This window comes from Umezawaea sp. NPDC059074 (genome assembly GCF_042738955.1).
GTDB lineage: Bacteria > Actinomycetota > Actinomycetes > Mycobacteriales > Pseudonocardiaceae > Umezawaea.
In genome coordinates, this window is the sequence record NZ_JBHYHC010000003.1 from 11,232 (window position 1) to 126,574 (window position 115,343).

Genomic DNA, 115,343 nt, shown 5'->3' on the forward strand with positions numbered 1-115,343 from the left:
GGGTTCGTGTAGCCCCCCCCCCCCCCCACACCGGACCCCCCCTAACCCCCGGATCTGCTGACCGCTGGTCAGTCGATCCATTCCTGGTAGCTGCTGCCGTTGCAGGCCTTGAGGCGCACCCCTCCGGACACGCTGCCGTCGAGGCACAGCCCGTCCTGCCCGTGCACGAAGTCGAGACCCGAGACCGATCCGACGAGACATGCCGCCATCACCAGTCCGGACCGCAATGGCCGCATCGTGACTCCTCGCACTGATCGGGATGTGGCACCATGGTTTCGCGAAACCGATTCGCCGTAATTCGCCACTGACTCGCGGAAAACGCGAACTCGCTTCGGGTGGCCGGGCCGACAACGTCGTTCCCGGCCCCTGCGTTCGTTGACCTGACCAACCTTGCCGGGCGAATGGCGACCGCGGCAAGCCCTCGCCCGCGGTTCGCCGTCCCGACATGGATACACGTGCACTGACCTGGACATATAGGACGGCGTGGGATGCCGGCATACTGGGCTCGCACGGCCGGTGTTCGGGGAGGTCGGTAGGTTTGTCAGGGTCCGGGGGCGCACTCGCGCACCTTCTCGTGGAGTTGAAGAAGCGCGGTGGGCTGAGCTATTCGGAGCTCGGCCGGAAATCGTACGTGAGCAGTTCCACGCTGCACCGGTATTGTTCCGGCGCCACGGTTCCGCCGGACTACCAAACCGTCGTCAGAATCGCCACGGCGTGCGAGGCGACCGACGCGGAACTCGTCGAGCTGCTGCGGTGCTGGCGCTTGGCCACCGGGCAGGTCGTCGTCCAGGAACCCCCTGTCCAGGTCGCGGTGAGGACCCGTGGTCGCGTCTTCTCCGGCATCGCCGCGGCCCTCGTCCTGGTCCTGGCCCTGGCGGCGTTGACGGCCAGCGGCCGGGGGGCCGCCCCCGGTGTCGCCCAGCGGATCGACGGGCCGTCCTGGCAGCGCGTGGAACCGCTCGACCCGTCGCTGTTCGGCGTGACCGCGTCCTCGTCCAGCGGCTCGATGCCGACGTTCACGGTGGGCAGCCTGCGGTTCTGGGACAGCCGCACCCGGTGGGCCAGCCTTCAGCCACGGCGGGACGAGTACAACTGGACCGTGCTCGACCGCCTCGTCGACGGGGCCTCGAAGTCCGACCTGCCCGCGACGCTCGTGTTCGGCGGAACACCGGAGTGGGCCGCTCCCGGCGGGCCCAAAGCGCCGTACGGCGACGGCTCGCGCAGCGCGCCGCCGGACGACCTCGCCGCGTGGGAGCGCTTCGTCAGCACCCTCGTCACCCGGTATCGGGGCAGGATCGACGCGTACGAGGTCTGGGTTCACGCCAACGACCAGCGCTACTACTCCGGCTCGGTGGAGACCCTGGTCGAGATGACCTCGCTGGCGAACCGCGCCATCAAGGCCGTCGACCCCGAGGCCACCGTGGTGTGCCCGTCGATCGACCGGATCTGGACCGACGAGGGGCGCGCGGTGCTGAACCGGTTCGCCGAGCTCCGCGGCTACGACCACTGCGACGTGGCGGGCATCAACCTGCACCAGCGCCAGGCGTCCGACCCCCCGGAGGTCATGATCGACCTGCTGAGGCGGATCTCCGGCGCGCTGCACGACGCGGGCGTCCACCCGCCCCTGTGGAACACCGGGGTCACCTACGAGTACGTCCGCAACGATCCGCTGGACGAGCAGCGCGCGATCGCCTTCGCCGTGCGCTTCTACCTGGTGACGATCTACGGGAGCGACTTCAGCTTGCAGCGCGCCTACTTCTACAACTGGGGCAGCGGCGAACTGCCCCTCGCGCTGCAAGCCGTCGGCGGCCCACCCACCCGTGCGGCGCTGGCGGTGCAGGAGTTGCAGCGCTGGCTCGACGGCTCCACCACTCGCGGCTGCGGCCACGGCCGGGCGATCGACCTGCCGAGCACCGTCTGGCAGTGCGAGTTCACCGCGCGGGACGGCAGGCCGCTGGTGGTCCGCTGGACGAGCGGCGGCACCGCGACCACCTCGGTCACCCGTCCGGTCGACGAGATCCGCAACCTCGACGGGACCACCAGTCCCCCGCGCACCGATGGCGCCGTCGATGTGTCCGAAACCCCGATCCTCATCGTGCACCAGCGGTGACCTGGGCCCGCGAGGTCGTGTCGGGGCAGGTCATCCGGAAGCGCGCGGGCCCGAAGCCGACTCTCCTCCGGTGGCGATCCGCAGAGCCGCGGCGAGCCAGAGCAGGTCCTCCGTGGCGTCCGGAGCGCCGAACCGCCCCTGCACGCGGGTGACGAGCCTGCGATACCGTTCCGCGCCCGCGTCGATCCCCGCCTCCAGGGACACCTGCACCGCGGTCAGGTCGGCGTCGCCGAACAGGGTGGAGATCAACTCCGCCGCGGCGGGGTCAGCGGGGTCGACACCCTTTTCCCTGGCCTGTGCGACGGTGTTCACCACCTGCCGTGCCCACCAGATGCTTCCGCCGGGCGGCGGCTGCTGCCCAGGGGTGGGCGTGTTGAGTTCCAGGAAGGTTCCCAATCGATCCCGGAAATCCTGGTCCTGCACGAGTTCCGCCAACTCGATCCAGGCGTCCACCTGGTCGGGCGTCGGGTCCTCCGGCAGGTCGATGCTGAGTTCGCGCACCCGTTCGCGCAGATCCGGGGCGATGTCGAGGCGGCCGAACACGTCCGCCTTGAACTCGTCGATGATCTGCGCTCGTTCGGCGGAGGAAAGGCGTGCCAACCGGTTCATCAGTGCTGTCTCCTCAGGCGTGGATCGACGTTCCGACACGGTGGACAGGACGGCCCGGCTCACCCTCAGCGCGCGGATCTGCGCGTCGATCGCGGCCACGTGCGCCGCGGCGACGTCGGCGACCGTCGCCTTGCGGTCGAGCACCCGACGCACGTCGTCGAGCCCGAAACCCAGCTCCCGCAGAGTGCGGATGAGCTCCACGCGGGCCACGCACGCGCTGTCGTAGAGCCGGTAGCCACCCGCCGTGCGGCCCGCCGACGGGATGATCCCCTCGTTCGACCAGAAGCGGAGGGTGCGCGCCGAGATGCCCGTTCGGCGCGCCAGGCGGCCGATGGTGAGCAGGTCCGTGCGTTCGTCCATGCGACGATCCTCAACGTTGCAGCCGCTGCAAGGTCAACCCCTCACCACTCCGGCGGCGCTCGCGTCGAGGAAGGCGGGCAACTTGTCGAGGCTGGTGCGCACGGCCTCGGCGCCGTACTCGAACATCTGCCGTTCGTAGTCGTCGACCGCGCCGAGCAGGGTCCGGCGGCCTTCGTCGGCCTCGATCAGGCAGCGGCGCAGCAGGTCGGCGTCGCGCAGCGCGGTGTTCGCGCCGTTGCCGCCGGTCGGGGAGGTGGCGTGGATCGCGTCGCCGAGCAGGGTGACCGGGCCGGACGTCCAGCGCTCGCCGGGCTCGACCACCCGGATGGACAGCAGGGTGCTGTTGTCGGGATCGGCCTGCTCGATCAGCGCGCGCAACTCCGGGTGCCAACCGTCCATCCTGGACAGCACGGCGTCCTGCGCGGTCAGGTCCTCCAGCGACCCGTTCGGCGGCAGGATCATGGCCCAGCGCACGTAGTCGCCGATGTCGGGCAGCGTGACCTCGGGGGCCAGTCGCTCGGCGGCCTGCTGGGGCGGGGTGCGGAAGCGCATCGCCCCGAGCAGCAGGCTGACGCCGTCGCCGACGATCTTCGACCCGTAGGCCTTGGACAGGCTCGCGAACTCGTCGGTCAGCGGGGTGCGGCCGATGACGAACCGGACACCGGTGTCGGTGGGGGTCGTCCGCGGCGACAACACCCCGCGAACCGCTGAGGTGACACCGTCCGCGCCGACGAGCAGGTCGGCCGTGACCGGGGGCCGGTGGGTGAACCGGGCTTGGACGGTGCCGTCTGCGGACAGGTCGTAGCCGGTGAACGCGGCGTCGGTGTGCACGGTGAGGCCGGTCAGCAACAGGTGTCGCAGCACCTGCCGGTCGACCACGATGCCGGTCCGGCCGGCGCCGAGCCTGCCGATCTCGGTCAGCCACGGGTCCAGGACCAGCTGCTCGGCGGAGGCGTCCATGACGACCTCGTCCAGCAGCGGGTGCCAGCGCGTCGGCAGGCAGTCGCGCACCGCCTGGAACCCGATCGGGTTCAGCACCAGCCGGTAGCCCTGGAACCGCGCGACGATCCCAGGGTCGCGTTCGAACACGTCGACCTCGATCCCGGCTCCACGCAGGCCTTGTGCGAGAGCCAGACCTCCCAGGCCGGCTCCGACAACGGACACTCGCACCACGCACCTCCGGAAGACGAACTTAGTTCGTTGAGACGATCTAAGGTCTAACCGACGAACTAAGTTCGTGTCAAGCTATAGTGGCCCGCATGTCAGCCGATCCCCGCCAACGCCGTGCGGCTCGCCACGCCCAATCAGCGACGGAGAACACGGCGGTGGCACCGCGCAAAAGGCCGATCACCGTCGAACGGATCACGGACGCCGCACTGGAAGTCGTCGCCACCGAGGGGTACGACGCGCTGACCATCCGCCGGGTCGCCGCCGTGCTCGGCACCGGTCCGTCGTCGCTGTACGCGCACATCGTCAACAAGGACGACATCGACGACCTGCTGATCGGCAGGCTCTACGCCGAGGTCGTGCTCCCGGAACCCGACCCGGCCGCCTGGCGACGGCAGTTGCTCGCGGTGTACACGCAGATCCGCGACCTGTACCTGGACTACCCCGGCATCTCCCGCGCCGCGCTGGCCGCGGTGCCGACGAACCTGGAGACGCTGCGGGTCGGCGAGGGAATCCTGGCGATCCTGCTCGCGGGCGGCGTCGAGCCGAAGTCGGCGGGCTGGACCCGCGACGCGTTGTCGCTCTATGTCAGCGCCTTCGCGCTGGAGCAGTCGATGGTCCGGCAACGACGCCGACACCAGGACCAGGAATGGGTGCTCAGCCCCGAGGAGCTGCTGGACCGCTTCACCGCCCTGCCCGCCGACCAGTTCCCGCAGACCCGACGCCACGCCGCCGATCTGATCTCCGGCACCGCGCACGACCGCTTCGAGTTCACCCTCGGCCTGCTCATGGACCACCCGCGACCCGAAGCCGGTTGACCCGGCGTCCCGGCCATCACCGGGGCGTCGGCGCCAAGTGGTCGAGTTCGTCCTCGACGAACGCGGGCCTGGCGAGCGTGATCGCCGGGATCGTCGTCACGAGGATGACGCCGAGCAGGAACAGCAGCGGCACGGTCCACCCGCCGCTCACGTCGTGCAGCAGCCCGACGAGCAGCGGACCGAGCGCGCCGAGCGCGTACGCGACCCCTTGGGCGAAGCCGCTCAGCGCGACCGTGCCGTCGTGGGTCCGGGTGCGGACGTTGATGAGCACGAGGTTGACCGGGAACAGGATCGACCCCGAGCCGATGAGCAGCACCCAGAGCAGGGTGAGCGTCGCGGGCGCGAGCAGCAGGCCGAGGTAGCCGAGCGCGAAGCAGGCGATACCGCCGCCGATCAGCCACCCGACGTTGCGCAGCCGCGCGACGAGCAGGGGCGCGACAAGCGCGCCGGGCACGCTGACGAGTCCGGTGACGGCGAGCAGCACACCGGCCTCGGTCGGCGTCGAGCCCGCGATGTCGCCGAGGATCTCCGGCAGCCACGCGAAAGCCGCGTAGGTGCAGATCGTGCTGGTCGAGAACGCGACGGTGATCGACAGGGCCACGCGCGACCGCCACAGCCGCGTGACGAGGGCGGGAGGCGGGGACTCGACGGCGTCGTCCGAGCGCCTCCGGCGCCGCTCCCGCGCGATGGTGACGACCCAGGGAACGAGCGCGACCACCGAGGTCACCGACCAGAGGCCGAGCGAGACCCGCCAGCCGAACCGCTCGGCGACCGGAGCGGCGAGCGCGGCGGGAACGGCCGTGCTCACACCCACGACGCAGACGTAGACGGCGGTCAGCAACGCCACCCGGTCGGGGAAGTAGCGCCGCACGATCGGGGGCAGCAGCACGTTGCCGATGCCCGTGCCCGCGAGCGCGACGACACTGCCGACGAGCAGCACCGCGAAGCCAGGGGCGACCGCGCGCACGAGGTGACCGAGGGTCATGAGCAGCAACGCGAGCACGATGCCACCGTCGAGCCCGAGGCCGCGGGCGACACGCGGCGCGATGAACCCGGACACCCCGAGCAGGATGGGCGGCAACGTGCCGATCAGCCCGACCCCGATGTTCGACATCGGGATGTCCACCCGGATGTCGCCGAGGATCGGCGACACCGCCGCGACCGCTTGGCGCAACGTGAGCGCGACGAGCACGATCCCCAGCAGCGCCACCACACGTCCCGCCCACAGCGGAAGAGGGCGGGGCTCGGACACCCCCGGACTCTAACTCGTCGCTCGACGAGCGACCGTGCGCCGACCACGGCAAGTCTCGCTGAACCGGCGGCGCTCGGTCGGCACCTCGGCACGGCCTGACAACTGGGCGAGGAGCGGACTCGACCATGAACGAACCGGCTGAGGCCGGCCGGGGTCAGGGGTGGTCGGGTGTTCTGGGGACGAGTAGTCCTCGGTGGAAGGCCTCGGTGACGGCGGCGGCGCGGTCGTTCACCCCGAGTTTGGCGTAGATGTTCAGCGTGTGGGACTTGACGGTGGCCTCGGTGAGGAACAGTTCGGTCGCCGCTTCCCGGTTCGTGGCTCCGGCCGCCACCAGGTGGAGCACCTCGATCTCGCGGGGGCTCAGCAGTCCTGGAGGCGGTTTGCGCACCCGGTTCATCAGCAGGGCCGTCACCGACGGCGCGAGCACGGATTCGCCGCGGGCCACGGCTCGGACCGCGCGCAGCAGTTCGTCGCGCGGGGCGTCCTTGAGGAGGTAGCCGGTGGCGCCCGCCTCGATCGCGGGGAGCACGTGGGCGTCGGTGTCGTAGGTCGTCAGCACCAGCACCCTGGCCTCGCCCGCGAGTTCCCTGGTCGCGCTCACCCCGTCCACGCCCGGCATCCGCAGGTCCATGAGGACGACGTCCGGGCGCAGCGTCCGGGCCAGCCGGACCGCTTCGGCGCCGTCCGCGGCCTCGCCGACCACCTCGAACTCCGGGTCGCGGGCGAACAGGCTGGTGAGTCCGTCGCGGACCACCGGGTGGTCGTCCACGACCAGCAGCCGGATCGGGTCGTTCACGTGCGCACCTCCGCCCGCTCGGCGGGGACGCGGGCCGAGATGCCCGTGCCGGCACCGGGCTCCGACTCGACCAGCAGTGTGCCGGACAGGGCCTCGATCCGTTGGCGCATCGCGATGAGACCGAACCCGCCGCCATCGCCGACGGCCGCGTCGAAGCCCGTGCCGTCGTCGCGGACGTCCAGCGCCGTCTCGTGCTCCAGGTGCGACAGCGTCACGCCGACCCTGGTCGCCCGCGCGTGCTTGGCCACGTTGGCCAGCGCCTCCTGCGCGATCCGGAGCAGCGCGACCTCGGCCTCGGGCGGGATCGGCCGCGCGGTGCCGGTCGTCTCGACCCGGACCGGGATCCCGTGCGTGGTCGACCACCGCTCCGCGACTCCCGCCAGCGCCTCGCTCAACCGGGCCGTGCGCAGTGGTTCGGGCCTCAGCGCGTGCACCGACCGCCGGGCGTCCGCCAGGCTCTCCCTGGCCAACTCGGTCGCGGTGGCGACGTGCCTACGCCACCCCGGCGGGTCGTCGCCCGCGTGCTCGGCCGCCCGCAGTTGGCTGACGATGCCTGCGAGCCCCTGCGCCAGGGTGTCGTGGAGTTCCCGCGCCATCCGCTCCCGCTCGTCCCGCACGCCCGCCTCCCGCGCCCGCACCACCAACTCCTCGTGCAGCACGGCGTTCTCCGCCAGCGACGCCGCCAGCCCGCGGTTCGCCTCGCGCGCCTCGGCGAGCGCGAGTTCCCGCTCCGCCTCCTGCCGGGCGGCGTGCCGGGCGAACCAGGCGAAAGCGCACAGTGGACCGGCGTTCGCCAGCACCACGGCGACGTAGACGAGCAGGCCCACAGCCGTGGTCTTGTCCACGTCGTACGCCTGCGCGGTCGCCGCCACGACCGCGACCGCGCCGACCCCGACCGGCTGCCACGGCCAGCGCAGCAGCCGGAACGCGTAGACGTACAGCGCCGGGGTGAAGAACCCGAACCACGGCGTCCTGACCACCAGCACCGCCGTGAGCAAGATCAGCACGACGACGAACACGGTCATCACCGGTGCTCGTTCGCGCCAGGCGGGGCGGAGCGTGAAGACGCCCAGCACCCACGCCGACGCGACCCCGCACAGGACCAGGTCCACGACCGCCGCCGAGCCCTCGACGGCCAGCACGAACCCGGCCACGGCCACCAGCAGCACCTGCGGCCCGACCGTCATCACCGCGGACCACCGCGTTCCCGGAGCGTTCACCCGCGTTCCCCCTCCCCCACCGGACGAGCCTACGAGGGAGGGCGGACGGACAGCGCGTGCCGGAAGACGTCCCGCGGGTCCCAACGTGCCTTCACCCGTTGCAGCCGCGGGTAGTTGTCCTTGAAGTAGAGCCGCTGCGCGGACACGCCTGAGGTGTTCCACGCCGGGTTGGCCAGGTCGACGTCCGGGTAGTTGACGTACGAGCCGTCGTCGACGTCGCCGGGCACGGGCACACCGCCGGTCGCGGAGTAGACGTCGCGGTAGAGGTCCCGCACCCACGCCAGGTTGGCCGCGTCGTCGGCCTCCTCGGCCCACACCGACTGGTACACCGCCTTCATGACCACGTCCCGCTGCGCGATCGCGGTGGCGCCCGGAGCGACCGCGCCGACCTGGCCGCCGTAGCCGATGAGCAGCATCCCGGCGTTCGGGCTCCCGGTGGGGTTGGTCAGGTTGCGGTGCACGGCGGCGAGCTGCGCCTCGGTGAACGAGCGCCGCAGGTAGCCCGCCTTGATCTTGTACCGCCGGACGACCACGTCGCCGGGCTCGCCGCTGCCGGGCCAGGTCATCCGGTGCAGCCACGGCAGCGTCCGCCGATCCTCGAACGCCGGGGCGAGGCCGGTGCCCGCGGTCACCGCGGCCACGAAGTCCGCCACCAGGGTGTCGGCGTCGGGGACGTCCGCGTCGACCTGCACGGCCAGCATGACCGTCCCGGCGGAGCGGTGCGAGGCTTGGAGGATCCCGTACACGGCGGCCTGCGGGGTGCCGGGCGCGCTGTTGCGCTCGTGCCACGTGCCGAAGTTGCGCAGCAGCGCGGTGAAGGACTGCTCGGTGAGCTGGTCCCAGGCCCAGAACAGCACATGCTGGAGCATCCGCCGGGGTGCGGCGGGCAGCAGCCGGGTCGGGTCGGTGCCCGTGACGTCGGGAGAACGCAGCCAGTAGCGGGTGACGACGCCGAAGCTGCCGCCGCCACCGCCGGTGTGCGCCCACCACAGGTCGTGGTTCGGGTCGGCCGGGTCGCGGGTGGCGACGACCGCGCGGGCGGTGCCGTCCCGGTCGACCACCACGACCTCCACGCCGTGCAGGTGGTCCACCACCGAGCCGTGCCGCCGGGACAGCGGCCCGTACCCGCCGCCCGCGAAGTGCCCGCCCGCCCCCACCTCCGGGCAGCTGCCGCCGGGGATCGTGACGCCCCAACCGTTGTGCAGCGTCCGGTACACGTGGCCGAGGGTGGCGCCGGGCTGCACGGCGAACGCCCGCCGTCCGGCGTCGTACCCGACCGCGTTCATCGGCGACAGGTCCAGCAGCACCCGCACCGCCGGGTCCGCGGTGAAGTTCTCGAAGCAGTGCCCGCCACTGCGGACGGCGACCCGCCTGCCGGACCGCACCGCCTCCGACACCGCGCGCACGACCTGGCCGGTCGACCCGACCACGCGGATCTCGTCCGGCTGCCCGACGAACCGGAAGTTGTTGCCCCGCAGCAGGTTGTCGTAGCGGGAGTCGCCGGGGCGGACCGTCACCGGCCCGAACGCCGCGTCCGGCTCCGCAGCCGCGACACCGGCCGTCCCGACGCCCAGCGCCCCAACCGCCACGGCACTCGCTCCGACGAGCAGCCCACGACGGCTCACTCCGCCGCCGTCCGCCGTGGTCCCGTTGTCCACCTCTGGCATGCGTCCCGCTCCCCTCAGGTCGAAGGGCTCCAGCCTCTCGATCCCGCGACGGGCCGCGCATCACCTGGTCTCCCGGTTCGAGGGCTGAACCGTCGACCCCACCGAACGGTCGACCACCTCCCCCGATCGGAGGGTGACCGCCCGGCCGGTCAGGCCTGTGCGGTCGGGCGAATGACGATTTCGCCGACGTCCACGGTCGCGGGCTGGTCGATGGCGTAGGCGATGGCGGCCGCTACCGCGGACGGAGGCATCGAGGCCGAGGGTGACGTGGCGATGGAGGCTTGGACCTCCGGGCCTGCCGTGGTGCGAGCGCCTTCGGTGTCGGTCATGCCGGGTGACACGATGGTCACTCGGAGGTCTCCCCCGGCTTCCTGGCGCAGGCCTTCGCAGATGGCGCGGACGGCGAACTTGGTGCCCGCGTAGACGGCCATGGTGGGGACGATGCGATGACCGGCGGTCGAGGCGGTGGTGACGAAGTGGCCGGACCGCTGTGCGCGGAAGACCGGCAGTGCGGCCGCGATGCCGTACAGGACCCCCTTGACGTTGACGTCGACCATGGCCTCCCAGTCGTCGACCTTCAGGTCGTCCATCGGCGAGATGGGCATGACACCGGCGTTGCCGATGAACACGTCGAGGCGTCCGAAGCGTTCCCTCGCCAGGTCCACGAGTGCGGTGACGTCGGAGCGATTGCGGACGTCCGTCGGGAGGAACGCGACTTCGGCGCCGAGTTCGGCCACGTGGGTCGCGACCTTCTCCAGGCGGTCCGCACCGCGGGCGCCCAGGACCAGTTTGGCGCCGCGTTCGGCGAGCAGCACGGCGGTGGCCTCGCCGATTCCGCTGCTGGCGCCGGTGATGGCGACGACCTTGCCGTCGATTCCGGACATGGGTCTCCTCCGGTGGGTCGGTGACGTACGATGTTAAACGGACAACTGTCCGCTTGAGCCCAACGTAACGGACACTTGTCCGCTTAGCAAGGAGGCGGGATGGTTCGCCGGGCGGACGCCGAGCAGAACCGGGCGCGGATCCTGGAGGTGGCGCGGGTCGCGTTGGAGGAGTCCGGCGAGGCGACGCTCCAGTCGATCGCGAAGCGGGCGGGCATCGGGCAGGGGACCCTGTACCGGCACTTCCCGAACCGCGAGGCGCTGGTGATGGCCGTGCACCGCCGGGACGTGCAGGAGTTGCTGGACGCGGCGCCCGCGCTGCTGGCGGCCCATCCCCCGCTGACCGCGCTGCGGCTCTGGTTCGACCGGCTCGCGGTGTACGGGCGGATCAAGCACGGGCTGGCGGGGGCGTTGCACTCGGTGACGCGGGACAAGCTGGCCGGTGAGGGCTACGACCCGGTGGTCGACACGATCGCCCTGCTGCTGTCCGCGTGCCAGGACGCGGGGGTGGTGCGGGCGGACGTGGACGCGGAGGAAGTGCTGCTGCTGGTGGGTTTCCTGTGGCGCATCGACCTCGACGACAACTGGCACACCAGGTCGGCGCACCTGCTCGACCTGGTGATGGACGCGCTACGTGGGAGCGCCTGAACGGCCGCAACGGACCGTGCCGCGCACGCCGGAGGGCGCGCGACGAGTCGACCTGCTGGTGATGCCGATCGACCGGGAGGACGTGGTGGTGGTCCGGGAGTGGATCCGGCGACCGTTGTCGCGGCGCGTTCTGGTCGTGGTCGCGGATGCGGACCGATGTCCACGTCAAGGCGAACCGGAAGGGGCACCTGGAACGAACCTCTGAAGTCGGTCTGTCGCCGATCGACCCCGATGGAGCGCTGGACGCACTCCGGCCACCGGGTGGACGAGGAGGAGCACGAGGATGGTCGACGCCGACCCGAAGACACGCTCGTGGCCCGCCATCACCGCCCGACCACCGATGTCGCCACCACCGCGATCAGCCATCGGGAGTTCGGTGTACCAGCCGGTGGCGGACACCAGGACCAGCGTGCTGCTCACCATGCCGGTGACCCGGTACGACCTGCTCGTAGTTGGCCACCAAGATCTTCCCGAAACTGGGTGAGGTGCTGGTCACACCAGCCGTGCCGGCAACCGACGCCGTGCGAGTGCTCCTCCTGGTCCCGGACTTGGCGGTCAGCCGAATGTTCCGCCGGTTCGACCGCGTGCCACCGGAGGTGGTCTACGGGTACGGCTCCGCGGTGATGGCGGTCGTCGACGCCGTCCAAGGCTTCGCCAGGCAAGGCCTGCCGAAGCTGGCGATCACCCGCGCGGCTCCCCGGTGGCTGCTCATCGGGGCCATGGTCGTGGGTTTCCTGGTGTGGAACGGCCGAGAGTGCCTACCTGCCGACACCACTGCCTGCGTCAGCCCTGTGGACTACTGGACCACGTCACTGACCACTTGGGCGGACACGCAGTAGCGGCCGCCGGTCGCGATTCGTTGCGCCTCGAAGTTCTGGATGTTCCACGACGCGCCGTAGATCCCCCACGAGCATGTCGATGGCGAAGAAACAACGGCGTGTGCCGGACGGGTTCTCCAGCTGACGGGTTGTGCTTCGGACCTGCGCTGTCGGCATCGAGGTCGGGTCTTCACGGACAGGGGTCAGGTCCATGGGGTCGAAGTCGCGCCACTGGTCGACATCCATCACGAACAGCAGGACCGGCGCTGGTTCGACTGGGGCTCACCGCGGGCAAGAGCAGCGCCCCAGTCGACCACTTCCGAGACGGGGCGGACTCGCCGCTGGGACCAGACGGCCCGTTGTGCGACCGCCATCCGGTCGCCGGTAGGCGACGAGCCCCCGCGGTACTCCGGACCGGTGATACCGGTAACGCCCCTGGCAAGGTCACGTCACCCGTTCCGGTGAGCCCGAATGATCCGGCGACGTTGCGGGTATCCCCGCTCGAGTCGGTCACTGACCACGGTGGTGATCGGCCAACGCGGGACGCACCCCGCCTCTTGGTGGACGTGAGGAGCACGACGATGGCCGAATCCGACCTCAAGACCCGCTCGTGGACCGCCATCACCGCCGACGCGCAGGTCGTGCCGCCCCCGGTGGCACTGCGGATGCCGGAGAGCGCTGCCTACCAGCCGCCGCGAGACGCGAGGCGCAGCGTGCTGGTCGCCATGTCCGTCAGCTCCCACCACGACGTGGCCATCTTGCGGCACCGCCTCCAGCAGGTGCTGCGCGAGTGCGAGCGGGACGTGGTGCTGGACGTGGAACTGGTGACCACCGAACTGCTGTCCAACGCATTGGAGCACGCCCGGCCGCCGTGCGGGGTGACTGTCACGGGCTACCTGACCGAGGACACCGCGGGGCGGTCGGGCATCGGTGAGGTGGTGGTCGAGGTCCTGGACGGCTCGCGCGACCTGGTGCCGCTGCTCGACCGCTCCACGGTGAACTCCCACCGCGGCCGAGGAATGCGGCTGGTCCGCGCGCTGTCCAGTTCGTGGGGCGTGCTCCAGTCCGGGCGGACCAAGACGATGTGGGCCGTGGTGCACCCGGTCTGACCGGGGTCCGGCGGGACGTCATGGCGGTGACGTCCCGCCGAAGCGGGGTCAGGCCCGCGTCCACTTCTGGTTCGCGGCGCCCGTGCAGGGCCAGATGACGAACTCCGTGCCGTTCGCGGTGCCGTGCCCGGTCACGTCCAGGCACTTGCCGGAACCGACGTTGACGACCGCGCCGTCGGACCGGACCCGCCACTGCTGCCCGGCCGAGCCGGTGCAGTCGGTGATCTGGATCGGCGTCCCGTCGGCGGTGGCGCCGCCCGCGGCCTCCAGGCACTTGGTGTCGAACACCTTCAGCTGGTTCGAGGCGGTCGAGGTCCACACCTGGTTGCCGCCGTTGTTGCAGTCCCACAACGCGGGCCGGGTGCCGTTGGTCTGGTTGGCCGCGGGGACGTCGACGCACTTGCCGGACTCCTGGCCCTTCAGGATGCCGGTGGCGTCGGCGCGGGCCCACTTCTGGTTGGCGCCGCCGTTGCAGCCCCAGACCACCAGCGCGGAACCGGGGGCCGTGCCGTGCCCGGTGACGTCGAGGCACTTGCCCGAGCCGGTGTTGACGACCGAGCCGTCGGCGTTGACGGCCCACTGCTGGGCACCACCGGTGACGCAGTCGTTGATGCGGACCGGGGTTCCGTCGGTGGCGGCGCCCGCGTCCAGGCACTTGGCGCCGTAGACGGTGAGCTGCTTGGCCGGGGTCGCCGTCCACGACTGGTTCGCGCCGCCGTTGCAGTCCCACAGCGCGACGGCGGTCCCGTTGGCCTGGCTCTGGCCGGGCACGTCGGCGCACAGCCCGGATTCCTCGCCCTTGAGGAACCCGCCGAAGTCACCGGGCGCGTTGGGGGTGACGGAGAGGTTGTCGAACTGGTTCGTCTGGTAGCCGACGACCCCGAACCCGACCTGCCCGGCGGTGAAGGACGTGTCGGTCACCGCGCCCAGCACCGCGCCGTCGAGGGTGGCGGTGATCCGGTTGCCGGAGAACCCGAGCTTGACGTTGTGCCAGGTGTTGAGCCCCAGCGCCGGACGCGTGCCGGAGGTGAGCGTCGTGAGCACACCGCCGCTGCTGTTCTTGGCGATCGACCACGCGCCGGTGTCGCCGATCCGCAACTGGTAGGCGGCCTGCTTGCCCTGCGGCCGGTTCTGCGTGTTCGCCCGGCCCAGCAAGGTGACCGTGCCCGCCTGCTGCATGTCCACGTCGACGCTGACGGTGTAGTCGCTCCACGAGGGATCGCCGACCAGGCCGAAGGCGTCGCTGTCCTCCTGCCAGTTGATCGGCTTCACCGGCGCGACCTGTTGCAGGCACTGCCCACCGCGGCCCGCCGCGCAGGGCCGGACCTCGAAGGCCCCCTGCATGGTGGAGAAGTACTTCGCCATGCCACGGGTGGCGTACGCGTCGAAGTTGTCCGAGTACGGCAGCGGCAGCGCGCCGGTCGCGGGACTCGTCGCGGATCCCTTGCCCTGTCCCGTCGTGGTGGTGACGGTGTAGATCCGGTTCGGTTGCAGGGTCAGGGTGTACGCCCCGTTGGTCGGGGTGATGTCTGCCTGCTTCACGAAGTGGTCCGCGGTGTTCGACGAGCCGAGGTCAGTCGACCAGACGTGCACCGCACCGGATTTCAGCCCACCCGCGACGGACACGCTCACGGTCTGGGCGGCGGTCGTGCCGGTGGTCTCGTAGACCGTGGAGTAGTCGGTGCCGTTGGTGGACTTGAGGGACACGTAGCTGCCGTTGGCGCGGTTGCCACCGAGGTAACCGCTGGCCGAGCCGGTGAGGAACTTCCAGCCCGGCTGGGTGAACTGGGCGACCTGGGCGTTGGCCCACAGGTTCTTGCCCAGCTGGTAGGAACCGGACCACGGGGATCCGGCGACGGCCAGCGCGACCGTGGCGTAGGGCAGGTTGGGGTACAGCGCCGCGACGAGCGGCCAGTTCAGGAACCCGGTCATCTGCCCGTCGAGGTAGCCGCGGGTGATGCTGCGGATGTAGGGAACCGACCCCGAGTTGTAGTCCTGCGAGCCGAACTCGCTGGCCCACAACGGTTTCCCGGTCGCGACGGCGTTCGTCGACGACGCGCACGAGGTGGCGTCGGACAGGTAGCCGCACGGGTAGTGCGTGCCGACCACGTCGACCGCGTTGCCGAGCGCGCCGTCGGAGAGCATGTCGTCGGCGATCTCCCACCCGCTGTCCGCGCCGACGATCTTCACCGACGAGTACCCGCGGGCGTTCAACGCCGACCGCAGGTTCTTGTACCAGGTCTTGTCGTAGCCGCGTTCGTTCCAGCCGCCGAGGTAGCTGATCGTCAAACCGTGGCCCTTGGCGCAGTCGAGCCAGGAGATGTCGTAGTCGATCATGTCCTGGGACCAGAAGCTGCCGTTGCCGATCCAGCCCGGCGCGGCCCACGGCAGGGCGACGAGCTTGATGTTCGGGTTGCGCGCGACGGCCTCCTCGCCCAGCCAGAACTCGTAGCCGACAGCGCAGTTGACCTCGCCGCGGACGTGCTGGTGGCTGGGTTCCGCGCCGTCGGTGGAGTTGGCGTCGCCACCGATCTCCAGTTTCAGCAGCTGGACCGCGGCGCCGTAGTTCGGCTTGAACAGGTAGTCGAGGATCTGCGCGCGCTGCGCGGGCGGGTAGTCGATCAGCAGCCGGGTGTTGCCGCCACCGCCGCTGATGGCGCCGACCCCGTCGAACGTGCGGCCGGACGCGGCGCCGTTGACGGCGACCGTCGTGGTGACGGCGTCGGCGACGGGCGCGGTCCGGACGCCGGACACCACCGAGACGATCAAGGAGAACGCGGCCAGCGCGAAGAACCCGCGCGACCTGCGTTCTCGACCGGTGTAGAGCATGGAACGTTCTCCTTCGACGTTGATGGAGAGGCACGCACTGGTCGATGGGCACGGCGGCGGGACCGCGGAATTACCGCGGCGGGCGGCGAACAGGGCATGAGAGCGCTTCCACCCGCGACCCTAGGGCCGAAGAACCCCAGATGGCAACTACTTGCCCCAAAATCCGACAAACTGATTCACCTCTCCCCTATTCCGCCTGGCGAATTGCCGGAATTGCGCAGAGAGGCGCGCGACACCACTCATCGAGAGGGCGAATCCAACACATTCCAACACGCCTTGCCGGAGGGAATTCCAAGTAGCGAAGTCGATATGCCGAACAGCACAAGGGAAAGGGGCGAATGACTGAACCAGGCCACAGGACCGAGAGGCTGGAACTCGCCGTTCCGAAACGGTGGCGTACCCGCTGAGCGTCTGCTGAAGGAACCCCCGCCCGAGTGGCGGCGGGGTGGCGCCGCGCCACACGATCCCCCCATGGCCGATCTCGACGAACGCGCCGCGGTGCGCCGGTTGCACGACCGGTTCGGCTTCGGGCCCCGGCAGGGGGACCTGGACCGGGGGTTCGACGCCGCGCTGGACCGCCTGCTCACCGCCGTGCCCGCCACCACGCCCGTACCGCAGTTGACGCCGCAGGCGGCGCCGGGCAAGGACAAGAAGGCGAAGCAGGAGGCCAACGCGCGACGTGCGGCCGAGGAGAAGGTGCTCCAGTCGTGGTGGCTCGGGCGGATGGTCTCCACCGACACCGCCACCGAGCGGCTGACCTGGTTCTGGCACGGGCACTTCGCGACCAGCGAGCAGAAGGTGCGCAGCCCGTTCCACATGCTCGCGCAGAACGAGACGTTCCGGCGGCTGGGCGCGGGCGGGTTCGGCGAGCTGGCCAAGGCGCTCGTGGTGGACCCGGCGATGATCCTGTGGCTGGACGGCAACGACAACCGGGCGGGCGCGCCGAACGAGAACCTGGCGCGCGAGTTCCTGGAGCTGTTCACCCTCGGCATCGGCCACTACTCCGAGACCGACGTGCGGGAGGCCGCGCGCGCGTTGACCGGGTGGACCGTGAAACGCGATTCGGACACCGCCAAGCTCGACACCAGGCGGCACGACGCCAAGCCGCAGACCGTGCTCGGCGTGACGACGTCGTTCACCGCGGAGTCCTTTGTGGACACGGTGCTCGCGAAACCGGAGTCGGCGGCGTTCGTGGTGGGGCGGCTGTGGTCCCGGCTCGTGTCCGACACCCCGCCACAACCCGACGTGCTGGCACGCCTCGTCACGGCCTACGGGGCCGGGCGCGACGTGACCGCCGTGCTGCGCGCCATCGCCGCCGAACCGGTGTTCCGCTCGGCCGACACCACACTCGTCAAGCAGCCCGTCGAGTGGGCGGTGGGGCTCCTGCGCGCGCTGGACGTGCGGTGGGAGTCCCTCGACGACAAGGCCGCCAAGCAGCTCGCCACCGGGCTGCGCGGCATGGGCCAGGTCCCGTTCCGCCCGCCCAGCGTCGGGGGCTGGGCGGCGGGCGGGGCGTGGCTCACGACGGCGGCGGGCGTCGCGCGGCTCGGGGTCGCGCGACTGCTCGCCGCCCGAAGCGGCAGCAAGCCCGCCGACGCCGAGGCCGTGCGCGCGCTGCTGTCCGTGGACGCGTGGTCCGACCGGACCCGTGAAGCGCTGGCGAAGGTCGACAAACCCGAGGACGTGATCGCCGTGGCCGCGTGCGCACCCGAATACGTGGTGAGCCGGTGATGGACAAGCTGACCCGACGCCGCTTCCTGACCCTGTCCGGGGTGACCGCGGCCGGCGCGCTCGCCTACGGCGCCACCCGAGTCGACTGGAACGACCTGATGTCGGCCGCCGCCGACTCCCCGCTCGCCTCCGGCGCGGGCGTCCTGGTCGTGGTGACGCTCTACGGGGGCAACGACGGCCTCAACACCGTCGTCCCGGCCGCCGACAAGGCCTACCAGGCCGCCCGACCGGACCTGGCCTACCAGCCGGAGGAGGTCCTCGACCTGGGCGAGGGCCTGGGCCTCAGCCCCGGCCTGAAGGGCCTCAAGGGGCTGTGGGACGAGAAGGGCCTCGCCGTCGTGCGCGGGGTCGGCTACCCGACACCGGACCACAGCCACTTCCGCTCGATGGCGATCTGGCAGACCGCGTCACCGCGCACCTCCGTGCCGACGGGGTGGCTGGGGCGGTGGCTGGACGCCACCGGGGCAGACCCGCTGCACGCGCTGTCCGTGGAGCCGGTGCTGCCGCCCATGCTCGCGGGCGCGCGCACGGCGGCGGCCTCGTTGCCGCTGGCGGGGCTGAACCTGCCGACCGGCAAGCTGGGCGACGCCTTCCGCGCGCTCGGCACGCCGTCCCCCGGCGAGGAGCTGTGGCAGGCGCACGCCGCCAAGTCCATCACCGACCTGCACAGCGCGGTGAAGATCCTCGGCGGCGCGGTCCACGACACCGACGAGGACGACCCGGACGAGAAGCGCGACAAGGGCGCGTCCGCGGGCGGCGCCGGACAGCTCGGCAAGCAGCTCGACGCCGTGGCGGCCCTGATCGAGGCCGAGGTCCCCACGCGGGCGTACTCGGTCTCGCTGGGCGGTTTCGACACCCACGCCAACGAGCGCGACACCCAGCAGCAACTGCTCACCGAACTGGACACCGCGCTCACCGCGTTCGTGAAGCGGCTCAAGGGCACCGACCGCGGCCGCAAGGCCGTGGTGCTGGTGTACTCCGAGTTCGGCCGCCGGGTCCGGGCCAACGCGAGCGACGGCACCGACCACGGGACCGCCGGACCGGTGTTCCTGCTGGGCGCGCCGGTCAAGGGCGGGTTCTTCGGGGAGCAGCCGAGCCTGACCGACCTCGACGACGGGGACCTCAAGCAGACCACGGACTTCCGGGACGTGTACGCGACCCTGCTCCAGGACGTGCTCGGCACCGAGCCGGGCAAGGTGCTCGACGACCACCAGGGCCGGATCGACGGCCTGATCACCTGACCCACCGGCGAACGTTCGGCGTGCGCGCAGCGGCCAGTCCGACCCGGCTCAGCTTCCGGCCACGGTGATGACCAGTTTGCCGCCCTTCGGGCGCTGCTCGCGCTCCAGCTCCGTCAGGGCCCGGATCGCCTCGGCCAACGGGACCGTACGGGCGATGGGCAGGCGCAGGGTCCGGGCCACCTCGTCCAGGTCGGCGGTCACCGGCCTGCCCATCATCGTCCGGAACGGTCCTGGCAGGGCGCTCCTGACCATCTTGGCCGGGGTCGGGACGATGTCGACGATGGTTCCGCCGGGCTTCACCAGCGTTCGGGCCGCGGCGAAGGGAAGCAGGCCGGGCGTGTCGAAGACGAGGTCGAACCGTCCCGCGAGGGCGGCCGGGTCGAAGCCGAAACCCACGACCGGCTCGACGCCGAGCTCGCGGGCCTCGTCAGCCGCGGTGTCACGGCAGCTGCCGGCGACCGAGGCTCCCCGTGCCAGGGCGAACCGGACGGCGGCCCGGCCCACCCCGCCCAGGCACCCGTTGACGAAGACCGCCTGCCCTGGCCGGACGTCCGCCGTGGCCTGGTAGGCGGTCACGCCCGCGGTCGGCAGCGCGGCGGCCCGTTCGTACGAGAGGTCCACCGGTTTGAGCACGACCGCCTTCTCCTGGGCCGTCACCATCTCGGCGAACGCCCCCGCCTGCCGGAACCGAGCCACGCCGAGCACCGCGTCGCCCGCTTTCAGGCGCGTGACGCCCGCGCCGACCGCCTCGACGACTCCGGCGAAGTCGTGCCCCATCGCCCGCGGGAAGGAGCGACCGGTCATCAGCTTCATCTCGCCGTTGCGCATCTTCCAGTCCAGCGCGTTGGAAGCCGCCGCCCGGACCCGGACGAGAACCTCGTCCGGGCCCGGTCGTGGTGGCTCGAACTCCGCCAGCCGCATCACCTCCGGGCCGCCGTAGCGGTCGTACTGGAGGCGCTTCACGAGGCGTACTCATCCGAGATCTCGGTGGCGTAGTTCTTCCACAGCGGTTGCATGGTCTCGGCGTTGACCGGCTGCCCGGAATCGATCATGGCCTTGAAGTCGCGGAAGTACTGCACGTACAGGTCCGGCGTGAACGTGTTCAGCATGACCGCGTTCACGTCGCCGACGTTGGCGAACGTGTGCGGCGCCCCGGTCGGCACGATGACCCAGGTGCCCGGCCCGGCGTCGTAGTGGTCCTCGCCGACGGTGAACCGGAACGTTCCCGCCAGCACGTAGAAGCCCTCGTCGTGCTGGGCGTGACGGTGCTGCAACGGGCTCGGGGTGCCCGGTGGGATGGTGACCTCGGCGAACCCCAGCCGGTGGTCGGTGTGCTCGCCGTTCTCCAGGATCCGGATCCGCTGCGCCCCGCTGCCGAGGATCTCGCCCTCACCGGGACGCACGATGTTCACCTTCGCCACGACTTCTCCCTCTATCGCCGATCTTGGTGATCACCATCCTGTTCCGGGCTGTCCGTGCGCGTCTTGGTCGTCCGCGCACGGTTGTTGGTCGTCAGCGCACGGGCGTTGTAGCCGTACGTCGTCTTGAACAGCTTGCTGAAGTGGGCGGGATCGGAGAACCCCCACCGGGCGGCCACGGCGGTGACCGTCCGTCCGCTTCCGGTCAACTCGGCCCGGCAGCGCTCAAGGCGACGACGGCGGATCAGGGCCGCGACGGTGAGCGGCTGGTCCTCGAACAGCTTGTGCAGCCTGCGCACGGAAATGTGGTGAGCGGCGGCGATGCCGGGCGGGGACAGCTCGGGATCCGCCAGCCGGCCCTCGATGTAGCCCACGATCCGGTCCCGCAACCGTTCGTCCGGCACCGGTCGCCCGTCGCCCAGCCGGGCCTCCAACGCGACCGCGATCAACTCGACCACGGCCGCCGCCGACCTCAACGCCTCCACCTCGCGGAACTCGGACGCCGCCCACGCCGACTCCCGAGCCAGCACGGAGACAAGAGCGCCCGCCCCGTGACTGCCGTCGATGCGCACACCGACGAGCCGATCGATCTGCGCGGGCCGGATCCGCAGCTCCCGACGCGGAACCAGAATGGTGACGTGCGCCGCCGCGGTGCTCTCGAACCGAACCGTCCGCGTGGGATCGAGCAGCACCAGGTCGGAAGGCCCGAGTTCGGCATCACCACGCCCTTGCTCGATCCGCGTCCGACCACGGCTCATCACCTTGATCGCCAGGTTCTCACCGTCGGAGGCAGCCCCCTCCCGCCCGACGCAGGAACTCTCCGGCGTGACAAGCGAGACCAGCCGCAACGGCCCAAGCTCACGGGTGGCGATCCGCCCCCGAAAACCCGCCCCGGCCAGCTTGTTGACCAACGGCGGAAACCCGCTGGCGGCCAACTCGTCCTGGAACGTCTCAAGGTTGCCGATCACCGCTCAACGATAACTCCGCCGGCCGGGTGCGCACGGTGGTCCTCTTCGGCCGGCACGTCCTCCTCGACGAGCCCGTCCCCCTGACCGAATAACGTGCCGCTCGTGACATCGAAGGACGACACCCCACAGCTCTTCCAACCGTTGCCCGTGCCCGCGGTCGACCGTTCAGCCGCCTACGAGGCTCTGCTCCGAGACCTGCTCGACCTGGTCGGCACCACGAGTCCGATGACCGACGACAAGGACGTCCGCTCGGCGTGGCGCCATCACACCCGCAGAGAGGTCGGCAGAGCGCTTGTCGACCACGCGGATACCGGTCCCGTGCCCGAGGCGTGGTTCGAGCCGTTCGTCCGAGCGATGGTGCACGAGCCGGACCCGAGCTTCAGCAGGCAACTCGTCCAACCCACGATCATCGCCTTCGGCCGTCGCCGCGTCCGACGCGCTCTCATCGCCCTCCTGGACACCGACGTTCCAGCCGACATCGCGGGCGCGGCTCGTGCCTGGTACTGGACACAGGCTCGCCTGAGCTACGAGTGGCGCCACTTGCGCAACCCGGAACCGGAGAACGTCACCGAGCTCGACGATCTGCGACAGCAGTACCACCACACCGCGCTCCGTCGTTTCGTCACCGTCGACGACCTCCACGTGCGTCAATGCATCCTGCCGGGCCTACCGCTGAATCCCGAGCTGTATCCCGATGACCTGCACCACCTGGTGACCCAGGCCGTACGAATCGCCCGCACCTCGTCCGACGACTACCTGCGCGACCGAGTCGAGATCCAGATCCTCTCCTGAGACAGTCGTTCGACGACGACGCACGGGATACGAGGTGATCGGCCACCGGTGGCACGGTCCGATCACGGGGTGTCCAAACGTACGGCGGTGGTGCGCGTGTGGGCACTCCCCGTGGGTGGTCGGCGTGGCTAGCGTGTGCGCGGTGATGAACGACTGCGGCCATGACGGCCCACGGTGTGCCACTCGGTTTTGCCCGCACGTCGCCGATGACTTCGACCTCGAGTTCTTCGCCGTGCTGACCGGGCGGGGTGTCGAGTACGACGCGTGCTGCGAGGCGTGCGTGCCGCCCTCGGCGCTCCGGACCATGTGCGAGGAGTGCGCGACGTCCCTCTACTCCTTGGAGTACCACCGGGGGTGGCGGGGTGAACCGGGCATCGAACGACGTCCGGAAGCGATCGACGACACCCTGCACCGCACCCCGCTGCCCGACGGTCTGGCGCCGGTCGACTTCGCCCCGCTCCCCGGAGGGCGGTGGCTGCTGCTGCTCGACGCGCCCTACCGCCTGGTGGCCTTCAATCCCGCCGAAGGCAGCACCGGCCCGGTGGTCGACGTGCCCCTGACCGCCGAGGAGGTCCGCAACACCACGTACGGCACGCTGGCGCCGGCACTGCACACCTCGCCCGACGGGCGGTTCGCCGCCGTCGTCCACGACCACGGCTCGACCGGTGTCGTGGTGGACCTGACCACCGGCAAGGCCACGCTCGACCTGAACCGCGGCGACTACCACACCGACACCACGCCGTTCCCGATCGCGTTCGCCGACGGGCTGGTCTGCCACGGCAGCGGGTGGAACCAGGTCACGTGGTCCGACCCGGCCACCGGCGAGACCCGTCCGAGGGCGCAGCCGGGCGTCCACCAGTTCCACGGCAAGCTCGTGGTGTCGCCCACCGGACGTCGGATCGCCGACGACTCCTGGTCGTGGCACCCGATCGGCGCGATCGTCGTGTGGGACCTCGACGACGAGCCGAAGGCGACGTACGTGTGCTCGCGCGACTACTACTGGAACGTCGGTCTGTGCTGGCTGGGCGAGGACCTCCTCGCGGTCGGCGGCATCGGTCCCGACGAGGAGTTGATGCTCGACGGCGTCCGGATCTTCGACGTGGCGAACGACCGCGAGGTCCTGGAGTTCGCCGGCCCGCGCGGCACCTTCTTCGCCGACGGGGCAAGGCTCTACTCCGTGTCCACCGACGGGATGGAGATCTGGGATCCCGCCACCGGCCACCGCACCGGCGACATCCCCGGATTCGTGCCCACGAAGCAGCGGAAGGGCGAACTCGCCGCGCTGGTCGACGGTGTGCTGACCACGTGGAGGACCAGCGGCGACGCCTAGTGCCGCGATCGTCGGGGTGACGCCTGTCTGGCAAGGTTCCCGCGCATGGGGTTGTGCGTGCTGGTGGCCGAGGACAACGTGATGCAGGCCGACCTCCTCGGCAAGTACCTCCGCGCGGAGGGCTACGAGGTGCGGTTGGTGCACGACGGGCGGACCGCGCTCGACGAGGTCCGCCGCGATCCGCCGGACCTGCTGCTCCTCGACGTGATGATGCCGAAGGTGAACGGCCTGGACGTCGTGCGGGTGCTGCGCGACGAGACCGCGATCCCGGTGCTGATGCTGACCGCGCGGTCCACCGAGGACGACCTGCTGCACGGTCTCGACGCGGGCGCCGACGACTACGTGGTCAAGCCGTACAGCCCCCGTGAGCTGATGGCCCGCGTCCGGACGTTGCTGCGGCGCGTCCAGCGCTCGTCGGCGGGGTCGACCTCGATCACGATCGGCGATCTCCACGTCGACGCCGATCGGCACGAGGTCAGGGTCAGGGGTGCGGGCGTGGAGTGCACCGCGTCGGAACTCCGGCTCCTGCACACCATGGCCGCGAGCCCCGGCCGGGTGTTCAGCCGGTCGCAGCTCCTCGGCGCGCTGCACGGCCTGGACGCGTTCATCACCGCGCGCACGGTCGACGCGCACGTGATGAACCTGCGCAAGAAGATCGAGGTCCAGCCGCGCAAACCCGCCTACCTGCTGACCGTGCACGGCGTCGGCTACAAGATCGTGGACGGGTCCGGTGCGTAGGCTCCTGCACAGCGTCGTCACGCGGCTGATCGCCGTCTCGATCCTCGTCGCGATCTGCTCGATCGCCGCGACCGCGTGGCTGGCGGCGCAGAGCACCTCGACGTCGATCCGGCAGGAGCTTGGCGCGTCACTCGCCGCCGACGCGGCCACCTACCAGTCGTTGATCAGCTACGCCGTGAACCACACGGAGTGGAACGGGGTCAGCCCCCAGCCGGAAGGTCGACGGCTGATCCTCACCACCGTCGACCGGACCCTGATCTCCGACAGCGGCGGCGGCATCGACGTGGGCGAACTCCCCGAGTCGCCGTCGGCGGTGATCGACCCGCTCGAACTCGACCTGACCCAGACCGCTCACGCCCCCGCCGACAGGATCGACGCGCGCGTCGCCGGACCGTTCCAGCTCGACGAGGAGCAACGCCGCGAGCTCGACGCCGCGGCCGAGCTGTACACGCAGCAGTGCCGGGACCAGGACGCCCAGCTCACCGGCAGGACCGCCGGTGGTCGCCCGGTCGTGGTGTTCGACCGCGCCATGCCCCGGCTGGTCGACCGGGAGGAGGCGGACGAGGACTGCAAGCAGGCCGAACTGCGGCTCGGCACGCTCACGCCGACCGAGTCTGCGGCGTTGGAGCGGTTGGACGTGCTGGTCGACGAGTGCCTGACCCGGCGTGGACTGCCACCCGGCACGCTGCGGATGGACCAGGAGTGGCGGCCGGTGTCGGACTCGCCGGACTGCCTGGCGAGCGCGCGTCGCACCCAGCTGCAACCCTACGTGGCACCACCCGCGCTGCTGTTCGTGACGGACTCGGCCGGCGAGACCACCCGAGCGACCACGGTGTCGTTCGACGGCGACCGGGTCGTGCTGGCCGCCGGTCTGGTGCTGGCCGTCACCGTGGGCGTGAGCGTGGTGGTGGCGCTGCGGATGACCCGTCCGCTCCGGACGTTGACCAGGGCCGCGGAACGCTTGCGGCGCGGCGAGGACGCAAGGGTCGACGTGCGGTCCCGCGGCGAGATCGGGCAACTCTCCCGCGCGTTCAACGACATGGTCGTGCACCGGGCCCGCGTCGACGCCCAGCGCAAGGCCATGACCAACGACGTCTCGCACGAGCTGCGCAACCCGCTCAGCACCCTCCGGAGCTGGCTGGAGGGCGCCAGCGACGGCGTGGTGGAGTTGGACCGCGCCACGTCCTCGGCGCTGCTGGACGAAACCCTGGTGCTGCAACACCTCGTCGACGACCTGCAGGACCTGGCCGCGGCCGAGGCGGGCGAACTGCGGCTGCACCCCGAACCCGTGGACCTGCGCGAGCTGTTCGACCAGGTCGTCGTCGCGCATCCCCGCGTGGTCGCCGACGGCACCGGGGTGGTGGTGGCGGATCCCGTGCGCCTGCGGCAGATCGTCACGAACCTCGTGACGAACGCGCTGCGCCACACCCCCGCCGACGGCACCGTGCGGCTGGTCGCGGCGGGCAAGCGGATCACGGTGGGCGACACCGGGATCGGCATCTCCGCCGAGGACCTGCCGCACGTGTTCGACCGGTTCTGGCGCGCGGACCCGTCCCGCACCCGCGACACCGGAGGCAGCGGCTTGGGGCTGGCGATCGTGCACGCTCTCGTGCAGGCTCACGGCGGCACGATCACCGTCGCGAGCGAGGTCGGGCACGGCACGACGTTCACCTTGGAGTTCCCGTAGTGCGCACCGTCGACGGCGATCCCGTTTCAGGGGCGCTCGGCGTTGGCGTACAACGCGTCGAGCAGCGCCGCGACCTCCCGGCGCTTCACCTTGAGGCTGGGCGTCAGGTCGCCGTGCTCGACGCTGAGGTCGCACGGCAGCAGCGCGAAGCCCCGGACGGTCTGCCAGCGCTGGAGGCGGGTGTTGAGGGTGTCGACGTAGCCCCGGACCAGCGCCTCGGTGCGAGGATCGGCCACGACCGCGGCGTAGTCGCCCACAACGCCCTTGCCCGCCGCCCACGGCATGATCGCCGTCGCGTCCAGCGCGATCAGCGCGGTGCAGTGGGCGCGGCCGTCGCCGACCACGACGACGTTGCCGACGAAGGGGCACAGAGCCTTGAACGCGCTCTCGATCGCGCTGGGCGCCACGTACTTGCCGCCGGAGGTCTTGAACAGGTCCTTCTTGCGGTCGGTGACGCGGACGTGGCCGTCATCCAGGTCGCCGATGTCACCGGTGTGCAGCCAACCGTCCGCGTCGAGCACGTCGGCCGTCGACTCGGGCAGGTCGTGGTAGCCGCTCATCACCCCCGGCCCCCGCACGAGGATCTCCCCGTCCTCGGCGATCCGGACCTCGGTGCCGGGGAACGGCGGCCCCGCGGAGCCGACCCGAGCGCTCCCGTGGCGGTTGATGGCCACTCCCGCCGAGGTCTCGGTGAGGCCGTAGGCCTCCAGGACGGGCACACCCGCGCCGACGAAGAAGTGACCGATGTCGGGGTCGAGCCGGACTCCGCCGGACAGCGCGCCCCGCAGCCGTCCGCCGAACGCCGCGCGGACCTTCCCGTAGACGAGCCGGTCGGCCACGGCGTGCTGGAGGCGCAGCACCGGTGAGGCCGTTCCAGCGGCCCGCGAGTGCGCTCGGGCGACCCTCGCCGCCCACTGGAAAACCTTGTGCCGCAACCCTCCCCCGGCTTGCGAGCGCGCGACGATCCCGTTGTGCACCTTCTCCAGGATTCGCGGCACCGCGGCGGTGATCGTGGGCCGCACGTCGGTCAGGTTCGCCACGACGCGGTCCACCCTGCCGTCGACGGCCATCACGTGACCGGTGGCGATCTGGCCGGAGATCAGGGTCTTGCCGAACACGTGGGACAGCGGCAACCAGAGGAGGTGCACGTCCTCGGCGCGGAACAGCCCCATCTCCTCCTGCGCCAGGGCGGCGTAGGACCAGCAGTCGTGCGCCAGTCGCACGCCCTTGGGGCGACCGGTGGTGCCGGAGGTGTAGACGAGCGTCGCCAGGTGGCCGGGTTCGAGCGCGTCCACGGTCTTGGCCACCGCGTGCGGGTCGGCGGCGAGGTGGGCGATGCCGCGCTTCTCCAGGTCCGCCAACGACAGCACGTCGAGCCCGGTCGCCGCGACCGGGTCGCCCTCGAACAGGACGACGTGGCCGAGGTCGGGCAGCCGCTCCCGTTCGGCGAGGACCTTCGCGAGCTGCGCCTCGTTCTCGGCGAACAGCACTCGGCTGCCCGAGTCCCCCAGGATGAACGCGGTCTCATCGGCGTTCGTGGACGGGTAGACGGCGGTGGTGGCCGCCCCGGCGCACGTCGTGGCCAGGTCCGCGAGGATCCACTCCACCCGCGTGGCCGACGCGATCGCGACCCGGTCCTCCGACCGGACGCCCAGCGACAGCAGGCCCGCCGCGAGCGCGGACACCCGGCGCAGCACGTGGGACCAGGTCAGCTCCTCCCACCCTCCGTCGGGTGTCGGGAACCGGTAGGCGGGCGCGTCGGGGGTCGCGGCGGCACGGTCGTGCAGCAGGTGGGCCAGTGACGGCGGGCGGCTGTCCAAAGGGGACGGCATCGTGGAACTCCTGGCAGGGGACCGGATCCGGGTGGTGGTCGATTGTGGGGCACCACCGGCGGGCCGTGCCGCCCCACCCGGGAGGTGTGCCCGCCGGGGCAGGGATCACCGACCGTTCGACCACTCCCGCGGCTCACGCGGTTCGTCGACCGGGATGCCGAGGAACGCCGCTAGCGCGGGGCGCTGTTCGAGGGGCAGCCGCACACCGGGTGACGTGTAGAGGGCGACCGCGCGCACGCGGTACTCCCGTGCCAGGTCCGACAGTCGCGCCTGCTCGCACAGCTCCACCAGCGCGATCAACGCCCTCATCCCGTCGGTGGGGATGGGGTCGCGGTCGACCAGGTCGCCCAGGACCTCGCGCGCGTCCTCGGTGTCACCGGTCGCCTTCAGCAGCATCCCCCGGCAGAACCGCGCCTCCTTGAGGCCGCCGACCGCGTCCGGCCCCAGCAGCAGTTCGGCTTCGTCGAGGACGGCGTGGGTCTCGTCGAGGTCGCCGGTCTCGAGTTGGAAGCGGGCCACACGGATCAGGTGCCACGCGAGGATGCGCCGGTCGCCGACGTTGTCGGAGGTCTTGAGGCGTTGGAGCCGAATGGCTTCCCAGTAGACCTCCGCGGCCTCGGGATGCCTGCCCGCCGCCATCAGCCGCTGCCCGAGGTTCGACAGCGCGACGCTGTGCCCCGTCTCGTGACCCGCCTTCGCGAACAGGTCCACCGCGCGCCGCGCCCAGGGCACGGCTTCCCCGGCGCCCACGACGCGCGCCTCGATGGACGACCGGTACGCGCAGGCCCACCCCTGCTGGACCGGGTCGCCGACCCGCTCGGCGATCTCCAGCGCCCGCCGGTGGTTGACCAGCGCGTCCTCGGGACGGCCGAGCAGGTGCACGGTGGTCCACGTCAGGAAGTTCTCCTGGACCGCCTCGTCCGCGGGACTGTCCAGCGCGCGGGCGGCGTCGGCGCCCGCGCCGAAGACCTCCAGCCACAGCTCACCGGTTCCGTGCTGGTCGGAGTACCAGTGCATGGCGTGGGCGAGGTCGAGCACCTCGCGGTGACGGCCCGCGGCCACCGCCAGCAGGAAGGCCCCTCGCCACTGGGGCAGTTCCACCCGCAACCACTCCTCGGCCGCGCCAACGTCGGCGAACAGCGCCTCCACGTCCGGGGAGGCCACCACGTCGGGCGCGTGGAGGGTCGCCGCCGCGATCGCCCGGCGCAGCAACCAGTCCGACATCACGCGGGCCGACTCGGCGGCGCGGTCCGACCCGTCCACCTCGTGCAGCCGCTCGCGGGCGAACAGCCTCATCAGGTCGTGGAAGGCGTAGCGGTCCGGATCGTCGGTGGCGCGCAGCAGACTCGCGTCGGCCAGCTCCGCGATCGCCGGGTACGCCCGGTCGAACGGCAGGTCCGCGACCACGGCGGCGAGGTCGGTGCCGAACGCGGGACCGGGCACCAGTGACAGCCGTCGGAACGCCGCCGCCGCGTCCGGGCCCAGCAGCCGGTACGACAGGTCGAAAGCGGCCCGCACCTGCTGGTCCCCGGCTTGGAGCCGGGTCAGGCGGTGCCGATCGTCCTCCAGTTGCCCCGCGAGCCGGGCGACCGGTTGGCCGGTGCCGAAGACCCGGCTGCCCGCGATCCGCAGTGCCAGTGGCACGCCGTCGCACAGGCGGGCCACCTCGGCGGTCGCCTCGGGCTCGATCGCGGTGCGCCCGCCGGTGATCACGGCGAGCAGTTCGACGGACTCGGCCGGGCTGAGCACGTCCACCTCGCGGCGCGCGTCCAGTGCCAGGCCCGCGAGGGTGCTGCGGCTGGTGACCAGCATCAGCGATCCCGCGCCCGCGGCGAGCAGCGGACGCACCTGGGCCTCGTCCACGACGTTGTCGACGACGAGCAGGACGCCGCGCGTCCGCATGAGGCGCCGGTAGAGGTCGAGCCTGCCGCCGGGGTCCCCCGGCACGTCGGCGGCGACCACTCCCAACGCGGTCAGGACCAGGCGAATCGCCTCGGTGGGGGGCAACGGCTCGGCGTCCATGCCCTGCGCGTCGACGAACACCGCGCCGTCGGGGAACTCCGCTTCCACGGCGTGGGCCGCGTGCAGCGCGAGAGTCGTCTTCCCCACGCCGGGGAGCCCGTGCAGCAGGGCCACCCGCATCGTCGGAGCCGCCAGCGACGACGTGACCTGGGCACGCACCCACGCGCTGTCCGCCGCGCGGCCGACGAGGTCGGCGATGGGCGACGGCAGGACGCGTGAGCGGGACGCGGAAGCCTCCGCGGGACCGCCGTGCCCGGCGGCGGCGTGCAGGGACCTGGTCTCCACCGGGTCGAGCCGCAGGGAACGAGCCAGCGCGTCGGCACTGCGCTTCTGCGGGACCGGCACCCGGCCCCGCTCCATGTCCCGGATGGCCCGCTCGCTGACACCCGAGCGGGAGGCCAACTCGACCTGGGTCACCCCGGCGCGGAGCCGGTAGTACCTCAGGTGGTCGGCGAACGTCGTCCGCGGCGCTGTGTCCAAGCCGATCACCCTAGTCCGGTGGTGAAGATCCACGGCAGGCGTCCGTCGCCGGTCAGCGCGAGCCGTCACCTCGTCGAACGCACATCTCCGCGAACGCCAGCACCAGCTCCGGCACCGCGTAGCCGCCTCCCGGCGCGGGTTCGGCGAGACCAGCGCGCCACAGGGCGACCGGCAGGTCGGTGGCCCGCGCCGGGTGCGCGCCGCGCCCGAGAGCGAGCAGTGCGCGAACGGAGTCGTCGTCGAGCCTGCGGTAGGCCGATTCCACCGCGGTCGACAGCCGGTCGTCCGCCGCGTCGAGCACCTCCCACCGCCTGGTGCGGTCGCGAAGCCGGTCGACCAGGTGGCGGACGGGCCAACGGGGCCTGCTCGCCAGGCGGTTGGCGGCGGCGCGCAGGGCCAGCGGCAGACCACCGCACAGGCGGACGAGGTCGTGCGCGCCGTGGAGGTCCGCGTCCACGCGCTCGGACCCGACCACGTCGCGCAGCACGGCCATGGCCTCGCACTCGCGCAGGGCGTCGACCGCGAAGCGGGTGGCGTGCCGCAGGCCGGGCAGGTCACCGCGGCTGGTGATCAGCACCACGCGGTCCCCCGCGGAGTCGAGCAGGGGCCGCACGTGGTCCTCGGACACGACGTCGTCCAGGAGCAGCAGCCCGCCACGGCCGGACGACGCCGACCGCGGCACGGCCGCGGAGTGGTGGCGGTCCCCCACCGCCACGTGCGCGACACCGCCAGGAAGACGATCCGCGACGCGGTGGGCGTGGACCAGCGCCACGCTCGTCTTGCCGACCCCGACCGCGCCGTGCAGCACCACCACCCCGTCACGCCGGTCGCGCAGCGCGTCGAGCAGGGCGACTCGTCCGGTGAACCCGGCGGGAGGAAGCGGCAGCGGCTCGTCCGGCCACCGCGGTGGCTCCACGGCGGCAGCACGGTTGGCCCGCACTGCCCGTTCCAACGCGCCGCGGTCGGCGGGCGCCAGGGTCAGCGCTTCGGCCAGCGCTCCCACCGTCCTGGGGCGTGGTGCCCGGACCCGGCCGCCCTCGAGGTCGCTGATGGCCCGCACGCTCAAGCGGGACCGTTCGCTCAGCTCCTCCTGCGTCAGCCCGGCGTGCCTGCGGTGCGCGGCGAGCAGCACGCCCAAGCCGGTCACGCGACCACCACGGGCCTCACCAGCGCCAGCAGGCCGTTGCGGTCCTCCTGCACCTCCCGCAGGTCGTACTCGCCGTAGAGCGCGACCGCCCGCACCCGGTACGCCGTCGCGGCGGCGGGATCGCCCAGCGCCTCGTAGGTCTGCGCGAGAGCGGTGAACACGTCCCGGACGGCGTGCCGCCGGTCGGCGGTCCGCAGCGCCAGCAGCAACTGCTCGAGCGCCTGGTCCAGGCGTTCGGTCCGGCGCAGCAGGCGGGCGCGCACGCGCCGGGCGTCGGTCAGCCCCGGCAACGAGCCCTGCCTGGTGAACAGGCGTTCCGCCTCGTCGAGTACCTCGGCCGCCTCGTCGTACCGACCGCTGAGGATCAGCGGTGACGCCAGCCGGACCAGGAAGGACCCGAGCATCTCCTCGCCGATCGGGACGTTCACGTGACGGCGCGCCCGCAGTCGGGCGACCGCGCGGCGGTGCTTCTCGACGGCCTCGTCGAACCTGCTCGCGGCGGTCAGGATCATGGCCCCGAGCGAGATCGCCTGCAGCTCACCGGTCTGGTAGCCGGCACGGCCGAACGACGCCTCGCCCGCGTCGATGTGCTCCAGCCCGTTGTGGGGCGTGCCGAGCCGCCACTCCGAGTGGCCGCGCATCAGGTGGGAGTAGCCGACCTGGACGTCGTCGCCCGCGGTGACGGCGGCGGCCATGGCGGCCCGGTTGGCGCGCACACCGTCGTGCGGGCGGAAGAGCAGGTCCAGGTTGGCCCAGCTGAGCAGGTTCTGCAGGACCGCGACGTGCCGCGCCCACCCGAGGCGCTCGGCGGCGACGGCTCCCGCGGTGAAGACCTCGAACCACAGGCTGACGTCGCCGCGGGACTGGGAGTACCAGTGCATCGCGACGGCCGTCTCGGCGACCTGCGGATCGCGTCCCTCGCGGAAGGCGTCGCGGAACGCGCCCCGCCAGTTGGACGCCTCGTCCTCCATCCACGCCATCGCCCCGCGGCAGTCGGCGAAGGGCAGACCGCGGTCGTCGGACGGAGCGACGTCCGGGTCGAAGAACATGGCCGCGTGGACCGCCGTGGCCAGCAGCCAGTCGTGGGTGCGGCGGCGCAGGGCCACCGCGCACTCCACGCCCTCGTCCGCCTCCAAGCGCTGACCGGCGTACAGGCGCAGCAGGTCGTGGAAGCCGTAGCGGCCGGGGGTCGACGTGGCGATCAGCAGCCCGGCGTCGACGAGCCGCTCCGACGCCGCCTCCGCCACCGCTTCCGGCAGGTCGACGACGACGCCCGCCATGAACGTCCCCGTATCGGGTCCCGGAATCACCGAGAGCCTGCGGAAGACCTGCGCGTCCACGGGATCCAGCGCCCGGTAGGACAGCGCGAACGCGGCCTCCACCTGGACGTCGCCCGCGGACAGGACCGACAGGCGGCGGCTCTCGTCGTCCAGCAGCTCCACCATGCGGGCGATCGGCCACGCCGGCCGCGTCGCCAAGCGGTTGCCCGCGATCCGCAGTGCGAGCGGCATCCCCCCGCACAGCTCGACCACCCGGCGGACGGCTTCCGGTTCGGCGTCCGCGCGCGTGCGGCCGATGATCGCGCACAGCATCTCCACCGAGGGGTCGGCGGTCAGCGGCTCGACCTGCACGCGGGCGGTCGCGTCGAGGCCGACCAGCGCGTTGCGGCTGGAGACCAGGACCATCGAGCCGGGGCTCGGCGCCAGCAGCGGCCGGACGTGCGCCTCGGTGGACGGGTTGTCCACGACCAGCAGGACGGAGTGGTGGGCCAGCACCGACCGGTAGAGGGTGAGGCACTGCTCGGGATCGCCGGGGATGTCGCGCTGCTCCATGCCGAACGCGAGCAGGAGACGGGTCGTCGCCTGCTGCGGGTCGAGCGGTTTGCCCTGCGCTCCCAACAGGTCCAGGAACAGCACGCCGTCGGGGAAGCTGTCCCCGAGGCGGTCGGCGGCGTGCAGCACCAGTGTCGTCTTGCCCACCCCCGGCGGGCCGTGGACCACCACCACGTCCAGCGCGGCGCCGGTCTCGGCGCGCCACGCCCGGTCGGCCAGCATCCGCGATTCCCGTTCACGACCGGCGACCCACGGCGGCGGGGGCGGGGGAACGCACCGGGTGCGGGGGTGGGCGGCACGGGAGGCGGGAGCCGCGTCGACCGTCACGAGCATGGCCTTGCGGTCGTCGTCGGTGAGTTCCAGGCCGTCCGCGAGCATGTCCACGGTCTGCGGTCGCGGGTTCTGCGCGCGGCCGCGCTCGATGTCGCGCAACGCCCGGACGCTGATACCGGCCTTGGCCGCCAGTTCCTCCTGGGTCAGCTTCGCGCGCAAGCGGTGGTAGCGGACGTACCCGCCCACGCCGATCCTCGACACCGACGACTCCTTCGCACGTCATCCTGGTGAATCGCGGGCGGACGGGTGGACCTCGGCACGTCCCGGACATTCCCACGGATTCCGACGCCGACGGCCCGGCCATTCCCCGGCATTGGGGCAATGGCGAATTCCACGCGAGGGTAGCACTCCGATCGGGAGCGCTCCCGGATCCGCACAACTTCCACACATCCGCCTCCACCAGGCACGAACCACGCTGGAACGGGCAGTGGCGTTCCGGAATCGCGACCGCGAAATCGACTAACAGCGCTATCGGGCGGCCGGGTAACAAGGACTTGAGCGATTTCGCGAGCCGCGATCCCGGTTCACAGGTAGCCCTCGCGCAGGGCGTAGGCGACGGCCTGTGCCCGGTTGCGCAGACCCCGCCTGCTGAGCAGCTGGTGGATGATCTTCTTCACCGTGCGGTCGGAGTAGGCCAGCTCACGGGCGATGTCCTCGGTGTCGTGGCCGTCGGCGAGCAGCCTGAGCAGTGCGCACTCCCGTGCGGACAGCGTCGCCTGGTCCTTGCCCGCGAACCGCGTCCGCGCCGTGCTCCGCAGCCGATCCGGCAGCTCGGCCGCGGACGGCACCGGTCGGTCGACGACCTCCAGCACGACGTCCACGATCTCGTCGGCGTCCAAGCGGTGGCGAGGCAGCAGCGCCACGACCCTGGACCGCGCCAGGAACTCGATCTGGTCGTCACCTACCCGGTCGACCGCCAGCACGACGCGAACCGTCGACGAGCGGGCGATGCGGGCGATCAGGTCGGTGACGCCGTGGTCGAGTTCCTCCGACACCACCAGCGCCACCTTCGCCTCGGCCAGTCTCGCGGGCGGGACGACGGCCACGGCGCGGACTCCGCGCAGCAGCCTGGTGACACCGGGCAGCGCGAGCGGGTCGGGGGAGCACACCGACACGACGACCGGCAGCGCGGTGCCGGTGGCCCGGTCCACCACGGCGGTCACGCGGCACCGCCGAGCGGTCCGCGGTCACCGGGCAGGTGCGGCTCCCTGGACGCCACCTGACCCACCCCGATGCACCGATCCGCGTCGCCCTCGCCCACGATGGTGGGACCAGTGGAGGGAGAGCGGTGAAACCACCGGTTCGCGTGCTCGTGGACGCGACGAACAAGATCAGCTCGGCGGGTGTGGTGGAGATCCTGGAGGGCCTCAGCGGGTTCGAGGTGGTGGCGGAGCCCGCCGACGCCGACGTGGTCGTGGTCCTGGTCGACCGGGTGGACGTGGGCACGCCCGCCAGGCTGCGGCGGTGGGCGTCCAGCACCACCGGCCCGCTCGTCCTGGTCGCCGGGGACCTCGGCGGGCTCGACCTGCTGACCGCCGTGTCGTGCCGGGTGAGCGGCGTGATGAGCCGCGCGGGGGTCACGGCCGAACGGCTCGGGGAGGTGCTGCGCACCGTCGCCGCGAACGGGGCGGTGGTGCCGCCGGCGCTGCTGGGCGACCTGCTGCGGCAGGTGGCACGGCTGCACCAGGAGGTGCTGGCGCCCAACGGGTTGACCGGAACCGGCCTGACCTCGCGGGAGACCGACGTGCTGCGGTTGGTGGCGGAGGGGTTCGACACGGCGGAGATCGCCGAGGAGCTGAACTACTCCGAGCGGAGCGTCAAGCACGTGCTGCACGGGATGACGACCCGGCTGGGCTTGCGCAGCCGGGCGCACGCCGTCGCTCACGCCCTGCGGGAGGGCATGATCTGACCCGCGCGCGCAACTGACCGGCCGTCGCTGATGCCGCTCGAACAACTCGACGAGCAGTGCCTCGCCGTCGACCAGTGAGGTCATGCAGCCCCATCCCTCGGATGGGAAAAGGATCATCGAGCGGCGAGTCGCCGACCACGCGTCACCGGCGGCAACGACCGGCAGTGGCACCGGAAGACCGCCGGTCGTCCTGCCGGTCGCCGGTGTTCCCGCCCGGTGCCCGCGGGATCGTTCGGGCAGGGCTCGTGGCCGGACGATCACCGCCGCGGCGATCCCACTCCCCCGGCGCTCGGCCGTGGCTACCTTCCGGACTCGGACGGTCCGATCCGAACAAGTGGGAGAAATCTGTGAAGTTCCGCGACAACGGCCTCAAGCGGATCGTGGCGTGCGCCGCGATGGTGGCCACCGTGCTCCTCGGCACGATCGTTCCCGCGTCCGCGGCGAGCATGGGCGAACTCACCCTGTGCTCGTACGGCGACTACGACTCGTACGTGGAGTTCCCGTCCCGCGGGTACTCGTCGAAGATCGTGCCCCGCGGGCAGTGCTCGACGGTCTACGTCGGCAACGGCAACAAGCTCGAAACGATCGTCCTCATCGGAATCACCTTCTACGGCTACTACTTCTGGGTGGCCAACGGCAGCCTGAACCCGGTCAAGGGCGGCGACGCCGCCACCTACGGCTCGCTCAGCTCCCACTTCGCGACAACCCCCCAGACCTGACGGGCACGGCGTGCTTCCCCCACCCCGAAAGGGGAAGCACGCCGCCCATCCGGTTGCCGGTCCGTCGTCAGCAGTCACGCCCCCAGCTGACGGCGTAGCCATGCCGCTCGGGCGGCGATGGCGTCCTGCGAGATCACGGCATGGGGGACCACGACGTCGAACCCGTGGAACCCGCCGGGCCAGACGTGCAGTTCGACGTTGCCGCCCGCCTGCCACAGGCGGCTTGCGTAGGCGACGTCCTCGTCCCGGAACGTCTCGGCCGACCCGACGTCCACGTACGTGGACGGCAGGCCGGAGAGGTCAGCGGCGCGGGAAGGCGCGGCGTACGGGGACACGTCCGGTCCTCCGCGAATGCCGTCGCCGAGGAGCGCGTTCCACCCGGTCTCGTTCGAGGACCTGTCCCAGATGCCGACGCCGCGCATCTGCCGGGCGGAGGGCGAGTCGTTGCGGTCGTCGAGCATCGGCGACAGGAGCAGCTGGGCCAGGACGGCCGGGCCGTTGCGGTCGCGGGCCATCAGACCGACACCCGCCGCGAGACCGCCGCCCGCGCTCGCACCACCGATGACGACGCGCCCAGGGTCGATGTCGAGCTCGTGGGCGTGATCCACCACCCACACCAGGCCCGCGTAGCAGTCCTCGACGGGACCGGGGTGGGGCGTCTCGGGTGCGAGCCGGTACTCGACCGAGACGACGGCCATGCCCATCGGCTCGGCCAGGTTCAGCATCTCGGCCAGGCCGAACCGGTTGTCCCCGACGATCATGCCTCCGCCGTGGATGTGGTAGATCGCCGAGGTCGGGGTGGTCGCGTGCTTCGGGAGGCAGATCAGCAGCGAGAGGTCCGGTTCCCCGTGCGGCCCAGGCACCACCCGCTCCTGCACGCTGTAGGCGCCTCCGCGCGAGAGGATCTCGTCGGTCGGGGCCTCCACCCCCGGAACGGGCTCGCGCATCTCGACGATGTTGTCCGAGCGGTACGCGTCGGGAGGGCGCAGGCTGGTGAGCACCTCGACGACGGGAGCGAGCTCCGGGTCGAAGGGTGGTGGCGGTCCGACCGGTTGGACGGAGGACCGGTCCGTGACGTGCGTGGTCATGTGTTCTCCTTGCGGCAGGAGACGGACGTCTGCCTGCCGCGGATCAGAGGTCGTCGATCGATGAGGAGTCCGGCACCTGGCTCAGACGGTCGGAACGGTCCCGCCGTCGATCACGTACTCGGCTCCCACGATCGCCGAGGCGCGGTCCGAGACCAGGAATCCGACCAGGTCCGCGATTTCCTCGGTGTTCGCGAACCGTCCCAGGGGCACTCCTCCGAGGGAGTCGTAGATGGTCTGCTTGGCCGCTTCACGGGTGAGCCCGTTGCCCTCGGCGATCCGGTCCACGAATCGTTCGTAGGCCTCGGTCTCGATCCCGCCGGGGCTGATCGCGTTGACCCGCACGCCGCGCGGCGCGAGCTCGTTGGCGAGTCCCTTGCTGTACGTGCGCAGGGCGGCTTTGGCCGCCGCGTACGCCAGGGACGCGTCGTACTGGGGCAGTTCACGCTGGATCGAGGTGAAGTGCAGCACCACGCCCGCCCCGGACTCGATCATCGCCGGGAGGAGTGCGCGGTCGAGTCGCACCGCTCCCAGGAAGTTGAGGTTCAGCTCGGTGAGCCACTGGTCGTCGGTGATGACCGCGAACCCACCGGCGGGTGTCGACGCGCCGCCGACGACGTGCACCAGGATGTCGAGCGCGCCGCCCGCCTCGCCGATCCGGGAGGCCACCGCGGTGGTGCCTTCGATCGTCGTCGTGTCCGCTTCGATGAACCGGTCGGGGTGCTCGTACCCGTCGGGCATCGTCCGCGCCGTCACGTACACGTCGGCGCCCATCTCCCGCAGCCTCGCCGCGACGGCCTTGCCCGAGCCCTTCGACCCGCCCGTGACCAACGCCCGGCGACCGTCGAGACGATCGCGATCCGAACTGGACATTCCACTCTCCACTGGAGGACGACGCAGCGCTCAGGCCGTGTGGTTGGCGATGACGAGTTCGGCGACGAGGTCGTCCCGCAACGCGAACCGGTAGTCGAGTTCGGCGACGCCACCGGGGAAGGTGCCCTCGAGCCGCACGGTCACCACCCAGTGGGCGTCGTCGACGCGGCGAGCGCCGATCTGCTCGGTCGTGTACTCGAACTCGGACCCGGCGTCCCGCAGGAACGCGTGGACCTCCTGCCGTCCGCGGAAGGTCTCGTCCTGGTCGACGACCACCACGTCCTCGGTGAGGAACGACGAGGCGGTGTCGGCGTCGTGGACGACGTGGGCGGCGAAGAACTCGCGGACGGTGGTCGGGAGGAGGTCGGTGTGCTGTGTCATGAGCCCACCGTGTGACCTCGCGGCGCGGGAGGGTCAAGCCGTGGACCCTCCCCCTGGGGGAGAGTCCACAATGAACGGGTGCTGACCATCGGGGAGTTCTCCCGGCTGACCCACCTGAGCGTGCGGACGCTGCGCCGGTACCACGAGGCGACCCTGCTGGAGCCCGCCGTGGTGGACGAGGCCACCGGGTACCGCTACTACGGCGTCGACCAGATCCCGACCGCGCAGGTCATCCACCGGCTCCGCGAACTCGACGTCCCCCTGAGCGACGTGCAGCGCATCCTGCGGACCCCCGACCCCGGTGTCCGGGCGGCCCTGGTCGCGGACCACCTGCAACGCCTCGAGGACGTGCTCGACCGCACCAGGGCCGCGGTCGTGTCGCTGCGGCGGCTGCTCCGGCCCGACCCCGCGCCGATCGACGTCGAGCTGCGCGCGGAGCCCGCCCGGACGGTCGCGGCGGTGGAGGCCGTGGTCAACGGACGCGATGTCGAGGCCTGGTTCGCGGGCGCGATGGCCGAGTTGGAGTCGGCCGTCGGCGCAGCCGCGACCGGACCGCCGGGCGGCTGCTACGACAACGCCCTGTTCGAGCAGGAGCGCGGTCACGCGCTCATCTACCTGCCGACCGCCACGCCACCTCGCACCGGACGCGTGCACCCCGTCGTCCTTCCGGCCGTGGAACTGGCCGTCACCACCCACGTCGGCGAGCACGACGGCGTCGAGGTCACGTACGGCGCGCTCGGGACCTGGGTGGTGGAGAACGCGATGTCGGTGGCCGGGCCGGTGCGGGAGGTCTACGCCGTCGGCCCTCGTGACGTGAGCGATCCCGCCGCGTGGCGCACCGAGATCGGCTGGCCGGTCTTCCGCGTCACCTGACGCGGTCGGTGCGGAACCCGCGCCGGTGAATCGGTGGATCCCCCTCGCCACCTGGGAGCATCCCACGGCTTGAGCGTCCGCGGCGCAGAACTGCGGGTCCACGAAGCCAGGGAGCGTGAAGATCTCCGGCGCTGTGCTAGTAAGTGATGATCGTGTTTTTTGCGTCACCAACGGATTACCGCGAGCGACCGGATTTGACCGACTGGGTGAGTACAGGTCATCCGAACGTCACGGGTGCAGGAGAGCAGGTCACGACACGCGACGCTTCGGCGTGCGCAGGTGGAGGAGAGGAACAGGACCGGCGGCATTCACCCCGCACTTGACGAACGCCCTGTCCACGGCGCGAACGGGGTGCGGTGGACACGTCTCATCGCGTATCTGGGAGGACGCAGCGTGAGACTCAGACTCCTCGGCCCGGTCGAGCTCGTCGCCGACCGGCGCTCGATCGACCTCGGAGGTCCGCGGCAGCGGATCGTCCTGTCGGTGCTCGGCCTCAACGCCAACCGGGTCGTCCCGGTCGAGCAGCTCGTCGACGCCGTGTGGGACAGTTCCCCGCCGTCGACGGCGCGCGGTCAGGTGCAGATCTGCATCTCGGCGTTGCGCCGGATCTTCGCGGGTGCGGGCCAAGGCGTCGCGATCGAGACCCGGCCGCCGGGCTACCTGCTGGAGATCGCGCCCGGCGACCTGGACAGCCTGGAGTTCACCGCACTGGTCGCCTCCGCCCGCGTCCACTCCGACGCGGGCCGCAGCGAGGAGGCCGCCACGACGCTGCGCGACGCGCTCGCGTTATGGCGCGGGTCCGCGCTCTCCGGCGTGCCCAGCGACCTCGTGCAGCGCGGTGCCGCGCTGTGGGAGGACCGGCGGCTCGCCGCCGTGGAGGAGCGGATCCGGCTCGACCTGGAACTCGGCAGGCACGAGGAGATCAGCGGCGAACTGGGGGCGCTGGTCGAGGAGCACCCCTTGCGCGAACGGCTGCACGGGTTCCTGATGCTCGCGCTCTACCGGGCGGGCAGGCAGGCCGAGGCGCTGGAGGTGTGCCGCCGGGCGCGGAGCACCCTCGTCGAGGAGGTGGGCATCGAGCCGGGCCGGGAGTTGCAGGACCTGGAGCGGGCGATCCTGAACCGCGATCCCGAGCTCGCCCTGCCCACCACCGGCGGCGGGCACGCGACGAAGCGCGCGTTCCCGTCGTCGGTGGTCGAGCAGCAAGCGGTGGTGCCCCAGCAGTTGCCCGCGAGCATCGCCGACTTCACCGGTCGCGAGGGGCACCTCGACGAGATCCGGCGGCTGGTGTCCGGCGGCGCGGACGGCTACGGCATGCCGATCGTCGCGATCTCGGGCAAGGGCGGGGTGGGCAAGTCGAGCCTCGCGGTGCGGGTGGCCCACCAGCTGAGCGGCGATTTCCCCGACGGGCAGCTCTACGCGGACCTGCGGACCCCGCTCGGTGACGACCACACGGCGAACCTGCTCGCGCGGTTCCTGCGCGCGCTCGGGACCGCGGGAACGGCGGTGCCGGACGACGTCGACGAACGGGCGGAGCTCTACCGCAGCAAGCTGTCGGGCAGGCGGCTGCTGCTGGTGCTCGACGACGTGGCGGGCGAGCACCAGGTGCTGCCCTTGCTGCCGGGTGGTCCGACGTGCGCGGTGATCACCACGAGCCGCGCGCGGCTGAGCGGCCTGTCCGGCGCGCACTGGATCGACGTCGACATGTTCGACGTCGACCAGTCGGTCGAGCTGCTCACCAAGATCGTGGGTCCCGCCAGGGTCGAGGCGGAGCAGGACGCGGTGGTGGAGCTGGTGAGGTTCTGCGGCGGCCTGCCGCTGGCGCTGCGGATCGCGGGCGCGCGACTGGCGTCGCGGCCGCACTGGCGGGTCGACGGGCTCGTGCGCCGCCTGCGCGACGAGGCCCGCAGGCTCGACGAACTGGCGCACCACGGGTTGGAGCTGCGGTCCAACATCGGGTTGACCTACAAGGTGCTCGACGTCGAGGAGCAGCGGCTGTTCCGGCTGTTCTCGCTCGTGCAGGCGCCGGACTTCCCCGCGTGGACGGCCGCCGCGCTGCTGGACACGAGCCTGCGCAACGCCGAGGACGTGCTGGAGAGCCTGGTCGACGCACAACTGCTCGACGTCGTGAAGTACCCGGACTCGGTGCACGTGCGCTACCGGTTCCACGACCTCATCCGGGTCTACGCCGGGGAGAAGCTGCTGGAGGTGGAGAGCGAGGTCGAGCGGACCGCGGCGCTGACGCGGGTGCTCGGCGCCTGGCTCGCGCTGGCCGACGAGGCGCACCGCCGCGAGTACGGCGGCGACTACACGATCCTGCACGGCTCCGCTCCGCGCTGGCACGACCCGGACGGCGAGGCCGCGGAGTCCATCGGCAACCCGATGGACTGGTGGGAGGGCGAGCGGCAGGCGCTGGTGGCCGCCGTGCGGCAGGCCGCCGGTGCCGGGCTGGACGAGTTGTGCTGGGACCTCGCGCTCACGTCGGTGACGCTGTTCGAGGCGAAGGGGTACTTCGACGACTGGATGGAGTGCACGCAGGCCGCGCTCGACGCGACGCGGGCGGCGGGCAACCGGATCGGGCACGCCGCGATGAGGTACTCGCTGGGGACGCTGCACATGTTCCAGTCCCGGCTGGCCGAGGCCGACGAGTGCTTCACCTCGGCGTTGGACGTCTTCCGCGCCGAGGGCGAGGCGCACGGCTGCGCGCTGGTCCTGCGCAACGCAGCGCACGTCGACGGGCTGCGCGGGGGCATCGGGGCGATGCTCGCGAAGTACGCCGAGTCGCTCGCCACGATGCGGGTCGTCGGCGACCGGGTCGGCGAGGCCCACATCCTGCGCAGCATGGCGAAGTTCCGGATGGACGAGGGCGACACCACGACCGCCCGCGAACTCCTCGACGACGCGCTCGCCATCTGCCAGGAGGTGCGCTGCCTGCGCACGGAGGCGCAGGTCGTGCACCGCTTCGCCGAGCTGCACCTGGTCACCGGCCAGGTCGACGAGGCGCGGCAGGCGCTGCACCGGGTGCTGCGGATCGTCCGCGACACCGGCGACCGGATCGGCGAGGCGCACGCGCTGTACGGCCTCGGTCTGCTGCGCCACCGGGAAGGCAGGCTGGACAACGCCGAGACGACGCTGGTGCACGCGCTCGACCTCGCGCGTCGGGTGGGCGAGCAGCTCATCGAGGCGAAGTCGCTCTACGCGCTCGGCGAGATCGCGCTGGCCAGGGGAGGCGACTCGACCGGGGTGGCGCACCTGGTGGAGGCGCGGAGGCTGTTCGAGGAGCTGGGGTCGGCGCTCTGGCACGCCAGGGCGCTGGTGCTGCTGGCGGAGATCCACACCAACGACGGGAACCCGGCGTCGGCGAGGGAGAAGGTCGAGCGGGCTGTCCGACTGCTGTCGGAGATCGACTCCAGGGAGTCGGCCCAACTGCTGGCCAGCCTGCGCTCGACCCGGTCCGCGGTGGTGGCGGGCGACGCGGTCGACACCGGTGCGGTGTGACGCGCCCGTTTCTCAGAAGTCGTTGTTCGGGACACAGGCGTTGAGGTCGACGCTCCAGTGGGTGTCGGCCGGGCAGTCGCCCGCGGTCCCCCAGTGGGTGTCCTCGGCGCTCACCGCGACCGCCTGACCGGAGGCGAGCGCCACGAGCAGCGAGGCCCCGGCGAGCAGGGAGGCGAGGGCCGGGGCGACGAACTTGCGGCTGGCGAACATGGCTTCCTCCGGTGGTTCGGCTGGTTGCTCGTGGTCTGGGACCAGTTGACAGGTGGCCGCCATCGGTCGCCCCTCCACTCGCTGTCGATCGACCCTCAGTGGACCGATAGCCGATCGAAAGAGGGTCGACAAGGGATCTCCGCACAGTGTTCGCAGGTGATTCACGCGAACTACGGGAGGAGGCCCGGATGGACGTCCCGATGCTTCGGCTGAGTGCGGATGACCTGTGCACGGCCATCGCCGGGATCGATCCGGTGCCGGTGCTCGCCGCGGAGCTGATGGCGATGGGCGGGACCGCCGCCGCCGAGCCGGGCGCGCGGTGGGGCGAACCCTTCGGGGCGTTCGCGGTGCTGGAGGACACGTCCGCGGGCGGACGGTGCGCGCTGCCCGTGGCGGCGCTGCGGGCCTACCGGGCCGCGGCGTTGACCGCGCTCGCCGCACGGCACCTGCTCGCTCCGGGCGTGGTGACCGCGTCGGTGATCGGCTCCGGCCTCGCCGCGCGGCTCCAGATGATGGTGATCGCACGGCACGTGCCCGACGTCAGCCACATCGCGGCCTGCGCGGTGAACGGCGACCGAGACCTGCCGGTGTGGACGGGGGTGGTCGACCAGTTGGACCACGCGGGCATCGAACTGGCCGTCACGAACCACGTCGACGAGGCCGTGTTCGGCGCGAACCTGGTGGCCATCACCGGGTGCGACGCCGACCTCGTGCGCGTCGACCACCTGTCCAAGGGGGCGGTGGTGGTCAACGCGACCGGCCGCGACCTCCCCGACCACCTGGTGGACGGCGCCAACCAGGTCTACGTCGACGACTCGACGCGGATGGGCTCCGCGGCGCACCGCCACTTCGCGCGGACGGTGGCCCATGGCTCGTCGTCGGCGCGCCGCCACGACGGGATCGAGGCCGACCTCGGCGCCGTCCTCATCGGCGAGCACCCCGGCCGGACCCGCGTCGACCACGTGCTGCTGGTGGAGCTGCTCAGCCCGAACGCGCTGGACCTCGCGCTCGCCTGCCTGGTCCACCGGGCCGCGCTGGTGCTCGGCCTCGGCGGGTTCGACGCCGAGGAGCCCGCGGGTCCCCCGTCCACGACCACCACGAGGAGTGGGTCATGACGAAGTCGTTGTGCGCGGCCACGTCCTGCGAACAGCAGGTCGCCGCGCCCGGTTCGCGGGTGTGCTCCGGCTGCCGGGAAGCGGCGCGCGAGGCCCTGACGCGCCTGACCGGTCTGCACGAGGCGTGCGCGGAAGCGCTGACCCCTGGCAGGCGGCCGCTGGCCGAGCGGGTCAGCGGGCACCGACCCACCGGCATCACGTTGGACGGCGCGGCGCTGTCGGTGCGGTCGGACGTGCTCGACGCGCTGGTGTCGTGGTCGGCGCTGGTGTCCGCCGAGCGCTCGGCGCCCGCACCGGGTGGGCGTTCGGTGCCGCGGCTGGTGGAGTTCCTGCTCGGGCACCTGGACTGGCTGCTCGGGCACGCCACCTCGGGGGACTTCGTCCGCGAGTTCCGGGACCTGGTCGCCTCGGCCAGGGCGGTGCTGGAACCGGACCCGGTCGAACGCCGGGAGCTGGGGCCGTGCGGCGAACCGGGGTGCGCGCACCCGGTGTTCGCGACGCTGCGCGAGGGCGGGGTGGCCGGGGTGGCCTGCGCGGCCGGGCACACGTGGCCGCCGGGGCGGTGGCTGCTGCTGAGCAGGCACGCGTCCGCCAGGGGCGCGGCATGAGCGCCGGGCCGCGGCGGCGCAGGGTTCCCACCGATCTGGCCGCGCTCGCCGCGGGGGTCTCGGAGGCGACCATCCGCAAGTGGGCCAGCCGCGGGAAGCTGACCCGCCACGGGAGCCCCGGACGCGCGGAGTACGACCTCGACGAGGTGTGCGACCTGGTGAACGGCAGGTGCTGAGCGATCGGCGCAATCATTTCGAGTGAATCGCTTTTCGCGCGAGAATGAGGCCCTTGTGCACATGAGGGCCTCATTCGCATGCCCGGAATAAATCGATCCAAAGAATCCAAAAAAATCCAAGACAAAGGATTGACGTGAGGCACCGGCGACCGTCACGCTTTGTGGGCGGCACCGCTGTGCCCGCATCGAAGAACCCTCACCGATAGTTCCGGGATTTCCCGCGAGTTCGTCGTGCGTGTCCAACCGCGCGACCTGGGGCCCATTGTCGTGTTCGCGGCCGGAACGACGTCCTCGTGCAACAGGGAGAGGAATTCCAGTGACGATCGAAGTCGAGATCAAGCGGTACATCGTGTCCAGCTTCGTCCCCGACGTGCCGCTCGACCAGCTGCCCTCCGACTTGGACCTGCTCGACAACGGCGTGGTCGACAGCCTCGGTCTGCTGCGGCTCATCGCGTGGGTCGGCGACAAGTACGACATCCCGGTGGGCGAGATGGACATCTCCCCCGTGCAGTTCGGCTCCGTCGACTCCATCCACGCGTTCGTCCGGGAAACGCGCAGTTTCGTCTGACCTCGTTCGACCACAACCGACAAGAAGGGTGCAAGCGATGATCGTTCGCGGTAAGTCCGAGGTCAAGTGCGTCGACTGGGGCAACGGGCTCAGCTACCGGTTCCTCGTGGAAACCGATGGAATGGGGTTCACCGTGGCGCACACGGTGGTGAAAGCCGGTTCCAAGTCGCCGCTGCACTACCGCAGGCACCTCGAGGCCTGCTACTGCATCTCCGGCCGCGGCCAGGTGATCAGCTCCGACGGCACGGTCCACGAGATCGAGCCGGGGGTGATCTACGCGCTGGACAACCACGACGAGCACTTCCTGATCGCCGCTCCCGAGGGCGACATGGAGCTCGTCAGCGTGTTCAACCCGCCGCTGCGGGGCGACGAGCGGCACAACTTCGACTCCGACGAGTTCTCCCACTACTAGCGCGCTCGTCGGGCGCGGTGCGGGAGCCCGACGGGGTCCCGCACCGCGCCCGACGACCGGACCGAGCCCCCCGCCGACCGAGGCGACCAGCCAGTCCAGTTCAAGGAGGAACGATCGATGTCCACGCGGAAACGAACCGAACTGTTCTCGATCTCCGACGAGGTCGCCGACGCGATGGCGGACGGCTACCCCGTGGTGGCACTGGAGTCGTCGGGTGTGGTGCAGGGCTTGCCGTACCCCCTGAACCTGGAGACGGCGCTCGACATCGACAAGACGATCCGCGCGAACGGCGCCGTGCCCGCGCGCACCGGCGTCGTCGACGGGCGGTTCGTCGTCGGCCTGTCCGAGGCGCAGGTGGAGATGTTCGCGACGACGCCCACCGTGCCGAAGATCAGCACCCGTGACATCGGGTCCGCGCTCGCCTCCGGCGGCCACGGCGGCACCACGGTCTCCGCCGCGCTGGTCGCGGCCGACCACGTCGGCATCGACGTCTTCGCGGTCGCGGGCATCGGTGGCGTGCACTTCGACGCCCAGCGCAGCTTCGACATCTCCGCGGACCTCGTGGAGTTCACCCGGCACCGGATCGCGGTGGTCTGCGCGGGAGCCAAGTCGCTGCTCGACCCCGCCCTCACGCTCGAGTACCTCGAGACCCAGGGGGTTCCGGTCGTCGGCTACCGCTGCGACGACTTCCCCGCCTACTACAGCAGGTCGAGCGGGCAGCCCAACCCGCGCCGCGTCGACGACCTCGACGTGCTCGCCGCCGCGATCCGCCTGCACTGGCAGGTCGGCAACGGCGGCGGGTTCCTGGTCACGCACCCGATCGCGGAGGAGGACGCGCTGCCGTCCGACGAGATGTACGAGTTGGTCCACCAGAAGCAGGCCGAGGCGGAGAAGGCCGGGGTCAGCGGTCCGTCGCTCACCCCGCACATCCTCAAGGCGGTGTCGGCGGCGACGCGGGGCCGGACCGCTGCGGCCAACCGGTCGGTGCTGCTGTCCACCAGCGCGGTGGCCGCCGAACTGGCCGTCGCCCTGCGCGAGCGGTCCGCACTGGCCGCCGCCTCGTGAGCGCCGACGACCGGGCGGTCCTGTTCGACGTGGACGGCACCCTGGTGGACACCCCCGGCGGGATGCTCGGCGTGCTGCGCGCGGTGCTCGAGGAGTCGGGTCGCGAGGTGGACGACGGCGTGGTGCGCCGGACGATCGGGCGGCCGCTGGCCGCGTCGTTCGCGGGCCTGCTCGGTCTCCCCCAGGACCACCGGGACGTGGCACGCGCGGTCGACCGCGCCCGCGCGCTGTTCACCGAGACGGTGATCCCCACGGCCGCGGACCTGGTCTTCCCCGGCATCCCGGACCTCCTCGCGGAGCTGCGGGCGCACGGCAGGCCGCTGGCCGTCGTGACCAGCAAGGTCAGGCCCAGCGCCGTGGAACTGCTGCGCGCGGCGGGCCTGCTCGACGCCTTCGACGCGCTGTCGTGCCACGGCATGGCCGACCGCGGCAAGCCGCACGCCGACCTCGCCCTGCTCGCCGCGGGCGCGCTGGGCGTTCCGCCCGAGCGCTGCGTCGTCGTCGGCGACGCGGTCGACGACGTCCGGATGGCCTCCGCCGCCGGGATGGACGCCTGCGGCGTCGACTTCGGCGTGGCCACGCGGGCGGAACTCGTGGCCGCGGGCGCGTCGACCGTCGTGGGCTCCGTGGCCGAACTCCGCGACGTCGTCTCGCCCAGGCACCTGCACGCCTCCGACAGGTAACCCGATCAAGCTCACACGAGGGTGATTCCCATGGCCCTACCGGGCACCGTTCCCGCTGTGCGACCCCGCTCGGCCAACGCCGCGCTGGCGATCCTCGCCGTCGCCCAGTTCCTCATCGCGCTCGACTACTCCATCGTCTACATCGCCCTGCCGAGCATCGGCGACGAGCTCGGGCTGACCGAGAGCTCGGTCCAGTGGGTCGTCAGCGGCTACGCCGTGTTCTTCGCGGGCTTCCTCGTCGTCGGCGGACGGGCGTCGGACCGCTTCGGTCCGCGCACCCTCTTCATCGTCGGGATGCTGCTGTTCGGCATCGCCTCGCTGGCGGGCGGGCTCGCCCCCGGCACCCCGGTCCTGATGGTGGCCCGCGCCGCGCAGGGCATCGCGGCGGCCATCCTCCAACCGGCGGTCATCGCCCTGATCAACACCTCGTTCGCCGCCGGACCGGCGCGCAACAAGGCGCTGTCGGTGTGGGGCACGGTCGGCGCGTCCGGACTGGCCGCGGGCGTCATGATCGGCGGCCTGCTCACCACGGTCTCGTGGCGCTGGGTGTTCCTGATCAACCTGCCGCTCGCCGTGGTCTGCGCGCTGGCCGCGCCGAAGCTGCTGCCCAGGCTCGACGAGACCGTCCGCAAGCACACCTCGCTGAACGTGCCCAGCGCGGTGCTGTGCACCGCGACGGTGCTCTCCACGGCGCTCGCCCTGACCCAGGCGTCGAGCCGGGGCTGGACGGACGCCAGCACGCTCGCCGGGTTCGGCGTGGCCGCGGCGCTGCTGGTCGCGTTCGTCTGGCAGGAGCGGCGCAGCGCGCACCCGCTGGTCGACCCGCTGCTGCGGCGCACCCGGTCGCTGCTGGTCGGCTGCGGCGCGACGGCGTTCTACATGGGCAGCGTCGGCAACCAGTTCTTCGTCGTCACGCTGCTCGTGCAGCAGCTGCGCGGGTACGGCCCGATCGCGGCGGGGCTCGCGTTCCTGCCGATGGCGGTCGCCATCGCGGTGGCGAACTCGGTGTCGGCCAAGATCGTCGCCAAGCTCGGTGTGCGGCTGACCCTCACGCTGGCGTTCGTCGCCGACGCGGTGGGCCTGCTGCTGCTCGCGTTCCAGACCTCCGGCGACAGCTACGTGCTCGACCTGCTGCCGGGTCTGCTGATCACCGGCTTCAGCCACGGCGTCACCTACGTGGCGATGTTCATCGCGGGCACCGCCGACGTCGAGGACCGCAACCAGGGTGTCGCCGGGGCCATGATGACCACGGCGCAGTACATGAGCGGCGCGCTCGGGGTGGCCGTCCTGGTGCTGGTGCTCGGGCCGAACCCCGGTCAGACGAGCTTCGGCTGGGCGTTCGCCACGACCGCGGCGGCCGCGGTGTGCGGTGCGGCGCTGGCCTGGTTCGGCCTCAACCGCCGATCGGCCGCGGCGCCCGTCCCGGAGGCGTCGGGGACGCGGTCGTGAACAGGGACGCCTGGGTCGCGCAGCTCGGGATCCTGGTCATCCACAACGATCCCGTGGTCGAGGCGGAGCTGTGGGCGATGGCGCCGCCCGGTGTCACCATCCACACGGCGCGGTTCGAAAGCCCCACCAGCACGGGCGCCGAGTACACCGGCGAGTCGTGGCGGCGGATGGTCGACGCGCCGGACGTCCGGCGGGGGCTGGTGCAGCTGGGGCAGATGGACCTGTCCGCGATCTGCCTCTGCTTCGGCTCGGCCAGCTTCTTCGGCGGGCTGGAGTTCGACGAGGGGTTCGTGGCGGCCGCGGTCGAGCTGACCGGCGGCACACCCGTCTACACGGCGGCGCAGGCGATCCGCTCGGCGCTGGCCGCGACGGGGGTGAGCCGCCCGCTGGTGGTGCTGCCGCCGTGGTTCACCGCGCCGACCTTCACCGCGACCGCGGACTACCTGGCCTCGGCGGGCTTCGGCGTGGCCGGGCTGATGCAGTTCCAGCTCGACTCGCGCTGGCGGGACGTCGCTCGGCACCAGCTCTTCGACCGCGGCGGCCGCTGGGAGGTGCACCCGGACGAGGTGTGCCGCCAGGTCGCCGCCGGGTTCCCCGCCGACGCGGACGGGATCCTCATCCCCGGCAGCGGGTTCCGCTCCTGGGAGGCGATCGAGCAGCTCGAACAGCGGCTCGGCGTGCCCGTCGTGACCTCGAACCAGGCCTGCCTGCGGCACCTGCTCGACCTCGCGGGCGTCGAGGCCTCCGTCGGGGGCGGCGGTCGCCTGCTCGACACCTGATCCCCGTCCCGCGAAGGCCCGTGCTCACCACCGAGCGCGGGCCTTCGCCGTACCGCCAGGAGGGAATCCGATGGCGACCCACTCCTTCGTGACCGCGTTCGCCGAGATGGCGCGGACGCGGCCCGACGCGCCCGCCCTGTCCTGGGGCGACCGCGTCGTCGACTACGCCGGTCTCGCGGACATGGTCGAGTCCACCGGTGCCCACCTCACCGCGCTCGCGCTCGACGAGGGCGCGCCCGTCTGCGTGCCGGCCACGAAGTCGCCGCGCACGATCGCGCTGGTCATCGCGTGCGTCCGCGAGGGCAGGCAGGTGTTGCTGCCGTCGACCGGTCTCGGCCCGGACGCGCTGGCCGACCTGAACGCCCGACTCGGCTGCACCCACGTGCTCAGCGCGACCGAGGAGGACCCGGTCGTCGCGCGGCCCACCGGCGCCAGTGGTCGCGGCGCTCGCCCGGTCGAGCCGGGGCTGGTGCTGACCACGTCCGGGTCGACCGGCACGCCGAAGGTGGTGGTGCTGGCCGCCGACGGCGTCGACCGCTTCCTGGCCTGGGCCGCCGCCCGGTTCGACATCGGGCCGGGCGCGCGGGTGCTCAACCACGCCCCGCTCAACTTCGACCTGTGCCTGCTCGACGTGTGGGCGGCCCTGTCGGTGGGCGCCTGCGTGGACCTCGTCGACCCGGAACGCGCGGTCGACGGCGCGCACCTGGCGGCGCTGTGCGCCGAACGCGCGCCCACCGTGGTGCAAGCCGTGCCGCTGTTCTTCCGGCTCGTGGTCGAGGCCGCCGACGGCCGGGTGTTCGACGGGGTCCGGACCCTGATCTTCACCGGGGACGCGATGCCGCCGAGCCTGCTCGACCGGGTCGCCACCGCGTTCCCCAACGCCCGGATGTGGAACGTCTACGGGTGCACCGAGACCAACGACAGCTTCCTGCACGAGGTCGTGCCCACCGAGGTCGCCGCCCACGGCGTCGTCCCGATCGGCTCGCCGATCGAGGGCGTGGACGCGCTCGTCGTCGACGAGTCGGGTGACGTCCTCGTCGGCGCCGGGACCGGCGAGCTGGTCGTGTCGACGCCGTTCCAGTCGCGCGGCTACCTCGACCCGCGCCTCGACGAGGAGAAGTGGCGCGACGGCTACTTCCGCACCGGTGACCTGGTGCGCCGCGACGAGCAGGGGCTCGTGTTCCTGCTGGGGCGCAACGACCACCAGGTGAAGGTGCGCGGGGTGCGCACCAACCTCCAGGAGGTCGAGCAGGTCGTCCTGGCCCACCCGCAGGTGTCCGAGGCCGCCGTGATCGCGGTGCCCGACGAGACCGCGGGGCACGTGCTGCACGCCGTGGTCCGCCGCGTGGCGGGGTCCGCGGTGAACAGCCTCCACCTTCGCGTCCACTGCGCCGCGGGTCTGCCCAGGACGGCGATCCCCGGCGTGATCGAGATCGTCGACCACGCGCTCCCGCGCACGTCCACCGGCAAAGTCGACCGGAACTCCCTGCGGCACGCGCTCGGCAGGGCCTCGTGACGGTCCAACCCGCCCACCACCGGAGGAATCCCCATGTTGTGGAACGAGGACCAGCGCGCGCTGCGCGCCGCGATCGAGGACCTGGGCGACGTGCTCAGCAAGGAGCACGTCGAGCGGGACGGCCGAGGCGAGTTCGGTGACGACGCGTGGAAGCGCGTCCGCGAGACCGGGCTGCTGGGGCTGCCCTTCGACCCCGAGTGGGGAGGACTCGGCCAGGACCTGCTCACCACGATGTACGTGCTGGAGGGGCTGGGGTACGGCTGCCGGGACGGCGGGCTGAACTTCTCCACGACCACGCACCTGGTGAGCGCGGGCGTCCCGTTGCAGCGCTTCGGTTCCCGCTACCTCAAGGACCGCTACCTGAGGCGGATCTGCGACGGATCGGCGATCGGCGCCCACGCCATCACCGAGCCCGAGGGCGGGTCCGACGTGATGGCGATGCGCACGTCGGCCACCGCCGACGGCGACGACTACGTGCTCAACGGCAGCAAGGCGTTCGTCAGCAACGGCCCCATCGCCGACGTGTTCGTCGTCTACGCCCGCACCGGCAAGCGCGGCAGCCCGGCGGCGATCACCGCGCTCCTGGTCGACCGCGACACGCCGGGCCTGTCGATCGGCAAGCCGATCGCGAAGATGGGCCTGCGCACCTCGCCGCTGTGCGAGCTGTTCCTCGACGACGTCCGGGTCCCCAAGGCCAACGTCATCGGCTCGGTCGGCGCCGGGTTCCTGATCCTCGACCACGTGATGAAGTGGGAGATCCTCTGCTCCTTCGTCGTCAACGCGGGCGAGATGCGCCACCGGTTGGAGCGGTGCGTCGAGTACGCCAGGAGCCGCCAGCAGTTCGGCAAGCCGATCGGGCAGCACCAGTCGGTCGCCAACAAGATCGTCGAGATGAAGATCGCGGTGGAGAACTCGCGGAAGTGGCTCTACGACACCGCGGAGCGGCTCCAGAACGGCGAGAACGTCACCGTCGACATCGCGATCAGCAAGCTGATCACCAGCGAGGGCAACGTGAGTTCCGCGCTGGCCGCCGTGCAGGTCTTCGGCGGGTACGGCTACACGGCCGAGTACGGCCTCGAGAAGGACCTGCGCAACGCGGTCGCCGGGACGATCTACTCCGGGACCTCGGACATCCAGCGACAGCGCGTCGCCAGCATGCTCGGCCTCTGAGGGAGGATCCCCGATGACAGTCCACTCCGTCGACTCGGCGCTGCTCGACACCACCGAGTTCCTCGACCACGACAGCGACACCGTGCGCGACTTCGTCGCCAAGGCCCTGCCGACCGGCGTCGAGGGCCTGTCCGACATCGATCGCGCGCTCGCGCTCTACTACGCCGTCCGGGACGGCATCCACTACGAGGTCTACGGCGCGGACCTGTCCCGCCACGGCCTCAAGGCGAGCTCGACCATCAAGCGCGGCATGGGTTTCTGCGTCCACAAGTCCATCCTGTACGCCGCGGCGCTGCGCGCGGTCGGCGTGCCGAGCCGCATCTACTACGGCGACGTCCGCAACCACCTCGCCTCGCCGCGGCTCGAGGAGCTGATGGGCGGCAAGGTGTTCACCTTCCACAGCCTCACCACCGCGTACCTGGACGGCAAGTGGGTCAGGGCGACGCCGGTGTTCAACAAGATGCTCTGCACGCTCTACAAGATCAAGCCGCTGGACTTCGACGGCCGCACGGACTCCATGTACCACCCGTTCGACGAGGACGGCCGCAGGCACATGGAGTTCCTGCGCGCGCACGGCGACTTCGACGACGTCCCCTACGACATGGTCGTCGACGGCATCCGGGCGGCGCACCCGCGCCTGTTCGAGGGCCGTGACACCACGGCCAAGGGCTCGCTCGTGCTCGACGCCACCCAGGCGTGACCCGTCGAACCACCCGTCCCGTCCGGAGGCATCGCCATGAAGAGAGAGAACCCAGACAACACGATCCACACCGTCCCCGGTCAGCGCACGGGGTCCCCCGTCGTCCACCACGGCGCACGCGCCCGCGTCCCGGTGGACCTCGAACTCGTCGTCCCCGCGTTCAACGAGGCCGGTCGACTGCCGGACACGCTGCGGGCGCTGACCGCCTTCCTCGCCGACCAGTCCTGGCGGTCGCGGATCGTCGTGGTCGACAACGGCAGCACCGACGAGACCACCGCGGTCGTCGCCGCAGCGGACCGCCGCGGTGTCGACGTGGTCGCCATCGGCTGCGCGCGTCCCGGCAAGGGCGCCGCGGTGCGGCGGGGCTTGAGCAGCAGCACGTCCCGCTTCGCGGGCTTCGTCGACGCGGACCTGTCCACGCCGATCTCGACGCTGACGAGGGTGATGGCCGAACTGCGCGCAGGCGCCGCGGCCGCCATCGCGTCCCGGCACGCGCCGGGAGCCCGGTTCGTGCACCCGCAGCCCGTGGGGCGGCGGATGGGCGGGGCGGCGTTCCGGATGCTCGCCCGGCCGCTGGTGCCCGAGGTGCACGACACCCAGTGCGGCTTCAAGGTGTTCGAGCGCGAGGCGGTGCAGAGCGCGCTGGCCCGCTGCCGGGTCAGCGGCTTCGCGTTCGACGTGGAGCTGCTGCGGCAGATCCGGTTGGTGGGCGGGCGCATCGCGGAGATCGCGGTGGCCTGGACCGACGACGAGCGCTCGACGTTCCGGCCGGTGCACGACGGCCGGGCCGCGTTCGCCGACCTGCTCCGGCTGTACCGGGCGGACCTGCCATGAGCGCCGGTCGCCGACTGCTGGTCGTGAGCAGGTGGGACGTGCGGCACCCGAGCGCCGGTGGCGCCGAGCGGTACCTGCACGAGATCGCCAGGCGGTGGGTCGCCGACGGCGCCGAGGTCACCTGGGTGGCGACCCGGTCACCCGCCGCCGCCGCGCGCGAGGTCGTGGACGGGATCGAGGTGCTGCGCTCCGGCAGGTCGTGGGGCGTGTTCCCGCACACCGCGCTGCGGCTGCTGCGCCGCGGCGCCCACTACGACGCCGTGATCGACGGCACGAGCCGGATGTGCTTCGCGGTGTCGGTGATCACCGGCAGGCGGGTGCCCGTCGTGCAGGTCGTCCACGGCGTCCCGCGACTGGCTCCCCCGAGGCGCTTCTCCCCCACGAGCGCCGTCGACCGCTTCCTGGCGGGGCCGCTCGCCCGGTGGACCCGCGGTGACCGGGCGATCGCCGTGCCGTCGGTGTCCTCGCGGCACGAATTGAGGCGGCACCTGGGTTTCCGCGGCCCGATCTTCGTCGTTCCCCCCGCCACGACACCGGAGCGGGGCCGATCGGAGCGGACCGGTCGACCGACGATCGTGGTCGTGGCGCCACTGGTGCCCGAACAGCGGCTGGACCTGCTGCTGACCGCGCTCGCCCCGGTCGTCACGCGAGTCCCCGGACTGCGCGTCGAGTTCCTCGGCGAGGGCCCGGACCTGCACCGGCTGCGCGGGCTCGCCGCCGACGTCGGCGTGGCCGCCTCGGTCACCCTGCACGGACGGCAGCCCGACGAGGTGCGCCGCGCCTGGCTGCGCCGCGCCTGGCTGACCGTCTCCACGGCCACCGCGGACGCCTGCGGCTGCACCGTGATCGAGTCGGCGGCGCACGGGGTCCCGCATGTGTGCCTGGCCGCGCCGGGTGCGCGCGACTTCGTCCGGGACGGCGTGACCGGTCGGGTCGTCGAGGACGCGGACCGGCTCGGCGACACCGTCGAGAACGCGCTCACCGACCTCACCGACCCCGTGCTCGCCGAACGCACCGCCGAGGTGTGCCGCGCGTGGGCCGACCGCTTCGACTGGGACCGCGCCGCCCGGCTGCTCGCCGACGTCGTGACCCACCAGATCGGCGTCGTGCGCTCGAAGCGCGCGGGCACGGCGCAGCGCCGGTACGCGCGCTCCGACATCGCGACGCTGGTGCGGTTCCCCGAGGGCGCCACGCCCGTGCGCGCCGAACTGCTCCGCGCAACCGACGAGGTCTCCGTCGCGGACGGCGAGGTCGGTGTGCTGCTCAACGGGTGCGACGAGTTCGACGCGCTCGGCGTGCTCGACCGCTTGGGCGTCCCCGACGCCCGGATCAGCCTGGCGAGCCGGGACGACCTGCTCGTCGGTCCTCGCGCGCTGCCTGCCTCCCTCACCGGGGAGACCACCCCACCGACCCGCCCCACCGGGTCCTTCACCCGCACTTCGAGAGGATGACCATGTCCAGCTCCCCGGTCGCGACCCCGCGCTTCCGACCGAAGGTGATCGTCACGGCCGCCGTCGTGGTCACCTCCGTCGTGCTCGCGATGATCGCCTCCTACGTGTTCCTGCGCGACCCCTACTGGAGTCTGCGGTGGACCGTCGACCTGAAGGTCTACCTGGCCGCGGGCCAGACCGTGCGCGACGGCCAGTCGCTCTACGACCTGGTCGTCCAGTCCCCGCTGTACGGTCCGATGCCGTACATGTACCCGCCGCTCACCGCGATCCTGTTCTTCGTGCCGCTGTCGTTCCTGCCGATCGGGGCGGCCAGCCTGGTGTGGAACGCCGTGTCGCTGATGGCGCTCGGCGCGGTCGTGTGGATCACCCTCGGCATTGCGGGCATCCGCGACAGCCGGGCCAAGGTCGCGCTGACGGTCGTGCTGCTCGTGCTGACCGCGTGGCTGCTGCCGGTGCGGGTGCAGCTCATCGCCGGTCAGATCAACATGTTCCTGCTCCTGCTGGTGCTGCTCGACTTCCGCAAGCCGTTCGGGAAGTGGATGGGCGTCGGCATCGGCATCGCGGCGGGCCTGAAGGTCACGCCGCTCATCTTCGTGGGGTACCTGGTGTTCACCAAGCGCTGGAAGGCCGCCCGCACCGCGGTGCTGGCCTTCCTCGGCACGGTGGCCGTCGGTTTCCTGGTCAAGCCGTCGGACTCGGCGACCTACTGGGGTGGGTTGGTCCTGCACGCCTCGCGCGCGGGTGGCGTGTTCGACACGCCAAACCAGTCGATGGTCGGCGCCATGTCCAGGGTGCTCAGGACCGACGTGTTCGCGCCGTGGTGGTTCGCGCTGCTCGGGCTGGTCGCGCTCTACGGGCTCCTCGTGGCGACGTTCGCGTTCCGCCGCGGCGCCGACTTCCTCGGCTTCTCCGCCGCCGCGATCACCGGTCTGCTGGTGTCCCCGGTCAGCTGGGAGCACCACTGGGTCTACGTGATCCCGCTGATGATCTGGCTGGCCGTCTGGGCCTACCGCGAGCGCGCCGTGCCGGTCGCCGTCGTGACCGCCCTGCTCACGGTCGTCTTCTCCGTGCGGGTGTTCATGCTCGTCGGCATCCAGGAGTCCCCGCCCCGCCCGATGGACCTGGCCGTGTGGCAGGAGGTGATCGCGTCGCTGTTCCCGGTGACCGGTCTGCTCCTCCTCCTGCTCGGCCCGCTCTGGGTGCGCCGGAACTTCCCGAAGGTCGACGGTTCGGTGCCGCAGCGGATCGCGATCGTGCCGCGGGCCCGCCGTTCCAGCGAGGACCGGGAGACGGTCGGCTGACCCCCTCGCCCACCGCGGCCGGGGTCCCGTGACAGGGACCCCGGCCGCTCTCCTCGCGACGACACCCGAAGGCCGGCACGCGCTGGTGAGGAGTCGTTGCCTCGAGCCTTTCGTCTCAGCCGAGGCCGCCGGTGACCAGGACGGCCCGGCTCATCGGATCACCTCGTAGCGCAGGTGGGTGACGCCGGGCGCGGCGACGACCTCCACGGCGCGGAGAGCGACGTGCGCGGGCAGTTCCCGGAAGAAGCCGCGCCCGGCGCCCAGCAGGACGGGCACCTGGTGCAGCACCAGCTCGTCGACCAGGCCCGCGTTCAGCGCCGCGGTGAGCAGGCCGCCGCCCATCAGCGCCACGTCCCGGTTCCCGGCGATCTTACGCGCCACGGCCACGGCCTCGGTGACGTCGGTGGCGAAGGTCTGCCGGTCGTGGATCGCCGGTGGCGGCCGGTGGCTGAGCACGACCAGCGGGGCGTGCGGGTGAGGAGAGCCCCCGTCGGCCCAGCCCGAGTCGTCGTACGTGGTGCGGCCCGCCACGACCGCGCCGACCCTGCTCGCCTCGGCGTCGAACACCCTGGCGCTCTCGGCGCTGAGCCGGAACCCGTCGAACACCTCGCTGCCGGTGTCGCCGTCGAAGTACCAGTCGAAGAGCAGGCCCGCGTCGCCGAGCCCTCGGCCGGGGCCGGGGGCCCGGCCGGTGATGAAGCCGTCGACCGAGACGGCGTGGGCGCTGAAAACCCGTGTCATGGGTGGTCCTCTCGTCAGACCGATTGCGGGAAGTGGAAGAACCGGTGCGGGTCGTAGGTCTGCTTGACCGCGACCAGACGGGCGTGGTTTTCCGCGTGGTAGGCGGCGGCCCAGTCCGGCAGCGCGGGGTCGGGGAAGTTGGGGTAGACCCGGCCGGATCCGTGGGCGTGCGCCGTCGTCCAGGACTCGTCGACCCACGCGTCGTCCGGCTCTCCGACGTGTTCGAGCAGGAAACGCTGACCGCGGTGGGCGAACGCGGTGGCATCGGCGTCGACGCGGTCGTAGGCGCCGCCCATCGTGGTGAAGCCGAGCTCCCGCCGACTCGGCGGATCGGCCGATCCGGTGAGCAGCGCCGCGAGAACCGGGGTGGGCAGGGGGTCCGTGAAGAACTCCGAACGGATCCGTGACGCCCGAGCGGGTGGGTCGAGGTCGGCGAAGCCCGCCTTCACCTCGTGGAACGGCCGTCCTGCCGTCAGGGTGACCGGCTCGCCCGCGACCACGGCCAAGAGCCGTCGGGTCGTGCCCGCGTCGAGCAGCGACGCGCCGAACAGCGACGCGCGCAGCGGGCGACCCGGCTCGGCGACGACCGTGAGGTTGACGGTGAGCCCGTCCGGGGCTTCCGGAGCCCAGGCCTGCCAGTCCGCGACCAGGGTCGCGATCCGGTCAGGTCCGCCGGAGCGGTGCGCCTCGACCCGGATCGCCACTGGCTCGGCGACCGTGGCGAACCGCAACGCGGTGACGACGCCGAACTGGCCGCCGCCCGCGCCGCGCAGCGCCCAGAACAGGTCCGGGTGGCGGTCCTCGTCGCAGTCCACGACCGAGCCGTCGGCCAGCACCACCTCGGCGCCGATCAGCCGGTCGCAGGTCAGCCCGAACCGACGGCCGAGCAGGCCGATGCCACCGCCGAGGGTGAGCCCGGCGATGCCGACTGTGGGTCCGCACCCGGCGGGCAGGGTTCGCCCGCGGGTGTGCAGCGCCGCGTACACCTGCCCCAACTGTGCGCCCGCGCCGATCACGGCGGTGCCGTCGCCCGCCACCGCGATGTCGTCCAGATCGGCGAGGTCGAGCAGGATCCCGGTCGTCGAGGACCGGCCCGCGAAGCAGTGCCCGCCACCCCGTGGCGCGAGCCGCTCCCCCGTCCGCGCGGCGTACCGCACGGTGCGAACGACGTCGGCGACCGAGCCGCACCGCGCCACCAGCCGGGGCAGCACCCGCTGGTAGGCGGGATTCGCCGGGCGTCGGGCGGTGTCGTAGCCCGGAGTGCCCGGAGCGAGCACCGCCCCGTCGAACCGCTCGTTGATCACGCTCCGACCGTACGAGCCTGCCGTCAGGTCGTCTTGAACGAATCGCGCATCCGCCGGGTGGCCAGGAACGGGCCGTAGGAGGCCGAGTGGTCGTGCCCGCACGCACACCGGTCGACGTCCCCGCCGAGCAGCTGGCCCGGCGTGAGCCCGGTCAACCTCAGGCACTCCCGGCTGAGGTGCGCCTGGTCGGAGTAGCCGACGTCGACCGCGAGCCCAGCCACGCCGTCGACGCCCCGCCTGCCCGACGCGGTGGCCCTGGCCTGGGCCAACGCCAGGAATCCCTGGAAGCGCAGCGTGCGCTGCAACTCCTTCGGACTCAGGCCGACCGCTCGCAGGCAACGCCTGCGGAGCTGGCTGGTCGACAGCGCCAGGTGCTCGGCAAGGCCGTCGATGGCGACCGGTCGCCACGGCATCAGGCCGTCCACGGTCGCCCCCACGAGCGGGTCGGGCCCGCCCGAGCGGCGGAACTCCCGCACCAGGTGGGCCTGCACCACGTGCAGTGCCCGTCCGGGTGCGTCGATGCCCGCCAACACGTCCGCGAGGCGCTGCGCGGTACGCCCCCACAACTCTTCCAGGCTCAGGTGCCGGTCGACCAGTTCGTCGAGGAGGGCACCCAGCGGTGGCGCCGCACCAGGGTGGAAGCGCACTCCGACCAGCGTCGTACCAGCCGGGACCACCTCCACCACCGGCCCGGTCAACGGCCCGACCAGCCGCGGCCACCCGCCCAACGGGAAGTGCAGCTCCACCCCACCGGTGGGCAGGTGCCGCTGCACGTAGTCCACCGCGCCGACGCGCTGGACCCACACCGTGCGCACCACACCGCGCAGTTCGGCCACCGGCGGCAACTCCAGATAGGACTCCGCGGTGATCACCCCCATCTCCGGTTTCACCCTGCGCCCCAACGCTACCTCGGACTTTCGGGGATCGGCCCCCTCCGCAGTGGACGGACAGGTCGGCACGTCCAACGCCTCGAATCCGGTGTGGTACCAAGTTCCTTCGATCGGACGACGGAGAGGGACCAGGTCGTGTCGGACAGCTTCATGGTGGCGGCTCGCATTCCCCTGTCGCGGGAAGGGTTCGAGGCGTGGCTGAGGACCCCGGTGGAGAACCTGGGCGTGATCTCGAACCCGGAGGCGATGTTCGACGGCTGGTTGTGGAACGACCGCCGCGCGGACACCGAGTGGGACTCGGTCGAGACGGGGACGACACCCGCGGCCTACTTCGCCGAGCGGGTCGACGCCTCGTGCGAGGGCGACGAGGAGTGCGGCGTTCTCCGGTACCACGACGGGGCGCTGGAGGCCTACCTCCTGCACTTCGGCTATTCCGAGCGGAGCGTGCACACGGCGCTGCTGATGCTGGCCGCGGCGGGCGCGGTCAAGTCCGAGCCGACCGAGGACACCGTGCTGTTCTGGGCCGAGACCGGCGCCAACCTCTGGCCCGCGGACGCGTCCGGCTGGCTGGCGGTCCTCTCCGTGAGCCGGGACGGGGCGCGGTTCGTGCGGTCGCGGGACCTGACCTCGACGGTGGCAGGCCTGCGACCGGTCGAGAGCCGGTTCTTCGACCTGGTCGAGCGGCTGAGCGAGGAGTCGGAGGAGTGGGACTGGGACTCGGGCGAGGACTTCCGGACCGAAACGCCCCGAGACCCCGCCTTCACCGATCCCGCGATGCTCAACCCGTAGTCGCGGCAGCTGTGGGCCGTCCGCGGAAACGGACGGCCCACAGCGTGCGATCTGTCAGGTCTTGACGGCGCGCTCGCGGTCGGTCTCGTCGTCGAACTCGCCGATGAGCTGCTCCAGCAGGTCCTCCAAGGCCGCGATGCCGACCACGGCGCCGTCCGCTTCGGCGACCAGCGCCAACTGCGACCGCGCGTCGCGCATCGCGGTGACCGCTCGGGCGACCGGAAGGTCGGCCGCCAGCGTCAGCGGAACGGTCATCATCGTCGACGCCGTCGGATCCCCGCCCGCCGCGGTGGCGCGCACGACCTCCCGGATGTGCAGCAGGCCCACGAACCCACCGCCCAGGTCCAAGACGGGGAAACGGGAGCGGCCGGTGTCACGGCTCAGCTTCTCGACCGCGCGGGCGGTCGTGTGCTCGGTGACGGTGACCGTGCGGTCCCTCGGGATCATGACCTCGGCCAGGGTGGTGTTCTGCAGGTGCAGCATCCTGGTGAGAAGCCGTTGCTGGCCCTCGGGGATCGTCCCGTGCTCGCCGGACTGGCGCAGCAGCATGAGCAGGTCGTCGGGCCGGTGGGTCTGGGCCAACTCGTCCTGCGGTTGCACCTTGAGCAACCGCAGCAGCGCGTTGGACACGCCGTTGAGCGCGGACAGCAGCCAGCGCACGCCGCGCGCGAAGCCGCGGAACGGCAGCGCCAGCAGCAGCGCCGAGCGCTCCGGGTGGCTGATGGCCCACGACTTCGGGGCCATCTCGCCGACCACCATGTGCAGGAACACCACCAGCACCAGGCTCAGCGCGAAAGCGATCCCGTGCGCCACGGCCGCGGGCAGCCCGGTCAGCAGGAACAGCGGGTCCAGCAGCGTGGCGACGGCGGGCTCGGCCAACGCGCCCAAACCCAAGGTGCACAACGTGATGCCCAGCTGAGCGCCCGCCAGCATGAGGGAGAGCTCCCGCACGCCCGCGACGGCGGCGCGAGCGGCACGGCTGCCCTGAGCGGCTTCCTGCTCCAGCCGGTGCCGCTTGGCGGAGATCAGCGCGAACTCCGCGGCGACGAAGAACGCGTTGCCCACCAACAGGACCAGGGAAATCGACAGCGACAACCCGACGCTCATCGGCCCAGCACCTCGTCGCGCTCCAGTTCTCGGTCGTCCTCCGCGGAGGGTTCGGGTCGGTCGTTCAGCAGGACCGTGCTGGGCACGTTCCTGGCGACCGCCGCGACCCGCACCAGCACGTGGCGCGGCGGCGGTGGCTCGTCGTCGAGCGAGGGCACGGGGACGACGACCTCGACCTCGTCGCCCACGCGGGCGGTGCGGCCGAGTCGGCTCAGCACCAGGCCGGAGACCGTGTCGTAGCCGGTGTCGGTCGGCAGGGCGATGCCGGTGGCGTCCTCGATCTCGTCGATGCGCAGCCTGCCGGGCACCACCCACGACCCGTCCGGGCGGTGTTCGACGGCGTCGGGGATCAGGTCGTCCTCGTCGTGGATCTCCCCGACCAGTTCTTCCGCCAGGTCCTCCAGGGACACGACCCCGGCGAACCCGCCGAACTCGTCGACCACGCACGCGGTCTGCCGGTGTTCGGCGCGCAGGCGTTCCAGCACCGCGGGCAGCGGCAACGTCGTGGGGACCAGCACCGCGGGCGACGCGATCTTCCCGATCAGCGTGGTCGCGCGCAGTTCGGGCTCGACGGTCAGGACCTCGGCCAGGCCGACCATCCCGATCACGTCGTCGAGGTCCTCCCCCACCACGGGGAAGCGGGAGTGCCCGGTGTCCAGCAGTTCCACGATCCGCGCCACGGGTTCGTCCGCGCTCACGGTGTGCACGGCGACCCGCGGCGTCATCGCCTGCTCGGCCACCAGGCCGCGGAAGTCGAGGCCCCGGTCGAGCAATCGGGACAGCTCGGGGTCGAGGTGGCCCTGCGCGCCCGCCTCGTCGATGATCTGGTGCAGGTCCTCCGGGGTCGCGCCCTGCGGCAGTTCCTCCACCGGCTCGATGCCGACCGAGCGCAGCAGCTTGGTGGCGGCGGCGTCGAAGAACCGGATGATCGGCCCGGCTACGGCGAGGTAGACCAGGGTCGACGAGCTGAGCGCCTTGGCCAGCGTCTCGGGCTTGGCGATGGCGAGGTTCTTGGGCACGAGCTCGCCCAGCACCATCTGGACCACGGTGGCGAACACCAGCGCGACCGCGACCGACAGCGACAGCCTCGCGGCCTCGGACAGGCCGGTGAAGCCGAGCACGCTCGCGAGGCCGGAGCCGAGCAGGGGTTCGGCGACGAAGCCGACCAGCAGCGCGGTGACCGTGATGCCGAACTGGGCGCCGGAGAGCATGAACGACAGGCGCTGGGTCACGCGATACGCGCGCTCCGCGCCCTTGTCGCCCGCCTCGGCCATCTGCCGCAGGCGACCGCGGTCCACCGCCATGTAGGCGAACTCCTGGGCCACGAAGTACCCGGTCGCGGCGGTCAGGGCCAGGATCGCCAGCAGGCCCCAGAGAATCAACATGCCGCTGCTCCGGACAGGAGGGCGGCACGGGCACTCGACACGCTGATCAGCCGGGCGCGGCCCGGCTGACTACTGCACCCCTCGGGGTCGTCGCTGGTAGGCATGTTCTCGACACTAGCACGCGGCACTGTATGGTTCAGGTGGATCACCGGCGACCCGAGGAGGGACCCGCATGAGCGACGCGCTGATCAAGATCGGCGAACTCGCGGCCCGTTCCGGGGTCAGCATCCGCACGGTCGACTACTACACCGGCCTCGGCCTGCTCAGCCCGGCGAAGCGCACCGCGTCCAACTACCGCCTCTACGACCCCGCCGACGCCGACCGGATCGGCGTGATCCAACGGCTGGAGACGCAGGGCGTGAGCCTGGACGAGATCTCCCGCGCGCTGGGGTCCCAGCCCGCCGACGTGGCCGACCTGCTGGCGCGGATCACCTCGGACCTGACCGTCCTCCAAGCGGCGATCGACGCGGCCGGGCCGGAAGCCCACGGCCTGCTCGCCGCCATCGCGGGCCGCGTGCACTCGCTGATCACCATCGCGTTGCAGGTCCCGCCGGACCTGCCGCTCGTGTGAGCTTCTCGACCCGACGGCGGCTTCGTCACCGCACCGGCGATTGACCCCGTGGCGCGGCCACGACCACGTTCTTCACCCGGTAGTCCCGGTACGCCCGCCATCCGACCAGCACGGGCAGGCCCGCGGTGACCACGGCACCGAAAACGACCAGAACGATGGACGAAAGCCACACTCCGGCGACGATCGTGCTCAAGCCGATGACGTACGTGGCGAGCAGCACGAGGACGTCCCTGAGGAGCCGGACCATCCGCGGGGCCTCGGAGTCGAGGCGCCTCATCTTCGCGGCGAACTTGGGATCACCGTCGACGAGTCCCTGCTCAATGGCCTCGAACTGCCGTCTTTCCCGGTCTCCCAGCTCCACGATTCGCCGACCTCTCCCGTCGCACCACACGGGTCCCGCTCTGACTACCAGCCAGTATTGCCCAGGATTCGGCGATCTGCCACGACGGCGACCCGATTCGGTGTGGCCGGACCGGCTCACGGGTCCGGCCACACGCGCTGTCAGCGAACGGATCCCCGACGCGCTCCCGCTCGCCCGCGGGTCATTCCTCGCCCGCGAAGTCCTCGCCCTCGAACGCGTCGCCGACCTCGTCGAAGACCTCACCCAGGATCATGCCGCCCACGACACCGGCCGCCACGCCACCGACGACCGCGCCCATGCCGGGCCCGCGACGCTGCTCGTGGCCGTAACCGTGCTGCCCGTGCCCCTGCTGACCGTAACCGGGCTGGCCGTAGCCCTGCTGGCCGTAACCCTGCTGGCCGTGGCCGCCACCGAACGCCGAGTGGGGCTGGGCGTGGCCGCCGAAGGCGGAGTGACCGCCGCGCTCGGCGACCTGCGACAGCCACTGACCGATCGCGGACGCCCAGTCAGTGCTCATCGCCTCCTGGTGGGACATGGCGAAGCGGCCGAACGAGTCGCCGCCAGAGCCGAACATCCCGCCGCGCCGGTCGGCTTCGAGCACGACGACCAGCTCGTGCGGGTTGGCGACGAAGGTCAGCTCGACCTGGCTGATCCGCCCGGCGAACTGCGAGGGCGGGAAGAACTCGATCTCCTGGTAGAAACCCAGCTCCTGGTGGACGCCGTGGATCCGCCCGGCCTCGACGTCGGCGCTGCGGAACTGGAAGCCCAGTGCCCCGAAGGCGTCGAGCACGCGGTCCTGCGACGGCATCGGCGAGACCGCGATCGGGTCGAGGTCACCCTTGTCGGGAGCGCCGGAGAGGACGAGTTCGGTGCGGACACCGACGGTCATCCCGTGCAGGTTCATGCCGCCGACCGTGGTGATGGGGGTCTCCCACGGGATGACCAGCTGGAACGGGACCGACATCGGCTGACCGGCGGTGACCCGTACGCCTTGGGCGACGGAGACGCGGTGGAACTCACCCGTGGCCGCGTGCTCGTGACCGCCGCCCTCGATCTCGACGCGGGTGACCAGCGACAACACGACCTGGTCGATCGTGACGTCCGAGCTGCCACCCTGGATGCGCACCTGGCCGGTGATCGCCTGGCCGGGAACGGCGTGCGGGGAGTCCAGGACGGTGTCGACGGACGGGCCACCGACACCGAAAGCGCTCAGCATCCGCTTGAACATGGAGTTCTTCCTCCGGGAGGGGACTTGAGTGGGGTAACGGAACCCAGGCGGGTGCCGAGTGGAAGTGGTGGGGCCGAAGCCGCGTTTCCACGGCGGCGACCCGCGAGCCGATCACCACGGCCGACGATTCGAGGTCAGCCGGAATCGCTTGCGCCGCAAAGGGTTTCCCAGGGCACGAAGCGCCGGAATCGGTCGAATCAGACACAAGCCAGACACTAGCACGTAGCGCTGTACGGTTGTCGAGGAAGATCACCCCTTCGCCGACGCGAAGTCGTCGCCGCGAGTGTCCTTTGTGGACTCCAATGGCTTCGTACCGGGAGAAGTCCCTCAGGACGCGTCCGCCTCCGACGGCCTGTCGACCTTGCGCAGCCTCACCGACGTGATCGCGTGCCGCTCCACGCCGAGCACCTCGACGCTCCAGCCCGACACCTCGATCCGGTCCCCCGGCCGCTCCGGAATGCGCCCCAGCACCACCAGGACGAGCCCCGCGATCGTCGTGTAGTCGCCCTCCGGAGCGTCGACCAGCTCGACACCGATGTCGTCCAGGTCGTGGATCGGGAACGTCCCGGTCAGCACCATCGCCCCGTCCGCGTCGGTGCGCACGGCCATCACGTCGCGGTCGGTCTCGTCGTAGATCTCGCCGACCACCTCCTCCAGGAGGTCTTCCAGCGTCACGATGCCGTCGACCGCGCCGTGCTCGTCCACGACGAGCGCGAGCTGCTCGTGCTCGGCCTTGAACCGCCGCAGCGCGTCGGCGACCCGGAGCGAGTCCGGCAGCACCATCGCCTCGCGCGCCACGTCCACGAGCACGGTGTCGTCCACCAGCAGGTCGCGCAGGTGAACGACACCGACCACGTCGTCCAGGTGCCCGTCGCGCGCGACGGGTGCGCGCGAGTGCCCGGAACCGGCCAACGCGGTGCGCGCGTCCGCCACGCTCAGGTCCGAGTCCAGGGTGAAGACGGCGCGGCGCGACACCAGGACCTCCCGCAGGCGGCGCTCGTGGATCTCCAGCGCGCCGCTGATGATCGTGCGCTGCTCCGCGTTGAGCCCTCGCTGGCTCTCGACCAGCTCCCGCAACTCCTCCGGGCTCATGTCCTCGTTGTCGGCGTCGGGGTTGCCGCCGAACACCCGGACGACCATGTTGGTGGCGGTGCTCAGCGTCCACACCACCGGCCGCGAGATCGTCGACAGGAAGTCCAGCGGCCGCACGACCAGCAGCGCCCACCGCAGGGAGTACTGCATCGCCAGGCGCTTGGGCGCCAACTCGCCGAACACCAGGGTCAGGAACGTCAACACCATCGTCACCAGCGCGACGGCGACGGCGTCCGCCGCCCCGCCGAGAAATCCCAGCAAGGGCACCACGGGCTTCGCCAGCGACACCGCCGCGGTCGCCGAGGCCAGGAACCCGGCCAAGGTGATACCGATCTGGATGGTCGCCAAGAACCTGTTCGGGTCGCGCGCCAACCGCACCAACGTGCGCGCACTCCGACCACCGTCGCGCTCCAAACCGCGGAGCTGCCCTTCGCGCAGCGAGATCAACGCCATCTCGCTGCCCGCGAACATCGCATTGATCAACACCAGCACCCCGACCAACGCGATGTCGAAGCCGTACTCGCCCACGTGATCCCCACCCCGACTCCGAAATGTCCGTCTCGGTGATTGGACCGCACGAGACGATCTTCACCGACACCGACCCCGTGTCCACGTCGACGCCGCGCGATGGTCTCCCCCGCGTCTTGCCGATCGGCAACAGGAATTGCCGGTCGTTCTCGTCCGGCAACAGACTCCGCCCCGGAGGTGAGGCCTGATGTCCAGGCAGATGACACGACCCCGCGGGTGGGTCGTAGCGGTGGCGGTCCTGCTGGGTGCGCTGGGGTGCACGACGAGCCCCGCGCCACCCGACGGCACGGCATCGTTCGACTCGGCGACCCGCGCGGACACCGAGTTCAACCGCCGGTTCACGCACGAGTTCGCCGACGTCGACGGCGTGCGGATGCACTACGTCAAGGGCGGAACGGGCAAGCCGCTCGTCCTGCTGCACGGCTGGCCGCAGTCCTGGTACGAGTGGCGCGGCATCATGCCGCAACTGGCCGAGCAGTACACGGTGTACGCGCTCGACCTGCCGGGGCTCGGCGACAGCACCGGATCGCCGAGCGGCTACGACAAGCGCACCCTCGCCCGCTACGTCCACGGCCTCCTCGTCGACCAGCTTGGGCTGACCGACATCCGACTCGTGGCACACGACCTCGGCGCCGGGGTGGGGGTGCAGTACGCCTCCCAGTTCCCCGGCGAGGTCGCCCGCTACGCGCACCTGGACTACCCGGTGCCCGGCCCCGCGCTGAGCGCCGCCACCTATCGGACGTTCAGCTGGCACCTGGCTTTCCACAGCCAGAAGGACGTGCCGGAGGCGCTGGTCGACGACGACGTGCGGGAGTACCTGGCACTGTTCTACCCGCGGGTGGCCTACGGTGGCCTCGCCTACGGCGGCGCAGGGGCGCCGCCGCCGTTCACCGACAAGCAGATCGACGAGTTCACCAGGACCTACCAGCGCCCCCAAGTGCTCAAGGGCGGCTTCGAGCTCTACCGCACCCTGGACCAGGACGAGCAGGACAACATCACGGCCCGACCCACCGACGTCCCGACAATGCTCATGACGGCCGAAGGCACCCTGACCTCCACCCGCCCAACCCTAGAACCGCTGGCCACGAACATCCAACGCGCCATCGAGGTCCCCCACTCCGGACACTGGCTACCCGAGGAAAACCCGAACTTCGTGACCACCGAACTCCTCGCGTTCCTCGCGGGGTCGTAGCAACGATCGGAGCGGACGTCCGTCTGGTCAGCACTGGTCGGGATCAGGTCCCTTGCGCACGACGGTGATCTTGCCCTCCCGCGTCACGTCCCGCTCGGCGAGTTCGGCGGCCGTGAACGGCCTGGGCTCGGCGGCTTGGCGCAGCTCGTCCAGGAACTCGGTGGGGGCACTCAGCACGACGACGTCATAGCGGGTGCCAGCGCGGTCGGAGCGGCCGCCCACGGCGAGCGGGATGCCGGTCGTCGTGCCGTCGAGCACGCGGGAGAGGTACACCACGTTGAGGAAGGGCGCGTACACGCCGACAACGAGACCGCGCCACGGAGCGGCCCGCCCCTGGACGGTGACCGACACGCACCGGTCCACCTGCGCGTCGTGAACCGGGGTCAGGATGCTCACCGGGATCGGACGCGAGTACTGGAAGATCCCGACCAGGAGTACCGCCAGCGGTAACGCTCCCCAGAGCAGGGGTTTCAGCGCGGGTCTGGAGAAGATGTGGATGTCGCCGTGCACATCACGGGCCTGCAAGGACGTGCCGGACGGGTTGATGACGGAGTTCGACGTCCCGTAAGGATCTTGATCGTTCGCCATCGGGTCATTCTGCCGTCACCGCACCGAGTCGGCGTCGAAGATCCGCTCCGGGTCGGGAAGGTGTTCAGACCGAGGCGGACCACACGGCCATCGGCGCTTCCCGACGAACTCCGTGGCGCGGGCGCCGTTGCCGCGGTGGACCGTGCCGCTGGTCGCGTTGCTGTTGCTGGACACGGCTGTGGTGGTGTCGGCGCTGTTGTGGCGGTGGGTGGACGCTTGACGTTCTTCGACGAGGACAAGAAGTCCACTGCGCACCTGGACGGGTTGAAGCTGGCGGCCCCGACCACGGTTGGCGGCGGCCTGTTCGCGCTCTACCTCGCCGCGCGACGTCAGCGCACTCAGGAGTTGGAGCTGGCGCGGCGGGTGACCGAGTTGTTCGCCAAGTACACGCTAGAGCGGTTGGCGCAGGACAACGCCGACCAGCGGTCAACTGTGGTGCGGGTGCTCTGCGCCTACTTGAGGATGCCGTTCGAGATGCCCGACGAACCGGCACAGCCAGTGGTCGGACCGGAGTACGAGGCGGCCATCGTCGTGCACCACGAGCGAGTCAAGGAACGCGAGGTCCGTATCGCCGCCCAACGCGTCTTGCGCGATCACCTAGAAGCAGGTGATTCCCCCCGAGCCGCAGCCACTTTCTGGCCGACCATCGACCTCGACCTCAAGACCCACCCCGATCCTTCCGCTTTCCAAGGTGAGTTCGAGGCTGCGACCGGCTGTTGCGGCACCCGCCAGCAGTCGCACCGAGCCCAGCCACAACGGGACGTCGGCGCGCAGGTGACCGTCACGCACCCCACCTCTCGTGCTCCGGGAACGCGGCGCGCAGAGCGTTGTCTCCGGCGAGACAGAGGACACTCGTTGATCGCAGCTCGCCGAATCCTGGTCAGATAAAGGACAGTCGACCTGTCGAACGTCTCCGCGATTGCCGCACTCATCACTCGCCCGTCCTCAGTTGAAGTGCAGGTGAGGCGAGTGGCTCGGAGCGAGGCAAGCAGCAGTTCGAGCGTCGACCGCGCAGCACGGGCGAACGTCGTCATGGCGCTGGAAGAGTGTTTGCCCGTAACGACTTCACCCTTCCAGCGAATGTAGGGATGAACTTTCCGTGCGGCGGATGGGGATTCCCGTGACCATGACCGATCCCGACCTGGTCGAGCACCTTCGCGCCGACGTGCGGGAGCTGCTCCGCGAAGTGTCGGACACCTTCGCCGGCACGGAGCACGCGCATCTGCGGGATGCCGTCCAGGCGGACATCGCCGCGTTGGGGAAGGCCGAGCTGGTCATACCGGTCGTGGCGCCGACGAACGCGGGCAAGTCGACCATCCTCAACGCGGTGGTCGGCGCGGAGGTGCTGCCCAGTCGTGCCGGGGCGATGACCACGGTGCCGACTCGGATCGTGCTCGATCCGGCGATCGCCACCACCGCGCTGCACCTGGACTCGAGCGACGTCGCCGAGTTGGAGCGGATCACCGGGCTCGTGGCTGTCGGGGATGGTGACGCGGTGACCCGGTATCCGCACCTCTCGGACCTCTTCGAGAGGATCCGGGCGGCGACCTTGGAGCCGTGGCGGGCGGAGTACCGCGGCATCGAGATCGTGCGGTCCGCGCTGACCAGGATCAACGACGTCGTCCGGCTCGGCGAACTGGTCGACGCGGGCACCGTGACAGGGCGGCGGCTGATCCCGTCCGTGCACGTGCCGTACGCGAGCGGGAACACCGCGGGTCGGGTGGTGCTGGTCGACACGCCGGGCACGGACGAGTTCGGGTTGGCGACCCTGCTGGGTGAAGTCGTGGTACGCCAACTGGAACAAGCGCATTTGGTCGTCGTGGTGCTGGACTACACGTCGATGAACCGCACCGCCGACGCCGACCTGCACGCCTTGGTGGAGCCCATCGTCGGGAACATGGGCGCGCACAAGCTGTTCGGCGTGGTCAACAAGGTCGACGAGCGGCGAAGCCCCCAGGACATGGACGCCGAGCAGGTGGACGCGTTCGCACGCAACCACCTGGGCATCACCGCCGAGGGCCGAGTGGTGGAGACGACCGCGCGACGGGCTCTGCTGGCTTCCAGGTTCCTTCGTCGGGTCGAGGAGGGGCCGGTCGACCTGTCCACCGACCAGACCGTGCGCGACCTGGCCGTCGAGTTGTACCCGGTGGACCACGAACTGCAGTTGACGCTGCTGACCGCGGAGCACCTGGTGCTCACCGCGCAGCGCATGTGGGCCGACAGCGGAATCCCGCGCATGCTGGAACTGGTCGTCGACACCGCTCGGACAACGCTGCTCACCACGCTGATGGACGGTGCGCTGAACCGGGCGGACGGATGGTTGGCCGCGTACGGCGAGCAGGTGCGGATCAGCACGGCCGAAGCGCTCGCCGCCGCGGAGGTCCTCGACGAGCAGCTCGGTCCGATCGAGGCCGACATGACCGCGATAGTCTCCGTGTACGAGGTGGGCAAGACGGAGAACAAGCGTCGGACGAAGCGGGACGCCGCCCGTGCGGCGGCGGCCAATCAGGCGATCGAAGCTCTGCAAAGCCGGTCGCAGGCACTGATAGACGGTGTCCGCGGCAACGAGAAGGGCTTCAAGTCCAAGCGCAAGGCCAGGGAATTCGTCGCCGAGACCATCGAGTTGCCCAGACGACGACTGCAGCAGATCCTCGACGAGAACCAGGCCCTTCTCCTCGACATCGCCCACAGCGCCCTGTCGACCGTCCACGAGGACGGACCGGCAGAGGACCTGGTGGCACGGGCCGCCGCTCACCTGGACGTCGCGATCCCGATTCCCCCCACCGCGGCGGGTCTGCCCACCATCAGCCGTGTGGACCTCGGCCACATCAAGATCAAGTGGGCCTGGGACGAGTACCAGAAGGAGAAGGTCGACGAGTACGGGTTCACCGAGACGGTCACCCGGTACAAGTCCGACCTGTCGGAAGCCCGCGCCGGACTGCGTTTGGCGCTGACGGAGGCGGTCGGCCAACTGACCCGGGAGATGGAGGTGACGTACGCGGCGATTCGCGAAAGGATCGACGCCTACCAGACCTCCGTGAACAAGGTCGTGATCGACTACGCCGAGGTGCTCACCGCCGAACACGGCAGGCTGCAGGCTCAGGCCGAGGACAAGCGTGCTCGGCTGGTCAACGGAGGGCGTGAGGTCGAGCAGCGGGTGACGGACTTGCGAACCCGCCTGTCCGGCTACCTCGAGCACCTGAGTGCCCGGTGAGCACCGAACTGGACCCCTACTCCGCCCAGGCGCGCACGCTCACCGCCGATGTGCCGCTGCTGTCGGACCGGGTTCTCGTCGAGGTCGCCAACCGCATCGGGGTCGTCCACGACCTGACCCGTCACCGCGCGGCCGAGACCGGCGCGAGTCGGGTGTTCAGCGCTCTGGTCGGCGCCGACCGGGACCGGCAGTTGCGGTCGATCGGCGCTCTGACGACCAACCAGGAGGACCTGCTCTCCTGGATCGTCCAGGTCGCCAACGCGACATCGGTGACCGCCTACGGGCTGGAACGGGTGGCACGGCACGTGAAGCAGGTGCGCGACCTGGCCCAGGCCGCCTACGACGGAGTTCGGCAGACCGACGCCGAACTGCGCCACTTGGCCACCGTCGTCTCGGAGTTCGCCGCCGCCTGCGAACGGCGGTTGCGGGCGACCGAGAACCGGGTGGCCCGCCTGGAACGCGCGGTCGACGCCGCGGACGCCTTCGAGCGAACCCTGGGTCGGTGGAGCACAGGCCTGACCTATCGACGGCTGCCGTGGTTGTGCCAGGTCGTCCTGATCGCGCGGGAGGTCCTCGCCGGGCCGTACGGGCGTGCGCATCGGGTGGACGGGCCGCGTGACCGGTCCGCGATGATCGCGCGGCTGGTGGGCGGGCGCCCGGCCGGTCTAGCGGGAACGCACACCTACCTGGACGAGATGGTCGCCGCGGTCGACTCGAAGAACGCCGCGGAAGTCACGACGTGGTTGCTCGAGCCGGAACTGCGGATCGGGCCGATGACCGAAGCGGTGGTGCTGGCGTTGGAGTTGGCCGCGTTGCCGTCACCCGCGCGCTTGGCGGAACCCGGCCGGACCGCGCTGAGCTTGGTGCGGAGTCGACGGGGTCGGCCTTCGCACTCGGCCACGGCCGTGGATGTCGCGACCTGGTTGGTCGACGAGCAGTTCGCCGCGGCCCTGCCATGAACGATGACCTGACGAGGTTCGCGCACGAGGCGTCCGCCATCGCCAACCGTCCACCGTTGCTCGCGGCGCCGACGCCCGAAGAGCTTCCGGATCCTCCACAGGACGGTCCGCTGCCGCCGATGGGATTGGTGCTGGCGGGAGGAGGATCGAAAGGCGGCTACCAGGTCGGTGTGGTGGAGTGCCTTGCTGATGCGGGCATCGCCGTGACCTCGCTGTCGGGTACGAGCATCGGCGCGCTCAACGCCGCGGTACTCGCCTCGCACGACGACCTGCGATCGGGAGCCCGTGCGCTCGCGACAGCGTGGCAGGAGGTCATGACGGCCACCACGCCGTTCGTCGAGGAAACCGGGGTGCGGAGACCGGCGAACGCGGCGGACCTCCAGCGGGTGCAGTCGATCCTGGCAGGGATGCGGAGTCCGGTCGTGAAGCCGGGATTCCTGGCCGACCTTGTGGCGCGCCACGTCGGGCGCGCGCGGAAGCCGGCATGGGTAGCAGCGTTTCCAACACTCCATCCACCGATGACGTCAGAACCCGCGGCGTGGGTGCTGGACTGGGTGCGAGCGAAGGCGGGCACTCGATGCCATTGGTTGCCGCTGCACGACCGAAAGGCCATCGAGGTGCGAACCGCGGTGCTGGCGAGCGCGGCGCTCCCGGTCGTGTTCACCCCCGTGCACCATGACGGCCACGCCTATCGAGATGGCGGGTACGCCGACAACACACCGGTCGGGCCGCTGCTAGAGCACACCGACGCCAACCCGATCATGGTGGTGCACCTGGCCACGGGCCTGCGCTGGGACCACGGCTCCGACCGCCACGTGGTGGAGATCCGCCCGACCACTCCCCTGACCCCGGCAGGCAAGACCATCGCGGGTCTACTGGACTTCACCCCTCGCCGCTACGAGGCGCTGCGCTCCCAGGGCTACTCCGACACCGCCGAGACGCTGCGCCGCTGGCTGGGCCCCACCCTCGCGGCCACCCGCCTCAGGACCACGACTCTCCGCGCCGCTCGCGCCGTGGCCGACCTCGACTAGGCCGGGCTGAGGATGACCTTGTTCTGTGCGAAGCGGCGAAACGAAACCGTTGCCCCGCGGCTGGTTGCGTCGACCTCTCGAACACGCTGAGCCTCCGTCACCAGGTACGGGGCGGTACCCCATGAGCCCTTCCAGGCACGGTTCACACCAGAAAGGGTGTCGACTCACCCGATCACGTGAAGCGAGTTGAACACTCCAAGACCCGGCCCCGATGTCATCAAAACCATGACGTTCGACCACCGCGTCGCCACCGGAAGCTTCCCCCATTCCTTGACCCGCACGTACCGGAGCGGGGTGACCTTGGTCGGCGCGGATTTGAGCGACGCGACCATCACCGAGGTGGTCCAAGCGGATTTCACCGGCGCCACAGGGTGAAATCCGCCCGTGGCCGCGTCCAGTCGAAGTCGGGATCGGGTGCTCTCCCAGAAGATGCGGTTCTGCCAGCTGAACCCGACCGCGACCCCGAACAGATCACGCACCCTGGCGAGCGAGTGGCACGGCGCTGGACGCGATGCGCCACCGTGGTCGACCCGACGCTGGAGCACCTGGGAGCCCGGCGATGACCAGCACGTGGAGCCAGGTGCGATCACTGCCCGGCAGCGCGCGGCTGCTGGCGGTCAACCAGTTCGGCATCAACCTCGGCTTCTACATGCTCATGCCCTACCTGGCCAACCACCTGTCCGCAGGACTCGGCATGGCCGCCTGGACGGTGGGACTGGTGCTGGGCGTGCGCACGCTCAGCCAGCAGGGCCTGTTCCCGCTCGGCGGCACGCTGGCGGACCGACTGGGCTACTAACCGATGATCATCGCGGGCTGCCTGCTGCACACCGGCGGATTCGCCCTGCTCGGCCTGGTCGACGACCTGCCCGCCCTGCTGGCCGCCTCGTCGGCCAGTGGCCTTGCCGGGCCCCTGTTCAACCCTCGAATCTGACCTCCACAGCTCTGGCGCTGACTCCAGCGGCGCTGACCTACCCCTTCCGAGATGGACACCATCGTCACCCTCTCCAACGGCCAACTCGCGGCCACCCACTACGGCTTCTACAACCCGCTGACCGGCATCGGCACCACCTTGGGCAGCCTCACCACCGGCGCGGCCTGGGACGCGGGCCAGGCACAAAACGCACCCTGGCTCGTCTGGGCCGCCCTCGCCGGAATCGGCGCGACCGGCACCACCGCCCTAATCCTGCTGCTGCGCACCGGCCACCTGCCCACTACTCCACTCCAGCCGCCCCCCAGCGAAGCAGTTAACGTTCCTGCCCCCTCGACTTTTCCAGGGTTGGATTTCACGTTGGTTATCGAACCGATGAATGACGATGACACTCAACAACCTCGAAAACCACGAACACCGATCGCGTCAACCGTCGCCAACCGATCCAAACCCCACAATGACCCCGCACGTGTCCCCGGTCCGGCTCGTACGGGATGCACACAAGCAATCAACCCGTACACCCAGCACGACCAACACGCCCCCACACGCCTCGCTGCGACACAAAACCGCTGGTCATCGAAGCGCGGGTCCCACTGGTGATGGAACGCCGAAGGCCATTGCCAACAGGTACGCTCGACCCTGCTTAAAGGTCTAGTACCACCGCACACAAGCCAACAAGCCAAAAAACATCACGATCAACGCCGCCGCGACCCATCTGGGACACCCAGCCGAGCCAAACCCATGCTAAAACCGGCAAGTTGCCGGTAAACGCGCTGGTCAACAAGTGTCTTCCCCGCGCAGGCGGGGGTGGTCCCAAGCACGCCATCCCCGCATTCGGCGGGCTCACGTCTTCCCCGCGCAGGCGGGGGTGGTCCCGCAGGGAAGCCCATCGCGACCAGCAAGTTCCGGTCTTCCCCGCGCAGGCGGGGGTGGTCCCGAAGGCTTCACCACCGCGAACGCACTCGCGCTGTCTTCCCCGCGCAGGCGGGGGTGGTCCCGAGAACGAGCCGCCGGTGCCGCCAGCTCCGGTGCCTTCCCCACATAGGCAGGGGTGTTCCCGCGGCGTCCTCCGCCAAGCCGAGCGCGAGCGCGTCTTCCCCGCGCAGGTGGGGTGGTCCCGCCTATTCGTTCGACGAGGGCTACAGCAACGCGTCTTCCCTACGCAGGCGGAGGGGTGGTCCCTCCTCCGCGAGCGCGACCGTGGCGAACCCTGGGTCTTCTTGTCTTCCCCGAAGGCGGGAGTGTTCCCTGGCGGCTGCGGCACTCGGCCGCCTACCAACTGCCTTCCACACGCAGGCGGGAGACCTTGCGTCGGATCCTGCATGACAGGGGTGTCTCCTGGCAGACTAAGACCACGTGGAAGGCCTCGACCGACCCGGACTTTCTGGCCAAATGCATCAGATCCTCGACCTGTACGGCCGGCATCCCTGCGGCGGGTGGGTGATCTGTGTCGACGGATTCGGACCGCTGAACCTGATGCCCGCAATGGAAAAGCTTGGCGACCGCAGGCCAGTCACAGACAATTACGAGCGACCTACAACCGCAACGACGGTATCATGTACATGCTCGCCGCCCCCGATCTGACCACTGACCGGATCGTCTACTGGATCCGCCCACACAAACGACACCGCAAGTTTCTCGACCTGCTCAAGTCCCTGAAGCACCGGTGTCCCGGTGAGAAGCTGTCCCTGACCAGGGACAGCTTCTCACCGCACCGCTACCCCACCGTCCGTGCCTGGCAGCGGCCAATGACGTCGAGTTGGTGTTCCTGCCGACCTACGGATCCTGGCTCAACTGGATCGAGGCCGAGTTCGCCGCGCTGTGCTACTTCGCCTTCAACGACACCGACCACCGCGATCACACTGAACAGAACGCCGTCATCGGCGCCTATATCCGCTGACGCAACGCGCGAGCCTAGCCCAAAACTGGCTTCGCGATCGACCCGTCCCAGCCACCGTTGCACGACACATCACCAGCCTGGCGACCGAAACAATCTCGCCACCGAGAGCGATCAGATGGGTACGTTGTACCGCACCCCAGGATCGTTACAACGTCTAGCCCTTCAGCCAACTGCGCGACAGGAGGGGTGCCTAGCAAATCCACTAGCTTTCGCCGCTAGAAGCATGAGCCGATGCATCTACGCGAACCTGGACGTCACTCCTCGGGCCGCAAGCAGGCGTCCAGGCATGACCCAGTGCGAAGCATGCCTCACACACCTAAACTTCATATACGTCCAGTATGTAGCGCTAGGAACTTCACAGAAAGTGGAGATACGTGCGATCGCATCTACGAGATAGATTTCTGCGCGGCACACGTGCGCAGGAACCGCTCGCTATCACAGCATACATTGGATTCACACTGGCTCTAATACCCATGTTTGGCACTCTCGGACAGGCCGTAAGCAATCGCTCTTGGCCGACAACTGCAGTCTATGGGGCATTCTTCATTGCACTCGGAGTACTGGCATACTCACAGTTGCGACAGCAAAAACCTCCAAATTTACCACCAAATAGAACATTCCAACCCTTCATTGAAACTTCAATCCTGGATGTCTGGCCTCGCCCTCTAGAAATCGACAACATACTTCAGGCGCTCAACAAGTCATCAACCGTGCTGCCTGTCGTGGTGGGACCAAGCGGCGCAGGAAAGACAGTACTACTACGTCGAATATTGCAGGAAGAAATGTATTCGAGCTCCATTTCCTACCATTACATCGACGAATACTCGGGACTTCGCGCCAAACTGACAAATCTCCAAGCGGAGTTGACAAAAAATGCAAGCAAGAAAAAGATCGCTACAGCGCGGAGGCGCGCGAATTCACCGGTGATAGTGCTGGACCAGTTTGAGCAATACCTGGCGCACCTAAGACGCTTAGACTCGGGCAAAAGAATTGCGGAACAAAAATGGCTCAGATCTTGCATACAAGGCTCCGTAAAGCATCAAAGTTGCCGGTTCGTCATTTCTGTTCGAAGCGAGTGGTATTACGATCTGCGATGTTTAGGAGATATTGTTCCCGGCCCCTCCGAGTGCGTAACCATTTTTGGCCCGCAGGTTGATGAGACATCGGATGTAACCAGAGTTGCCCTGGCTGCACGGCTGGAAAAAGTCGTCCGTGCCGATAGAACCGTAGAATCGGTCATCACCGCCCTTGGGCGCGGAAGCTCGGGCAATCTTCTAATGCTTGAGGCACAAATTATTGGCGCAACGATTGAGCGCGAACAACTCCTCGGCAAATCGATCGATGAGAGATATCTTGAAATCGAACTAGGTGGTGTCGAAGGCGCAATAAACTCATATTTCGACGGAGTTTTGCACGACGCGCCTGATCCTCGAGTGACGATGAAGGTTCTATGCGCACTTTCAGTCCACACAAACTTCCGGCAGCAAGAATCGCTTGGCGAGCTTCTCGATAGAGTATTTGAAGAGCCTGAAAAGGTCCGTAAAGCACTTGAGTATCTTGTACTGCGGCGGCTGGTGGTAGAACAACCGACGGCTCGATACGAACTGGCACACGACTACCTTGCCGTATACTTTCACCAAAAAAGTGGTTCAGAACTTGATCCAACCGAGCGAGATAATGTTTTATATCACTTCCAGGGCGACAAGCCGAGCATGAGCACGCACGTCCTTCCCCGGAGTCATAGAAGTGAACCGCGTCGCGGCAAGTTCGCCCTGGCGATAATGATCCCACTTGTGTTCGTTATGACTGTACGACTGCTTCATTTCAGCCTGCCATGGCCACAAGTAGCAACCGGGTTGACGCCGCAACTCCTCTGGGTTAATTCTCTGTTCGATATCACCTACTTGCCGACCTATATAGCGCATTTGGCCTGGGCAATCTACGGTGCACTCTTCTACGATCGATTCTTTTCATGCTTAGATGAAACATCAGCACAACGGCTTTTCTCTCGATTTACAATCGTGAACCTAGCCTTAGGCTCGCTCGCAAGCATACTAGTACCCTACGTGTGGCTATTGGCGATTGGCTGGGGCGGGCTTGTGATCGGACTCAAGCTCATTTCAATAGCAAAAATTCGCAACCTGAACAACACGGCAAAAGTACGTTTCGGCCGCTTAGGCATTGTAGCTACCACGAACCTATTATTCCTGTCCACTCTTGGAGCAATTGGACTTTGGGTGAGTCTACGTTACGTAAAGACACCTGCAGACGCACAGATTTGGGTCTATTTTAGCTGCCTATTTTCAGCTTTCATGGTCTATACCTGCTCTGCAATGTCTCCACTACACGTCCAACGTAAAGGCGTCTCGCAGCTACTCGGATTAATGGCACGGTCACGTTCAGGTGTCGCCCTCTAATTGTTATTTAAAGCCCGTACCTTAGACTGATCGGGAAGCTAAGTTGACTACAGTCGGAGAATTTATCACTCGCCCCCGTAGCGAACGGCTCGCTCTCGTCATGCAGGCTGGCGGGATGCGGGGCATCTATTCCATGGGAGCACTCGCAGCGCTGGAAGATGCAGGTCTGCGCGATGCCTTCGCGGTAGTCGTGGGCACTAGCGCCGGCGCGATCAATGGAGCCTACTTTCTAGCCGGGCAAGTGCAAGAAGCGCTTAGGCTCTACGTTGAGCAACTCGCCTCACATAGGTTCGTAAACCGATGGCGTCTCAACAAAATCGTCGACGTCGACTACCTGATAGACGTGGTCATGAAACAAAATCTTCCACTAAACCTGGAGGTTCTCAGAAATTCGAATACTCTATTGAAAGTAGTCGTGGCGAACGCGGATACAGGCGAGGAAGAAATATTCACTAACCGCAGCCTTGGCGATGACTTCTATGAGGTCATGCGTGCATCGGTGGCCATTCCAGGCCTCTACAACAAGAAGGTCCTAATTGGCGAAAGCCTGTACGTTGATGGTGGAACCGTCCACGGTATCCCTGTGCGACATGCGGTCAATGAAGGTGTTGGGGCGGTACTTACAATCCTTACGCGAAATCCAGGCTACAGAAAACTCACTAAAAGTGTTCTCTATCGAATAGCGGCCCGAGCCATGGCTCGCGGGCAGTCAAAATCAATTCTTAACCATCTCGGACACGAAAATGACTCATTTAATAAGACCATGGCCATGCTAGAAGGGAAGAATGGAGTCGAAGATTTCTGTGGCTGGACTCTCTGGCCAAGTGACCATTCTGAACTCGTTAGCCGGTCAACTATCGACAAGGGCAAGCTACAGCGATGCTCTGCCATGGGTTGGCGTGACATGAACGCGCTTCTAGACAGAGAACTCGACCCTATTTAATCAATGGTAGATAGTTTTAAAGGAGCCTGCTGACGCGACAACTTTTCCAGATATTTCTCGATCGCACCTGGCAGCAGCATAGAGATATTTGCTGATTCTACCAAGTGCGGTAGTCACGAACTCAATCCATACAAAACTTCATCGAAGGGATCAAAAAATCGCGAACCGGATACCCATCGTCCAGCAATACTCGCCACAAGTCCTACCACGTGTCGGGGCGGTAAGCCAGCCAGCAACCCAAACAAGAGGCCAGCCGTTGCCGAGTCGCCTGCCCCACCGGTTTGGGCATTATAAACATACTTTGCCGGGCACGACATTCGAGTTTCAGCCCACGTACGCGCTACCGGAGAAAGTAATCGACTTTCTGCGATCCGCGTTTCAGAGCCCGCACATAATGCAAACCCAGCAGGGCCCGCCGTGACCATGGCAACTGCAGCCCCGCAATCTATCAGATACTCCGCCGCTCGCGCCGCACATTTCAATGGCGGATCACCGGAAATCCCTAGAGCCACGCAGAGGTCATCCAAACTCGGGCTCATTATGTCTACTCGCGGAAGTAGATCTCCCATGAGACTATGCCAGTTTACACCCGTGCCGAAAGAGCGTGGGCTTAGACAACTCAGATCGAGCGAAGTTGTCACGCCGACGCCTTTCGCACTGTCAAACAGACGGCGCAGCCCTGCCGCATCATCAGCTAGAATTTTTGGGAGAATTGCAGGATAGCCAAGATGAATTATCTCTGACATGCATGGATCAACGCTACTGCCATCGAAGGTCGCGTTAGCGCCAATATGATGCCAGATCGCCCGGTCTACACCGGGCGCCTGAATGACAACCGAGTACGATGTCGTACACCCTGCAACTACACTCAGGTTGTATGTGCATTCGAATTCATTTTGTACGAGCCTCCGGACGGTGTCGCCGAGTTCATCATCTCCAATGCAGGCAACCATATGCACAGAGGATCCAAGCTGCCGCATCACTCTGCTCACATTTGCAACAGGCCCACCCAGACGGAACTCTACTGACCCTACCTCGGCAAAGGTTCCTGGTGATATGAGAGGTTCTTTCAACAGATGGGGAACTATGTTCAGCGCTAACGTTCCAACGACCTGAATATTTGACTGTCTCATGCCACCGCAGATTCCAGATTTGAGAGCAAGGAGGGGGTACCAGCTCAAACAGAGTCCTGCGTGAGCATGTCGTTCATTATTCGTTGCACCCGTAAACCATCGGCAAACGAGGGCTCTGGCGACCGCCGCTGATGAATGGCAGATAGAAAATCTCCTACCTGGTGTATATGCGCATTCTCATATCCCACTGGCTGGCCCGGCTCCCACCAAAAATCCTGGTAAGGATGGGAGCGCTCCGTCACGAGTATCGTACGCTCGACCACGCCAATATTGGAGTCACCCTCACTAATGACAACTAGCTCACCTGGCCGCTGAAGCGCATAAGAAATCCGGCCATAGCGGCAGAATATATCGAATGACATTCCCGCCTTGTGTGATGCCGCAACTCGTGACATATGGAGATCTACCAGACCTCCACGGGCCAAGGATCCGATGCTCACAGCGGACTCCTCGGTGTCGATCTCCAAGTTAGATGACTTGTAGGGCCGCACATCCGTAAATCGACGCACTTTTGTTGAGCTAATCGTCAGTTCATCTTCGGTTAAATATAGTATTAGATCGATGAGATGGGCACCGAGATCGCCAATCACTCCTGAGCCTGAGATCTTCCGAAGTAGGCGCCAACTAGCTGGACGCCCTTCGTCAACAAGCCAGTCCTGGAGGAACCTAGCACTGAAATGACGAACCTCGCCAAATTGACCATCAAGCAACAATTCCTTTGCCAGTTTGACGGCAGGCATCCGGCGGTAGACGAACGCGAGCGACGAATACACTCCAAGATGGGCAGCTTCAGCAGCGGCTTGATTCATGCGAACTGCGTCTTGCAGTGTATTTGATATGGGCTTCTCACAAAGAACATGCTTTCCCCTGCCTAACGATGCTACTGCAATATCAGCATGCATGTCGTTTGGTACACAGACATCAATTACTTCCGCGGGTCCATCAATGAGGTCTTGCCAATTTGTGGTGTACGACTGCCAACCCCAACGACGCGCGAAAGCCCTTATGTCATCCTCGGAGTCTTCTGGCCCTCCTGCAACTGCCGCCATTTCCACCGGCAAGCCGTACACCGCACCAACGTTTCGCCAGGCGAACGAATGCGCACGCCCCATAAACCCGATACCAGCCAACGCAACTCGCACTGAAATCTCCCTCAATCGACGCGAACTCGTTGCCGGGTCCGTGAATCGAACGATGCCTTCGGAGTTACTGATCAGCAGAGTTCGGCGACTGGCGTGTCGCCGAAGTTGCAACGAACGTATCAGTGACTGGCTTGCTATCGCACCGTCCATCCGGTGCTGTTTGCTCCGCTCTCCCAGGCCTGGGAGACACCGCTGAGCATGTTGATCGTCAACGGAGACGGTCGCATCATCGGTGTCGACCCTAACAGCTCCTATCGGAATGAGTTGAGACGTCGGTGGCAGATCAACGCGCAGGCCAGGCCTAGTAAGGCCTCGCGGATGTCGGCTCGGCGTCCCCACCGGACGCGCAAGCGGCGGAATTGTTGCAGCCAGGAGTTTCTGCGTTCCACGACCCAGCGGATCGTGCCCAGGCCGGTGCCGTGGGTGGTGCCTTTGCGGGCCAGGACCGGGATGATTCCCAGACGCCGCAGCGCCGCGCGGTGGTGGCGGCTGTCGTAGGCGAAGTCGCCGAACACCGTGTCGGGACGGCTGCGAGGGCGTCCCCGTTTGCCGCGGATCGGTGGGACCGCGTGGACCAAGGGCAGCACTTGGGTGATCTCGGCGGTGTTGCCGCCAGTCAGGATCACGGCCAGGGGATGCCGCCGCAGTCGGTGATCAGGTGGTGTTTGGAGCCCGCCCGCTTGCGGTCGACCGGGCTCGGCCCGGTGCACTCCCCCCTTTTAACGCCCTGACATGCGACGAGTCGACCACAGCGCGGGACCAGTCGATCCGATTGGCTCCCCGCAGCCGCGCGAGCATCACCTCGTGCACGCGTTGCCAGACCTCGGCGTCGTCCCAATCCCGCAACCGCTGCCAACAGGTCATCCCCGACCCGAACCCGAGCTCCTGGGGCAGGTGTTCCCAGCCGATGCCGGTATGCAGGACGAACAAGATCCCTTGCAGGCACTCCCGGTCCGGCAATCGCTTCCAGCCTGGACTGCGGAACCGACGAGGCTGCACCGGGATCAACGGCTCGATCAACTTCCACAACTCGTCCTCGACCAACCAAGGCTTCGACCCGCCCACCACATAGCAGCTCAAGCCGGTCTTCCCCGCGCAGGCGGGAGTGTTCCCAAGGTGTGGCGCAACGTGCCCGTGGGCGCGCGGTCTTCCCCTCGCAGGCGGGGGTGTTCCCAGGGCGTCGTCCCAGGCGCCGGTGAGGATGTCGTTCCTGCGCCAGCGGGGGTGTCCGTTTACGGGGATCGCTGCGATCGACCTGACCGACGTCGAACTCGACGTCGGTCAGGTGCGCGCGCCTCGCGCTGACCCAAGGACAGGTATCCCGGCGCGGTGCAGCCCGTACGTCAACGACAGCAAGCGAGCCCTCACCAGTGCTCCGGTGGGTGAGTCGTCCTCGTGCGCGAGCCCCCGGCTAGGAGGATGGGGTGAATGACCTCGTCAAGCAGGTTGCGGCTCGCGCTGCGAGACCTGGACGTCGCAGTCGGCAGTCCGTCGGCCTCGACGCTGGCCGATCTCGCTCGCGAACAGGGCGGCCGACTGCCCAGGAGCACTCTCCACGACCTGCGCAGGCTGAATTCGTCGCGAGTGCCCTCCTGGCGAACGGTGCTGACCTTCGTCCAGGCATGCCTCGCCCACGCCGAGAAGACGTCCAGCACAGTGGCCGGCCCGTTGGCGGACCGCCGCCACTGGCGGCGGTTGCACGCCGAGTGTGCGGCCGGAGCCGCCTCGGAGACGCGCAAGTCGCGATCGACGCCAGCGGGGCAATCGTGCAGGCACGGGACATCCACGGCGGCGTCCACCTGCACGCACGGGAGGATGAGCGGCGCCAGGGGTCCGCGGTCCGTTCCGCGTATCTCGAACAGGTCGGCCGTTTGGCGCCGGAGAGCCTGTACGACCGGGACGAGGAACTGACCGAGCTGGCTACGTGGTGCGCGAGCGACGACCACGACGCGTCCTACACGTGGTGGCAGGCATCAGCGTGGGCCGGGAAGTCCGCGTTGATGTCCTGGTTCGTGCTGCACCCACCACCGGATGCTCGAATCGTGTCCTTCTTCGTCACGTCCCGGCTGTCCGGCCAGAACAACAAAACCGCCTTCGCCGAAGTCGTCCTGGAACAGCTTGCCGAGCTTCTGGGGCAGTCGCTGCCCGAACTGCTCACCGATGCCACTCGGGACGCGCACCTGCTCAGGTTGTTGGCCCAGGCCGCGACCACCTGCCAGGAACGCGGTGAACGGCTCATCCTCGTGGTGGACGGTCTCGACGAGGACCGCGGCGTGACCGTAGGGCCGGAAGGCCACAGCATCGCCGCACTCCACCCGAGCCGTCCGCCCGGCGGCCTGCGGATCGTGATCGCGGGGCGACCCGATCCGCCGATCCCCACCGACGTGCCGCAAGTGGTTCGACGCCTGCAACGCTCGGAGCACGCCGAAGTGGTGCGGGTGGACGCCCAGCGCGAACTCGGTCACCTGCTGCGGGGCACGCCCGCGGAACGGGATCTGCTGGGCCTGGTGGCGGCGGCGGGCGGCGGCCTGAGCAGTCGAGACCTCACCGAGCTGACCGGTTGGCCGGAATGGGAGGTCGAGGAGCACCTCCGGGCGGTCTCCGGCCGAACGTTCAGCCATCGAGCCGCCCACTGGAGGCCGGACAGCACGCCGTCCGTCTATCTGCTGGCCCACGAGCAGCTCCAACAGGATGCGATCCGGATGATGGGCGAAGCGCGGATGGCCGACCTCCGCCAGCGGTTGCACCTCTGGGCTGACCGGCACCGGGAGCGGGGGCGGCCGATCGGGACCCCGGAGTACCTGCTGCGGGGCTATTTCGGGCTACTGCGCGAGCTCAATGAGACCTCGCGCCTGGTGGGATGCGCGCTCGACCGGGACCGGGCTCGCCACGAGCGAATGCTTGACCTGACCGGCGGCGACAGTGCCGCCCTTACCGAGATCGTCGCCGCCCAGGACGTCGTGAGCGCTCAGGAGGAACCAGACCTACTCGCAATGATCCGACTGGTGATCTACCGGGCCGAATTGAACGACCGCAACTTCCTGATACCTCCGGAGCTTCCCGAGGTATGGGCTCACCTCGGGCATCACGCCAGAGCTGAAGCACTAGCTGGGTCCCTGCCGGATCCGGTCCAGCGAATGCGGGCCTTGAACTCCGTGGCGTCGATCAGTGGTGTACAGGGTTCGGCACCACTCGCGCACGCGGCCAGCCAGCCACCCATCGGGGAGGGGGCAGCACCCGGAGTCGCCGAACCAGGCAATCAGGAAATGGACCGCATCCACGCTCTAGGTGTCGAACGGAGTTCCGACACGGACAACCTCAGGCGGAGGAAGCAGCAACACAAGGCAACGCCCGAATCGGTGGCGGACGCCATCGAATCGAACAAACTATCCCTTGCCGAAACGCTCGCCCTGCGGCTCCGACGAGGCGCGCAGCGGTGGAAGGCAATACGGCAGGTGGTCAGGGCGATGTTGCCCGAGCCGAGGCCGTCGCGGCAACGATCGCCGACGACGACCTGCAAGCGTCGGCGTTGCCCGCGGTGGTCAAGGCGCTAGCTTGCGGTGGGGACGGGGTGCGCGCCAGAGCCGTTACCGATGGGATCACCGACCCGCGTTGGCGGACCAGGGCACTGGCGGAATTGGCCGTCACGGCGGCCTCCCGAGGTGACCACGCCGCGGCGTCGCGGTTCGCGGAGGAGGCGGAAGCCGTCTGCTCAACGATCGCCTTCACCGCACGGAAAGCGATGGCGTTGACCGAAATCGTCACGGCCGTGGCCGTGACAGGCGGCCTCACACGGGCCGAAGCATTGGCTAGGTCCATCGCGGTCCCTCACTGGCGCGCCCGAGCCACGGCAGAGCTGGTGTCCATTGTGGCTGGGGATGCGCGGAAGGCGCGCGTGTTGGCCGACACCATCTGCGAACCGGACCTGCGAGCTCGTGCACAGGTCGCGATCGCGGCTCGGAGTACTGCTTCCGAAGCACGCGCCCTCATCACCTCGACGTTGCGCACGGGCGAGTGGATTGCGACGCTCGATGTCCTCGCCCGGATCGAACCGGCAGTCGTCCTGGCGATCGGCAACGACTTTCTCTGCACGCCACGCGACTAACAACCTCGTGCACGGTCAGAACTCATGACACATCACGGCAACCGAAGAGTCCGATCCGCTATGTACCCGCTGACCGATTCTGGTTCGCCGCCCTGTCCGGTTTGGTGGATCGTCGCTACTGGCCGAAGACCTTCCCAGTCACGCCGGGCACCCTGCTCGCCTGGCACCTCCTGCTTATAGCCCGAAAATGGGACTACACCGCACATCGGCGCACTGAACGTCCACCAACACGAACAACGATCAAGACGCTCGTACCGCGAATTGCCAGAGAAAACTCCCGACGGGGCACCGCCACATCCCCGGCGAACTGGCCAGACTCGGCCACCGGATCATCCTCTCGACGGTCTGACAAATACTGCACGACGCAGGACATCGACATGGCACCATGCCGCTCCGGCTCCACCTGGCGCGAGTTCCCCACCACCCAAGCCCACGGCATCATCGCGGCGGACTTCCTCCGTCGCGACACCGTGCTCGGCACGCGGTTCTACGCGTTGGCGTTCCTCAAGCACGGCACCTGGCTCCTGCACTTCGTAGAAGGTGTGGTCAGGGTAAACCGGACAAGACTCGGCCAGCTGACCGTCGCAATCAACCAGAGCTCAGTCGTCATCGTCGTCGCCCGAATTGACCTTAGCATCATCAAATCGACTTCAATTTATGAATTTCTGCAGACAGATCCTCCTCGATTGACTTAATTCCCCGTAGATGTTCGACCGCCGCATTGCTAGCATTAGCCACGATCGCGGCGACATATTTTACGACCGACAAGACCCGCTTCAAGCGGCGATTTCATAACCGCATTTGCGTTGTCAAATTCCATCTGTTTCTGCTGCACAATTAACTGAATCACATCATTGACATCTTCTCCACGATCCGAGAGAAAACACGGCTCGACGGGTCGGAGAGCCAGTACAACAGTATCGCAACAGTGAGAGACCCGCTTTTCGCCGACCTCGGCCAGACCTAAGATGGAGGAGATCCCGTGCCCCGGCTCGTGCATGGTTCCAAGAAGTACACGTAGATCGTCGAGTAGACACCGTTCAGGCCCCCTGGAAATCTCCGTGCTCGGCGAGGTAAACCGTCACGACATCAATGACACCTTCCACCTCGTAAGCGCTCCCACGCTCGACTCCGGCCACCGAATCCGGCCACCACGACGGTGCCGACTTGTCTTTGATGTCGTCATAGATCCGACAGTTGGCGCACCACTCAAGCCCGTCGGCCGCATCGACCAAACGGGCCACGCGTTCTCGCATCCACGCAGGCTCACCGGACAACGATTCCGGGTCGACAAATTGGTGGCGAATGTAGAACTGGCGTAGGGCAACAATTCCGCAATGAGGACATGCCTCACCCAAACGGATACCGCGACACTCACGGAAAGCAGCAAGGAAGACCGTGCCCCACTGCTCACTTACCCCACTCGGCACCACACACCACTTCGCAGTGTCCACTATGATTCTCCTCGACTGATCACCGCTTGCCCTCGATCCATTCTTGAAGTGCATTTCCGGAACCGTACGGAGTTCCGTCGGCCATTGATCTGCCGTGGCCGTGCTCCTGACCATCGAATGTTTTATTGCGCAGATAGTAGCGAGCGTGCGTCAACTCGTGAGCGATGGTGTTCGCCACCTCCGCATCACCGCCTGCCAGCGCATTCGGACCAACCCTGACAATCAGTCCCCCGTCCGTGCCTTTGGTGAGCCCCAAAGACGGCAACTTCGGGTCGTACAGGACCTCGATCCGCTGACCGCTGCCGCGCAAGTTGATCCCATAACGCTGGGCAATCGCCTCCACGTAGGCCTGCGGATCGTAGCCCGGCGAGACTTCGTACGTGCGCTCGAACAGCCTTTCGACGCCTTCGCGTGCCCGAGAGTTCCCACTGTGAGTGCTGGCCGTGATCGACTTTGGGTTGGTGCCCATGGGGTCGGTGAACGCGGTGGGCTGGTTGCCGACGTAGGCGTAGAGGTTGCTGTCGCCGCCTGCGAAGCCGATGGGGTCCTGGCTGAGGAAGCGTTGGTCGGTGGTGTTGTAGGAGCGGCCTCGGTGGAAGTACTGGTTGTTGCCGTCGTCTTCGCGGCCGGTGAAACGGGTGGGGTTGCCGCCGTCGTCGCCGGTCAGAGTGGTGGCGCCGAAGGGTTGGTAGCCGTATTCGCCGGTGACCGTGCCGGTGGTGTCGGTGGTGGCCAGGGTGCTACCGAGATGGTCGGTGAGCAGGGAACGGGAAACCCCGCCGCTGGTGCGGGTGAAGACCTCGTCCAGGCCGCCGGTGAGCAGGTTCGCGGTCGGGGTGGTGCCTGCCAATTCCTGGATGACGTTGTTGCCGTCGTGGAGGTAGCCGGTGGTGGTGCCGCCCGCGGTTTTGGCGATGCGCCTGCCCAGGCCGTCGTAGGCGTAGGTGGAGGTTTGGCCGGGGCGGGTGGTGGTGGCGAGTTGGCCGCGGGCGTTCCAGGTGGAGGCGGTGGTGCCGTCGGTGGTCTGGTTGCCGTCGTTGTCGTAGGCGTAGACGGTGGTGCCGACCTTGATGACCTGGTTGGCGTCGTCGTAGGTGGCCGGGCCGTAGGCGTTCGGGATGTCGGCGCGGGCGTACGTGCCGCCGAGGTGTCCGAGTTGACCAGCCGGGGTGTAGTCGTGGGTGAGGGTGCCCAGGGTGGTGGTGTTGCGGGTGTAGCCGATGGAGGTCAGGCGGCTGGCGTCGTCGTAGCCGTAGGTCTGCACGACGGCGTTGGGCAGGGTGACGGTTTTGCGGCGGCCCGCGGTGTCGTAGCCGATCGTCACGACCTCGGAGCCGCGGGTCAGGGTGGTGGGTTGGCTGGCGTCGTTGTAGCCGTAGACGACCTGGGCTTGGCCGGGGGCGGTCATGGTGGTGCGGCGGGCCGCGTCGTAGGTGTAGTCCAGGGTGCCCTGCGGGGTCACGGACTTGGTGAGCTGGTCGCGGTCGTTGAGCGTGAACGTGGTGACGCCCGCGGCCGAGTCGGTGACGGTCTTCAGGCGGTCGGCGAGGTCGTAGCCGTAGGTGGTGCGGCTTTCCTCGGCCGTGCCGGTCGCACCGAAGCGGACCAGGGTGGGGCGGTTGAGGGCGTCGAACTCGGTGAGCGTGACCTTGCCGCGCCCGCCGGTGTTCGAGGTGGGGTTGCCGTTGAGGTCGTAGTCGTAGGTGGTGACCCGGTTGAGGGGGTCGGTTGCGGTTTTGACCCGGCTCATCAGGTCGTAGGTGTAGGTCGTCGTCTTGCTGCGCGGATCGGTGACCGTCTTGAGGTTGCCGTTGGCGTCGTAGGTGTAGGACGTCGAGCGCCCCAACGGGTCCACCGTGGACAGAACTCGGCCTTGCTTGTCGTACGTGGAGCGGGAAATCGAGCCCGCGGGGTCGCGGACGGCGACCAGTTGGCTGATGGTGTCCGAGGTCAGGCGGGTTGCTCGACCCAGTGGATCGGTGACGGTGACCAGGTCGCCGAGGGCGTAGGCGTAGCCGGTGTTCTTGCCCGCGGTGTCGGTGAGGGTCTTGATCTGGCCGGTCTCGAGGACGTCGGTCGTGGTGGTGCGGCCGATGGGGTCGGCGACGGTCTTGAGCGCCCCGTTGGGGTGGTAGCCGTAGACGGTGTCCTTGCCCAGCCAGTCGGTGATCTTGCTGAGCTGGTCGAACGGGCCTTCGTAGCGGGCCTGCACGGTGCGGGCCAGTGACGTTCCGGCGGCTTGGGTGATGCTGGTGACGTTGGCGAAGGCGTCGTAGCCCAGGTCGGTGCGGCGGCCCAACGGGTCAGTGGTGGAGGTGATGACGTTGGTCGTCGAGTCGCGGGTGATGGTGGTGGTGCGGGCCAGGGCGTTGCCGAAGGCGGCGGTGTCGCTGGTGGCGAACCCGGCGGTGTTGAAGGTGACCTTGCGGACGAAGCCGCGCGGGTCGGTGACCCTGGTTTCGGTGATCTTGCCGCCGGTGCCGGTCACGTAGTCGAACGTGTGCACCCCGGTGTCGGGCGCGGTCTGGGTCCTGACGCGGCCCGCGGAGTCGTAGGTGTTGGTCAGGTAGACGGTGTTGCGGCCGTCCTTGGCCGTGGCCATTCGACCGGCCGAGTCGTAGGTGTAGGTGGTGACGGAGCCGGTGGCGTCCGTGACGGTGGACAGGTGCCCGGTGCCGTCGTAGGTGTAGTCGACGGTGCGGCCTGCGTTGTCGCGAGCCTGGGTGACCTGGCCGTTGGTGTTGTTGGTGAACGAGATCCACTTGCCGTTGGGCGAGGTGACCTGGGTGATCGGCCCCTTCGCCCGCACTCGGCCGTCGGAGTCGGGCACCGCGGAGTCGCGGGTGATGGTGACGGTGTTGCCGAACTTGTCCCGGATCGCCTGGAGGGGAGCCTCCTCACCGAAGACGTACGTCGTGCCGTCGCGGAGGCGGACGTCGAAACCGTTGCCGTTCCACGCCATCACCGAGCCGCTGAAGATCGTCGGGGTCGGGTCGGCGGCGAACGCGGCGGTCGCGTACTCGTTGAACCCGGTGCTGCCGGGGGTGATGCGGTGGTACTTGACCCGGCCGCCGTCGGGCAGGATCAGCTGGCCGTCGACCCACTGCTGGTTGGCGTAGAGGTAGGTGTTGTAGTCCGAGCCCACACCGACGCCGAACGCGCGGCGGGCGGTGTCGGAGTGCTGGTAGGTGCGGGTGATCGAGATCGGGATCGTGTCGTCGATCGACAGGTCCGTGACGGTGTCGACCAGCAGACCGGTGCTCAGGTTGACCGGGTCGCCCGCCGTCGTCGACTCACCCGGTACGCCCGCCTTCTCCGGCGGTGCCGGGCTACCGGGCGAGATCAGCATCGCGCCGGTGAACTGGTAGACCTCGGTGCCCGCGTCCGGGACGACCTGCTTCCCGTCCGGCGTGACCTTGCCGTGGCCGTAGACGAACCAGCCGCGGTCCGCCGGGTCGTAGTGCCAGAAGTCCATGACGTCGCCGGGCGCGGCGTGGGTGAAGTTCGGGTACACGACCCGCGCGCCGGTCGGGAAGACGTACGAACTGCCGGGCTGAACGGTGAAGTAGGACGGCACCTGCGATTGCGGCAACGGGAACGGCGGCCGGTCGACGGGGATGGCGGTGATGCCGAGTTCGGTGACGACCTTGCCGCCGACGTCGCGGATCACCGCACCCTTGGGCAGCCGCACCTCCAGGCCGGGGATGGCCGGGGTCGTGAGCACGACCTCCCGGTCCGCGGGCGAGGTGAACTTGACGTTGTTGGCAGTGTCCAAAGCGGACATCCACACCGGATATGGCAACACCGCGGTCTGACCGGCGGTCAGGTCGACGCCGATGTCGAACAGGCCGAACTTGTGCGCCTCGGAGTTCGCCGACGCGCCGTCCACCCGCAGGACTCGGTGGCCCGCGCCGACACCGGAGAGCAGGAACCGCCCACTCCCGTCGGTCTTCGCCTTGACGGCGTCGATCGACACCGTCACCCCGGCGAGCCCCCGGCCGTCCAGGGTCAGCGCTCGGCCGGACAGGGCGGTGGTGCCGGCAGCGGCGCGCAACGGTTCGGGCTGCTTGCCCGACAAGGCGGGCCGGTGGGTGTTCCAGTCGTCACCGGCGAGGTTGCGCTGATCGGGCGTCCAGGTCGGGCCGCTTGTGGACGCAGCTTCGGCCGCGGTAACAAGTCCGAGCGGCGGCAACGGGTCCTGCTTGACCACCGGCGGCGATGGCGGCATCGGCGGAGCCGGGATGGAACGAGGGCCTTGGGATTTGTCGGCTGGTGCGGACTTGCGGGCCGCGGCCGCGGTGGTCAAGTTCACCGTGACCGAACCGGTGAAGCTGAACGGGCTGAGCACGAACGTGTACGTGCCGGTGGTCGGCAACGCGGGAAGCGCGACCGAGGCGCCGCCGAAATCGGAGAACAGGACGGAGTTGTCCGACTTGAGGACCTGGACGAAGGGGAAGAACGGGGTGGTCATCGTCGGCATCGTGAGCGCGAGTCGTTGACCGGCGACGCCGGAGAACGTCACCCGTGAGGTCTGGCCGACGCGGGGGAAGGTGAGGACCTTGTTGGTGTTGAGGGTGATCGTGCCCGCGTCGATCTGCTGGGACAGCGTCAGGGTCACCGCGCCGGTGCCGAAGCCGATCGGGGCGATGATCAGCCGGTAGGTACCCGCGGCGCCAACGGTGGTGAAGATCGAACCAGTGTCGACGAGGTCCGTTTCGTTGACAGCGGCACCCGTGGAGTCCAGGACGCGTGCACGGAGGTGGGTGCCCGAGGCGAAAGTCCAGCCGGTGAAGCCGAAGTCGACTCGTTGCCCCGCGGTGGCGGTGAACGAGGTCTCGGCGAACCGGGCAGTCTGGGTGATCGACAGCGTCTTGGTCGCGCCGCCGACCGTGGTTGACCCGGCATCGACCCGGTCGTTCAAGGTCAGCTGCACGGATCCGGTTTCCGCCTGCGGCAGCACCCGAACCTCGTAGGTGCCCGCGACGGTCAGCGGTTCCAGATCCACCTGGAACGAAGCGAGGAACTCGTCGCGGAACACCGTCCCGTCCGGCCTCGCAACCTGCAAGATCACATTGCTGGCAAAGGCGAAGGAGCTGAAGGTGAGACTGGGGCGTTGGCCGACCGCACCGGTGAAGGTCAGCGCTGTCGACTGCCCTGCCCTGCTCGCCGTCACGGTCTTGGTCGTGCCGATCGTCAGCGCTCCCCCGGCGATCTGCGTCGACATCGTGACCGAGCCGTTGGAGGTGGCGGTCGCGCCGCTGGGCGAGAGCAGCAGCCGGTAGGTGCCCGTGGCGGTGGCCTTGATCGTGATCACGCTGAGCGGGAAGAGTCCGGGCGACCCGTAGACCTTCGCCCCCTGCGGGTCGAGGACCTGGCCACGCAGAGAGGCCCCGGCGGGCAGCGCCCACCCGATGAGCCCGAGGTTCACCGTCTGCCCCGCGGTCGCGGCGAACTGGAACACCGCGGTCCGGCCCGGCTGGGCCAGGGTGACCGACGTGGCGGCACCGGTCGGGGTGAGCGTGCCCGCGTCCTGGCGGAGAGTCGCGCGCAGGGTCATCGACCCGGATCCGCTGCTGGAGAACGTGCTGACGGTGACCAGGTAGGTGCCCGTGACGGGCAGTGCCGGGACGTCCACGTGCACGGACGACTGCGCCGCGGCGACGACCGAGCCGTCGGGCGCGGTGACGGTCACGGACGCGCCGAACTGGGAGGAGATGGCGGGGAAGTCCAGGCTCAGCACCTGGCCCGCGGTGCCCGCGTAGCGGAACTCGACGTCCTGGCCGGGACGGCTCGACGTCGCGGTGAGGTCGTTGCCCAAGGTGAGAACTCCGCCGTCGATCGAGGTCGACGCCGTGACCGTCACCGATCCCGTGCTCTGGTTGCTCGTCCCGAACAAGACGGTGTAGTTGCCGGTCTGGCTGGTCGGCAGGTCGAGGTCGAAGCCGTTGAGCGCGACCGGCGAACGCGGTTTCAGGGTGCGGTCGAACATCCACGCGCCGTTGGGTTCGCGCACCGACACCGTCGCGACCGTGCCCGCGGGAAAGGTCGACGCGGTGAAGCCCAGGTTCAGGTTCTTGCCCGCTGTCGCGGGGAACGTCAACTCCGCCAACTGCCCCGGCCTGCTCAAGGCCACCACGGAGGCCGCGCCGGTCGGGTTCAGCGTCCCGGTGACCCTGCTGGACAAGGTCACGGTCACCGAGCCCGCGCCGGACGCGAACGGGTCGAGCACGAACTGGTAGACGCCGCTCTGCGGCAACGGCGGCAACTCGATGCCCCGGTCGAGCGAGTTCAGCTTCCACGGCACGTCGAGCTCGTCGCGCGCGAACGGGGCGCCGAACGGGGTGAAGCCCTCGATCAGCACGTCGTCGGTCATCGTCGAGCCCGTCAACCCGAGGCTGAGCCGCTGCCCCTTCGTGCCGGTGAACCGCATCACCGACACCTTGCTCGCCGGCGTGGCGACCGTGGTGGCAGCACCGTCCACCACCAGCACCGGCGTGGACGCCGTCTCGAACGCCGCGAACCTGCCGGGCACGGCGACGAAGTCCGTGCTGCTGGACGCGACCCCGTTCGCGGTGACCACGGTGATCGGCCCCGACCCCGCCGCGTCCGGCACCGTCACGGTCAACGACGTCGAGGTCGCGGCCGTCACCACTCCGCGGGTCTTGCCGAACGACACCACGCTTGCGGCGTCGAAGCCCGTGCCGGTGATCGTCACGGACGCGCGCTCGGCGCTCAGCGCGGGGCTGAAGCCGGTGACCGTGGGCGGGTTGGCCGTCGCGTCGACGGTGAACGGCTTCGAGCTGGTGGCCGTTCCGGCCGAGGTCGTGACGGTGATCGGGCCGGTGGTCGCACCGGTGGGCACGGCGACGGTGAGGGTGCGGGTCGTCGCGGCCGAGACGGTCGCGGTGGTGCCGTTGAACTTGACCGTATTGCCCGCGGGAGTGGCGGCGAAAGCCGTGCCGGACAAGGTGATCGTCGCGCCGACTTGTGCCCGCGCCGGGACCATGCTGAGCAGCGAGAGGGTCGTGGAGGCGAACCGGTCGATCGAGAGCAGGTTGCCGGAGTCGTCGTAGTTGTAGCGGCCGGTGTTCGCGCCGGTGTTGGTCTGCGAGACACCAACTAGACGTCCTGCGGCGTCATAGGCGTAGTCCACCGGATCCGAGGGACGCGCCGCGGCGATGGCCAGGTCGGCCGCGGGACTGGGCGGAGCCGCGTTGGCTGTGCCGCCCAACGGGACGACCAGGCACAACGCGATCGACGCGATGAGCGCACGACGGAACACCAACACGTTTCCCCCCAAGCAAAACCGCGCGGCAGCGCCCCCCTTGTCGAGTGCTGCCCCAGCCGGTCGGACCGGCCGGGGCAGATCATGGAGAGGACCGATCGGAGTCCGTAAGATCCACGTGAAGTTCGTGCCCCTTCGAACCCCTACTCAACGTGCGAAAGGGCAAAAACTCGCGTTCGCCGCACTAGACCCGCGACCAACCGACGCAACGCGTCGACAGATCGAAGGTCTTCCGGGTCAGCCACGACCCATCGTCCTGACGCTCCGATAGACACACCTGGGATCCGGCACAAGCTGCCCCGAGCCATCAACTCGCCGCCCTCAGCCACACGCTCCACGGAACTGCACCGCTACCAGACGCCGTATAGGCAATCGATCGGCCAACACCGCGCTGGCCGGAGAACAGCAACTTTCGGGAAACAACCGCAGGCGGTCGGGCGGCCCGCTATCGCCTTCGAGCTCAGGACCGCGACCAAGGGCAACCAACTCGGCAATTGGTCGAGCCTCTCACGCTGCGGGCGACATCAGCATCGCGCCAGTGTCCTGATAGGAGCCCGCTCCAGCGCAGGACCACGATCGCCGCGTCTGCGCCGATCTTGTCGTCCCAGTGGACGAACCAGGCGCGAACTGCCTGGCCGCACGATGAAGCAGGACAGCGCTTGCGACAACAACGGGAACGACGGCCGGTCCACGGACTGATATCCGCGATACGAAGGTGACCGGTCTTGTCATTGACGCCGCTGACAACCGCTCCATTCGATAGGCTCACCGGCGCTATTCGATTTTGGCGGTCCCAGGCCGCGACACCAACACGGCCATCTCACGCAAGCGTTCGCACTAATCGAACGCGCCACCTTCGTCACCAACCAACGGCAGGAGCCTCCCGGACCGGGAACTTTGAGGTGATCGACCGATCACCATCACGACTTAGATCGGCTCACTTGGACAGCGACGACTGGAACGTTCGTTGTAGAAGTCTTCTTCACTGGTCCGGCTCGTACGGCATGTACACAGACAATCAATCTGTACAGCAAGGATGCCCAGCACGCACACATACACCCCGATTTGCTGCAAAACCACTGGTAATCGAAGCGCGGGTCCCGCTGGTGATGGAACGCCGGAAGTCATTGACTGAGAATCACGCATGAAGTTCCAGCCCTGATAGTTCAGAGAGCAACTCGTGACACCGGCCAGCCGAGGCCTTCGCACAACGAAATGCCGCGGCAAACACTGCCATGGCTCGTCAGCGACACCCCACCACCTCAAACCCATGCTAAAACCAACAAGCGGACAATAAACTCGCTGGTCAGCAAGTGTCTTCCTCGCGCAGGCGGGGGTGGCCCCAACGAACGCGGCAGGTCCGCGCGGTCGGGCTCGGTCTTCCCCTGCAGTCGAGGGGTGCTCCCCGCATGGTCTCAAATGATCAACAACGAGAAAGCCATTCAGCATCATGAAGCGACTTGCCAATGGTAATTCGGCACCTTCGCCTGGATGCGCTTCGCTACGCGTAGACCCCGCTTGCTGAGCTCAATCGATCCTCCGGCGGTTCGAACGGTCAGGAACTTGTACAGCTGTCCGCTGCCGTGCAGGTGGGTGAGAAGGAGTTCGGGTACCGCGTCGGAGTCCGGGTAGCGTGATGGTGTCGCCTGATCCACCAGCCTGGTGACGATTCGTCTACGGAGCCGCCGCGTCACGAGCCGCGGCGTCACCAGCAGCAAGACCAGCGCGAACAACAACGCCGTCGCCAGCACGGCCTCCCATCCGCTGTACCGCGGCCGGAACACCAGCAGCACCGCCGCGACCGCGAGGTAGCAGGTGCCGTAAACCGCGGCCCAAGCGGCCAACACGGCGCCGTACGGTTCCTCGCCGGCCGTCACCCAGTCGCTCTCTCGCCGTAGCGACCACCGTTGGATCGACCGACCTCCGGCCATCGCGCTGCCTACGCCGAAAACGAAAACCACGAACGCGGCGGCGATCGTGGCCCACGCGGGCGGGTCGAGCCAACGCAGCGCGTAGAGCTGGTGGCGTGCGGCGAGCCACACCAGTACGGCAAGTGCGGCGATAACGAGGAGGCGGACAAGGAACCGGGTGACGCGCTCTCGAGAGGCCCAGTCGGACCACACGGCGAGCGGAGACCTCGTAACCCTGGGGATGCTGCCGAGCACAGCCAACGCGACCACGACGAGCACTACGCCACCCAACGCGATCACGCCGGTGATCGCGTAGTTTTTCGTGGCCCCAGTGGTGAACGACGTCTGCGACCGGCTGACCGCGATGGCGGCCAGCGGCAGCACCGGGGAAAGCAGCACCAGTCCGTGCAGCATCGTGCCCGAGCGCAGTGCCGCGTAGCCAACGGCGGCGAGCAGCCAGGCGCCGCCGATAGCGGCGGCCGGGCCAGTGGCTCCGGAGGGCAACAAGCCGAACAGCGCGAGCACCAACAATCCGCCGCCGATCCCCAGTTCCAGTAGTCCACGCAGCCAGCTGAGCACTCCGCCGCCGGTGAGCCTGATGATCGTCCAGTAGGGCAGCATGGCAGCGCCGCGCAGTGCGGTGGTCAACGGTTTCGCCGCCGCCAGACCCGAGTTCGCTCCGTCCGCGATGGTCAGCACCACTGCTGCGGCGGTGACCGCAGTGCGAATCATCGGATCGTTCGTCCCGGCCTGCGGCAGCGGGTCCTGGTCGAGGCCCATCTGCTCGAACGCCCGCAGCGCCCGAAAGCCGAGCGCGACGGACTCCGCCCGGCGGGTTTCGAAGTCGACCGAGTGCTCCAATCTGTCCAGCAGCTGTCGGTGTTCGTCCAGGAACAGCTCGCCGCGCGAGCGCTGGTCGACATCGTCGGCCCGGTCGGCGAGGATCGCCGCGCGCAGCAAGGGCAACTCCTCGGTGATGATCCGCAGGTGCATTCCCCAGGCGCCCAGTTCCGCGAGGGCAGCGGCCGTGGCGGGCAGTTCGCTTGCGGGGTCTGTCTCGTAGATCGCCGCGAGTTCAGCCTTGGCCTGCGTGACGAGCGCGGCCAACGTCGGGGGGACAGCACCGAACTGCGCCTCGACCAGGTCGTCGACCCGTTGGTGGGCCCGCTGGGTGGCGGTGCGGTTGTCGTCCTGCTTGGCGAACTGGTCGATCCGGCGCAGCCGATGCGGGTCGAGCACCACACGGCACAACGTGGTCGCGCCGTCCAACCGACCGCGAATCCAGTCGTTCATTCGCAACGAGCGCTTGAAGAATCTGGTGAGGTCGTTCACCTCGGCGCCGTCGTGGGGCGTTCGTGGAGTCATCCTCACCGACTCGACCGCTTCGTCCAGCACGGTGCGAGGATCGTCGGCGAGGCACGTTGCGGAGACCTCCAACGCCGTCAACCGCGACAGCCACCGTCGCGGCCCGATGCGCGGCTCGTCGGCCGTACCGTCGGCCAGCAGGAGTGCCTGCCATGCCACCAGTCCGCCCAAACGCGACTGGGTCTCGTCGATGAGTAGCAGCATCGGCCGGACCTCGTCCACGACGCGGCCGACCTCTTGGACCAGCCGGTCGAGCTTCCAACCGTAGGACTCCGGGGCGGTGGTGGTCACCAGTTCGTTGTAGTGGGCCAGCATACGAGGCCAGTAGTCGTGGACCCCTGCATCCTCGACCGGATTGACCCCATCGGCCAGCGCACGCAGTCCTGCCCGGACTTGGTGCAGGACTGCGTGTGCTGTGGTGACCGCGGTCGCGGTGTCGGGCACTACCCACAGCAAACGGCGGAGCAGGTCCAGGGCAGCTGACACCACTCTCTCGGCCATCGGCAGACCCCACCGCCACCGCTCACCGGACACCGGCAGTACGTGCGGAAGGTGCCCGTGGGCGTGCCGCCATTCCTGGTGGGCCGTGGTGCCCATGGCGCGGATCTGGTCGGCGGACCAGCCCGGCATCGACGTGAGCCACTCCTCGACGAAATGTCGGACCCGAAGGTCTTCGTAATGCGTGTGCAACGCCGTCGCCTGCGCGTACAACTGGTCGACGTTCCCGGTGGACACCACCCGGTCGAGTACCGCCGCACGACCGCTACGACGTGCCCAGGACAGCCGGTTGTGCTCGGCGAACCCTTCTGCGAACGCTCGGCTGCTCTGGCTGGTGACTGCGGTGACCAGCTTGGCGCCAGTGCTAATCAGGCTGGGCATCCGATCAGCCCACGCCGGATCGTCGTTCGTCGCCCCCTCGTGCGGCGCCACCATCAAAGTGACCCGCCGGACTGGTCCAGCGGCAGGCAACCGGTCGACGGCGTCCAGCACCTCTCGGACCGGCGCGTTCAGCACAACGCCGCCGTCGACCGCGAAGCGCGACCGGTCGCCGGTGCCCTGTCCGCTCCAGGTCGCCACGTCGCCCATGTCCGGCTTCAACGGTGTCGACTGGCTGTAGGTCGGTACGAAGGTCGGTTCGAAGGCGAACGGCGACGACGACGAGGCTCGGGCGGCCAACGCCATCTGAAGGACTCGCCTCGGCAGGTCGATCGCAGCGAAGTCGTCGCGGGACGAGGTGCGGCGGAACCAGAACGCGGCCCGATGCGTGGCATCGACCCCGTGCGTGCCGAGGTCGTCGTGGATCGCGGTCGGCACACCGTCCACCAACGTCGTGGTGATGCCGAGCTCCATCGGCCGATCCTCAGGCGTGCTCGGGGCGAAGTTGTCCGCCAGCCGTGCGAACGCCTCCTGCAGGCGCGGGAGGGCGGAGTCGTCACCTTGGAGCAGCGACACCGGGTCGCCCGCGAAAGGGGTTCGCAGCAGCCCGTCCCAGCGGTCGTTGTCGGTCCACAGCGACCGCAGATGGGCCAGGTCAGCGCCGTGGTTGACCTGCGACAGCGCGAGTGCGACACCGTTGACACCCCCAGCTGACGTACCCGTGACCACATCGGCCCGCGCGGTGCAGCCCACCATGTCCAGTAGGCGCGGGTACGCCGAGTCGCCCTTGGTCAGACGGTCGAGTTCGAGGACGACCCCACCCATCCAGACCGCGTGGCTCACCCCGCCGTCCATGACGACCGCGAACCGGATCTGCTCGACCAGCGCGCCTGCCATGTCGACTCCCTACCCGCGTCGGACAGCGACAGTCAGGATAAATCGATCTGAGTCCGGATGGTCAGAGCAGGACATCCGCCATACGGAGGGTGCCACCACCAGTGTTCCGACCAGTCCTCGGTCCGAGCTCGTACAGGATGCACACAGGCAATCAATCCATACAGCCAGCAGGCCCAGCACACACATGCACCCCGGTTTGACGAAAACCACTCGTTATGGAACGTCGGAAGTCATTGGCTGAGAATCGCGCATGAAGTTCCGGCCCTGATGGTGTTCCACGAATTCAGCCGCGTCCCAGCAGAGCGACGACCAGCGCGGCCACTCCGCCCTGCACGACGGTGAGCACCGCGTCCTTCGCGCCGCCGAGCACGGCCTTTCCCAGCGCGGCCAGCCTGCTCTTGTTCGACTCGACCTCGGCCACCACGGCCGCCGGGTCGTTCACCTGGCCGTTCGGGCCGACCGCGCCGGTGCGGGTGAGGCGGTCGATGAACGCGCGAAGCTCGACCACGGCGGCGTCGACGTCCGCCCTGCTCACACCCGCGGAGTTGTTGACGGTCATGTTGCTGCTCGCGCCGGTCTGCTTGTACTGGCTGCCGTGGACGACGTCACCCATGTGCGTTACCTCGCTGGTCAGTTGTTGATGGTCATGCGGCTGCCGGACCCGGTCTGCTTTGTTTGGTCTCCGAGCACCAAGTCGCCGTGGATCTGCACGACGTGCTCACGGGTGGGCGGCTTTTCGATCGCGCCGACGATTTCCGTCTCGATTCGGTGCAGTTCCGGGAGGTCGGTTCCCGACAACGCCGTGTATTGAGTGCCCGCTGTTTCCAGCAACAACGCGTAGTGCTTCCGGCGGAACAGCACGCGGTACAGGAGCAGCAGCACCAGCCAGGCGATCCGGAGGCCGAACAGGGCCATCGCGACCGTCATGACGTCGGTGGTGACCTGGCGGCCGCCGAGGCCGAGGGCGGGGACGCCGACCTGGATCCCCGCGGCGACCAGGCCGAAGAGCACCAGGAGGACGGCGCCCTCCTTCAGCGGGTACAGCGTGGCCTTCTTGCCGCTCCAGACCACCTCCAGCGTCTGCACCCTGGAGATGTTCGCGAGCGGGTACACCTGATGCCCGATGCGGACCGTCCGGGGGTTGATCCGGATCTCGGCGACCTTGTCCCCTGCCATGACCTCGACGGTAGGAGCGGGAACGGCCGGTGACATCGGGGCCTGCACTGAGAAACCTGTTACGCGACCGGCCGGTCCGGCGACTACTTGGTGCGGAGGTGTTCACAGGGAGGCGTGGTGGAACCGGAGGGCGCACTCAGGCACGGCCCGGCGCCGTTGATCGGGGTGCTCGCCGCCGCCGGGGCCTGCTGGGGCGCGCTCGTGCTGGCCGTGACGGCGTCCGGGCAGCACGAGACGTCGACGGGGACCACGTTCTCCGCCGCGGTCGGCGGGTGCTACCTGGTGGCCGGGGTGATCGCCGCGTACCGCAGGCCGGACGTGCCGGTGGTCCGGATCGGCCTGCTGATGGTGCTGATCGGGATCGCCTGGTTCGCCGAGGACGTGCAGATCTCGATCGACCCGGCGGTGCACACGGTCGGGCTGCTGATGCGGTCGGCGTCCTCGGCGTTCCTGGTGCACCTGCTGCTCGCCTACCCCGACGGGGCGCTGCGGGCCGGGCTGGAGCGGGCGCTCGTCCGGACCTGCTACGTCATGGTGTTCGGGCTCGTCCCGGCGAGCACGCTGTGGCTCGACACGCTGACGCCGAACCTGCTGCTGGTGTGGGACCTGCCGGACTGGACGGTCACCAGGGTCGTCGACGGCGTCCAGTTCGTGCTGGGCATCGCGGTGACGGCGGTGCTCGTGCGGCGCTGGGTGACGGCGAGCAGGCCCGCTCGCCGGGTGCTCGCACCGGTGTTCGCCGTCGGGTTGTTCGGGACGGGCGCGTCGGTGCTGGACGCGTTGTTCGGCACCGGGCTCTCGCGGCACCACGAGGTGCTGGTCGGCCTGACGCGCGCGTCGACGCTGGCGTTGCCCCTCGCGTTCCTCAGCGGTGTCTGGCGGGTGCGGCTGGGACGGACGTCGGTCGCGAACCTGCTGGCCCGCCTGCCCGGCTCGCCGCCGGAACGGTTGCGCGACCTGCTGGCGGAGGCGCTGGGCGATCCGTCGTTGCGGGTCGGCTACCACCGGCCCGAGCACGGCGACTACGTGGACGCCGACGGAAGGCCGGTCGAGCTCGACCGCGCGGTCACCCCGGTGGACCGCGCCGGACGGCGGGTGGCGGTGCTGGTGCACGACCCGGCATTGCAGGACGACCACCACGTGCTCAGCGCCGTCGCGTCCGCCGCCGCCCTGGAACTCGACAACCAGCGCCTGGCCGCCGAGGTCCGCGCCCAGCTGGCCGAGGTGAAGGCTTCCCGTGCCCGGATCGTCGCGGCGGGGGACGACGAGCGCCGTCGCGTGGAACGAGACCTGCACGACGGCGCCCAGCAACGGCTCGTCACCGCCGCGCTCACCCTGCGCCTGGCCCGGCAGCGATCGGGCGGCGTCGCCGAACTGGACGACCTGTTGCGGCGCAGTGCCGACAGCCTGGAGGAAGCGCTGGCCGAGCTGCGGGAACTGGCGCGCGGCATCCACCCGTCGGTGCTGACGGACCTCGGGCTGATCCCGGCGTTGCGCGCGCTCGCCGCCCGCTCGCCCCAGCCCGTCGACCTGGTCGAGACCGACCTCCCGGCGCTCCCCGACCTCGTCGCCGCCACCGCGTACTACGTGGCCGCCGAGTCGGTGACGAACGCGCTCAAGCACGCGTCCGCCTCCCGCGTCCGCATCGAGGTCGGCGTCCGGGACGGCTCGCTGCGGCTGGCCGTGGTCGACGACGGAACGGGCGGCGCCGACCCGTCCCTCGGCACCGGGCTGACCGGCCTGCGCGACCGGGTGTCCGCCGTGGAGGGTTCGCTGACCGTGCGCGACGGCGCTCCCGGCACCACCGTGACCGCCCTTCTCCCATTGGAGCGCCCGTGACCGGACTCGGGGTGGTCATCGCCGACGACGCGCGGCTGTTCCGCAGCGCTCTCGCCGAACTGCTGACGACGGCGGGCTGCCGCGTCCTCGCCGAGGTCGGCGACGCGGACGGGTTGCTCGCCGCGGTCGAGGCGAGCGAACCGGACCTGGCCGTGGTCGACATCAGGATGCCGCCGGAACACCGGCTCGAGGGCCTGCACGCCGCCGTGCGCATCCGCACGAGCCGACCGTCGGTCGGGGTTCTGCTGCTGTCGCAGTACCTGGAGGTCGCGCACCTGACCGAACTCGTCGGCGACGTCACGCGCGGCGTCGGCTACCTGTTGAAGGACAGGGCGTCCGGCGCCGACTTCCTCGACGCCGTGCACCGCGTCGCCGCGGGCGGCTGCGTCTTCGACCAGGACGTGGTGGCCGCGATGCTGGCCGGACCTCGACGGCGTGACCTGCTCGACGTGCTGACCGCGCGCGAACTCGAGGTGCTCGCGCTGATGGCGCAGGGCAAGTCCAACCAGGCGATCGCCGAGGAGCTCAGCCTCACCGGCAAGACCGTGGAAACCCACGTGCGGAACATCTTCCAGAGCCTCACCCTGCCCATCGAGTCGGGCAGGCACCGCCGGGTGCTCGCCGTCCTCGCCTACCTGCGGTCGCGCTGACCGAGCACAGCCGCCAGCGCCTCGGCGGACAGCTGCGACTTGGGCAGGAACCCGACGGCCGGTGAGCGCCGCACGGCGTCCTCGTACTGGTCGGCCCCGCGCACCGAGCAGAACACGATCGCGGCGTTCGGCACCACCGCCCGCAGGTCGCCGCACGCGCTGACACCGTCGCCATCGGGCAGCCCGATGTCGAGCAGCACCACGTCCGGCCGGGTGTCGGCCGCGGTGCGCAACGCCGCCGCGATCGTCCCGGCCTCACCGACGACCCTGAAGCCCCCCTGCTCTAGCAACGCCTTGGCCACAGCGCGGAACGCCGCGTTGTCGTCCACGAGCAGCACGGCGTCCATCGGTCCAAGGATGGTCGCGTGACGCCTGGCCCGCATCAGGGCTGACCCCTAGTCAGGGCTAGCCCTGATGACAGGGCGCCTCCCCGTGACGAGCCTTGTGTGGGGATCGAAGGGGTGGGACATGGGCGTGCAGGCCGGCTGGCGGTGGTGCGATCGGTGCTACTGCCTGGCGTTCAACGCATATGGCGACGGGGTGTGCGAGGGCGACATCGCGCACGACCTCAGCGCCAGCGGCGAGTACTTCCTCATGGCGGGCGAGACCCCGCCGGGGACCCAGTCGGGTTGGCGGTGGTGCTGCCGGTGCCAGAACCTCTGCTTCGGCGACGGCGGCGCCTGGTGTCCGGCGGGCGGTGGCCACGACCACACCGGTAGCGGCGTCTACGCGGTGCCGCTCGACACCATGCCGCCGTCCGCGCAGCAGGGGTGGCGGTGGTGCCGGATCTGCCTGTGCCTGACGTTCATCAGCGACTACCCCGGCCGGTGCGCGAGCGGGGGCGTCCACGACCTCGGCGCCAGTGGCGCCTACGCCGTGCTGACGGCGATGCCGGCGCCTAAGCTCCGGCCGAGCATCGCGGTCCGCCGCGACAACGGCATGCTCGTCATCGACGGCGAGCAGTTCACCCCGCACGGCTCGGTCAACGTCCGCTACTACAACGACTACCGGACGTTCGACCTGCCGACGCGGGCCAACGAGGTCGGCCGCGTCTCGCACATCACGGGCTACCGGCGCGCGGAGGGCAGCTGCACGCTCTTCGTCCGCGACGAGGCGACCGGGAACCAGGCCATCGGGACGGCGGGGCCGTGGGTGCCCGACGGCTTCCCGCTGCCTCCCGTCACCATCGACCCCGGCACGGCGGTCGGCGAACCCGACCCCAGGTACGAGTAGCGCGATGGCCGACTTCTTGTTGCTGCGCGGGGAGGACCACCTCGTCCTCGGGGTGCGGTGGACGGGCATGACGGTGGACGGGCAGGTGTTGCGGGCCGGTCCGGACGCCCTGCTGACGCTCCTCTTCCCGCCCCAGCACCTGGCCGAGGAGCTCACCGTCCCCGGCGTGCCCGCTCCCGCGTACCGGCCGAGCGGCGGGAACCCGGACGTGGTTCCGGTGTGGCGTGCGACGCCGGCCGCGCCGAGCCGGATCACGGTGGTCGTGGAGCAGGGTGCCGTCGTGCCGCTGACCACGATCGCCCTGCTGGCCGCGGTCGCCGCACGGCCGTTGGCCGACTCGGTCGTGGAGGTGCCGTGGCGGTTGCGCTTCACCGTCGACGGCGACGACGTCAGGGCGGTCCACGAGAACCAGCCCGCGAACGCGGGCGGGGTCACCGGCCTGTGGCGGACGAACCTGACTTCCGGGTCCGGGCTGCGCCTGCGGCCCGTCGACCACGCCGCCGCGCACTACCCGGACCTCTTCGCCACGCCGATCGGTGAGGCGCAGCGGTCGTTGATCATCCAGAACGGGCCCGCGGCGGCGTCGCGGCTGGAGCTCAGTGCGCTGGGTGCCACCGCGACGATCCGCGCGCGTTGGCCGAACCTCGACTGGGACCAGCGGATCGTGCTCGGCCGCGACATGGAGGTGCGGCTGCTGGCACGCGGAGTGCTGTACCCGTTGGGCCACCACGCCGACTACGTCGAGCACACCGAACGGATCTACGACCCGCACCTCGGCGCCTCCGTGCTGCGTCGGACACTCACCCTCGCGATCACCGACCCGGTGCGTCCCGCGCCCGCCGATCCCCGGCTGCGCCGGTCGTTCCCGTTCGACGACGTCGTGATCACCCGCACGCTCCACACCGACATCGGCGTCCCCGAATGGCTGCCGGACCGGTCGAGCCCGCGCTGCTTCTGGCCGAGGTACGGCACCGACCCGATCCGCTTCCCGGTCGAGCTCCACACCGCGCGCGGACCGGTGCGCACGGAGCTGCCGTTGTTGTTCGTCGCCGGTGACGCCCTGGACGACCCCCGCGTCCCGGGGTTCTACGGCGAGCAGTCCGTTTCCCTGCCGGGTGTCCCCGTCGACCTGATCCGCGGCGCGCGGCCCGCCGACGAGGACGTCCACGAGGTGCACTCGCTGACCTTCGCGGGCACCACGGCCGACGGGTTCCGGCCACGACTGACCGGCGCCGAGGTGGTGCTGCCCGCACTGCGGTCGCTGCTCGGCGACGGCGCGCGGCGCGGGATCGCGTTCACCGACGCGTACCTCGACACCGGGACGGCGACGGACGTGGTGTTCCGGGTCGTGGGCCCGGAGATCCCGTTGTCGTTCACCAGGAACTCCGACAGGTCCGGCGCGCTGGTAGCACCCAACTACTCCGCCGACGCGCTGTCGCGGGTGCACGGCCCGGTGAAGCTGGCCGGACTGCCCGCCGCGGACGGCGTGATCAACCCGGCCGCGTTGTTCGGGCCGGACGCGACCGTGCTCGGCTTCCGGCTGCGCGACCTGCTGACCGGTCTGAGAGTGCCGCCGCGGGTGACGTCCGTGCTGGAGCCGGGACGTCCGCCGACGGTGCGGATGCTGTGGAAGGACATCGCGCTGCGATCGGTCGGGGCGTTCATCGCGAATCCGGGCGCGCGGATCGACCTGAGCGTCGAAGGGCCGACCACGACGTGCGTGGTGCGCGACTTCGCGTTGGCGTTCCCGCCGGGACCGGGAGCGGTGCTGCGGCTGGACTTCGGCTCGCTCACCTACACCCAGCGCGCGGGCGAGCGGCCGAGCCTCGACGTGGCCGGGCTGGACGCGACGTTCCTCGGCACACTGAAGTTGTTGCAGGAGTTGCAGAACGCGGTCGACCTCGGCTCCGCGCGGCCGTTGCTCGACGTGACGCCGAGCGGGATCACCGTGCGGTACGCGCTGTCCGTGCCGTCGGTGAGCGCGGGCGTGTTCGTGCTGCGCGACATCGTTCTCCGGATCGCGATCGAGGTCCCGTTCGACGGCAAGCCGGTGTGGGTGTCCCTCTCCTTCGCCGAGCGGCAGAACCCGTTCGCGCTCAGCGTGCTCATGTTCGGCGGCGGCGGGTACGTCGAGGTCGCGTTCGACCGCGACGGGCTGAAGCGACTGGAGGCGGCGCTGGAGTTCGGCGCGATCGTCTCCGTCGACTTCCTCGTGGCCTCCGGTGAGGTGCACGCGCTCGGCGGCGTCCGCTTCGCCCTCGAAGCAGGCGGATCCGTGACGCTCACCGGATACCTGCGCGTCGGTGGCTGCGTCGAGGTGCTCGGCATCGTCTCCGTGTCGATCGAGATGCGCATCGAGCTCACCTACCAGTCGGCGCGCAACGCGCTGGTGGGGCGGGCGAGCATCGTCGTCGAGATCGACCTGACGCTGTGGTCGGACAGCGTGGAGATCGACAGCGGCGAGTGGGTGCTCGCCGGCGGCTCCGCACCGCAACGAACCCGGAGCCTGCTCGCCGGTCTGGAGGCCGACACGGGTCTCGACCGGTGGCGGTCCTACCGCGCGGCCTTCGCGCACGACTCCCGAGGCGGTACCCCGTGATCACACGCCAGCCCGTGAACCGGGCCGAGTTCACCGCCGCCCCGTGGCGGGTGCGCTGGCTCGACCGGACGACCATCGTCGTGGGCACCGGTTTCGGCCCGGACCACGAGCGCCCGCAGGCCCAGGTCCTGGTGTGGGACCTGGAGGGGCAGGCGCCCAAGTGGACGCCGGAGCCGGGTCCGTGGCAGGTGCGCGCCCTGGCCGTGTCGGCGAACGACGCGCTGGTGGCGGTGGCCGAGTTCGCCGACTTCGGCGCGACCCTCATCGCGCGCACCAGGGTCCTGGACACCGCGACCGGCCAGGTGAAGTGGGCCGAACCCCAGCAGACCTACTACAGCAAGCGCTGGTTCGGACGGCAGGTCGCGTTCACCCCGGACAGCCGGGTGCTGTGGGCCGTCGGTCCGGTGGTCACCCCCGCCGGTGAGCCGATCGGGCAGGTCTGGCGGGTCGACCTCGGCTCGCAGCGGCGCGAGGTCGTCATCGAGGACGACCACGACGTGCGGAGCCTCGCCGTGAGCCCGGACGGCCGGTTGGTCGCCGTCGCGGGCGGCGACGCCCTGATCGTCATGGACGACGACGGCCGGGAGGTCCTCACCCGCAAGCACGACCACGGCTTCTCCGGGCTGGCGTTCAGCCCCGACTCGAAGCTCCTCGCCGCGGGGTGCCTCGACGGGACGGTGTGCCTGGTCGACCCCGGCGCCCAGTCCGTGCGGTCGATCGCGGTGCCGCGCGACCAGCCGGTCCAGAACGTCGCGTTCAGCCCGGACGGCACGGCGGTCGCCGCCGTCGTCGAACAGGGCGTCGGCGTCTACGAGGTGCGCGAGGGCGGACGGGAGCGGTTCCCGCTCGTGCCCATCCCGGAGGCGTCGACGGCCGTGTTCAGCCCCGACCTGCGGTACCTCGCGGTCAACCAGACGCTGAACGACGAGTCCACGCCCGGCGTGATCGTCGTGGACGCGCACACCGGCGCCCCGTTGTGGCAGCACACGACCGACGACCGCGTCTCGGACCTGGCGTTCAGCGCCGACGGCGGCCAGCTCCTCGCCGGCGGCGCGCACGACACCGGCAGGGGGTTCGCCTACGTCTACGAGACCGGCTCCATCCGGGCGAGGCAACCTCTCAAGGGCGCTGTGACCTCACTCGTGACCAGCACCAACGCCGCCGAGACGCTGGTCGGCGCCGCGGACACCGACCGGCTCGCCCTCGTGTTCGACGTCGACCAACCGGCCGTGCTGCGCCTGCGCCGCCCGCACGACGTGCTCGTCACCGCGCTCGCGATCAGCCCGGACAACCAGGACGTCGTCACCGGGTGCGCCAACGGGAAGGTGCGGCTCTTCCACGGCTCCACCGTGCCCGTGTGGGAGGTCTCGCAGAGCGGGCCGGTGACGGAACTCGCGTGCTCACCGGCGGGCGGCTGGGTCGCGGTCGGCGGGGCGGATCGGATGGTGCGCCTGCGCGGCCGTGCCGATGGCGCGCAACGCTGGGAGAGCGACCACAGGGGACTCGTGACGGCGCTCGCGTTCTCCCCCGACGGCACCCTGATCGGCACCGGCAGCGCCGACCGCCGCACCAGGATCCTCGACGCCGCGACCGGTGCCGAACTGCACGGCCTCACCCAGGACGACAAGGTCGTGGCGGTGGCGTTCGCCCCGAACGGGACCGCGCTCGCCACCGGCAACCAGGACGGGACGGCGTTCGTGCTCGACCCCGCGACCGGTGAGGTGCGGCAACGCCTGGGGCACACCGCGTCGATCTCCGCGCTGGCGATCAGCCCGGACAGCCGCGTGCTCGCGACCGGGAGCGACGACGGGACCGTCCAGCTCACCTCGCTCACCGGCGCCGGTCCGTCCACCGTGGACTTCGAGGCCCTGGTCACCGCGCTGGCGTTCAGCCCGCGCGGACGGCTGGCGGTGGTCACCGAGGGCGCGACGGCCGCGCTCGTGACGGTGCTCGACCCGGCGACCAGGACACCGCTGGTCCGGCTCAGCCACCCCGGCCGGGTGCGCGCGATCGCGTTCACCGCCGACGGCCGGTTCCTCGTCACCGGCTGCGACGACAAGCTGGTCCGCGTCTTCGAAGCGGTGTGGTGATGAGCGAGCTGCTCTGGGTCGCCGTCCCCAGCGGACTCGACGGCGCCGACGCGCTGATCCGCGTGCTGGTGGTGCCGCGGCTGGAGGGGAACTCGCTCGACGAGTTCGGGCTGCGGGACTGGCCCACGTTGCTGGAAGGGCTGAGCTTCCGGCTGCGCACCGACACCAGCGCGGGCGTCGCGCCTGCTGGTCGTCCCGTGCTGCGACCGGCGGCTCGGTCGGACGTGTGGCAGGCGTTCTTCGGCGGCAGCGGCGGGTTGATCAACGACTGGTCCGCGCACGACTACGACCCGCCGCGCGTCCACCCGACCCACACCGACGCGGCGGCGGTCACCGGCACCTACCGCCGTGCGGTGACCGACATGGCGCGCAGGCCGCAGGACTCGGCCCGCATCGTCGACGGGGCGCTCTCGCCGTGGCAGGGCACGACCGCCCCTGCCGCACCGCCGGAGCAGTCCGTGCCGACGCCGGTCGTGCCGGACTTCCACCGCACGGTCGCGATGCTGCGCGAGCACCCGGCGGTGCTGCGCGACCTCGGGCTGGTGTTCGAGCTGGCGGTGCCCCGGCGGTACCTCGACGTCGGCGATCCGCGGCGACCGCGGCACCTGAGCGTGCGGTGCGACGACCCCGTGCTGGACCTGCTGGTGCGCGCGCCGTGGACGGCCTACCTGCTGGACCAGGACCACTTCCTGCCCAGCGGCACCACCATCCAGCGCGGTGTCGTGGACCTGGCCGGGGCGGGCACCGTCCAGCCGGGCGACTCCCCCGCCTGGGCCGTCTGCACGTTCGAGGTCGACGGCGCCGTCGGTGGCCTGCGCGAGGCGGCGAACAGCTCCGGCGACGAGCGGCCCGCCACGTTGCCGCACCTGCGATCGGCGGGTCTCCAACTGGTCAGGCCCGGCCGGCTCGCCGACTACACGACCCGTGCGAACGCGGCCCGCGTCAACGCCGCCTCGGACTCGATGGACGACGCCCGGTTCACCGCGGAGGACCTCGTGCTCGGCTACCGGCTCGACGTCCGCACGGCCGACGGACCGTGGCGGTCGCTGACCCACCGGCTCGCCACCTACACGGTCGACGACCTGCCGATCGGCGCGGCCCGGACGCCGGAGGAGGGGCACGTCAAGCCGTTCAGCGCGGTCCGCGACGCCGGGTCGGAGCTGCGCGCCGACGAGGTCGTGACGCGGTGGAACGGCTGGAGCCACGCCGTCTCCCCCACGAACCTGCTCGACGACACGCCCGGTCCGCGCCGTGATCCCGCGGTGCCGCTGCCCTACGAGTTCGCGTGGCGGTTCGAGCTGTCGCCGGAGGTTCCGCTGCCCGCGCTGCGCTTCGGCACGAGCTACCAGCTGCGCGTGCGGGTCGCCGACGCCACGGGCGGCGGGCTGCCGTTGGAGACCGAGACGGAGGGCGCGCGGTGCAGCGACGCCGTGCGCTACACACGGCACGAGCCGGTGCCGCCACCGTTGATCACCGCTTCCACCGACGCTTTTGCGCCTGGCGCGGCCATCACGACGTTGGTCATCCGCGGCGACCAGGACGTCGAGCAACGGGCGTTGCACCCGCCGACCGCGACGTTCGAGGTGGCCGAGCAGCACGGCGTGTTCGATCCGCCCGCCTCCGACGAGCAGACGTGGGAATGGGCGCAGCGGGCGTTGCGCGACGACGCGCTGCCCGACCCTGCGGCCGGTGGCGTGAACGCCGTGCTGCGCCTCGACAGCGAGGGAACGGACCGGGTCGAGCGGTGGGCGTGGTCCCCGGCGTGGCCCGAGCAACGGCCGAAGCGGATCGAACTGGCCGCGTCCGCCGATCCCGCCGGCTTCCGCTGGAGCGGTGACGGCGGTGTGCTGCAGGTCCGGCTGGGCCCGGGCGAACAGGCCACGCTGCGGCTGTCGTCGACCGTCCACCGGGACCGCTCGAACCACTTCAGCCTGCTCGACTGGCTCGCCGACGCCCACGTCGACGTCCAGGACGCCCTCGACGGCAGGCATCCCCAGCTCACGCCACCGCGGGTGCTGCGGGTCGTGCACGCCGTCCGGGCGCCGACGACCGCACCGGAGTGGGTGCTGCGGCCCGGCGCGATCGACCGGACCGTCAACGACACGACGGCGTTGGTGAACGTCAACTTCTCTTCCGACGGCCTGCACACGCCCAGCACCGCGACGCTCGACGTCGGGGCGAGGTGGACGGAGTGGACCGACTCGGGCGACTTCCCCGCGTCCGCCGAGCGCCTGCACTCCCAGCCGATCGTCGCCGCACCGCCGAACCGACCACCCGCGTTCACGTTCCGGCACGAGTTCGGCGACACCAAACACCGTCGGATCACCTACACGCTCACCGCGATCAGCCGGTACCGGCACTGCTTCGACGCCTCCGAGCCGGAGAGCGCGTTCCGCGTGAAGGCCGAGCAACGTGCCGTGGCGATCCCGTCGTCGGCCCGTCCGGCACCTCCGGTCGTGCTGGCCGTGTCGCCCGCGTTCGCCTGGGAGACAGGGGGAAGCGCCGAGCAGCTCGTGCGCGTCCGGCGTGGACGACGGGTCCGGGTCGAGCTGGCACCGCCGTGGTACGAGACCGGCGAAGGCGAGCAGCTGGCCGTGCTGACGCCCGTGGACGATCCCGACGGGTTGACCCGGCTCGCCCGCGATCCTCTCTGGGGCACAACGGCTCCGCCGCGCTACCCGGCCGCCGCGCAGTTCCCCCGCACCGAGTCGCAGGTGGTGACGTTGCCGGGGCCGGGCAAGCCCGTGCGGGTCGTGCCCTTCACCCCGGTGCGGCACGGCGACCGCTGGTTCGCCGACGTCGAGGTGACCACGGACTCGTACGCGCCGTTCGCCGAACTCGTCGTCGCTCGCTACCAGCCGCACAGCGTGGAGGGCATGGAGCTGTCGACCGCCGTGACCACCGACCCGGTGCCTCTCCTGCCCGACCGGACCCTGGTGGTGCGCCACGTCGACGACGGAATCGTGGTGACGCTCACCGGGGTCATGCCGCACCCGCCCAACCGCGTCGAGGCCGTGATCGAGGTCGCCGACAGCCCGACCGACCTCGTGTCGCTGACCGCGGACACCGACGTGCCCGCGTGGCGGCCGGTGATCGGGCCGGTGGTGGGCTCGGGGAACTCGCCGCTGCCGCAGATCCCGCTGCCGCCCGGCTGGGTGCGGGTCCGAGTGCGCGAGATCGAGCTCCTCACCGGGCCCGGCGACGACGACGCGCCCAGGGAGTTGCAGGAGCGCACGACGTTCGTCGACTCGGTCCTGATACCGCCCGAATGGCAAGGAGTCTGACGTGGGTCTCGAACTGACCGAGTTCCGGCCGGAGTTCCACGGCTTCCGGTTCGCGAACAGCTTCTCCACCCTCGTGTTCCCGCCGATCCCGCTGCTTCCGTCGATCGGACCGTTCGGCGGGCTGTGCGGTGGGATGACGTTCGCCGCGCTCGACTACTTCTTCGCCCGCAGGCCGGTTCCGCAGCACACGACGGCCGACCTCCCGTTCGGTGTCCCGGCCGAGGGGTCGGCGTTGTGGGAGTTCGTCCTGCGGCGGCACCTGAACTCGATCGGCGTGCAGACCGCCGCGGTGGGCGTCCCGCTGACCGTGGGCCCGCTGCACCTGAACCTGGTGCCGGGCGATCCGCACAACGCGGTGCTGTTCGCGAACTTCGCCCTCGGTGCCCCCGCCGCGTTGCCCGGCCTGGTCGCGGGCGAGGTGCGGAAGCTGATCGCCGCGATCTCGTCCGGGCGCCCGGTTCCCGTGTTCCTGGTCAAGCGCGGCAGCGTCCAGGACTCGCACCAGGCCGTGGCGATCGGGTACGACGACAGCACCTCGCCGGTGGAGATCTACCTCTACGACAACCGTTCACCGTTGTCGGTCCGCACGTTGCGGGTGGACTCCGGGACGTGCGTGCTGGACGGCGCCGAGCCGTGGGACGCGTTCTTCGTCGGCTCCTACACGCCGGTGACGCCGTCGTACTCCGACCTCGTGCTGACCGGTTCGATCACCGCCGTGCCGTTCCCCGGTACCCGGCGGTTCCACGTCCAGTTCACCCTGGAGAACCGGGGTGAGGCGCAGTCGACCGTGTCGGAACTGTGGGCTCTCGCCGACCCGGAACCCGGAACCGTGCCGACGCAGCCGATCGGCGCTCTCCCCACCGGGTTCCTCGCCATCTACGCGTTCACGTTCGACTTCGCCGCCCTGGCAGGCCAGACCGTCGCGCTCCAGGCGGTGAGCGGTGATCGCGGACGCGGCGAAGTCGTTGCCGTGCAACCAGGTCCGGGTACGAGCGGCACCGTCCAGATCACCGTCCCGTAGGAGTTCCCGATGAGCACGTTCCTGGGCCGACCGGTCGTCGGCACCCCGCTGCACCAGGATCTCGTCGACCGGCTGACGCTGGTCGAGCAGAACCTGCGCGCCACGCACGCGAACCTGGCGACGATCGACCAGCTCACCGGTGCGCCGCAGTCGTTCGAGGACTGGGTGGGGCTCAAGGAGAGCCCGACGTGCACGGGTGGCGGCCTGCACCGCACCGGGCGCGCGATCGACCTCGACGTCAACCGCAACCCGTACATCGCCACGCGCACCGGAACCTCGTTCGGCGGTGAGAACCCCGGCCCGAACGGCGTGGTGCTGACCTCCTTCCAACGCTCGCAGGTCGTCGCGGTGTACGACCGCGCCGCCGACTTCCTGGAGCAGGGCGTCACCGCGCGGGTGGGCGGCCGGGCGTCGAACGAGCCCACAGCGGACGTCTGGCGGCGCTTCGCCGCTGTGTCGGACGCCCTGACCACCTACTTCGCGTTCTGCTTCCGCCAGTTCCCGGCAGGCTCCTTCCTCGACCGGCCGCCGCTCGCGTTCCTGCTGGGCGGTCTGCCGTTCATCGACGACGTCTCCCCCACCTTCGCGGGGCTCGCCAACCGGGTGTTCGTCGACAACATCCCCACCGCCGAACGCCTGCCGCGCGCCGACGCCCAGCAGTCGATCGCCGCCTGGCTGGCCGACCGTCCGGACCTGCAAGCCAAGGGCGACGCCGACTTCTGGTACTTCCGGGTGCTGCTCGACCACGAGATCGTCCGCATCCCGATGCTCAGCGGCACCCCGGGGCCAGTGGCGCCGCTGCGGACCCGCAGGCCTGGCAACGGCTTCCTCTCCTTGCGGCCGCACCTCGTCCAGGCGCTGTGCGATGTCGGCGGACTCCGGTGGGGCGCCTGCGACTTCGGCGCC

At 69.6% G+C, this 115,343-nt stretch carries 92 protein-coding genes, 2 pseudogenes and 1 CRISPR repeat array (1 of these 95 only partly in view); of the genes and pseudogenes, 53 read left to right on the forward strand and 41 right to left on the reverse strand.

What is annotated here, in order from left to right; genetic code table 11:
• Window positions 1-68: 68 nt before the first annotated feature.
• Window positions 69-236 (reverse strand): hypothetical protein, encoded by a 168-nt coding sequence (locus ACFWW9_RS01975; protein WP_390370512.1) that lies wholly within the window; start codon window positions 234-236, stop codon window positions 69-71.
• A gap of 209 nt (window positions 237-445) precedes the next feature.
• Between ACFWW9_RS01975 and ACFWW9_RS01980 the strand changes: the two genes are divergently transcribed.
• Window positions 446-2,110, forward strand: coding sequence for a helix-turn-helix domain-containing protein (locus tag ACFWW9_RS01980; RefSeq protein WP_390370513.1), 1,665 nt, complete (start codon window positions 446-448; stop codon window positions 2,108-2,110).
• Window positions 2,111-2,140: 30 nt separating this feature from the next.
• Here the strand turns inward: ACFWW9_RS01980 and ACFWW9_RS01985 are convergent, their stop codons facing one another.
• A complete protein-coding gene (locus ACFWW9_RS01985) occupies window positions 2,141-3,079 on the reverse strand; it encodes a MerR family transcriptional regulator (RefSeq protein WP_390370514.1) in 939 nt (312 codons plus the stop codon).
• A 33-nt stretch (window positions 3,080-3,112) separates the two neighbouring features.
• Window positions 3,113-4,252 (reverse strand): FAD-dependent oxidoreductase, encoded by a 1,140-nt coding sequence (locus tag ACFWW9_RS01990; protein WP_390370515.1) that lies wholly within the window; start codon window positions 4,250-4,252, stop codon window positions 3,113-3,115.
• A gap of 86 nt (window positions 4,253-4,338) precedes the next feature.
• Here ACFWW9_RS01990 and ACFWW9_RS01995 point away from each other — a divergent pair, with 86 nt between their 5' ends.
• Entirely contained in the window at window positions 4,339-5,064 is a 726-nt protein-coding gene (locus ACFWW9_RS01995; protein ID WP_390370516.1) for a TetR/AcrR family transcriptional regulator, read from the forward strand.
• A gap of 16 nt (window positions 5,065-5,080) precedes the next feature.
• Here ACFWW9_RS01995 and ACFWW9_RS02000 read toward each other — a convergent pair whose 3' ends face one another.
• The 5 genes from ACFWW9_RS02000 to ACFWW9_RS02020 form a co-directional block, all read right to left on the reverse strand.
• Window positions 5,081-6,316: a CynX/NimT family MFS transporter gene (locus ACFWW9_RS02000; RefSeq protein ID WP_390370517.1), complete on the reverse strand. Its 1,236-nt coding sequence runs from the start codon at window positions 6,314-6,316 to the stop codon at window positions 5,081-5,083.
• 154 nt (window positions 6,317-6,470) lie between these two features.
• Entirely contained in the window at window positions 6,471-7,112 is a 642-nt protein-coding gene (locus ACFWW9_RS02005) for a response regulator (RefSeq protein ID WP_390370518.1), read from the reverse strand.
• On the reverse strand, window positions 7,109-8,332 hold the full coding sequence (locus tag ACFWW9_RS02010; protein WP_390370519.1) for a sensor histidine kinase: 1,224 nt from the start codon (window positions 8,330-8,332) through the stop codon (window positions 7,109-7,111). Before ACFWW9_RS02010 ends, ACFWW9_RS02005 begins: the two co-directional genes overlap by 4 nt.
• 29 nt (window positions 8,333-8,361) lie before the next feature.
• Entirely contained in the window at window positions 8,362-9,999 is a 1,638-nt protein-coding gene (locus ACFWW9_RS02015; RefSeq protein WP_390370520.1) for an FAD-binding oxidoreductase, read from the reverse strand.
• Between the two features lie 149 nt (window positions 10,000-10,148).
• Complete coding sequence (locus ACFWW9_RS02020) at window positions 10,149-10,883, reverse strand: SDR family oxidoreductase (RefSeq protein WP_390370521.1); 735 nt, start codon at window positions 10,881-10,883, stop codon at window positions 10,149-10,151.
• A 99-nt stretch (window positions 10,884-10,982) separates the two neighbouring features.
• Between ACFWW9_RS02020 and ACFWW9_RS02025 the strand changes: the two genes are divergently transcribed.
• The 3 genes from ACFWW9_RS02025 to ACFWW9_RS02035 all read left to right on the forward strand — a co-directional run bounded on the left by ACFWW9_RS02025 (window position 10,983) and on the right by ACFWW9_RS02035 (window position 13,455).
• Window positions 10,983-11,528 carry a TetR/AcrR family transcriptional regulator gene (locus ACFWW9_RS02025; protein WP_390370522.1) on the forward strand — a complete coding sequence of 182 codons (546 nt, stop codon included), beginning with the start codon at window positions 10,983-10,985 and terminating at the stop codon, window positions 11,526-11,528.
• 485 nt (window positions 11,529-12,013) lie between these two features.
• The gene (locus ACFWW9_RS02030; RefSeq protein WP_390370523.1) at window positions 12,014-12,367 is read left to right on the forward strand and encodes a hypothetical protein; all 354 of its coding nucleotides are present in this window, start codon (window positions 12,014-12,016) and stop codon (window positions 12,365-12,367) included.
• 560 nt (window positions 12,368-12,927) lie between these two features.
• On the forward strand, window positions 12,928-13,455 hold the full coding sequence (locus ACFWW9_RS02035; RefSeq protein WP_390370524.1) for an ATP-binding protein: 528 nt from the start codon (window positions 12,928-12,930) through the stop codon (window positions 13,453-13,455).
• Between the two features lie 48 nt (window positions 13,456-13,503).
• On the opposite strand, the gene ACFWW9_RS02040 is transcribed toward ACFWW9_RS02035, so the two are convergent.
• Window positions 13,504-16,284 carry a ricin-type beta-trefoil lectin domain protein gene (locus ACFWW9_RS02040; RefSeq protein WP_390370525.1) on the reverse strand — a complete coding sequence of 927 codons (2,781 nt, stop codon included), beginning with the start codon at window positions 16,282-16,284 and terminating at the stop codon, window positions 13,504-13,506.
• Window positions 16,285-16,755: 471 nt separating this feature from the next.
• On the opposite strand from ACFWW9_RS02040, the gene ACFWW9_RS02045 reads away from it, so the two are divergent.
• The gene (locus ACFWW9_RS02045; protein ID WP_390370526.1) at window positions 16,756-18,015 is read left to right on the forward strand and encodes a DUF1800 family protein; all 1,260 of its coding nucleotides are present in this window, start codon (window positions 16,756-16,758) and stop codon (window positions 18,013-18,015) included.
• On the forward strand, window positions 18,015-19,256 hold the full coding sequence (locus ACFWW9_RS02050) for a DUF1501 domain-containing protein (RefSeq protein ID WP_390370527.1): 1,242 nt from the start codon (window positions 18,015-18,017) through the stop codon (window positions 19,254-19,256). The genes ACFWW9_RS02045 and ACFWW9_RS02050 overlap by 1 nt, the downstream gene beginning before the upstream one ends.
• Window positions 19,257-19,304: 48 nt before the next feature.
• On the opposite strand, the gene ACFWW9_RS02055 is transcribed toward ACFWW9_RS02050, so the two are convergent.
• The 3 genes from ACFWW9_RS02055 to ACFWW9_RS02065 are packed head-to-tail and all read right to left on the reverse strand — an operon-like array spanning window position 19,305 to window position 21,642.
• The gene (locus tag ACFWW9_RS02055) at window positions 19,305-20,219 is read right to left on the reverse strand and encodes an NADP-dependent oxidoreductase (RefSeq protein WP_390370528.1); all 915 of its coding nucleotides are present in this window, start codon (window positions 20,217-20,219) and stop codon (window positions 19,305-19,307) included.
• Complete coding sequence (locus ACFWW9_RS02060) at window positions 20,216-20,677, reverse strand: cupin domain-containing protein (RefSeq protein WP_390370529.1); 462 nt, start codon at window positions 20,675-20,677, stop codon at window positions 20,216-20,218. The genes ACFWW9_RS02055 and ACFWW9_RS02060 overlap by 4 nt, the downstream gene beginning before the upstream one ends.
• Before the next feature lie 11 nt (window positions 20,678-20,688).
• Window positions 20,689-21,642: a helix-turn-helix domain-containing protein gene (locus ACFWW9_RS02065; RefSeq protein WP_390370530.1), complete on the reverse strand. Its 954-nt coding sequence runs from the start codon at window positions 21,640-21,642 to the stop codon at window positions 20,689-20,691.
• Between the two features lie 225 nt (window positions 21,643-21,867).
• Here ACFWW9_RS02065 and ACFWW9_RS02070 point away from each other — a divergent pair, with 225 nt between their 5' ends.
• The 4 genes from ACFWW9_RS02070 (at window position 21,868) to ACFWW9_RS02085 (ending at window position 26,189) form a co-directional block, all read left to right on the forward strand.
• Window positions 21,868-22,434, forward strand: coding sequence for a hypothetical protein (locus ACFWW9_RS02070; protein WP_390370531.1), 567 nt, complete (start codon window positions 21,868-21,870; stop codon window positions 22,432-22,434).
• A gap of 124 nt (window positions 22,435-22,558) precedes the next feature.
• Window positions 22,559-23,764: a hypothetical protein gene (locus ACFWW9_RS02075; RefSeq protein ID WP_390370532.1), complete on the forward strand. Its 1,206-nt coding sequence runs from the start codon at window positions 22,559-22,561 to the stop codon at window positions 23,762-23,764.
• Window positions 23,765-23,809: 45 nt separating this feature from the next.
• Complete coding sequence (locus tag ACFWW9_RS02080) at window positions 23,810-24,502, forward strand: response regulator transcription factor (protein WP_390370533.1); 693 nt, start codon at window positions 23,810-23,812, stop codon at window positions 24,500-24,502.
• Entirely contained in the window at window positions 24,495-26,189 is a 1,695-nt protein-coding gene (locus ACFWW9_RS02085) for a sensor histidine kinase (RefSeq protein WP_390370534.1), read from the forward strand. Before ACFWW9_RS02080 ends, ACFWW9_RS02085 begins: the two co-directional genes overlap by 8 nt.
• 26 nt (window positions 26,190-26,215) lie before the next feature.
• Here the strand turns inward: ACFWW9_RS02085 and ACFWW9_RS02090 are convergent, their stop codons facing one another.
• The 5 genes from ACFWW9_RS02090 to ACFWW9_RS02110 all read right to left on the reverse strand — a co-directional run bounded on the left by ACFWW9_RS02090 (window position 26,216) and on the right by ACFWW9_RS02110 (window position 34,998).
• Window positions 26,216-28,021 (reverse strand): AMP-dependent synthetase/ligase, encoded by a 1,806-nt coding sequence (locus ACFWW9_RS02090; RefSeq protein WP_390370535.1) that lies wholly within the window; start codon window positions 28,019-28,021, stop codon window positions 26,216-26,218.
• Window positions 28,022-28,126: 105 nt separating this feature from the next.
• Window positions 28,127-30,523: an ATP-binding protein gene (locus ACFWW9_RS02095; RefSeq protein WP_390370536.1), complete on the reverse strand. Its 2,397-nt coding sequence runs from the start codon at window positions 30,521-30,523 to the stop codon at window positions 28,127-28,129.
• 52 nt (window positions 30,524-30,575) lie between these two features.
• Window positions 30,576-31,670 (reverse strand): helix-turn-helix domain-containing protein, encoded by a 1,095-nt coding sequence (locus ACFWW9_RS02100; protein ID WP_390370537.1) that lies wholly within the window; start codon window positions 31,668-31,670, stop codon window positions 30,576-30,578.
• Window positions 31,667-34,036 carry an NB-ARC domain-containing protein gene (locus ACFWW9_RS02105; RefSeq protein WP_390370538.1) on the reverse strand — a complete coding sequence of 790 codons (2,370 nt, stop codon included), beginning with the start codon at window positions 34,034-34,036 and terminating at the stop codon, window positions 31,667-31,669. The genes ACFWW9_RS02100 and ACFWW9_RS02105 overlap by 4 nt, the downstream gene beginning before the upstream one ends.
• Window positions 34,037-34,359: 323 nt before the next feature.
• Window positions 34,360-34,998, reverse strand: a complete 639-nt coding sequence (locus ACFWW9_RS02110; protein ID WP_390370539.1) for a LuxR C-terminal-related transcriptional regulator — start codon at window positions 34,996-34,998, stop codon at window positions 34,360-34,362.
• 125 nt (window positions 34,999-35,123) lie between these two features.
• Between ACFWW9_RS02110 and ACFWW9_RS02115 the strand changes: the two genes are divergently transcribed.
• Window positions 35,124-35,744, forward strand: coding sequence for a response regulator transcription factor (locus ACFWW9_RS02115; protein WP_390370540.1), 621 nt, complete (start codon window positions 35,124-35,126; stop codon window positions 35,742-35,744).
• Window positions 35,745-36,091: 347 nt separating this feature from the next.
• Window positions 36,092-36,463 (forward strand): hypothetical protein, encoded by a 372-nt coding sequence (locus tag ACFWW9_RS02120; RefSeq protein WP_390370541.1) that lies wholly within the window; start codon window positions 36,092-36,094, stop codon window positions 36,461-36,463.
• A 74-nt stretch (window positions 36,464-36,537) separates the two neighbouring features.
• On the opposite strand, the gene ACFWW9_RS02125 is transcribed toward ACFWW9_RS02120, so the two are convergent.
• From ACFWW9_RS02125 to ACFWW9_RS02135, 3 genes are all read right to left on the reverse strand, one after another.
• Complete coding sequence (locus ACFWW9_RS02125) at window positions 36,538-37,551, reverse strand: alpha/beta hydrolase (RefSeq protein WP_390370542.1); 1,014 nt, start codon at window positions 37,549-37,551, stop codon at window positions 36,538-36,540.
• A gap of 81 nt (window positions 37,552-37,632) precedes the next feature.
• The gene (locus ACFWW9_RS02130) at window positions 37,633-38,421 is read right to left on the reverse strand and encodes an SDR family oxidoreductase (RefSeq protein WP_390370543.1); all 789 of its coding nucleotides are present in this window, start codon (window positions 38,419-38,421) and stop codon (window positions 37,633-37,635) included.
• A gap of 30 nt (window positions 38,422-38,451) precedes the next feature.
• Window positions 38,452-38,802, reverse strand: coding sequence for a nuclear transport factor 2 family protein (locus tag ACFWW9_RS02135; protein ID WP_390370544.1), 351 nt, complete (start codon window positions 38,800-38,802; stop codon window positions 38,452-38,454).
• A gap of 78 nt (window positions 38,803-38,880) precedes the next feature.
• Here ACFWW9_RS02135 and ACFWW9_RS02140 point away from each other — a divergent pair, with 78 nt between their 5' ends.
• Window positions 38,881-39,675 carry a MerR family transcriptional regulator gene (locus tag ACFWW9_RS02140; protein WP_390370545.1) on the forward strand — a complete coding sequence of 265 codons (795 nt, stop codon included), beginning with the start codon at window positions 38,881-38,883 and terminating at the stop codon, window positions 39,673-39,675.
• 393 nt (window positions 39,676-40,068) lie between these two features.
• Window positions 40,069-43,173 (forward strand): BTAD domain-containing putative transcriptional regulator, encoded by a 3,105-nt coding sequence (locus ACFWW9_RS02145; RefSeq protein WP_390370546.1) that lies wholly within the window; start codon window positions 40,069-40,071, stop codon window positions 43,171-43,173.
• A gap of 12 nt (window positions 43,174-43,185) precedes the next feature.
• Here the strand turns inward: ACFWW9_RS02145 and ACFWW9_RS02150 are convergent, their stop codons facing one another.
• The gene (locus ACFWW9_RS02150; protein WP_390370547.1) at window positions 43,186-43,383 is read right to left on the reverse strand and encodes a hypothetical protein; all 198 of its coding nucleotides are present in this window, start codon (window positions 43,381-43,383) and stop codon (window positions 43,186-43,188) included.
• A 188-nt stretch (window positions 43,384-43,571) separates the two neighbouring features.
• Between ACFWW9_RS02150 and ACFWW9_RS02155 the strand changes: the two genes are divergently transcribed.
• The 15 genes from ACFWW9_RS02155 (at window position 43,572) to ACFWW9_RS02225 (ending at window position 57,210) form a co-directional block, all read left to right on the forward strand.
• Entirely contained in the window at window positions 43,572-44,498 is a 927-nt protein-coding gene (locus ACFWW9_RS02155) for a hypothetical protein (RefSeq protein WP_390370548.1), read from the forward strand.
• Window positions 44,495-45,106, forward strand: coding sequence for a hypothetical protein (locus tag ACFWW9_RS02160; protein ID WP_390370549.1), 612 nt, complete (start codon window positions 44,495-44,497; stop codon window positions 45,104-45,106). Before ACFWW9_RS02155 ends, ACFWW9_RS02160 begins: the two co-directional genes overlap by 4 nt.
• Entirely contained in the window at window positions 45,103-45,282 is a 180-nt protein-coding gene (locus tag ACFWW9_RS02165; protein ID WP_390370550.1) for a hypothetical protein, read from the forward strand. Before ACFWW9_RS02160 ends, ACFWW9_RS02165 begins: the two co-directional genes overlap by 4 nt.
• Window positions 45,283-45,598: 316 nt before the next feature.
• The gene (locus tag ACFWW9_RS02170) at window positions 45,599-45,850 is read left to right on the forward strand and encodes an acyl carrier protein (RefSeq protein WP_390370551.1); all 252 of its coding nucleotides are present in this window, start codon (window positions 45,599-45,601) and stop codon (window positions 45,848-45,850) included.
• A 37-nt stretch (window positions 45,851-45,887) separates the two neighbouring features.
• Window positions 45,888-46,262: an ectoine synthase gene (locus ACFWW9_RS02175; protein WP_390370552.1), complete on the forward strand. Its 375-nt coding sequence runs from the start codon at window positions 45,888-45,890 to the stop codon at window positions 46,260-46,262.
• A gap of 117 nt (window positions 46,263-46,379) precedes the next feature.
• A complete protein-coding gene (locus ACFWW9_RS02180) occupies window positions 46,380-47,327 on the forward strand; it encodes a pseudouridine-5'-phosphate glycosidase (RefSeq protein ID WP_390370553.1) in 948 nt (315 codons plus the stop codon).
• Window positions 47,324-48,010, forward strand: a complete 687-nt coding sequence (locus tag ACFWW9_RS02185) for an HAD family hydrolase (protein ID WP_390370554.1) — start codon at window positions 47,324-47,326, stop codon at window positions 48,008-48,010. Before ACFWW9_RS02180 ends, ACFWW9_RS02185 begins: the two co-directional genes overlap by 4 nt.
• A gap of 57 nt (window positions 48,011-48,067) precedes the next feature.
• Window positions 48,068-49,459 (forward strand): MFS transporter, encoded by a 1,392-nt coding sequence (locus ACFWW9_RS02190; RefSeq protein ID WP_390370555.1) that lies wholly within the window; start codon window positions 48,068-48,070, stop codon window positions 49,457-49,459.
• Window positions 49,456-50,238, forward strand: coding sequence for a hypothetical protein (locus tag ACFWW9_RS02195; RefSeq protein WP_390370556.1), 783 nt, complete (start codon window positions 49,456-49,458; stop codon window positions 50,236-50,238). Before ACFWW9_RS02190 ends, ACFWW9_RS02195 begins: the two co-directional genes overlap by 4 nt.
• Before the next feature lie 70 nt (window positions 50,239-50,308).
• Window positions 50,309-51,754 (forward strand): AMP-binding protein, encoded by a 1,446-nt coding sequence (locus tag ACFWW9_RS02200; RefSeq protein WP_390370557.1) that lies wholly within the window; start codon window positions 50,309-50,311, stop codon window positions 51,752-51,754.
• A 33-nt stretch (window positions 51,755-51,787) separates the two neighbouring features.
• Window positions 51,788-52,924, forward strand: coding sequence for an acyl-CoA dehydrogenase family protein (locus tag ACFWW9_RS02205; RefSeq protein ID WP_390370558.1), 1,137 nt, complete (start codon window positions 51,788-51,790; stop codon window positions 52,922-52,924).
• Window positions 52,925-52,937: 13 nt separating this feature from the next.
• Entirely contained in the window at window positions 52,938-53,624 is a 687-nt protein-coding gene (locus tag ACFWW9_RS02210; RefSeq protein WP_390370559.1) for a transglutaminase family protein, read from the forward strand.
• A 36-nt stretch (window positions 53,625-53,660) separates the two neighbouring features.
• The gene (locus ACFWW9_RS02215; protein WP_390370560.1) at window positions 53,661-54,458 is read left to right on the forward strand and encodes a glycosyltransferase; all 798 of its coding nucleotides are present in this window, start codon (window positions 53,661-53,663) and stop codon (window positions 54,456-54,458) included.
• Window positions 54,455-55,909 carry a glycosyltransferase family 4 protein gene (locus ACFWW9_RS02220; protein ID WP_390370561.1) on the forward strand — a complete coding sequence of 485 codons (1,455 nt, stop codon included), beginning with the start codon at window positions 54,455-54,457 and terminating at the stop codon, window positions 55,907-55,909. Before ACFWW9_RS02215 ends, ACFWW9_RS02220 begins: the two co-directional genes overlap by 4 nt.
• A 2-nt stretch (window positions 55,910-55,911) precedes the next feature.
• Window positions 55,912-57,210: a glycosyltransferase 87 family protein gene (locus ACFWW9_RS02225; protein WP_390370562.1), complete on the forward strand. Its 1,299-nt coding sequence runs from the start codon at window positions 55,912-55,914 to the stop codon at window positions 57,208-57,210.
• Window positions 57,211-57,360: 150 nt separating this feature from the next.
• Here ACFWW9_RS02225 and ACFWW9_RS02230 read toward each other — a convergent pair whose 3' ends face one another.
• From ACFWW9_RS02230 to ACFWW9_RS02240, 3 genes are read right to left on the reverse strand one after another with little or no spacing between them, the layout of a single operon-like run.
• On the reverse strand, window positions 57,361-57,951 hold the full coding sequence (locus ACFWW9_RS02230; RefSeq protein ID WP_390370563.1) for a dihydrofolate reductase family protein: 591 nt from the start codon (window positions 57,949-57,951) through the stop codon (window positions 57,361-57,363).
• 14 nt (window positions 57,952-57,965) lie between these two features.
• Window positions 57,966-59,255 (reverse strand): FAD-binding oxidoreductase, encoded by a 1,290-nt coding sequence (locus ACFWW9_RS02235; RefSeq protein WP_390370564.1) that lies wholly within the window; start codon window positions 59,253-59,255, stop codon window positions 57,966-57,968.
• Window positions 59,256-59,278: 23 nt separating this feature from the next.
• Window positions 59,279-60,133, reverse strand: a complete 855-nt coding sequence (locus ACFWW9_RS02240) for a helix-turn-helix domain-containing protein (RefSeq protein WP_390370565.1) — start codon at window positions 60,131-60,133, stop codon at window positions 59,279-59,281.
• Window positions 60,134-60,280: 147 nt separating this feature from the next.
• Here ACFWW9_RS02240 and ACFWW9_RS02245 point away from each other — a divergent pair, with 147 nt between their 5' ends.
• The gene (locus ACFWW9_RS02245) at window positions 60,281-60,934 is read left to right on the forward strand and encodes a hypothetical protein (RefSeq protein WP_390370566.1); all 654 of its coding nucleotides are present in this window, start codon (window positions 60,281-60,283) and stop codon (window positions 60,932-60,934) included.
• 54 nt (window positions 60,935-60,988) lie between these two features.
• Here ACFWW9_RS02245 and ACFWW9_RS02250 read toward each other — a convergent pair whose 3' ends face one another.
• A complete protein-coding gene (locus ACFWW9_RS02250) occupies window positions 60,989-62,041 on the reverse strand; it encodes a hemolysin family protein (protein WP_390370567.1) in 1,053 nt (350 codons plus the stop codon).
• Window positions 62,038-63,426 carry a hemolysin family protein gene (locus tag ACFWW9_RS02255; RefSeq protein WP_390370568.1) on the reverse strand — a complete coding sequence of 463 codons (1,389 nt, stop codon included), beginning with the start codon at window positions 63,424-63,426 and terminating at the stop codon, window positions 62,038-62,040. The genes ACFWW9_RS02250 and ACFWW9_RS02255 overlap by 4 nt, the downstream gene beginning before the upstream one ends.
• A 172-nt stretch (window positions 63,427-63,598) precedes the next feature.
• On the opposite strand from ACFWW9_RS02255, the gene ACFWW9_RS02260 reads away from it, so the two are divergent.
• Window positions 63,599-63,997 carry a MerR family transcriptional regulator gene (locus tag ACFWW9_RS02260; protein WP_390370569.1) on the forward strand — a complete coding sequence of 133 codons (399 nt, stop codon included), beginning with the start codon at window positions 63,599-63,601 and terminating at the stop codon, window positions 63,995-63,997.
• A gap of 25 nt (window positions 63,998-64,022) precedes the next feature.
• On the opposite strand, the gene ACFWW9_RS02265 is transcribed toward ACFWW9_RS02260, so the two are convergent.
• The 3 genes from ACFWW9_RS02265 to ACFWW9_RS02275 all read right to left on the reverse strand — a co-directional run bounded on the left by ACFWW9_RS02265 (window position 64,023) and on the right by ACFWW9_RS02275 (window position 67,206).
• A complete protein-coding gene (locus ACFWW9_RS02265) occupies window positions 64,023-64,358 on the reverse strand; it encodes a DUF3040 domain-containing protein (RefSeq protein WP_390370570.1) in 336 nt (111 codons plus the stop codon).
• Window positions 64,359-64,539: 181 nt separating this feature from the next.
• On the reverse strand, window positions 64,540-65,586 hold the full coding sequence (locus ACFWW9_RS02270) for a sporulation protein (protein WP_390370571.1): 1,047 nt from the start codon (window positions 65,584-65,586) through the stop codon (window positions 64,540-64,542).
• A 327-nt stretch (window positions 65,587-65,913) separates the two neighbouring features.
• Window positions 65,914-67,206, reverse strand: a complete 1,293-nt coding sequence (locus ACFWW9_RS02275) for a hemolysin family protein (protein ID WP_390370572.1) — start codon at window positions 67,204-67,206, stop codon at window positions 65,914-65,916.
• 187 nt (window positions 67,207-67,393) lie between these two features.
• On the opposite strand from ACFWW9_RS02275, the gene ACFWW9_RS02280 reads away from it, so the two are divergent.
• Complete coding sequence (locus tag ACFWW9_RS02280; RefSeq protein WP_390370573.1) at window positions 67,394-68,398, forward strand: alpha/beta fold hydrolase; 1,005 nt, start codon at window positions 67,394-67,396, stop codon at window positions 68,396-68,398.
• Between the two features lie 27 nt (window positions 68,399-68,425).
• Here the strand turns inward: ACFWW9_RS02280 and ACFWW9_RS02285 are convergent, their stop codons facing one another.
• Together ACFWW9_RS02285 and ACFWW9_RS02290 are read right to left on the reverse strand one after the other, a co-directional pair.
• A complete protein-coding gene (locus ACFWW9_RS02285; protein ID WP_390370574.1) occupies window positions 68,426-68,986 on the reverse strand; it encodes a hypothetical protein in 561 nt (186 codons plus the stop codon).
• A gap of 15 nt (window positions 68,987-69,001) precedes the next feature.
• Window positions 69,002-69,160, reverse strand: a complete 159-nt coding sequence (locus tag ACFWW9_RS02290) for a hypothetical protein (protein ID WP_390370575.1) — start codon at window positions 69,158-69,160, stop codon at window positions 69,002-69,004.
• 42 nt (window positions 69,161-69,202) lie between these two features.
• Between ACFWW9_RS02290 and ACFWW9_RS02295 the strand changes: the two genes are divergently transcribed.
• The 4 genes from ACFWW9_RS02295 to ACFWW9_RS02310 all read left to right on the forward strand — a co-directional run bounded on the left by ACFWW9_RS02295 (window position 69,203) and on the right by ACFWW9_RS02310 (window position 74,190).
• Window positions 69,203-69,874: a hypothetical protein gene (locus ACFWW9_RS02295; RefSeq protein ID WP_390370576.1), complete on the forward strand. Its 672-nt coding sequence runs from the start codon at window positions 69,203-69,205 to the stop codon at window positions 69,872-69,874.
• 238 nt (window positions 69,875-70,112) lie between these two features.
• The gene (locus tag ACFWW9_RS02300) at window positions 70,113-72,200 is read left to right on the forward strand and encodes a dynamin family protein (RefSeq protein ID WP_390370577.1); all 2,088 of its coding nucleotides are present in this window, start codon (window positions 70,113-70,115) and stop codon (window positions 72,198-72,200) included.
• On the forward strand, window positions 72,197-73,159 hold the full coding sequence (locus ACFWW9_RS02305) for a diguanylate cyclase regulator RdcB family protein (RefSeq protein WP_390370578.1): 963 nt from the start codon (window positions 72,197-72,199) through the stop codon (window positions 73,157-73,159). The genes ACFWW9_RS02300 and ACFWW9_RS02305 overlap by 4 nt, the downstream gene beginning before the upstream one ends.
• Before the next feature lie 56 nt (window positions 73,160-73,215).
• Window positions 73,216-74,190, forward strand: a complete 975-nt coding sequence (locus ACFWW9_RS02310) for a patatin-like phospholipase family protein (RefSeq protein ID WP_390370579.1) — start codon at window positions 73,216-73,218, stop codon at window positions 74,188-74,190.
• Window positions 74,191-74,354: 164 nt separating this feature from the next.
• On the opposite strand, the gene ACFWW9_RS02315 is transcribed toward ACFWW9_RS02310, so the two are convergent.
• Window positions 74,355-74,669 (reverse strand): hypothetical protein, encoded by a 315-nt coding sequence (locus tag ACFWW9_RS02315; protein WP_390370580.1) that lies wholly within the window; start codon window positions 74,667-74,669, stop codon window positions 74,355-74,357.
• Window positions 74,670-74,749: 80 nt separating this feature from the next.
• Between ACFWW9_RS02315 and ACFWW9_RS02320 the strand changes: the two are divergent.
• The 5 genes and pseudogenes from ACFWW9_RS02320 to ACFWW9_RS02340 form a co-directional block, all read left to right on the forward strand.
• Window positions 74,750-75,118, forward strand: a pseudogene (locus tag ACFWW9_RS02320) (MFS transporter); the annotation flags it as partial.
• A 54-nt stretch (window positions 75,119-75,172) separates the two neighbouring features.
• The gene (locus ACFWW9_RS02325) at window positions 75,173-75,718 is read left to right on the forward strand and encodes a hypothetical protein (RefSeq protein ID WP_390370581.1); all 546 of its coding nucleotides are present in this window, start codon (window positions 75,173-75,175) and stop codon (window positions 75,716-75,718) included.
• Between the two features lie 186 nt (window positions 75,719-75,904).
• Window positions 75,905-76,298: direct repeats of the CRISPR family, unit length 29 nt; unit sequence GTCTTCCCCGCGCAGGCGGGGGTGGTCCC.
• Between the two features lie 582 nt (window positions 76,299-76,880).
• Window positions 76,881-77,018, forward strand: coding sequence for a hypothetical protein (locus ACFWW9_RS02330; protein ID WP_390370582.1), 138 nt, complete (start codon window positions 76,881-76,883; stop codon window positions 77,016-77,018).
• Between the two features lie 473 nt (window positions 77,019-77,491).
• Complete coding sequence (locus tag ACFWW9_RS02335; RefSeq protein ID WP_390370583.1) at window positions 77,492-79,435, forward strand: ATP-binding protein; 1,944 nt, start codon at window positions 77,492-77,494, stop codon at window positions 79,433-79,435.
• A gap of 100 nt (window positions 79,436-79,535) precedes the next feature.
• Window positions 79,536-80,378, forward strand: a complete 843-nt coding sequence (locus tag ACFWW9_RS02340; protein ID WP_390370584.1) for a patatin-like phospholipase family protein — start codon at window positions 79,536-79,538, stop codon at window positions 80,376-80,378.
• 113 nt (window positions 80,379-80,491) lie between these two features.
• On the opposite strand, the gene ACFWW9_RS02345 is transcribed toward ACFWW9_RS02340, so the two are convergent.
• The 3 genes and pseudogenes from ACFWW9_RS02345 to ACFWW9_RS02355 form a co-directional block, all read right to left on the reverse strand.
• Complete coding sequence (locus tag ACFWW9_RS02345; protein WP_390370585.1) at window positions 80,492-81,511, reverse strand: carbohydrate kinase family protein; 1,020 nt, start codon at window positions 81,509-81,511, stop codon at window positions 80,492-80,494.
• Window positions 81,512-81,555: 44 nt separating this feature from the next.
• Window positions 81,556-82,653 (reverse strand): Gfo/Idh/MocA family protein, encoded by a 1,098-nt coding sequence (locus ACFWW9_RS02350; protein ID WP_390370586.1) that lies wholly within the window; start codon window positions 82,651-82,653, stop codon window positions 81,556-81,558.
• A 251-nt stretch (window positions 82,654-82,904) separates the two neighbouring features.
• Window positions 82,905-83,718 (reverse strand): annotated as a pseudogene (locus tag ACFWW9_RS02355) (IS5 family transposase).
• Window positions 83,719-84,419: 701 nt separating this feature from the next.
• Between ACFWW9_RS02355 and ACFWW9_RS02360 the strand changes: the two are divergent.
• The 3 genes from ACFWW9_RS02360 (at window position 84,420) to ACFWW9_RS02370 (ending at window position 87,453) form a co-directional block, all read left to right on the forward strand.
• Window positions 84,420-86,207 carry a hypothetical protein gene (locus tag ACFWW9_RS02360; protein ID WP_390370587.1) on the forward strand — a complete coding sequence of 596 codons (1,788 nt, stop codon included), beginning with the start codon at window positions 84,420-84,422 and terminating at the stop codon, window positions 86,205-86,207.
• Window positions 86,208-86,224: 17 nt separating this feature from the next.
• Complete coding sequence (locus ACFWW9_RS02365) at window positions 86,225-86,758, forward strand: hypothetical protein (RefSeq protein ID WP_390370589.1); 534 nt, start codon at window positions 86,225-86,227, stop codon at window positions 86,756-86,758.
• Between the two features lie 104 nt (window positions 86,759-86,862).
• On the forward strand, window positions 86,863-87,453 hold the full coding sequence (locus ACFWW9_RS02370) for a hypothetical protein (RefSeq protein ID WP_390370590.1): 591 nt from the start codon (window positions 86,863-86,865) through the stop codon (window positions 87,451-87,453).
• A 345-nt stretch (window positions 87,454-87,798) separates the two neighbouring features.
• On the opposite strand, the gene ACFWW9_RS02375 is transcribed toward ACFWW9_RS02370, so the two are convergent.
• From ACFWW9_RS02375 to ACFWW9_RS02395, 5 genes are all read right to left on the reverse strand, one after another.
• Window positions 87,799-88,212, reverse strand: coding sequence for a hypothetical protein (locus ACFWW9_RS02375; protein WP_390370591.1), 414 nt, complete (start codon window positions 88,210-88,212; stop codon window positions 87,799-87,801).
• 19 nt (window positions 88,213-88,231) lie between these two features.
• Window positions 88,232-95,494 (reverse strand): RHS repeat-associated core domain-containing protein, encoded by a 7,263-nt coding sequence (locus tag ACFWW9_RS02380; RefSeq protein ID WP_390370593.1) that lies wholly within the window; start codon window positions 95,492-95,494, stop codon window positions 88,232-88,234.
• Between the two features lie 1,451 nt (window positions 95,495-96,945).
• Complete coding sequence (locus ACFWW9_RS02385; RefSeq protein WP_390370595.1) at window positions 96,946-100,545, reverse strand: DUF3376 domain-containing protein; 3,600 nt, start codon at window positions 100,543-100,545, stop codon at window positions 96,946-96,948.
• A gap of 283 nt (window positions 100,546-100,828) precedes the next feature.
• Window positions 100,829-101,158, reverse strand: a complete 330-nt coding sequence (locus ACFWW9_RS02390) for a hypothetical protein (RefSeq protein ID WP_390370596.1) — start codon at window positions 101,156-101,158, stop codon at window positions 100,829-100,831.
• Window positions 101,159-101,175: 17 nt separating this feature from the next.
• Complete coding sequence (locus tag ACFWW9_RS02395; protein ID WP_390370598.1) at window positions 101,176-101,721, reverse strand: DUF6232 family protein; 546 nt, start codon at window positions 101,719-101,721, stop codon at window positions 101,176-101,178.
• 114 nt (window positions 101,722-101,835) lie between these two features.
• Between ACFWW9_RS02395 and ACFWW9_RS02400 the strand changes: the two genes are divergently transcribed.
• Together ACFWW9_RS02400 and ACFWW9_RS02405 are read left to right on the forward strand one after the other, a co-directional pair.
• Window positions 101,836-103,560 (forward strand): histidine kinase, encoded by a 1,725-nt coding sequence (locus ACFWW9_RS02400; protein WP_390370600.1) that lies wholly within the window; start codon window positions 101,836-101,838, stop codon window positions 103,558-103,560.
• Entirely contained in the window at window positions 103,557-104,210 is a 654-nt protein-coding gene (locus ACFWW9_RS02405; RefSeq protein WP_390370601.1) for a LuxR C-terminal-related transcriptional regulator, read from the forward strand. The genes ACFWW9_RS02400 and ACFWW9_RS02405 overlap by 4 nt, the downstream gene beginning before the upstream one ends.
• Here the strand turns inward: ACFWW9_RS02405 and ACFWW9_RS02410 are convergent.
• Window positions 104,192-104,557 carry a response regulator transcription factor gene (locus ACFWW9_RS02410; protein ID WP_390370602.1) on the reverse strand — a complete coding sequence of 122 codons (366 nt, stop codon included), beginning with the start codon at window positions 104,555-104,557 and terminating at the stop codon, window positions 104,192-104,194. The two genes, ACFWW9_RS02405 and ACFWW9_RS02410, sit on opposite strands and share 19 nt — an antisense overlap.
• A gap of 121 nt (window positions 104,558-104,678) precedes the next feature.
• On the opposite strand from ACFWW9_RS02410, the gene ACFWW9_RS02415 reads away from it, so the two are divergent.
• The 6 genes in view from ACFWW9_RS02415 to ACFWW9_RS02440 are tightly spaced (at most 9 nt apart) and all read left to right on the forward strand, a layout consistent with a single transcriptional unit that may run on beyond the window.
• Window positions 104,679-105,443, forward strand: coding sequence for a hypothetical protein (locus tag ACFWW9_RS02415; RefSeq protein ID WP_390370603.1), 765 nt, complete (start codon window positions 104,679-104,681; stop codon window positions 105,441-105,443).
• A gap of 4 nt (window positions 105,444-105,447) precedes the next feature.
• Window positions 105,448-108,042: a hypothetical protein gene (locus tag ACFWW9_RS02420; protein WP_390370604.1), complete on the forward strand. Its 2,595-nt coding sequence runs from the start codon at window positions 105,448-105,450 to the stop codon at window positions 108,040-108,042.
• Window positions 108,039-110,132 (forward strand): WD40 repeat domain-containing protein, encoded by a 2,094-nt coding sequence (locus ACFWW9_RS02425; protein ID WP_390370606.1) that lies wholly within the window; start codon window positions 108,039-108,041, stop codon window positions 110,130-110,132. Before ACFWW9_RS02420 ends, ACFWW9_RS02425 begins: the two co-directional genes overlap by 4 nt.
• The gene (locus ACFWW9_RS02430; protein ID WP_390370607.1) at window positions 110,132-113,416 is read left to right on the forward strand and encodes a hypothetical protein; all 3,285 of its coding nucleotides are present in this window, start codon (window positions 110,132-110,134) and stop codon (window positions 113,414-113,416) included. The genes ACFWW9_RS02425 and ACFWW9_RS02430 overlap by 1 nt, the downstream gene beginning before the upstream one ends.
• A gap of 1 nt (window position 113,417) precedes the next feature.
• Entirely contained in the window at window positions 113,418-114,437 is a 1,020-nt protein-coding gene (locus ACFWW9_RS02435) for a hypothetical protein (RefSeq protein WP_390370608.1), read from the forward strand.
• Window positions 114,438-114,446: 9 nt separating this feature from the next.
• Window positions 114,447-115,343: the 5' portion of a hypothetical protein gene (locus tag ACFWW9_RS02440; RefSeq protein ID WP_390370610.1), read on the forward strand. Its footprint extends 42 nt past the window's final position; 897 of the gene's 939 nt are visible here — the first part of the coding sequence; it begins with the start codon at window positions 114,447-114,449; the stop codon falls past the right edge of the window.

Excerpts from the sequence above, each read along its gene's own strand:
- ACFWW9_RS02015 (WP_390370520.1), bottom strand. The coding sequence starts at position 9,999 with ATGCCAGAGGTGGACAACGGGACCACGGCGGACGGCGGCGGAGTGAGC.
- ACFWW9_RS01995 (WP_390370516.1), top strand. The coding sequence starts at position 4,339 with ATGTCAGCCGATCCCCGCCAACGCCGTGCGGCTCGCCACGCCCAATCA.
- ACFWW9_RS02240 (WP_390370565.1), bottom strand. The coding sequence starts at position 60,133 with ATGGGGGTGATCACCGCGGAGTCCTATCTGGAGTTGCCGCCGGTGGCC.
- ACFWW9_RS02200 (WP_390370557.1), top strand. The coding sequence starts at position 50,309 with ATGGCGACCCACTCCTTCGTGACCGCGTTCGCCGAGATGGCGCGGACG.
- ACFWW9_RS02390 (WP_390370596.1), bottom strand. The coding sequence starts at position 101,158 with ATGGGTGACGTCGTCCACGGCAGCCAGTACAAGCAGACCGGCGCGAGC.
- ACFWW9_RS02255 (WP_390370568.1), bottom strand. The coding sequence starts at position 63,426 with ATGTTGATTCTCTGGGGCCTGCTGGCGATCCTGGCCCTGACCGCCGCG.
- ACFWW9_RS02080 (WP_390370533.1), top strand. The coding sequence starts at position 23,810 with ATGGGGTTGTGCGTGCTGGTGGCCGAGGACAACGTGATGCAGGCCGAC.
- ACFWW9_RS02430 (WP_390370607.1), top strand. The coding sequence starts at position 110,132 with ATGAGCGAGCTGCTCTGGGTCGCCGTCCCCAGCGGACTCGACGGCGCC.
- ACFWW9_RS02420 (WP_390370604.1), top strand. The coding sequence starts at position 105,448 with ATGGCCGACTTCTTGTTGCTGCGCGGGGAGGACCACCTCGTCCTCGGG.
- ACFWW9_RS02040 (WP_390370525.1), bottom strand. The coding sequence starts at position 16,284 with ATGCTCTACACCGGTCGAGAACGCAGGTCGCGCGGGTTCTTCGCGCTG.
- ACFWW9_RS02035 (WP_390370524.1), top strand. The coding sequence starts at position 12,928 with ATGGCCGAATCCGACCTCAAGACCCGCTCGTGGACCGCCATCACCGCC.
- ACFWW9_RS02415 (WP_390370603.1), top strand. The coding sequence starts at position 104,679 with ATGGGCGTGCAGGCCGGCTGGCGGTGGTGCGATCGGTGCTACTGCCTG.
- ACFWW9_RS02385 (WP_390370595.1), bottom strand. The coding sequence starts at position 100,545 with ATGGCAGGCGCGCTGGTCGAGCAGATCCGGTTCGCGGTCGTCATGGAC.
- ACFWW9_RS02225 (WP_390370562.1), top strand. The coding sequence starts at position 55,912 with ATGTCCAGCTCCCCGGTCGCGACCCCGCGCTTCCGACCGAAGGTGATC.
- ACFWW9_RS02020 (WP_390370521.1), bottom strand. The coding sequence starts at position 10,883 with ATGTCCGGAATCGACGGCAAGGTCGTCGCCATCACCGGCGCCAGCAGC.
- ACFWW9_RS02230 (WP_390370563.1), bottom strand. The coding sequence starts at position 57,951 with ATGACACGGGTTTTCAGCGCCCACGCCGTCTCGGTCGACGGCTTCATC.
- ACFWW9_RS02345 (WP_390370585.1), bottom strand. The coding sequence starts at position 81,511 with ATGAGACAGTCAAATATTCAGGTCGTTGGAACGTTAGCGCTGAACATA.
- ACFWW9_RS01985 (WP_390370514.1), bottom strand. The coding sequence starts at position 3,079 with ATGGACGAACGCACGGACCTGCTCACCATCGGCCGCCTGGCGCGCCGA.
- ACFWW9_RS02165 (WP_390370550.1), top strand. The coding sequence starts at position 45,103 with ATGAGCGCCGGGCCGCGGCGGCGCAGGGTTCCCACCGATCTGGCCGCG.
- ACFWW9_RS02335 (WP_390370583.1), top strand. The coding sequence starts at position 77,492 with ATGTTTGGCACTCTCGGACAGGCCGTAAGCAATCGCTCTTGGCCGACA.
- ACFWW9_RS02280 (WP_390370573.1), top strand. The coding sequence starts at position 67,394 with ATGTCCAGGCAGATGACACGACCCCGCGGGTGGGTCGTAGCGGTGGCG.
- ACFWW9_RS02260 (WP_390370569.1), top strand. The coding sequence starts at position 63,599 with ATGAGCGACGCGCTGATCAAGATCGGCGAACTCGCGGCCCGTTCCGGG.
- ACFWW9_RS01975 (WP_390370512.1), bottom strand. The coding sequence starts at position 236 with ATGCGGCCATTGCGGTCCGGACTGGTGATGGCGGCATGTCTCGTCGGA.
- ACFWW9_RS02340 (WP_390370584.1), top strand. The coding sequence starts at position 79,536 with ATGCAGGCTGGCGGGATGCGGGGCATCTATTCCATGGGAGCACTCGCA.
- ACFWW9_RS02050 (WP_390370527.1), top strand. The coding sequence starts at position 18,015 with ATGGACAAGCTGACCCGACGCCGCTTCCTGACCCTGTCCGGGGTGACC.
- ACFWW9_RS02205 (WP_390370558.1), top strand. The coding sequence starts at position 51,788 with ATGTTGTGGAACGAGGACCAGCGCGCGCTGCGCGCCGCGATCGAGGAC.
- ACFWW9_RS02410 (WP_390370602.1), bottom strand. The coding sequence starts at position 104,557 with ATGGACGCCGTGCTGCTCGTGGACGACAACGCGGCGTTCCGCGCTGTG.
- ACFWW9_RS02070 (WP_390370531.1), top strand. The coding sequence starts at position 21,868 with ATGACCGACGACAAGGACGTCCGCTCGGCGTGGCGCCATCACACCCGC.
- ACFWW9_RS02125 (WP_390370542.1), bottom strand. The coding sequence starts at position 37,551 with ATGACCACGCACGTCACGGACCGGTCCTCCGTCCAACCGGTCGGACCG.
- ACFWW9_RS02325 (WP_390370581.1), top strand. The coding sequence starts at position 75,173 with ATGGACACCATCGTCACCCTCTCCAACGGCCAACTCGCGGCCACCCAC.
- ACFWW9_RS02220 (WP_390370561.1), top strand. The coding sequence starts at position 54,455 with ATGAGCGCCGGTCGCCGACTGCTGGTCGTGAGCAGGTGGGACGTGCGG.
- ACFWW9_RS02270 (WP_390370571.1), bottom strand. The coding sequence starts at position 65,586 with ATGTTCAAGCGGATGCTGAGCGCTTTCGGTGTCGGTGGCCCGTCCGTC.
- ACFWW9_RS02130 (WP_390370543.1), bottom strand. The coding sequence starts at position 38,421 with ATGTCCAGTTCGGATCGCGATCGTCTCGACGGTCGCCGGGCGTTGGTC.
- ACFWW9_RS02135 (WP_390370544.1), bottom strand. The coding sequence starts at position 38,802 with ATGACACAGCACACCGACCTCCTCCCGACCACCGTCCGCGAGTTCTTC.
- ACFWW9_RS02215 (WP_390370560.1), top strand. The coding sequence starts at position 53,661 with ATGAAGAGAGAGAACCCAGACAACACGATCCACACCGTCCCCGGTCAG.
- ACFWW9_RS02395 (WP_390370598.1), bottom strand. The coding sequence starts at position 101,721 with ATGGCAGGGGACAAGGTCGCCGAGATCCGGATCAACCCCCGGACGGTC.
- ACFWW9_RS02180 (WP_390370553.1), top strand. The coding sequence starts at position 46,380 with ATGTCCACGCGGAAACGAACCGAACTGTTCTCGATCTCCGACGAGGTC.
- ACFWW9_RS02155 (WP_390370548.1), top strand. The coding sequence starts at position 43,572 with ATGGACGTCCCGATGCTTCGGCTGAGTGCGGATGACCTGTGCACGGCC.
- ACFWW9_RS02250 (WP_390370567.1), bottom strand. The coding sequence starts at position 62,041 with ATGAGCGTCGGGTTGTCGCTGTCGATTTCCCTGGTCCTGTTGGTGGGC.
- ACFWW9_RS02175 (WP_390370552.1), top strand. The coding sequence starts at position 45,888 with ATGATCGTTCGCGGTAAGTCCGAGGTCAAGTGCGTCGACTGGGGCAAC.
- ACFWW9_RS02045 (WP_390370526.1), top strand. The coding sequence starts at position 16,756 with ATGGCCGATCTCGACGAACGCGCCGCGGTGCGCCGGTTGCACGACCGG.
- ACFWW9_RS02210 (WP_390370559.1), top strand. The coding sequence starts at position 52,938 with ATGACAGTCCACTCCGTCGACTCGGCGCTGCTCGACACCACCGAGTTC.
- ACFWW9_RS01980 (WP_390370513.1), top strand. The coding sequence starts at position 446 with ATGGATACACGTGCACTGACCTGGACATATAGGACGGCGTGGGATGCC.
- ACFWW9_RS02285 (WP_390370574.1), bottom strand. The coding sequence starts at position 68,986 with ATGGCGAACGATCAAGATCCTTACGGGACGTCGAACTCCGTCATCAAC.
- ACFWW9_RS02090 (WP_390370535.1), bottom strand. The coding sequence starts at position 28,021 with ATGCCGTCCCCTTTGGACAGCCGCCCGCCGTCACTGGCCCACCTGCTG.
- ACFWW9_RS02300 (WP_390370577.1), top strand. The coding sequence starts at position 70,113 with ATGACCGATCCCGACCTGGTCGAGCACCTTCGCGCCGACGTGCGGGAG.
- ACFWW9_RS02025 (WP_390370522.1), top strand. The coding sequence starts at position 10,983 with ATGGTTCGCCGGGCGGACGCCGAGCAGAACCGGGCGCGGATCCTGGAG.
- ACFWW9_RS02150 (WP_390370547.1), bottom strand. The coding sequence starts at position 43,383 with ATGTTCGCCAGCCGCAAGTTCGTCGCCCCGGCCCTCGCCTCCCTGCTC.
- ACFWW9_RS02160 (WP_390370549.1), top strand. The coding sequence starts at position 44,495 with ATGACGAAGTCGTTGTGCGCGGCCACGTCCTGCGAACAGCAGGTCGCC.